Source organism: Pseudoalteromonas sp. DY56-GL79, from assembly GCF_041414765.1.
Taxonomy (GTDB): Bacteria; Pseudomonadota; Gammaproteobacteria; order Enterobacterales; family Alteromonadaceae; genus Pseudoalteromonas; species Pseudoalteromonas piscicida.
In genome coordinates this window covers 1-115,343 of the sequence record NZ_JANHZS010000008.1, presented here as the reverse complement: position 1 = coordinate 115,343, position 115,343 = coordinate 1, and the positions used below count along the sequence as shown (strand labels likewise).

General features: G+C 42.9%; 86 protein-coding genes, 1 tRNA gene, 1 rRNA gene and 1 pseudogene (1 of these 89 running past the window's edge). 49 read left to right on the top strand and 40 right to left on the bottom strand.

What is annotated here, in order from left to right:
* On the bottom strand, positions 1–542 hold the start of the coding sequence (katG, locus tag NO992_RS07610) for a catalase/peroxidase HPI (RefSeq protein WP_371375775.1). The gene continues 1,645 nt to the left of window position 1, outside the view; 542 of the gene's 2,187 nt are visible here — the first part of the coding sequence; its start codon is at positions 540–542; the stop codon falls past the left edge of the window.
* Between the two features lie 327 nt (positions 543–869).
* Between katG and NO992_RS07605 the strand changes: the two genes are divergently transcribed.
* Both NO992_RS07605 and NO992_RS07600 read left to right on the top strand, forming a co-directional pair.
* Entirely contained in the window at positions 870–1,085 is a 216-nt protein-coding gene (locus NO992_RS07605) for a hypothetical protein (RefSeq protein WP_102058554.1), read from the top strand.
* Between the two features lie 271 nt (positions 1,086–1,356).
* A complete protein-coding gene (locus tag NO992_RS07600) occupies positions 1,357–4,182 on the top strand; it encodes a TonB-dependent receptor plug domain-containing protein (protein ID WP_371375772.1) in 2,826 nt (941 codons plus the stop codon).
* A gap of 79 nt (positions 4,183–4,261) precedes the next feature.
* On the opposite strand, the gene NO992_RS07595 is transcribed toward NO992_RS07600, so the two are convergent.
* The 4 genes from NO992_RS07595 to aroQ all read right to left on the bottom strand — a co-directional run bounded on the left by NO992_RS07595 (position 4,262) and on the right by aroQ (position 8,611).
* Entirely contained in the window at positions 4,262–5,857 is a 1,596-nt protein-coding gene (locus NO992_RS07595; RefSeq protein ID WP_371375769.1) for a PepSY-associated TM helix domain-containing protein, read from the bottom strand.
* Positions 5,858–5,860: 3 nt separating this feature from the next.
* Positions 5,861–6,115 (bottom strand): hypothetical protein, encoded by a 255-nt coding sequence (locus NO992_RS07590; protein WP_017218197.1) that lies wholly within the window; start codon positions 6,113–6,115, stop codon positions 5,861–5,863.
* Between the two features lie 530 nt (positions 6,116–6,645).
* Positions 6,646–7,101 (bottom strand): azurin, encoded by a 456-nt coding sequence (gene azu, locus NO992_RS07585; RefSeq protein ID WP_010375320.1) that lies wholly within the window; start codon positions 7,099–7,101, stop codon positions 6,646–6,648.
* A gap of 304 nt (positions 7,102–7,405) precedes the next feature.
* Positions 7,406–8,611 carry a gamma subclass chorismate mutase AroQ gene (gene aroQ, locus NO992_RS07580; RefSeq protein ID WP_371375764.1) on the bottom strand — a complete coding sequence of 402 codons (1,206 nt, stop codon included), beginning with the start codon at positions 8,609–8,611 and terminating at the stop codon, positions 7,406–7,408.
* Positions 8,612–8,896: 285 nt separating this feature from the next.
* On the opposite strand from aroQ, the gene NO992_RS07575 reads away from it, so the two are divergent.
* Together NO992_RS07575 and NO992_RS07570 are read left to right on the top strand one after the other, a co-directional pair.
* Positions 8,897–9,571, top strand: a complete 675-nt coding sequence (locus tag NO992_RS07575) for a TorF family putative porin (RefSeq protein WP_371375761.1) — start codon at positions 8,897–8,899, stop codon at positions 9,569–9,571.
* A 136-nt stretch (positions 9,572–9,707) separates the two neighbouring features.
* Positions 9,708–10,157 (top strand): DUF4920 domain-containing protein, encoded by a 450-nt coding sequence (locus NO992_RS07570; protein ID WP_019647446.1) that lies wholly within the window; start codon positions 9,708–9,710, stop codon positions 10,155–10,157.
* Here NO992_RS07570 and NO992_RS07565 read toward each other — a convergent pair.
* The 4 genes from NO992_RS07565 to NO992_RS07550 form a co-directional block, all read right to left on the bottom strand.
* Positions 10,131–10,430 carry an AzlD domain-containing protein gene (locus NO992_RS07565; protein ID WP_253105675.1) on the bottom strand — a complete coding sequence of 100 codons (300 nt, stop codon included), beginning with the start codon at positions 10,428–10,430 and terminating at the stop codon, positions 10,131–10,133. The genes NO992_RS07570 and NO992_RS07565 overlap by 27 nt on opposite strands.
* Positions 10,427–11,110 carry an AzlC family ABC transporter permease gene (locus NO992_RS07560; protein WP_253105674.1) on the bottom strand — a complete coding sequence of 228 codons (684 nt, stop codon included), beginning with the start codon at positions 11,108–11,110 and terminating at the stop codon, positions 10,427–10,429. Before NO992_RS07560 ends, NO992_RS07565 begins: the two co-directional genes overlap by 4 nt.
* Position 11,111: 1 nt before the next feature.
* Complete coding sequence (locus NO992_RS07555) at positions 11,112–11,912, bottom strand: helix-turn-helix domain-containing protein (RefSeq protein WP_371375756.1); 801 nt, start codon at positions 11,910–11,912, stop codon at positions 11,112–11,114.
* Between the two features lie 98 nt (positions 11,913–12,010).
* Positions 12,011–12,484, bottom strand: a complete 474-nt coding sequence (locus NO992_RS07550) for a nuclear transport factor 2 family protein (RefSeq protein ID WP_371375753.1) — start codon at positions 12,482–12,484, stop codon at positions 12,011–12,013.
* 468 nt (positions 12,485–12,952) lie between these two features.
* On the opposite strand from NO992_RS07550, the gene NO992_RS07545 reads away from it, so the two are divergent.
* The 3 genes and pseudogenes from NO992_RS07545 (at position 12,953) to NO992_RS07535 (ending at position 19,532) form a co-directional block, all read left to right on the top strand.
* Positions 12,953–15,607 carry a family 16 glycosylhydrolase gene (locus tag NO992_RS07545; protein ID WP_371375750.1) on the top strand — a complete coding sequence of 885 codons (2,655 nt, stop codon included), beginning with the start codon at positions 12,953–12,955 and terminating at the stop codon, positions 15,605–15,607.
* A 70-nt stretch (positions 15,608–15,677) separates the two neighbouring features.
* Positions 15,678–18,628 (top strand): annotated as a pseudogene (locus NO992_RS07540) (TonB-dependent receptor).
* A gap of 253 nt (positions 18,629–18,881) precedes the next feature.
* Positions 18,882–19,532 carry a LysE family translocator gene (locus NO992_RS07535; protein ID WP_371375747.1) on the top strand — a complete coding sequence of 217 codons (651 nt, stop codon included), beginning with the start codon at positions 18,882–18,884 and terminating at the stop codon, positions 19,530–19,532.
* A gap of 81 nt (positions 19,533–19,613) precedes the next feature.
* Here NO992_RS07535 and NO992_RS07530 read toward each other — a convergent pair whose 3' ends face one another.
* From NO992_RS07530 to NO992_RS07510, 5 genes are all read right to left on the bottom strand, one after another.
* Entirely contained in the window at positions 19,614–19,778 is a 165-nt protein-coding gene (locus NO992_RS07530) for a hypothetical protein (RefSeq protein ID WP_371375744.1), read from the bottom strand.
* A gap of 31 nt (positions 19,779–19,809) precedes the next feature.
* A complete protein-coding gene (locus tag NO992_RS07525; RefSeq protein WP_045964550.1) occupies positions 19,810–20,349 on the bottom strand; it encodes a YqcI/YcgG family protein in 540 nt (179 codons plus the stop codon).
* 273 nt (positions 20,350–20,622) lie between these two features.
* Entirely contained in the window at positions 20,623–21,027 is a 405-nt protein-coding gene (locus NO992_RS07520; protein WP_371375741.1) for a DUF1801 domain-containing protein, read from the bottom strand.
* A gap of 240 nt (positions 21,028–21,267) precedes the next feature.
* Entirely contained in the window at positions 21,268–23,808 is a 2,541-nt protein-coding gene (locus tag NO992_RS07515; RefSeq protein ID WP_371375738.1) for an exo 1,3/1,4-beta-D-glucan glucohydrolase, read from the bottom strand.
* Between the two features lie 3 nt (positions 23,809–23,811).
* Positions 23,812–25,062 (bottom strand): sugar MFS transporter, encoded by a 1,251-nt coding sequence (locus tag NO992_RS07510; RefSeq protein ID WP_371375735.1) that lies wholly within the window; start codon positions 25,060–25,062, stop codon positions 23,812–23,814.
* A gap of 185 nt (positions 25,063–25,247) precedes the next feature.
* Here NO992_RS07510 and NO992_RS07505 point away from each other — a divergent pair, with 185 nt between their 5' ends.
* The 6 genes from NO992_RS07505 to NO992_RS07480 all read left to right on the top strand — a co-directional run bounded on the left by NO992_RS07505 (position 25,248) and on the right by NO992_RS07480 (position 32,849).
* Positions 25,248–26,591, top strand: a complete 1,344-nt coding sequence (locus tag NO992_RS07505; protein ID WP_371375731.1) for a GH1 family beta-glucosidase — start codon at positions 25,248–25,250, stop codon at positions 26,589–26,591.
* Between the two features lie 69 nt (positions 26,592–26,660).
* A complete protein-coding gene (locus NO992_RS07500) occupies positions 26,661–27,668 on the top strand; it encodes a LacI family DNA-binding transcriptional regulator (protein WP_371375727.1) in 1,008 nt (335 codons plus the stop codon).
* Between the two features lie 6 nt (positions 27,669–27,674).
* Positions 27,675–29,261 (top strand): sugar porter family MFS transporter, encoded by a 1,587-nt coding sequence (locus tag NO992_RS07495; protein ID WP_371375724.1) that lies wholly within the window; start codon positions 27,675–27,677, stop codon positions 29,259–29,261.
* A gap of 114 nt (positions 29,262–29,375) precedes the next feature.
* A complete protein-coding gene (locus tag NO992_RS07490) occupies positions 29,376–31,124 on the top strand; it encodes a hemopexin repeat-containing protein (protein ID WP_371375721.1) in 1,749 nt (582 codons plus the stop codon).
* A 120-nt stretch (positions 31,125–31,244) separates the two neighbouring features.
* The gene (ltaE, locus tag NO992_RS07485) at positions 31,245–32,255 is read left to right on the top strand and encodes a low-specificity L-threonine aldolase (protein WP_253105662.1); all 1,011 of its coding nucleotides are present in this window, start codon (positions 31,245–31,247) and stop codon (positions 32,253–32,255) included.
* Between the two features lie 87 nt (positions 32,256–32,342).
* Positions 32,343–32,849 (top strand): hypothetical protein, encoded by a 507-nt coding sequence (locus NO992_RS07480; protein WP_371375718.1) that lies wholly within the window; start codon positions 32,343–32,345, stop codon positions 32,847–32,849.
* Positions 32,850–32,910: 61 nt separating this feature from the next.
* On the opposite strand, the gene NO992_RS07475 is transcribed toward NO992_RS07480, so the two are convergent.
* The 3 genes from NO992_RS07475 to NO992_RS07465 form a co-directional block, all read right to left on the bottom strand.
* On the bottom strand, positions 32,911–35,073 hold the full coding sequence (locus NO992_RS07475; RefSeq protein WP_017218176.1) for a TonB-dependent siderophore receptor: 2,163 nt from the start codon (positions 35,071–35,073) through the stop codon (positions 32,911–32,913).
* Between the two features lie 105 nt (positions 35,074–35,178).
* A complete protein-coding gene (locus NO992_RS07470) occupies positions 35,179–35,340 on the bottom strand; it encodes a DUF2256 domain-containing protein (RefSeq protein WP_082086233.1) in 162 nt (53 codons plus the stop codon).
* 267 nt (positions 35,341–35,607) lie between these two features.
* On the bottom strand, positions 35,608–37,875 hold the full coding sequence (locus NO992_RS07465; RefSeq protein ID WP_371375714.1) for an aminotransferase class V-fold PLP-dependent enzyme: 2,268 nt from the start codon (positions 37,873–37,875) through the stop codon (positions 35,608–35,610).
* 255 nt (positions 37,876–38,130) lie between these two features.
* On the opposite strand from NO992_RS07465, the gene NO992_RS07460 reads away from it, so the two are divergent.
* Positions 38,131–39,033 carry a sulfite exporter TauE/SafE family protein gene (locus NO992_RS07460; RefSeq protein WP_010375269.1) on the top strand — a complete coding sequence of 301 codons (903 nt, stop codon included), beginning with the start codon at positions 38,131–38,133 and terminating at the stop codon, positions 39,031–39,033.
* A gap of 534 nt (positions 39,034–39,567) precedes the next feature.
* On the top strand, positions 39,568–41,979 hold the full coding sequence (locus NO992_RS07455; RefSeq protein ID WP_371375712.1) for a TonB-dependent receptor: 2,412 nt from the start codon (positions 39,568–39,570) through the stop codon (positions 41,977–41,979).
* A 103-nt stretch (positions 41,980–42,082) separates the two neighbouring features.
* On the opposite strand, the gene NO992_RS07450 is transcribed toward NO992_RS07455, so the two are convergent.
* From NO992_RS07450 to NO992_RS07430, 5 genes are all read right to left on the bottom strand, one after another.
* On the bottom strand, positions 42,083–42,958 hold the full coding sequence (locus NO992_RS07450; protein WP_371375709.1) for a GyrI-like domain-containing protein: 876 nt from the start codon (positions 42,956–42,958) through the stop codon (positions 42,083–42,085).
* 121 nt (positions 42,959–43,079) lie between these two features.
* Positions 43,080–44,282 (bottom strand): response regulator, encoded by a 1,203-nt coding sequence (locus NO992_RS07445; protein ID WP_371375706.1) that lies wholly within the window; start codon positions 44,280–44,282, stop codon positions 43,080–43,082.
* Between the two features lie 46 nt (positions 44,283–44,328).
* Positions 44,329–45,534, bottom strand: a complete 1,206-nt coding sequence (locus tag NO992_RS07440; RefSeq protein WP_371375700.1) for an EAL domain-containing protein — start codon at positions 45,532–45,534, stop codon at positions 44,329–44,331.
* Positions 45,535–45,562: 28 nt separating this feature from the next.
* Positions 45,563–49,648: an ATP-binding protein gene (locus NO992_RS07435; protein ID WP_371375698.1), complete on the bottom strand. Its 4,086-nt coding sequence runs from the start codon at positions 49,646–49,648 to the stop codon at positions 45,563–45,565.
* A gap of 168 nt (positions 49,649–49,816) precedes the next feature.
* Positions 49,817–50,257 carry a nitrate- and nitrite sensing domain-containing protein gene (locus tag NO992_RS07430; RefSeq protein WP_371375695.1) on the bottom strand — a complete coding sequence of 147 codons (441 nt, stop codon included), beginning with the start codon at positions 50,255–50,257 and terminating at the stop codon, positions 49,817–49,819.
* Between the two features lie 70 nt (positions 50,258–50,327).
* On the opposite strand from NO992_RS07430, the gene NO992_RS07425 reads away from it, so the two are divergent.
* From NO992_RS07425 to NO992_RS07415, 3 genes are all read left to right on the top strand, one after another.
* The gene (locus tag NO992_RS07425; protein ID WP_010375249.1) at positions 50,328–50,813 is read left to right on the top strand and encodes a GAF domain-containing protein; all 486 of its coding nucleotides are present in this window, start codon (positions 50,328–50,330) and stop codon (positions 50,811–50,813) included.
* Between the two features lie 510 nt (positions 50,814–51,323).
* Complete coding sequence (locus NO992_RS07420) at positions 51,324–52,214, top strand: cation diffusion facilitator family transporter (protein ID WP_371375692.1); 891 nt, start codon at positions 51,324–51,326, stop codon at positions 52,212–52,214.
* A gap of 118 nt (positions 52,215–52,332) precedes the next feature.
* Positions 52,333–55,116, top strand: a complete 2,784-nt coding sequence (locus NO992_RS07415; protein WP_371375689.1) for a response regulator — start codon at positions 52,333–52,335, stop codon at positions 55,114–55,116.
* Positions 55,117–55,163: 47 nt separating this feature from the next.
* Here the strand turns inward: NO992_RS07415 and NO992_RS07410 are convergent, their stop codons facing one another.
* Complete coding sequence (locus NO992_RS07410) at positions 55,164–59,651, bottom strand: EAL domain-containing protein (RefSeq protein WP_371375686.1); 4,488 nt, start codon at positions 59,649–59,651, stop codon at positions 55,164–55,166.
* 481 nt (positions 59,652–60,132) lie between these two features.
* Here NO992_RS07410 and NO992_RS07405 point away from each other — a divergent pair, with 481 nt between their 5' ends.
* Entirely contained in the window at positions 60,133–60,327 is a 195-nt protein-coding gene (locus NO992_RS07405) for a (2Fe-2S)-binding protein (protein ID WP_010375238.1), read from the top strand.
* 32 nt (positions 60,328–60,359) lie between these two features.
* Here the strand turns inward: NO992_RS07405 and bfr (NO992_RS07400) are convergent, their stop codons facing one another.
* Complete coding sequence (gene bfr, locus NO992_RS07400; protein ID WP_010375235.1) at positions 60,360–60,824, bottom strand: bacterioferritin; 465 nt, start codon at positions 60,822–60,824, stop codon at positions 60,360–60,362.
* Positions 60,825–60,839: 15 nt separating this feature from the next.
* On the bottom strand, positions 60,840–61,307 hold the full coding sequence (bfr, locus tag NO992_RS07395; RefSeq protein WP_010607507.1) for a bacterioferritin: 468 nt from the start codon (positions 61,305–61,307) through the stop codon (positions 60,840–60,842).
* Between the two features lie 272 nt (positions 61,308–61,579).
* On the opposite strand from bfr (NO992_RS07395), the gene NO992_RS07390 reads away from it, so the two are divergent.
* The 17 genes from NO992_RS07390 (at position 61,580) to NO992_RS07310 (ending at position 81,407) form a co-directional block, all read left to right on the top strand.
* A complete protein-coding gene (locus NO992_RS07390) occupies positions 61,580–61,906 on the top strand; it encodes a DUF2946 family protein (protein WP_010375229.1) in 327 nt (108 codons plus the stop codon).
* A gap of 383 nt (positions 61,907–62,289) precedes the next feature.
* Positions 62,290–63,399 carry an efflux RND transporter periplasmic adaptor subunit gene (locus tag NO992_RS07385; protein ID WP_371375680.1) on the top strand — a complete coding sequence of 370 codons (1,110 nt, stop codon included), beginning with the start codon at positions 62,290–62,292 and terminating at the stop codon, positions 63,397–63,399.
* Between the two features lie 13 nt (positions 63,400–63,412).
* A complete protein-coding gene (locus tag NO992_RS07380) occupies positions 63,413–66,541 on the top strand; it encodes an efflux RND transporter permease subunit (RefSeq protein ID WP_371375677.1) in 3,129 nt (1,042 codons plus the stop codon).
* A gap of 57 nt (positions 66,542–66,598) precedes the next feature.
* On the top strand, positions 66,599–67,483 hold the full coding sequence (locus tag NO992_RS07375) for a cation diffusion facilitator family transporter (RefSeq protein ID WP_039491658.1): 885 nt from the start codon (positions 66,599–66,601) through the stop codon (positions 67,481–67,483).
* Positions 67,484–67,590: 107 nt separating this feature from the next.
* A complete protein-coding gene (locus tag NO992_RS07370; protein ID WP_211857341.1) occupies positions 67,591–68,109 on the top strand; it encodes a hypothetical protein in 519 nt (172 codons plus the stop codon).
* Positions 68,110–68,123: 14 nt separating this feature from the next.
* Positions 68,124–68,735 carry a superoxide dismutase gene (locus NO992_RS07365; RefSeq protein WP_211857339.1) on the top strand — a complete coding sequence of 204 codons (612 nt, stop codon included), beginning with the start codon at positions 68,124–68,126 and terminating at the stop codon, positions 68,733–68,735.
* Positions 68,736–68,870: 135 nt separating this feature from the next.
* Entirely contained in the window at positions 68,871–70,229 is a 1,359-nt protein-coding gene (locus NO992_RS07360) for an AlkA N-terminal domain-containing protein (RefSeq protein WP_371375673.1), read from the top strand.
* Positions 70,226–70,687, top strand: coding sequence for a methylated-DNA--[protein]-cysteine S-methyltransferase (locus tag NO992_RS07355; protein WP_017218160.1), 462 nt, complete (start codon positions 70,226–70,228; stop codon positions 70,685–70,687). The genes NO992_RS07360 and NO992_RS07355 overlap by 4 nt, the downstream gene beginning before the upstream one ends.
* Positions 70,688–70,791: 104 nt before the next feature.
* On the top strand, positions 70,792–71,517 hold the full coding sequence (locus NO992_RS07350; RefSeq protein ID WP_371375670.1) for an amino acid ABC transporter substrate-binding protein: 726 nt from the start codon (positions 70,792–70,794) through the stop codon (positions 71,515–71,517).
* A 56-nt stretch (positions 71,518–71,573) separates the two neighbouring features.
* Complete coding sequence (locus tag NO992_RS07345; protein WP_371375667.1) at positions 71,574–72,152, top strand: thymidine kinase; 579 nt, start codon at positions 71,574–71,576, stop codon at positions 72,150–72,152.
* 181 nt (positions 72,153–72,333) lie between these two features.
* Positions 72,334–73,731 carry an ATP-binding protein gene (locus tag NO992_RS07340; protein ID WP_371375664.1) on the top strand — a complete coding sequence of 466 codons (1,398 nt, stop codon included), beginning with the start codon at positions 72,334–72,336 and terminating at the stop codon, positions 73,729–73,731.
* A 391-nt stretch (positions 73,732–74,122) separates the two neighbouring features.
* Positions 74,123–75,379, top strand: coding sequence for an efflux RND transporter periplasmic adaptor subunit (locus tag NO992_RS07335; protein WP_371375661.1), 1,257 nt, complete (start codon positions 74,123–74,125; stop codon positions 75,377–75,379).
* Between the two features lie 14 nt (positions 75,380–75,393).
* The gene (locus NO992_RS07330) at positions 75,394–76,116 is read left to right on the top strand and encodes an ABC transporter ATP-binding protein (RefSeq protein WP_371375657.1); all 723 of its coding nucleotides are present in this window, start codon (positions 75,394–75,396) and stop codon (positions 76,114–76,116) included.
* Positions 76,117–76,119: 3 nt separating this feature from the next.
* On the top strand, positions 76,120–77,433 hold the full coding sequence (locus NO992_RS07325; RefSeq protein WP_371375654.1) for an ABC transporter permease: 1,314 nt from the start codon (positions 76,120–76,122) through the stop codon (positions 77,431–77,433).
* A gap of 18 nt (positions 77,434–77,451) precedes the next feature.
* Positions 77,452–78,654, top strand: coding sequence for an ABC transporter permease (locus NO992_RS07320; RefSeq protein WP_371375650.1), 1,203 nt, complete (start codon positions 77,452–77,454; stop codon positions 78,652–78,654).
* Positions 78,655–78,768: 114 nt separating this feature from the next.
* Positions 78,769–80,109, top strand: coding sequence for a sigma-54-dependent transcriptional regulator (locus NO992_RS07315; RefSeq protein WP_371375647.1), 1,341 nt, complete (start codon positions 78,769–78,771; stop codon positions 80,107–80,109).
* Between the two features lie 8 nt (positions 80,110–80,117).
* Entirely contained in the window at positions 80,118–81,407 is a 1,290-nt protein-coding gene (locus tag NO992_RS07310; protein WP_253105642.1) for a PAS domain-containing sensor histidine kinase, read from the top strand.
* A gap of 39 nt (positions 81,408–81,446) precedes the next feature.
* Here NO992_RS07310 and NO992_RS07305 read toward each other — a convergent pair whose 3' ends face one another.
* From NO992_RS07305 to NO992_RS07285, 5 genes are all read right to left on the bottom strand, one after another.
* Entirely contained in the window at positions 81,447–82,091 is a 645-nt protein-coding gene (locus tag NO992_RS07305) for a 2OG-Fe(II) oxygenase (protein WP_371375644.1), read from the bottom strand.
* 63 nt (positions 82,092–82,154) lie between these two features.
* Complete coding sequence (locus NO992_RS07300; RefSeq protein ID WP_371375641.1) at positions 82,155–82,628, bottom strand: low molecular weight protein-tyrosine-phosphatase; 474 nt, start codon at positions 82,626–82,628, stop codon at positions 82,155–82,157.
* Between the two features lie 192 nt (positions 82,629–82,820).
* Positions 82,821–83,990: an NO-inducible flavohemoprotein gene (gene hmpA / locus NO992_RS07295; protein WP_371375638.1), complete on the bottom strand. Its 1,170-nt coding sequence runs from the start codon at positions 83,988–83,990 to the stop codon at positions 82,821–82,823.
* A 25-nt stretch (positions 83,991–84,015) separates the two neighbouring features.
* Positions 84,016–85,233, bottom strand: a complete 1,218-nt coding sequence (locus tag NO992_RS07290) for an NnrS family protein (protein ID WP_371375635.1) — start codon at positions 85,231–85,233, stop codon at positions 84,016–84,018.
* The gene (locus tag NO992_RS07285; protein WP_010374807.1) at positions 85,234–85,458 is read right to left on the bottom strand and encodes a hypothetical protein; all 225 of its coding nucleotides are present in this window, start codon (positions 85,456–85,458) and stop codon (positions 85,234–85,236) included. It lies immediately after the preceding gene.
* 161 nt (positions 85,459–85,619) lie between these two features.
* On the opposite strand from NO992_RS07285, the gene norR reads away from it, so the two are divergent.
* The 8 genes from norR to NO992_RS07245 all read left to right on the top strand — a co-directional run bounded on the left by norR (position 85,620) and on the right by NO992_RS07245 (position 96,275).
* On the top strand, positions 85,620–87,182 hold the full coding sequence (gene norR / locus NO992_RS07280; RefSeq protein WP_371375632.1) for a nitric oxide reductase transcriptional regulator NorR: 1,563 nt from the start codon (positions 85,620–85,622) through the stop codon (positions 87,180–87,182).
* 241 nt (positions 87,183–87,423) lie between these two features.
* Entirely contained in the window at positions 87,424–87,894 is a 471-nt protein-coding gene (gene bfr, locus NO992_RS07275; protein ID WP_010374801.1) for a bacterioferritin, read from the top strand.
* A 3-nt stretch (positions 87,895–87,897) separates the two neighbouring features.
* Positions 87,898–88,380 carry a bacterioferritin gene (bfr, locus tag NO992_RS07270; protein WP_010374799.1) on the top strand — a complete coding sequence of 161 codons (483 nt, stop codon included), beginning with the start codon at positions 87,898–87,900 and terminating at the stop codon, positions 88,378–88,380.
* Positions 88,381–88,532: 152 nt separating this feature from the next.
* A complete protein-coding gene (locus tag NO992_RS07265; protein ID WP_371375628.1) occupies positions 88,533–89,762 on the top strand; it encodes an ABC transporter substrate-binding protein in 1,230 nt (409 codons plus the stop codon).
* Positions 89,759–93,070 carry a response regulator gene (locus NO992_RS07260; protein WP_371375625.1) on the top strand — a complete coding sequence of 1,104 codons (3,312 nt, stop codon included), beginning with the start codon at positions 89,759–89,761 and terminating at the stop codon, positions 93,068–93,070. Before NO992_RS07265 ends, NO992_RS07260 begins: the two co-directional genes overlap by 4 nt.
* Before the next feature lie 81 nt (positions 93,071–93,151).
* Positions 93,152–95,302, top strand: coding sequence for an exonuclease domain-containing protein (locus NO992_RS07255; RefSeq protein ID WP_371375622.1), 2,151 nt, complete (start codon positions 93,152–93,154; stop codon positions 95,300–95,302).
* A 1-nt stretch (position 95,303) separates the two neighbouring features.
* Positions 95,304–95,672 (top strand): DUF1294 domain-containing protein, encoded by a 369-nt coding sequence (locus NO992_RS07250; protein WP_253105633.1) that lies wholly within the window; start codon positions 95,304–95,306, stop codon positions 95,670–95,672.
* 90 nt (positions 95,673–95,762) lie between these two features.
* On the top strand, positions 95,763–96,275 hold the full coding sequence (locus NO992_RS07245) for a DUF962 domain-containing protein (RefSeq protein WP_017218140.1): 513 nt from the start codon (positions 95,763–95,765) through the stop codon (positions 96,273–96,275).
* Between the two features lie 48 nt (positions 96,276–96,323).
* Here the strand turns inward: NO992_RS07245 and NO992_RS07240 are convergent, their stop codons facing one another.
* Complete coding sequence (locus NO992_RS07240; RefSeq protein WP_010374789.1) at positions 96,324–97,280, bottom strand: FHA domain-containing protein; 957 nt, start codon at positions 97,278–97,280, stop codon at positions 96,324–96,326.
* 589 nt (positions 97,281–97,869) lie between these two features.
* On the opposite strand from NO992_RS07240, the gene NO992_RS07235 reads away from it, so the two are divergent.
* Positions 97,870–98,457, top strand: coding sequence for a CBS domain-containing protein (locus tag NO992_RS07235; RefSeq protein WP_017218139.1), 588 nt, complete (start codon positions 97,870–97,872; stop codon positions 98,455–98,457).
* Between the two features lie 121 nt (positions 98,458–98,578).
* Here NO992_RS07235 and NO992_RS07230 read toward each other — a convergent pair whose 3' ends face one another.
* Positions 98,579–99,496, bottom strand: a complete 918-nt coding sequence (locus NO992_RS07230; RefSeq protein WP_371375617.1) for a M14 family metallocarboxypeptidase — start codon at positions 99,494–99,496, stop codon at positions 98,579–98,581.
* Between the two features lie 91 nt (positions 99,497–99,587).
* The gene (locus NO992_RS07225) at positions 99,588–99,995 is read right to left on the bottom strand and encodes a hypothetical protein (protein ID WP_010374784.1); all 408 of its coding nucleotides are present in this window, start codon (positions 99,993–99,995) and stop codon (positions 99,588–99,590) included.
* A 426-nt stretch (positions 99,996–100,421) separates the two neighbouring features.
* On the opposite strand from NO992_RS07225, the gene NO992_RS07220 reads away from it, so the two are divergent.
* Entirely contained in the window at positions 100,422–100,814 is a 393-nt protein-coding gene (locus NO992_RS07220) for a hypothetical protein (protein WP_010374783.1), read from the top strand.
* Between the two features lie 325 nt (positions 100,815–101,139).
* Here the strand turns inward: NO992_RS07220 and NO992_RS07215 are convergent, their stop codons facing one another.
* Positions 101,140–102,684, bottom strand: a complete 1,545-nt coding sequence (locus NO992_RS07215; protein WP_371375612.1) for a PAS domain-containing methyl-accepting chemotaxis protein — start codon at positions 102,682–102,684, stop codon at positions 101,140–101,142.
* A 358-nt stretch (positions 102,685–103,042) separates the two neighbouring features.
* On the opposite strand from NO992_RS07215, the gene NO992_RS07210 reads away from it, so the two are divergent.
* Complete coding sequence (locus tag NO992_RS07210; RefSeq protein WP_371375859.1) at positions 103,043–103,744, top strand: MauE/DoxX family redox-associated membrane protein; 702 nt, start codon at positions 103,043–103,045, stop codon at positions 103,742–103,744.
* A 91-nt stretch (positions 103,745–103,835) separates the two neighbouring features.
* Here the strand turns inward: NO992_RS07210 and iadA are convergent, their stop codons facing one another.
* Genes iadA through NO992_RS07195 form a run of 3 tightly spaced genes read right to left on the bottom strand, consistent with a single transcriptional unit; the run spans position 103,836 to position 109,371 of the window.
* A complete protein-coding gene (gene iadA, locus NO992_RS07205) occupies positions 103,836–105,002 on the bottom strand; it encodes a beta-aspartyl-peptidase (protein WP_371375610.1) in 1,167 nt (388 codons plus the stop codon).
* A gap of 4 nt (positions 105,003–105,006) precedes the next feature.
* Positions 105,007–106,410, bottom strand: a complete 1,404-nt coding sequence (yfcC, locus tag NO992_RS07200; RefSeq protein WP_371375607.1) for a putative basic amino acid antiporter YfcC — start codon at positions 106,408–106,410, stop codon at positions 105,007–105,009.
* 36 nt (positions 106,411–106,446) lie between these two features.
* On the bottom strand, positions 106,447–109,371 hold the full coding sequence (locus NO992_RS07195) for a TonB-dependent receptor domain-containing protein (RefSeq protein WP_371375604.1): 2,925 nt from the start codon (positions 109,369–109,371) through the stop codon (positions 106,447–106,449).
* A gap of 489 nt (positions 109,372–109,860) precedes the next feature.
* Here NO992_RS07195 and NO992_RS07190 point away from each other — a divergent pair, with 489 nt between their 5' ends.
* Positions 109,861–111,489, top strand: a complete 1,629-nt coding sequence (locus NO992_RS07190; protein ID WP_371375600.1) for a cyanophycinase — start codon at positions 109,861–109,863, stop codon at positions 111,487–111,489.
* A 99-nt stretch (positions 111,490–111,588) separates the two neighbouring features.
* Here the strand turns inward: NO992_RS07190 and NO992_RS07185 are convergent, their stop codons facing one another.
* The 3 genes from NO992_RS07185 to NO992_RS07175 all read right to left on the bottom strand — a co-directional run bounded on the left by NO992_RS07185 (position 111,589) and on the right by NO992_RS07175 (position 114,692).
* On the bottom strand, positions 111,589–112,356 hold the full coding sequence (locus NO992_RS07185; protein WP_010374770.1) for a DNA/RNA non-specific endonuclease: 768 nt from the start codon (positions 112,354–112,356) through the stop codon (positions 111,589–111,591).
* 677 nt (positions 112,357–113,033) lie between these two features.
* Positions 113,034–113,110: transfer RNA gene (locus NO992_RS07180), tRNA-Pro, on the bottom strand.
* Between the two features lie 163 nt (positions 113,111–113,273).
* Positions 113,274–114,692: an alanine/glycine:cation symporter family protein gene (locus NO992_RS07175; protein ID WP_371375597.1), complete on the bottom strand. Its 1,419-nt coding sequence runs from the start codon at positions 114,690–114,692 to the stop codon at positions 113,274–113,276.
* Positions 114,693–115,276: 584 nt separating this feature from the next.
* Between NO992_RS07175 and NO992_RS07170 the strand changes: the two genes are divergently transcribed.
* A 16S ribosomal RNA gene (locus tag NO992_RS07170) occupies positions 115,277–115,343 on the top strand; the annotation flags it as partial.

The window sequence follows — 115,343 nt, the reverse complement described above, 5'->3', positions numbered from 1 at the left end:
CAGATATCTTCTCGGCCACCGGCAAAACCAAAGGTTTTGAATCCCATCGACTCATAAGCAACATTGCCCGCCAGCACGATTAAATCGGCCCAAGAAATACGATTGCCATACTTTCTTTTAATCGGCCAAAGTAAACGCCGCGCTTTATCTAAGTTTCCGTTGTCCGGCCAGCTGTTTAGCGGAGCAAAACGCTGATTACCCGTGTTTGCGCCACCGCGACCATCCGCAACACGATAACTGCCCGCAGCATGCCATGCCATTCTGATCATTAACCCTCCATAGTGTCCCCAATCTGCTGGCCACCATGGCTGCGAGTCTGTCATTAGTTGCTCGAGATCTTTTTTCAGGGCGTGGTAATCGAGGCTGTTAAATGCGTTTTTGTAATTAAAATTGGCATCCATCGGATCGGTTTTCGTATCGTGCTGATGCAATATGTCTAAATTCAGGCTATTTGGCCACCACTGGTGCTCGCTATGCTCTGACGACGTATTTGCACCATGTGCAAAAGGACAAATCGATGGTGTGTTTTGTTTCTTATCCATGGGAGATCCTTGTTTGTTCGATGACGGAAGATTGCTAGGGCCTGTTTATCTTTTAAGTTTGTTTTTGCAGAAGTTTGATTGATATGTACATCGGGCAAGTTGTACGCCGTGAGCAAAACACGCTCAGAGGAACAAAAATCAAATCGCAAAGACTAATAAACCCTAGGGCCTGTTGATCTTTCAAGTTTGTTTTTGCAGCAGTTTGATTGGTATTTATACAAGGCAGAGCCAGCGTAGCATAGTCACTCTATGTAAGTCTGGCGATAAAGACTTTGTGCTCCTGCAAAGTCACCTTACCCCACATCCTTGTGGGGCAACACAGTAGAAATGCTAATCAAGCGCTGCCCTTTGGGTTCATCTGAGTGCGCTTTGTTCATTGTTGCTCAACTTTTGCCTAGATTACTAGGCGGCAAGTCGAGCGTCGCGACCAAAACACACTCAGAAGAACAAAAATCAAACAGCAAAGGTCAACAGGCCCTAGATAAAGGTAGTCCCGATAAGTGCTTTTTACCAGATTTAGGCGGCCTTAAAGGCCAATATTGAATGCTAAGAGAGCGGTGACACTTGTGACTTTCTGGGTAGTGATCACGCCAAATCTGACTGATTACATGATTTTTAGTTAGATGTTTGAATATTCAATAAAAGTAAATAAATATTGCGCAAATCGTCTGGAAATGTTTGTTGGAACGATTTAATTGTGCTATCTGTATAAAAAGGCGCAATAAATAACCTATTTCATTCCCTGTGGTGATAATAAGAAACTTTCTATCGTCAGCGTCTAATTATAATTTGGAACGTTACAAAGGAAACCGTTATGACAATAACAAAACAAAAAACGACTTTGGCGTTGGCAATCGCCAGCTTATGTGGTTCGGGCGCTATGGTGTGGACGGCCCCTGTGTTTGCCGAGGAAGCAGCGTCGGAACCTGTTGAGAAGATCATGGTGACGGGGTCGCGAATCGCGCGGGCAAACCTAAGTAAACCCGGCGCGGTAACCACAATATCTAGAGCGGATATTGAGCAAACTGGGTTTAAAAATATTGGCGATATGCTGCAAAATCTAACGGTTTCCGCCAGTGCACCTAATGCTTCTCAAAATGAAAATACGTCGGGCGTGACAAACTTCGACTTACGCGGTTTAGGTGCACAGCGCACGTTGGTCTTGCTAAATGGCCGCCGCTTACCAAACGGGGGAAATGGCGCGGATGCTGCGGTTGACCTAAGTGCTATACCTACAGCGATTATTGAACGTGTTGAAATTCTATTGGATGGTGCCTCTTCTATTTACGGCTCTGATGCGGTGTCTGGTGTCGTAAACATTATTACTCGCCAAACGGGCGATATTTTTGAGGTCAGTGGCTCAATTGGCCAATCCGCTGAAGGCGATGCTGATACGACTTCTTTGGAACTTGTAACAGGGATTGTTGGCGATAAAGGGCGTTTTATGGTGAGTGCCAGCTACGATGAAAAACAAGAAGTGTATGCTGGCGACAGAGACTTTAGCCGCTATGATTTAACACTTAATCCCGATGGCAGTTACGGCCAAGGCGGTAGTTCCGCAATGCCATGGAGTAACTTAAAAGTCACGGATGAAAACGGTAAGGAAATATTTGTTACCCGAGGCCCAGAATATAGCGAGTGGCGTGAAACTATCTCCGATGCATCACTTGCACAAAATGATTTATACAACTACCAAGAGCCTAGCTTGCTACAAACGCCTTTTGAACGCTATAGCATGAGTGCGTTTGGCGAGTATGATCTTGGCAATTTGAAGTTTTCGGATGACGTGGTATTCAATTTCGAGGCGCTTTATTCACATCGAAAATCCACAACCAATGGTGCGCCTCAGCCATTAGTTCCAGTTTGGGGTGGGTACTTAGATTTCACTTACTCTCCTGATAACTATTATAACCAACAATTTGGTCCAAAAGACAAAGATGGTAATCCTTATGCCATCAATGACTGGCGTCGCAGAATGGTGGAAACCAATGGCCGTATGAACCATGTGGAAAACAGCCAATACCGTATTGTGATGGCGCTCTCTGGTGATTTTAATGCTGATTGGAGCTGGGAGCTGGCCTACAATTTTGGTCGCAACTCAAACAAACGACTAAAAACTGGTATATTCAATTGGCCAGCGGCTAAAAATGCGGTTGGTCCTACCCATTTTGATGAGCAAGGCGTGCTGCGCTGTGGTGCTACACCGGATACGCTAATTGAGGGCTGTGTGCCGCTTAATATCTTTGGTCAACCCGGTACCGACTCAGAGATCTCCGAGGACATGTTAAATTATCTCTCTGGTGATTGGCCAGGGATCCAACAAGGTCATAACCAGATTAAAATCGCCAGCGCGAATGTAAGTGGCGTAGTGGCGAGTTTGCCTGCGGGCGACCTAGGTGTGTCTTTTGGCATCGAAAATCAAAAGGTTGAGGCGCGCAATCAAACAGATGCCGTTTCTATTAATATTTTAGTCACGGATGGGTTAGGTAGACCAACTGGTGGTGAATATTCGCTCAATGAAGCTTATCTAGAAGCTGTTGTACCACTGTTATCAGACCATAATTGGGCGCAGAGCCTAGAGTTAAACCTCGCAACTCGATATTCAGACTTTGATACGTTTGGCTCGACCACCAATTCAAAAGTGGGCGTATTTTGGGCGTTGAATGAGCAGTTGAGTTTTAGAGGGACTTGGTCACAAGCATTTAGAGCGCCTAATGTGGTGGAACTTTATAAAGGAAGGTTACCTGGCTTTGAAAATGGCGATGATCCTTGTGCGGTAGCCAATCCAAACCAAAACTGTGTCAGCACAGGCGTTCCCGCTGATGGTAGTTACCGAGAAACGATCGGGCAGATCAGAACCAATACTGGCGGTAACACGGAGTTGGAACCAGAAACCGCGACGAGCAAAACACTTGGCGTGATTTATCAGCCGAGCTGGCTTACTAACGGTTCAATCACCTTAGATTTTTATGACATCCAATTAAAAGATGCCATTGGTAACATTAGCGCGGTGACCAAATTGAGTGAATGTATGAATAATGGTTTGTACTGCGACTCTGTTCATCGTGTTCAATCCGGTGAGTTTCAGGGGGTGATCACCGGCGTTGATGTGTTTAATGAAAACCTCAATGCGTTAAACCGTCAGGGGGTAGATGCTGAAGTTCGTTTTGACATCGGGCAGTTTTCATTTGGTGATTTGAGTACCGCACTAAACTGGTCATTTGTGAGTAAACATGAAGTTATTGAACCAGGCCTTGCAACCAAAGACAGAGCCGGACAGCGCGTTAATGGCCAGATGGCGGTGCCTGAGCACAGAGTTAACTTTGCACTTAATTGGCAGCATGATGACTTTAGCGCAAGTTGGCAAAGTTACTACATCGATTCGATGTTAGAAGAAGTATCGGTTAAACAAGGCGACCAAATCGTTAACTTTACCAATACCGTTGACAGCACGCTGACACATAACGCCCAAGTAACCTATCATTTAGATTCTGTTGATACTCAAATTACGCTGGGCGTTAACAATCTATTGGATGAAGCGCCGCCTTTTGCGACGGGTAATGGAAATAACGCAGATCCCATTCATTCTTCTTTATATTTAGGCCGTGAGTACTACTTAAGATTTAAAACTGAGTTTTAATTTCACATTGTTTCCCTGTGAGTGTATGGCAAAGCGGGCTATGTAAGCCCGCTTTTTTATTATTCTAGATGCTGTTTGATTAGCTCATGGTTTGTTGTGGCTGCTGATCTTGCGAAACTGGCGCTGAAGTTTGTGCCACCGCGTTGATCCGTGACACTGTCTTCCAACAAATCAAGGCCATTAAACACATAAGTGCAGTTACGATAGCAAAGTCAACTCTCGTTTGGGTGGGTAAGGTATTGTACTGGCAGACAAAAGACGCCGCATTCATGACCGCGCTTAAGCAATAGCAAATACCACTTAGACCTAATAATACTTTGCTAAACGACAATACGTGCTTTGCGAATTGGCTGCTAATGAGTGCAAAGAGAAAGGCTGAAAACATCGAAAACTTAACCGTCTCTAGTTTGTCTATGTGACTTGTCGATAGAAAAGTCGTCATCGCGAATCCGATGGCGATGGCCAATAGCACACCGATAAAGCCACCTGATGTTAATCGTTTTACAAACAATAGACTTTTAGCGCTTTGCTTTTTCTGCTTGGCACGCTTGTCAATCCACATCAAATTACCGGTAACGATTAAATAGGCGGTTGCAAGGCCAAGACTCAAAAATGCCAGTCGCATGCCATACCCAGCAAAATCTCCAAAGTGAAGACTCGCGATGGCAGAGAGCCCTGCACGAACAGCGTTGTCGTAGTTGTTTTCAGTGAGATAAATTTGTGATTGGTCGTTTAGTGTGTATTGTACTTCTTTGTAATTTGAAAAAGCATCGTTACTTTTCGCGGTAAAACTCACTACTGCGTTTTTGTCGCCAAAGTGGGTGATTTCCACCGTTGTGAGCGATACATCTCCTAACGTATCTAGTGCTTGAACTCTTAGTTGATCGACGCCGCGCATTGGTCGTGATTGCTCCAGTGCTTCAATGTTTGGTTCATTAAATCCAGCTGCTTGGAGCAGAGCCGTTTGGTTACCACCGTAAAGTAATACGGCGTATGAAATCTGATAAATGATAACGAGATTAAATACTAATCCCGTGAAGGCATACATTAAGTGAAAAGGTAGGCCCATCGTGCCAATTAGATTATGAGCATCTAGCCATTTGTCTTTTTTACCTTCGGCGCGATATTGGAAAAAGTTTTTGGCTATTTTGCGCCAGTGAATGATGACCCCGCTTAGCACAGCAACGAAGAAAAAGAGGGTGATGATCCCAACAAAATAGAGTCCGGCGCGGCCAAGCCCTAAATCATAGTGCAACTCATAGAGAAAACTGGCAAATTCAAATCTGTCGGCATCAACGAGGACTTCTCCCGTCTGTGGTGATAGCAGAAGGTGCTGGTCTTGATGATCTTCGCCCGTGATCGGGTGCGGCTCGTCTAAATGGGTTGCAAAGTAAACTTCAATAAAAGGGTTATGTGGCGTAGGCTCGCGCATAAAAAATCCATGGTGTGTATCGACATCGTATTGCTGCGCAATTGATGTGATCGCTTTGTCGTAGGAAATAGCGCTAAGTGGCTCGTTAGACTGGGCGGCTAGGGAGGCACGTTCCCAGCCCGTGATGTTGTCTCTGAATAGACTCAAAGATCCCGCAATAAACACAATGAATAGTACCGTTGAAATAATGATCCCAATCCATGCATGTGCTTCGGTCAATGATTTTAGTGTTTGATTTTTCATTGTTTATCTTATTAACAGTAATGCTGTGTTTAGTAGCAAAGAGGGAATAAAGATAGCAAACAAAGGTTTGCACGCGGCTTTAGCGCTTGAAAGTGCATAGCTCCAAACTAAGATCCCCGCCCATATCGGAAATGCCAGCACCAGACCTATCATCAGCTTTGTGGACTCTGAAAATGGCAGGAGCAAGTTGAGGTTTAGCACCAAAGAAATAGACAGTAATAGCCCTAAGAAAAATCCAACTAACGTTTTAGGCCACATAACTTAGTCCCCCAAAAAATAGAGATAGCAAAAAAACCAGTGTTGAGCATAGATAGAGGCGCTTTACTGAGTATCCACTTATTAGAGTCACCGACACCAAAGAAAACATAATTAAAACGAGACTGGCCAACATTGCAGAAATAATTGGGTATTGCAGAGTCAATATAATAACCCCAGACAAAACAAGGACTAAAGCTATACTGTATGCTGTGGGTTTATGTATCGAAGAGGCCAAAAATCGTTGCTTAGGACTTGCTAAGTAGAGTAACACGGCGGTAAACCAAAACGGTATGATTGAGAAAAAGCTCATGGTGGTGATAATCATTATTGTTTGCAATTGATTGTAATGATTATAGGTATGTTGTTCAAGGGGGAAAGTAATAATTGCAGTGAGAGAGATAGCCTAACCTGAGTGGGGCGGTTTAATGCTTGAAAAAACCGCTTGTTCATCAAGGTATAAAGCTCCCCGAGTGGTAACTGTAAGAGCGGGTTTTTGAAAAGACTCATTATAAACTCCGCTCCGAAAATGGCTAACTAAGTGTAAAGGTGCCTTGCATAATGGCGAAATGGCCCGGGAAGGAGCAGAAGAACTTGTAGCTGTCACCTTGCTTTAACTGCTCAGTAGAGAAGGTCACTGTGGTTTGCTCGCCACCGCCAATCACCTTTGATACGGCTAAAACGCGGCTGTCGTTTGGCTTTACATAGCTATTATTTGCACCTGCCGACATGCCATCGGTTGCAACGGCTTGAACATCTGCAGCTTTGCTCAACACCCAGTTGTGACCCATGGTAGTGGCTGGCAGCTTGCCCGTATGCTTTAACGTGACTGAAATTTCTTTACAGCTAGATGGCGCGCTGAGTGATTTTTTAGAAAACTGCATCATGTCGTTGGCTTCGATGCTGAGCTCACATTCATTTGCTGATGCGGCATGAGAGAAGAGAAAGGCACCTAGACTAAGTAATGTGATGGAAAGAGAGGTCTTCATATTAACTCCTTAATTAAAAATCATTCTCATTATTGTCTTTGCCAAGATGAATGTAAATGGATGCAGATCAATAAAATGGGTCTTTGCATGAAGTGACTGAAATTAAAGAGTGAAAAGGAAAATGAAAATTTAACAGGCCCATATGTTTCGGCCATCAATGCAATGGAAAGCCGTCAAGCTGCTAGAACAAGGCAGTGGTTCTTTTAAAACCATTGCCTTATGGCTGATGTCGTTGGTGTAGTCCTAACCAGACAAGACATCAGCTAATCCGACTTGTTGTAATCGCAACAAGTCGCTAATTTGTTTATGAAGCAGTAATAGTGCAGTTATCCACCCTACGCACCTTTTGCAGTGCCGAAAAGAGCCTAGCTTTATCGGTTGCAAAGAGCTGTTCGGTGTTTATTATTTGGTTAAACAAGCCTGCCTGTTCATCCGTGAGGTTACCGTGCTTGGCAAGATGCTGGGTCAGTGTTTCAAGAATGGCTGCACCAAGCTGATTTAATGTGCTTCTTAGCTGATCCAAATTCGCGTCTTCGTTTGGTACGCCTTCAGCCAGCCATTGTGCCCGGTATCTGTATTGAATAGCTTTTGCTGCATCCATTTGTGCTTGGAAAAACGCCTCAACGCTTGCACTATCCAGGCATTGCTGGCGGGCTTGCTCTAGCGCTTTTGAGAGCACAGTGGCTTCACGGGATAAGTCTTCAATTGGCCTGTGTTGTTGTGCTTTAAACAGTGCTACAGGCTGCATCTGAGCAAGGCGTTGGTTGATATGTGAGAATAACATCTTAGCAGAGTCTGTTCGCGTTTTGACCAATGCATTCGCCTTTTCAACGATCTGTGCCAGCGCGGTGCGAGCTTCATCTTCGCTTATCGGCTGAGATCGTTTTTCCATTTTCATCAGACCAAACAGCGTATGGTTGTCCGCGTTATCCTGAACGCTTACTTCGCGCAGTGTCAGCTCAGGGTAAACCACTTTAAGTGCGCAGCTACCTACGGCAACGGTGTTTTGGTCAAATTGTCCATTTGCAAGTAAGCGAGCCGCTTCGTTGGTGCCTTTGGGTACGGGCTTGGTTTGTACCTGATGAGCATTGAGCCAATGACCAATTTGGTTCAGGGCTGCCGGGTGGGATGCTGCATGCGTAATTTTAGCTGTCTTGTTCAATCCAAAAACACACATTTCGATGGGCATATGCACAGCGGCACTTAGCCCCGTTACCTTGTAGTTACGCATCGCATTGACAATGGCTGGGACCAGTTGTCCTTCAATAGTGGAGTTGGCCAGCGCGCTGAAAGCCCAGCTCTGCGCTTGCGCGGCATTGGCATAAGTATGCTCCGGGGTGCCCGAGTAAAAACGCTCATAGTCCTGCGACTGGCGGTTGGCGAGTAGGTCAAGTGCGGCATGATTAAAACTCCCCGGCCCTGCTTGTATATAAACAGACGCGGCTTGAGTTGTCAGCGTAAATAGCAGTGTGGGTAACGCCAGTAAGCGAAATATAAATGACAATTTCAAGGGCTTTTCCAAAGGTTCTACAGGCAAAAAACGCATCCTAACAGAACCATTAGGTGCTGTCCTGCAAGCGGAGTGATTTATTGATAACTCACAGCGCACTTTATGTACCTGCTTACTCGCCTTTTAGCATCAATGAGTACTTTTTTATTACCGCCAGCCTGATGCTTATGAAACGGAAAAACAATCATGCCAAGCACGTTAAAAAGTGGATGAAACTGTGTCAGTGACAGGGTGGGAACTGCGGTCTATGCTTGAAATGACTGCAATTAAAGGGTGATTTCAAAGATGAAAAAATACTGGCTGCTGCCATTGTTGGTTACTCCACTATTCGTCAACGCGGCGACATCTTCTACTGTAACATTGGCTTCCGATTATTTATTTAACGGCGTGAGTCAAACTAAGGAAGACGAAGCGCTGCAAGTCAGTTTAGATTGGTTTGGAAAAAGTGGTTGGTATGCTGGAGGCTGGGTGTCTCAAGTAGATTTTGGCGATGGTACGGATTTAGAAGGAGATCTGTATGGTGGCTACAAATTTACGCTAACTGAAAAATTAAAGCTTGATGTTGGTCTCTCGCAATATACCTATCATGGTGATGATGTGAGTTCTGATTATAACTATGCAGAAGCCTATGCAAAGTTTAATTACGGCCAGACAAATTTAGACTTTTGGTATGCATGGGATTACTTTGGAACAGGGGCTGCTCACGGGATAGTGATGCTCACGCATAGTATCCCAATCACAGATCGGTGGTCTCTGACGCTCGGAGTTGATCATTCAATGAGCTTTGATAGTGAGAAATACGAATGGGAGTCGGGTGATGATGACTATACCCACTGGCATCTAACTGGAACTTACTCGATTAGTACTTGGTCTTTTTCATTGGGCTATGAAAGCAATGATATTGATTCCTATGCAGATTCTACATTTGTGGCGTCAATTTCAAAAACATTTAATTTCTAAATTTACCTTTTATTAACTTTTGTGTTGATTTTAGTTGCGAATTGTACTTTTATATAGCTATATGATTGATGCTCCATAACTTTTTATAGGAGTAAGCAATTGATGAGGTAATAGTGATAAAAGCTATGGAGTCGCAATGATGAAGGATACGATAAAACTAACAGCACTCTCTTTGGCGGTATTTTCTCGGTTTAGCTTTTCAAGTCCGCTAGAATTTGCCGGTGGTGCAGACATGTCTAAGTTAGTCGAGGCAGAGCACATATTGCCAAATCTCAATGACTACACAACAAACCTTGTGACCGTAAAAGGGGTGGTCACTCATGTTTGCAGAAAATTAGGTTGCTGGATGACGCTACGAGTAGCAAATGGCCTAGATGTAAATATCGAAGTTGAGCAAGGCGATATGGTATTTCCACTTGCTGCGATTGGCCGTGAAGCCCATGTGACAGGGCGCTTCGAAGCGCTAAACCAGCGCGCATTGGTTTGCGTGAGTAAAGCAGACAATGAAACGGCGCTCATGCGTTTGGGGTTTAATCCAACGGCCGTAACCATTTCGCATTTAGTACAGCAAGTAAAACACAGCTAGGCTCCCAAATGTGGTGACATAGAGGTTTTTAAAGCGAAACGCCAGTATTACCGCGACCGTTGCGGCGACCAAATAGGGGTTGCTTGGCGTAATGGCAAGGTTCTTGTCTTGAATAAATACAATAGGTACCCAAATGGCAGTCAGTACGCAAGGGGCGCTAAAACTTAAAAAGCGTTGTAGTTTAGGGCCGATAGTAAAAGGCAGTTGTTTTGCCAAAAATAAATACCGAGTTGCAAACGTGACACAAGCCATGGCTAAAATAGCGGTGATCATACATGCTCCTTTTTACTTTGTAGCACATATCCCACCGACATCCCGAGCAGTGCTGAGGCGATTAAACCAAATTCAAAATGGACCAGTTTGAACACTAAGATAGTTACGGCCGACGTTAAACAAGCGCATAACACGGGTAATGTGTTAATACTCGGGACCACGAGAGCAATAAATATTGCCGCAATCGCGAAGTCTAAGCCAAGGTTGGTCAAGTCAGGTAAAAACTGACCTGCGACAATACCAATGAGCGTCCACAGATTCCATGCAACATAAAAGCTACCACCTGCGATGAGCGCATACACGAGCCGCAGTTTGCCTTGATAGGCGCGGTGGTGATGGGAAAACGCAAATAATTCGTCAGTGAGAAAAAACGCAATGGGGCCACGCCATTTAAGAGGTTTATCTATCATTTTGTTGCGGATAGCAAGGCCATAGAGTAAATGTCTCGCGCTAATAATAAAGGTAGTCGCAAGCAAGGTGATAAGCGCGGTGTCTTTGGCAATAAGCTCTATTGCCACTAACTGCGCCGAGCCTGCAAAAACTAATAACGACATTAACTGTGCTTCGAGCGGCGTAAAGCCATTTTGCACGGCAAGGGAGCCACACAATATTCCCCAAGGAAGTACGGCGAGATTTAATGGCAACATATCCCAAAAGCCTTTGCATACTGCGACTTTCATATTAACAAGCCTTGCTATATTGACTGGGTGTGATCCCCATATTCTTTTTAAAATGACGGTTGAAGTGGCTCTGATCATAAAAGCCGACGCTTAATGCTGCATGGGAAACACTTTTGCCACTGCGCAATAATGCTTTGGCATGATTAAGCCGGTGTTGTATTTGAAAGGCATGGGGAGTGAGGCCGGTGTGGGCCTTAAACACGCGAATAAAGTAAAAGGGACTCATGCCGACAAGGCTCGCTAAGGAGTCGAGTGATACATCTTCAAATAAATTATCTAAAAGAAAATGGCGTGCTGTGGTAATTCGTTGCTTCACCGAAGGGATTTTTGTATCGAATGTGACTTTACCTTGCTTATTGCTTAAATAAGATAGCAGAGTAATAAGTTGAGACTGCTTTTCAAGCACGCTGGTATCACATTCTAAGACGTTAAAAGTGCTGTTCATGAGTGCCGCAAGCGCTCGGTCGTGTACCACTGCATCATGGAAAAAAGGAGCCATTGCCTTGCCATCACCAAGAAACTGATTAAATAGTTCAGGCGTTGGGTAGAGTGAACGGTATGAAGACTTATCTTTTGACGCCTTTTTGCAGTCGTGCACCTGCTCTGCATTTATCAAAATGACACTATGCTGGCTAGCTAAGTGTTCACCGCCGCTGCGGTAGAATCGCTGCGCACCACTATCCACTAGGGCAAGCGTATAGCCGCTGTGGCTATGTCTACCAAAGTCTTCCTGCTTATCAATGTTGTGTAGTACTTCTAGGCCACCGAGCTCACGATGAAAACTAAATTTTGAGTGTTGCATAATTCTCTCCCCCATTGATGAAAAGCGTATCTGTCTTCACTCAATAAGTCTTGTACAAAATTGCACAATGCCACAAACAATAACTGGGTCAATAACGCCTAATGCCAAGTCTCTTTTTTGATCACGTTAACAAGGCGGTGATTGATTAAGCATCGGCCATCGATTTCTTTAAGCTCGTCTTCATACACGCCGTTAAATACGGTGATTGGGGCATCTGATTGAGATTTTGGCTGCTGATAAAGAACAAAATAGCTTTTAGCACTAAACTTATTTGCCGCGATAGGTTGAATATCGGCACTGGTTATCATGTGCATACTCTTTGTTGTTTTTATGGCTTGTTGCTGCCTTATTGTTATTTCTTCAGCACCAGTAATATTGATATTGAGTGCTGGGATACTAAATGTTGCATCCTTTGTAAAAACACTTTGATATTCTTGCGCTAAACCGGAATCTCGATATTTTATGTAATTGTGTAGTGTCGTTTCACAGAGGCGCTGGTTACTACTTGGGTTGGTGGTCATGCAACCACTCATAACACATGCTGCTGCAACTAAAAGGAAATATGATTTCATAACATGACCCTAATTTTTTGTTCTCAGCCTGAGGTTCAATAATCTCAGTGAGTTTAACGGTATTGTCAACCAAGCGAAAGCGCATGATTTATCCTGACGTAACGATTGCGTAAACATGTAAAGCCCCTTTACAGCTTTTTCTGCTGCGGTTTTATTAGATGCTACTGATCTGTTAAGTATGTATTTATGGCATGCAGATTTTCACCTTATGACAATTTAATATTGACGAATAAATTAACTTAGTTTACTTTTGTGAAAGCGCTTACATTTTGCGTGTGTTTTTTTAACTCCATTTGTAAGCGCTTACATTTGTTGCTGGGAACGCGCTGGGTATTCTTACAGCGTATAGCTAAATAACCTGTTCTGAGAAACGATGAGTTAATCGACTGCTTATCTAAGCCTCAGGTTAAATAATAAAGTTCTTAGTATTCAACCATTTGACAACGACGTTTTGCATCGGGGTAACTGATGAAAATTGCAGCAAGAAAATTAACAAGGCTATGCACCGCAATCTCTGTGGCTATCATAGCGGGATGTGGCGGAAGCGCCGAGACAGAAACTAATTATAAATCCGTTGATACCACAACGCCGGTTTCAGACTGGACGCTAGTGTGGAGCGATGAATTTGATAGCGATGCGATAGACACATCTAAGTGGACGCACGAGGTAAATTGCGACGGCGGTGGCAACAATGAAAAACAGTGTTACACCGACAGTGAACAGAACGCGTTTATTGCCGATGGCATGCTGAATATTGTCGCGACCCCTGCGCAAGCAGGCGCACAACTGCCGTATACCTCGGCAAGATTGAACACCAAATATAAAGCTGATTTTAAGTATGGCAGATTCGAAATGCGGGCCAAGCTACCAAGCGGGCAAGGCAGCTGGCCGGCGTTTTGGATGTTGCCTACGGATGAGGTTTACGGTGGCTGGCCCAAGTCTGGTGAAATAGACATCATGGAAGCGGTAAACCTCAAGGTCGCTAATGAAGACGGCTCGGTTGAATCTAACGTGCATGGCACGCTTCATTACGGCCGTGATTGGCCTAATAATGTTCACACCGGTAAAGCATACACTATACCTGATGGTGTAAATCCAGCCGATGACTTCCATACCTATGCTGTGGAGTGGCAAGAGGGTGAGATCCGTTGGTACGTTGATGGTTATCTCTATGCCACGCAACGTCAATCGGAAGTTCGTTACAACTCAAAGCAAGAAGCGGTTGGTTTAAAACACCGTGGATGGTTTGCTGAATACTACGAGCAAGGCTCAGGCGAGCTGGTTACTCATTGGGATAGTGCGCCTTTTGATCAACAGTTTCACCTTATCTTAAACCTTGCCGTTGGCGGTGATTGGCCTGAAAACGTTAATAATAAAGGTATCGACTCGGACGCCTTTGTGAACGGACAATCGTTTGTGGTTGACTATGTCAGAGTGTATGAATGCGGCTCTAACCCTGAAACGGGCAAAGGATGTGAAACGGTGCGTCCAGGCTACGACGACCTTGAGGATGCGTTAGTCGAAGGCGAAGCACCTATTCCGTCGCCACCTTCTTCGGGTACCGCTAAAAACCTAACCATCTTTGATGATAATTTTAATGTTAACTGGCCAGCTTGGGATTGTTGTGGTGGCTCTACGCCTGCATTGGTTGCAGACGAAAGCCGTGGCAATGTTGTTGAGTTTGTGGTCGGTGAGACGCCAACCGTAAATGGCTTTACCAGCCGTGCCGAATTTATCACAGAACCAAGCGGTAAAGCCTCGCCATTTGATGCAACAAGCATGCTAGAAGCAGGCTATATTCGGTTCGATATGCAAGTGACACAAATGCCTTCAGATCCAAGCGCAGCATGGAAATTTAAAGTTGAAAGCCAAGGTGCTTCTAGCGCTGCTGAACTCGATCTTTTTGCAAGCGTTGAAGGGCAATCACCAGCTGCAGGCGAATGGCAAACTTATACCTTCCCACTACAGCAGTTGGCTGACGCGGGACTTGATGTGTCAGCCATTGATGTAGTGATGATCTTCCCAGCATGGGGAGCCGGAAATGGTGCTATCTATCGTGTTGATAAGGTTGAGATTGCACAGGATACAAACTTACCTTCGTTGACCTTATTTGAAAATGCTATTAACGCTGAGTGGCCGCTTTGGGATTGTTGTGGTGGCTCGACACCGACTGAAGTCTCTGACGATGCAACGCATGGTATTGTTGCTGAATTCACGATTGGTGACACACCAACGGTAATGGGGTTCTCGTCTCGAACAGAAGTGGGTGGAGCCGGAAAACCGTTTGATGCAACTGCAATTTTAGCAGGTGGCGTAGTACAGTTTGAGATGAAAGTCATGAGCTTACCGTCAACTCCTGATACCCCTTGGCTACTTAAAATTGAGTCTGACAATGCCGCGAGTGCGGTTGAGCTACCACTATCTGAATCACAAGAGGGTGTAGCGCCACAGGCCGGTGAGTGGCAAACCTATACTTTCTCAATTGAAGCTTTGGCTCAGGCTGGTCTTGATCCAAGTGCAATTGATGTGGTGATGATTTTCCCAGCTTGGGGCTCAGGTAGCGGTGCGGTTTATCGTGTTGATAACGCAAAAATTTTTCATCCTGACGGTGGTAAGGCGAGTGGCGGTCTAAGCTTATTTAAAGATCAAGCTGCTGAGCAGTGGTCAATTTGGGATTGTTGTGGTGGCTCTACACCCACAATAGAAGTAGACGAAGATGCAGCCCATGGTCAAGTTGCGCAATTTGTTATTGGTGCAACCCCAACCGTGATGGGTTTTTTAGCGGATGATGATGTCTATTATGATGCTTCCCATTTACTAGAAACTGGCGTAGTTAAGTTTGATATGAAGGTGACTTCAATACCAGCAAATATCGACGCTCAATGGCTATTTAAAATTGAGTCAAATGATGCCAGTGCAGCGGTAGAGCTTGCTCTTAACCAAAGCGCTGAAGGTAAAGCTCCAGAAGTTGGCAAATGGCAAACTTATACTTTTCCACTGCAAGCTTTGTACGATGCTGGACTCGATATTAGTGCCATTGATGTCTTGATGGTATTCCCCAGCTGGGGAATGGGCGAAGGCGCCGTTTACCGCATAGACAATGTTGAAATCGTCAGTCAATAAGCCAGTGTGGATCGCCAATAGTGTTTTGAACTCGGTGATCCAGCAGCAAGAATAGAATCGCAGGGCAGTCATGAATAACAAACAATTCAATAAAAGTAAGCTTGCCGCTCAGTTGTCGCTAGCAATAGCGATGAATGCGGGAATGGTCAGCATAGCTCAAGCAGAAGAGCAACAAACAGCCGAAAAAGTCGAAGTGATCGAAGTGAAAGGGATCCGCGGAAGTTTGATCCGTTCAATGGATTTAAAGCGCTCCGCATCGGGGGTTATGGATGCCATTTCTGCAGAGGAAATGGGGAAATTTCCAGATACCAATCTAGCCGAGTCTTTACAACGGATCACTGGTGTTTCGGTCAGCCGCGCCAACGGCGAAGGCAGCCAAATTACCGTACGTGGCTTTGGGCCTGATTTTAACTTGGTGACATTAAATGGTCGCCAAATGCCGGCACAGGTAATACTCGTTCGTATAACTTGGAAAACCTAGCCGCAGAAGGCGTGAGTGCGCTTGAGGTATATAAAACCGGACGTGCTGATGTACCCAGTGGCGGTTTAGGGGCTTTAGTCAACATTGTCACGGCTAAACCTCTACAACGCCCAGGGCAGCACTTTAGTGCTACAGCAAAGGCGATTGTTGATACCTCTAACGAAGCGGGAGATGATGTTACACCTGAGGTTTCCGCGGTTTACAGTAATACCTTTGCCGATGAAACCTTTGGTTTTGGGTTTTCCTTCTCCCATCAGCAACGTGACTTTCAAAAGCAGCAAGCCAACATTCAAGGCTGGCAGGCCAATGTTGATCTACCTGATTTAGACCCGTCTAAAATCATTGATGGCCGTGCTGAAGATGCCGAGGGTAATAAAGTCGGAAATTACTTTTTTCCAAAAGACATGAACTACGGCATTGAAGATCTAGAGCGAGAAAGAACAAACGGTCAAGTTACCTTTCAATATGCACCAACCAACGGTTTCATTGCTACCTTAGATTATACGGCCAGCCTTGCCGTAACTGGCTCTAATACGGTGGGGTGGGGTATTTGGAATGAGTTTGGCGGTAACATTAACGCCTATGAGTTAGATGCTAATGGCACCGCGGTTTATGCCGATATCGGCGGTAATGATGCGTCGTTCACTGCAAATAGAAATACGACGGAAGTTGAGGCGCGTTCACTTGGCTTAAATCTGGACTGGCAAATTAATGATAATTGGCATGTAGAGCTTGATTATCACGACTCAAAAAACGAAACCGATAATGGCGCAGATAAAGGCTTGGGTAGTGATGGTCAAATCATCTTAGGCTCAGATCAGTTGCTCACTAAGATTTATGATTATCGGCAGGGCGAAGTGCCGCATGCAAATGTGCTTTGGAAAAATGGCACGAACGAACTCATGGCAAGTGAAATTGATTCTAACTTTAGCCAATTTATCCATTCTCCCGGAGAGGCGACAGTCGAGCAGTTACAACTTGACGCCACTTGGTTTAACGACAGTTTTGATATTGGCCTAGTCAGTGTGCAGTTTGGTGCAGCTCGCACTGAACAGTCAACTGGGGGATATGAAGCGTGGAGTGGTCTACGAGGAGGACCGGGTTTTAACCCTTCGTTTAAAGAAATTTTCCCAGATAGCATGTTTACGCGCCATGAAACTGGCGATTTGCTAGATCAATTTGCTGGTGGTGGCAGTGACTTACAGCCGGGGTATTACTATACCTATGACTTTGATGAAGCTATTGCAAGGCAGCTTGCGTATCTTACAGAAGATGTGATCGGTGCCGACTACTACTCGGCGGACGCCTATTTTGATGGCATTGACAGCCAAAGTAGAGTTGATGAAACCACTGACAGCATCTACTTGCAATCCAAATGGGAGTTTGAATTTTCTGACTACTTTGTGCAGATCAACGCAGGCCTGCGTTATGAACAAACGGATGTGACAAGCGTGGTGCGTCAGCGTGTGGAAACGCAAGTGAATTGGGACAGTCCATCTGAATGGATTATGCAATACGCTGCAGGCGGTGATGACAATTTCTTAACGCAGGAAGGGGAATACGACATTCTATTGCCGATGATCGATGTGCGTTTTGATATCACCGAAGATTTAATTGCACGAGCGTCTTGGGGCAAAACAATGTCGCGTGCGCCGCTTAGTAATCTTGCGGGTGGCAGAAGTTTGTCAGGCAGCCCAAAACCGGGAGCGAGAACTGGCTCTCGAGGCAATACTAATCTATTACCGTTTGAGTCGACAAACCTAGATTTTTCACTTGAATATTATTACAACGAAGGAAGTTACGCATCACTTGGCTACTTCAAAAAAGAGGTCGATAACTTTATTCAAACCACAATCACGCAAACCACCATTGAAGGTCTTTACGATATTTATAATGGTCCAAGGTATAAACAAGCGATTGCAGACATTGAAGCCCGTGGAGAGCAGGCGACTAGTGATGCCATTTTTGCGCAAATGCTCGCCAATGGTCACGGTAATGCCGAGGGCAAAATTGAACCAAGCAGTGACGATCCTTTGATGGTATGGAACATCAGCCAGCCACAAAATACCGATAGTAAATCGGTTGATGGTTTTGAAGTGGCGGTACAGCACTTATTTGGTGAAACGGGATTCGGCCTTGGTGTAAACGCAACTTTTGTTGATGGCGATGTTGAGTTTGATAGTGAAAGCCTAGTGCAGCAAGCACCGCTGACGGGCTTGAGTGACTCGGCTAACTTCCAAGCATTTTACGAAAAAGACGGGTTATCGGTGAAGTTAACCTACGCATGGCGTGACGCTTATCTAATCGGGGTAGGTCAAGCGCAAGGCTCGGCAGATGCACCACCGCAATATGCCAAGTCTTACGGTCAATGGGACGTTAGTGTGAATTACGATATTGATGAGCAGTTTACGGTGTTCTTTGAAGGTATTAACTTAAACAATGAAACTGAGCAAGGGTATGGTCGTTATGAAGAGCAGTTCTTATTTGCTCGTCAATACGGTCCGAGATACTCGGTTGGTGTGAGGTACACTTTTGAGTGATCCCTTGCGCATCCGTTCACTAATACCAATTTCACTTAATTAAGCAAATTGATATAAAAATGCAGACCGATGAGTCTGCATTTTTTTGGCCCTAATTCAGTAGGTGCGACTTTATGCCGCACTCATTCAAGCGCATATTGCATAGGGTAACGATGAGGCTGAGTTCGAAGAAAAGTATCAGTGATAAATTCAGTATGCCACTCCCACCTATCGCATATTACTTTGTAAATTCATGACTTAGTGTGATGATGCGGTGAGTAAGATTCGTACGAGTGTTTGCGGGGTTGATGTTTTGGACAATTATTTGCTGTTTGTAGGTGTCGCTTTAGCGACAATTTTATTACCTGGGCCTGCGGTGATGCTGACTATCAATAACTCAATTCAAAGAGGCTTTACCAAGTCTTTAGCTGGTATTTGTGGTGTCGCGCTCGGGATTTTGATTGTCGCCGCGGTATCGGCATCAAGTTTAGGTGTGATCTTAGCCAGTTCGGTATTGGCATTTACGGTCGTTAAATTTATTGGCGCTGCATATCTCTTCTATTTAGGCTACAAAGTGTGGCGAACTAAAGGCGAGAGTAAAATAGGCAAGTCTATTGCTGCAAGTACGATGAAAAAGTGCTTTTTAGAAGGCTTTTTTGTTTCGATCACCAATCCTAAGGCTGTTATCTTCTTTATGTCTATCTTTCCGCAATTTATCAATGTGGAAAATGCCTTTATGCCGCAATTTATGTTGCTGGTTTTTACCTTTAGCCTGCTGGTGTTTATGGTGCATATTTCTTATGCGGTGTTTTCTGGCCTTGCTAAGGCTAAATTGTCGTCACCTAAGAGCATGACGATGATGAACAAAGTGAGCGGTGGCGTGTTTTTTGGGTTTGGCGCCGGTTTAGTTGCCGCCGGTAAGTAGTTTGAGTGACTTAAAAAATGTAAGCATACTCCCTTTTTCTCGCAAACAGTTAAAGGGAGCAAAGCTTGAGTTCGGCATCGCTTAGCTCCGAACTGCAGCTGCAGGCTTACTCGCCTTAGTGCGACTGGTTGGGTTACTTAGATTTGAATAAGCGCTTGAAGCACTCATTAAGCCAAAACAACCCAAAGTTGTTAATATGCCAATGACGACGTAAATAATAAAATCGATTACCATGATGTTGCTCATATCTAGTTCCTCTCCGTTGGTACAATGTGCATTAAATTCTGTGGGTTTCTACGTGTGATTCGATGACACGGAAACTCTGTGGGACCTCAAACTGAGGCATTAAGTTAAAAACAATCGCTGGGTACTTAAACTTTCTGTTTCTTGATGCGCTTGTAGGGCTTAAACAAGTGATATAAAGTGGTTCGCCATCCAAATTAAAATGAAAATTATTGCTGCAATCTGACGATTGAGAATGTGGCCCTCTGGGAGTGCTCTGCGAAACTAGGTTTTGCAATTCCTGCAGTTTACGCCAAACAGACTTATTAAAGTCGCTGTCATCTAAGTGTTGGCTCTGCTCAAAAACCGCCACAAACGCGGCGCTTTTCATGTTGTCAAAATCTACCTTTTCGACAAAAGAATAGAGACTGGTTATTAAACTGAAGTTGTTGTGTCTTGAAGTGAGATCGCCAAAACCTAAAACCTCAACATGGTTAAACGCTAACTCGGCTCTATTACCACCACAAATACATGGAAATTGCTGCTTGTTCACAAAATCAATAAAACTGTCTTGCAGCTCGGGTTGTGGTGTCATGTTTTATGCTCCTAGTGTTGTTATTTGCGCTAGTTGGTTTTGGTGTTTTCCAATGCTGAGTCGCGAAATGCATCTACATTGTTTATCTATCACTATGTAAGCAAGGCTCGAACCACAAATTTAAATGTTTAACTTATTGAATTTAATTGGTTTTCAATCTTCGTGTTTTAATGGGGTAAATTTTTCACGTTTTATTCAGGTAAGAAGTACACGGTTGTAAAAATTGGTAACGGTGGGGTTTTCGCTCCGGGCAAGGTTTACCTCGGTTCGTTGTTACTGCCCGAGTAAAGGTAAGTTTTTGAGGTTTTTATAGTCCATTGCAATGGTTATACAGCGGTAGAGTAGCGCTGCTGGCATGTCTTCTTCTAGTTTAAGGACAATCGCTCGGTTGCCATCAAACTGTAGCTCGTCGGAAAATAGTACTCTAAATGTATCAACTAGCTTCGTTTGACAGTGAAAATAAAGGTGATAGTTAGTAGGCGTTTTGGCTTTCCAAGCCATACGGAAAGGACTACCCGATTTAACAGTAAAGCTTAACTCTCCCCACTTTATTGCCTCAATCACCGCGCCAAAGTTTTGCTCACTGGCAACCTGCATAACGAGATTACGCAGTGCCCTGATTTTTGCTTGCGCAGCAGGTGGGTAGGTACTAATCACTTGTTCGGCTATGTTTGACACTCTGGCTCTTCCTTGATGTTAGCTCATAAAGTAGAGTATTAAATTGAGCAGGCGAGGGCAAGTGCGCTCTTGGTGTGGCTTTTTAAATCGCTTGTTTGTGCCCTGTAAAAAGAATAAACGCGCGCATCAGACAATTGGCTTATCTTAGATCTCTTAAATTCTAGTCCACATTAAAGTGGCTTCATGAGACACTAAAAAACGATGTGAACACGGCCTCGTGCCCACATCGTGTTAAGGGGACTAATTGCAGCTTAGTGTTGGTGATGCTTCTGAAGAGATCTGTATCTCAGACAGCGTTACCTCCAGTATCCCGGCGGTTGAAAGCTCGAAAGGGACAACGGTTTTAGTGAAGTCCATGCCTTGGGCTGTAAAGCAATTGAGGTCAATGCTTAGTGATTGCCACTTGGCCAAAGGCATCGCTTGAAGTTGCTTAGCAATATCGATTTTTGCGGTGCATGAGCCGTTTGCATCCGCTTCGCCTTCACAGCTCATCGCCACCCAAACCGGTTTATCTGGCGCTGCATCAACTTGTACTTTAAAAGTAAGGGCGCTCTCGGTTGGAACACTTGGGCTGATGTCTTCCCTAAAGTAGCTTTCACTGGCGAGTCTAAAGCCGCTGCGTCGACTACCGTCAAAAAGTAGCTCAATGGCATCTTCTTGTACTTCTCTGTCCGTTGTGCGGTAGCTAATACCACCGAGCGTATGGGTGTTGGCATTTATCAGTTGATTTTCGGCACTGCTGTATAAATGGCCTTGCCAAGGTTTATTGATTGATCTTACCAGCAAGTCTACACCGCTGGCGAAATTTGCCTGAGTTTGTATTTGCTCTGGTAAATTATCTGCGAGTACATTTTGGTCTGAATAACGTAAGCCAAAACCATAAGGTAAAAGTGGCTCGTAATTTTTATCTTGGTAATTTACGATTTGTGTCGGCATTTTTGGCCAAGAGTAACTAAGCTTGCCAGTAAAATCATGCTTAACTTGGCCGTTTTTGTCGGCGAGTAATACGTCGCTTATACCAATTCCTTCAGACCCCGGTAACCATGCCGCCACAAATGCATCTGATGCGTTGAGTTCAGGGTTTACCCACATTGGGCGGCCACTGATGAACACCGCCACCGTAGGAATTCCTGCTTGTTTAAAGCGTTTGAGTAATGCAAGATCAGATTTATCAGACGGCTTGTATTCAAGTGTTGCTCTATCACCGTGGCCTTCTGCATAGGGATCTTCGCCAAATACCACAATAGCAACGTCAGGCTTATCTTCGAAATCACCGCTAGTACTTAATGTGACGGTGCCACCAGCCGCTTCTGCTTGCTGCTTTATACCATCATAAATAGAAGTACCGCCCGGGAAGTCAGCATTGGTGTTGTTGGTACCTTGCCAAGTAATACTCCAACCGCCCGATTGTTTGCCGATATTGTCGGCACCATCGCCTGCTAACAAAATATGTTGGTTTGGTTTAAGTGGTAATAGCTGATCTTTGTTTTTGAGTAAAACCAGTGACTCACGTACGGCTTGGCGCGCGACTTTACGGTGCGACTCTGAGCCAATGATTTCTGAGTTGCCAGCCAATGGACGATTTGCAGGACTTGGTTTTTCAAAAAGTCCCGCACGGAGTTTAACTCTTAAAATACGACTTACTGCATCATCAATGCGAGACTGCGCGATAGCACCGCTTTTTGCTTGCGCAAGCGTATTGTTGTACAAGGCTTTCCAGTCGTTCGGGGCCATGACGATATCAATGCCGGCATTAATGGCCTCTGCGCAGCTGTCGTTCGTACAACCTTTTATTTGGCCGTGACCATTCCAATCGCTCACCACAAAACCATCAAAATTCATTCGCTCTTTGAGCACTTGGGTAAGCAAATAATGGCTGCCATGCACTTTTTCGCCATGCCAACTGTTAAACGACGCCATCACCGATTGTGCTCCGGCTTCAAGTCCACCTACGTAGCCTTGAGCGTGAAGTGCAATTAATGCTTTTTCAGAGGCGATGTTGTCGCCTTGGTCGTCGCCATTGACCGTGCCCCCATCGCCGACAAAATGCTTTACAGTGCTGAACACGCGGTTCTTACCAAGAAAGTCCGCCTTAGGGTCGCCCTGTAAGCCTTTAACAATAGCGCTGGAGTACGCTTTTACGATGTCGGGATGCTCCGAGTATCCTTCATAGGTGCGTCCCCAGCGATCATCACGCACCACCGCGACCGTAGGGGCAAAGATCCAATCAATTCCGGTGGCTAACACTTCTTTTGCGGTAATGTGGGCGATTTTCTCGATGAGATCTGGATTATTTGCCGCGCCAAGGCCAATGTTATGTGGAAATAGCGTAGCGCCAATGACGTTATTGTGGCCATGAACCGCATCCGTTCCCCACATGGTAGGAATTGTGCTGCCATCTAGGCTATCGTCAATCGATGCCTGATAAAGCGCTTCGGCAAGTTTGACCCAATCTGCAGGCGTTGCATGTTTGTTGTTGTAAGGAAATGCGCCGCCGCCATTGAGATATGAGCCGAATCCGTACTCTCGCATTTCTGCGACGGTAATATTTCGAATCTCAGGCTGGATCATCTGCGCAATTTTTTGCTCTAGGGTCATCTTAGCGAGTATCGACCGAACTCTTTCTTCTAGATTGTTATCGGTTTCGATAGCAGGAGTCAGCGCTGGCCAGTTTTCCACTTGGCGAGCTGCATCAACACTGGTTTTATTTGGGCTTTCGCTACATCCTGTTAAGGTTGCGATAGCCATTGCAAGACTTAGCATGGTTATTTTCGTTTTCATGTCTTAATTACTCTTGAAACGCTGGGGAGTTGCGCCTTTTAATCCAAAGTAGGCGATGTAGATATAGCATAAAGCAGGCAGTAAGAATGACAGCTGCAGATTGATTCCGTCTGCTAGCATCCCTTGAAATAGCGGGATTACTGCACCGCCGACAATAGCAAGACAGAGAATACCAGAGCCTTGTGCCGTTTGTTTTCCAAGCCCATTCAACGATAAGCTAAAGATAGTCGGGAACATCACGGAGTTACAAAGCCCGACCGCCAAAATGCTCCAAAGGGCGAGCTGACCGCTGCTAAATACTGCGATAAGGACTAATGCAAATGCACAGGCTGCATTAAAGGTAAGCACGGTTCGACCCGATATTTTCTGCATTACTAACGCGCCAATAAAGCGTCCGACCATGGCTCCACCCCAATAATATGCGATGAGCTTTGCGGCTTGGGCTTCGGTCATGTTGCCAATGTCCGGTTGATGTAAGAAGCTAACGAGTGTTGAGCCAATCGCCACTTCAGCCCCAACATAAACGAAAATGCCGATTGCACCAAGCACCAAATGTTTATGCTGCCATGCCTTGATTTCACCTGTGGTGACTTCCTCAGTAGTACTACTTAGCTGAGGAAGTTTGATAAAGGCAAAGATCAAAGCCAATGACGCGAGCATGGCTGCCAACATTAAGTAAGGCAGTTGGATTGCGCTGGCATTGCCCACCTCAACTGTGCTTCCCTCACTGAAGATGAGCATGGCGCCAAAAAATGGGGCGACAGTCGTACCAAGAGAGTTAAAGGCTTGGGTCATGGTGAGTCGTGCAGGGGCAGTTTCGGGAGAGCCAAGTACACTAACAAACGGGTTAGCAGCAACTTGTAGCACTGTGATCCCTGCCGCTAGTACAAATAGCGCGAATAAAAACACGCCGTAGATACCACTTTCAGCCGCTGGGTAAAAAAGCACACAACCAACGCCTGCGGTAAGTAATCCAGTTACAATGCCTTTTTGATAGCCTATTTTTCCAACCAATTTGCCAGCTGGCACCGAAACAACAAAATAGGCGCTAAAAAAGCAAAATTGGATCAGCATCGCTTGAGTGTAATTAAGCTCAAACGCGCCTTTGAGGTACGGAATTAAAATATCATTCAAACATGTGATGAAACCCCACATAAAAAATAGTGAGGTGAGGGCCCCCAAAGCAAATCGGTACTGGCCAGTATGGCCCGTAGCGATTGCTGCTGAAACCTGTGATTGAGACGGTACGCTCACGACAAACTCCTAGTTGATTTTTTTTGGTAAAGCGCTTACATTTATAAAAATGAAAGCGCTTACATTTTTAATGATGATTGCAGAAAGCGAACACGAATTCAAATAAAAAATGTTTTTGCCTTGCACAGTCACTAACACAACACGCTCGTACCTTGGCGTGAACACATAACTTGGAACGATTAACCATGAATAAAATTATCCTGCCAACACACTCGGCCATGTTGAAGGCAGACTATATTTTCGGCGTTGCGACTTCGTCATTTCAAATCGAAGGTGAGCGGCGTGGGCGTTGTGAGTCAATTTGGGATAGGTTTTGTGAACATGATGGCGCGATAAAGGATAGTAGTAACGGTGATATTGCCTGTGAGCATATATCCAGGTGGCAGCAAGATGTTGAGCTCATAACCAGTTTGGGGGTTGACGCCTATCGCCTTTCTATTTCTTGGCCAAGAGTAATGAATGATGATGGCACGGTTAACGATGCTGGACTTTCATTTTACCAACAATTGGTCGATGCGTTGGTTGCGAAAGGCTTAAAAGTGTTTGTCACGCTCTATCACTGGGATTTGCCACAAGCGCTTGAGAATAAGGGCGGTTGGCTGAATCGAGAAACGGCTGTAGCATTTGCACGGTATACCGAGGTGGTATGTAAAGCACTAGGCGATAAAGTGTATGCGTACACCACGTTAAATGAACCATTTTGTAGTGCACATTTGGGGTATGAATTAGGTATTCATGCACCGGGTTTGCGCTCCCAAGCGGCGGGAAGACAAGCAGCTCATCACCTGCTTCTTGCTCACGGCTTAGCGATGCAAGTACTAAGAGCGCATTGCCCAAATAGCCTTCTTGGAGTCGTGTTGAATTTTGCCAATGCGGATCCTGTGTCTACAGCGCATTGTGACGTGGAAGCGGCAAAAATCGCGGATGATTACTGTAATCACTGGTATATCAAGCCTATTCTTGAAGGGCAGTACCCAGATTTACTTGCCCAGCTTCCAAGGGACGTACAACCAGATATTTTAGCTGGAGATTTAGAGATTATTGCTGCGCCCATTGATTATCTTGGCGTGAACTATTATACCCGAAATATTTATCAATCTGATGGTAATGGATGGTATGAACAAGTTGAGCCTAGTGCAGAAACGCTCACTACAATGGGCTGGGAAGTCGTGCCAGACTCTTTTTGTGCATTGCTTCGGGAGTTACATGCTGAGTACCAATTGCCACCACTTTATATCACAGAAAATGGTGCGGCCTTTGACGACAAAATGGAAAATGGCGAAGTATTAGACGCGCAAAGACTGGCTTACTTCCAATCTCATCTGCTCGCAGTTAATCAAGCAATGGAGCAGGGCGTTGATATTCGTGGCTACTTTGCATGGAGTTTAATGGATAATTTCGAATGGGCAGAGGGGTATACGCAACGCTTTGGTATTGTGCACGTTGATTATCATACTCAGCAAAGAACCTTAAAGGCGAGTGCAAAAGCCTACCAAACGATGCTGCTTGAGCGTAAATCAAGTGTCTAAAACTATGCGCATTTTGAGCCAAAATTGGTATAGTGCGCAGATACAACTGATGGAATAAAAGTAATAGATATGGCAACGATTTACGAAGTCTCAAAAGCTGCGGGGGTATCATTAGCCACGGTGTCACGGGTGATGAATGGCAATGCAAAGGTGAGTGACAAAACCAAAGAGAAGGTGCTCGCGGCAATGTCAGAGTTAGGTTATAAACCTAACGCCATCGCGCAATCTTTGGCTTCTAACCGCAGTAACAGTGTGGGGCTTATGGTATCTGAGCTACACGGCTCTTTCTTTGGTGACATGATGAGTACTATAGAGAGCACGCTGAGAACGGCGGGTAAACATGCCATTATTGCTGCGGGCCACAGTGATGAAGAAAAAGAACAACAAGCCATCGAATTTTTATTGGACAGGCGCTGCGATGCCTTAATTGTTCATGCTGAAGCTGTCAGTGATGACTATCTCATTGAGCTTGCGGGACGAGATGTAGAACTGGTGCTAGTGAACCGCCACATTCCTGAGTTGGCGGAGCGCTGTTTTTATACTGACAACGAACTGGGTGGATACCTAGCGACTGAGGCACTATTGCAGTGCGGACATCGAGATATTGCGTATATCAGTGGACCGTTATTTAAGCTTGACGCCAAAGCGCGTTTAGCTGGTCATCAAAAAGCCTTAGCTGAATACAATGTGTCATTTGATCCTAAGCTTTCATTTGAAGGCGGCTATCATGAAACCGATGGCATCGCGGGGTTTAATCATTTAATGCAAACAGGGCAACGTTTTAGCGCCTTGGTTTGCGCAAACGATGAGATGGCATCAGGTGCGATGACTGCGGCTAGAGAAGCTGGACTTGATGTTCCATCAGCGCTTTCCGTTGTAGGTTTTGACGATGTGTTATTTACCAAATATCTTTATCCAAAACTTACCACCATAGATAACCCTATTCGTAAAATGGGCAATGCGGCCGCGCGTTGGGTACTTAAGCATGTGTATAAAGAGAAGCACCAACCCGATGTGGAAAATCTCTACCCACCAACCTTAATCTTGCGCGATTCTATCGCCGTAAAAGCAGAGTAATAAGCGATGACCAGCCTGTCGATATCCAATGCATTGAAGTACACCTTAATTGTATCGTTAGGCGGGTTTATTTTTGGCTTTGATGCGTCGGTGATTTCGGGCGCAATTGGGTTTATCAGCGAGGCCTTTAAGCTCACCCCATGGCAGCAAGGGATAGTAGTGAGTGCGCCTACCTTAGGAGGGTTGGTCGCAACACTTATTGCAGGGCCAGTGGCTGATGCCATTGGCCGTAAGCAAACATTGCTGATGACCGCGTGTTTGTATTTTGTCTCCGCGATTGGCTCGGCTTTTGCGACTTCGTTTGAAGCATTGGTGATTGCGCGTTTTATTGGTGGAATGGCATTTTGCTCCTTGATGGTGGCGCCCATGTATATTGCTGAGATCAGCTTAGCGGATCAGCGCGGGCGTTTGGTGTCGGTTAACCAGCTCAATATCGTCGTTGGCTTATTTATCTCCTATTTCACTAATTATTTCTTACTTCAGCTCAGTCATAGCGATGAAATGTGGGTGTCTGGTTGGCAAATAGATAGTCAAACATGGCGTTGGATGCTTGGTGTTGAGGCGCTGCCAGCACTGGCTTGGATTTTGTTGTTACTGTTATTGCCACGAAGCCCTCGGTGGTTATTGATGAAGGATCAACCGCTAGAGGCTAAACGCACATTAACGCGATTGTTTGGTAGCAACAATGCACAACAGCAACTTGATGCTATTCAAGCCGCGTTACCTAAACTGCAACTGAGTAGTTTGTCGCTTGCACGCAAAATGGGCAGTTTGTTTAGTAAGCGACTTCGTGTCCCTTTGATGGTAGGCGTTGTGCTTGCCGTCGCGCAGCAAGTCACCGGAATTAATGTGGTGTTTTTTTATGCTCCGACCATTTTTGAGCAAAGTGGTATTGGTACTGATGCTGCATTTATGCAAGCAATTTGGATTGGTCTGATCAATGTGGTTTTTACCATCGTTGCGCTACTGACCATAGATAAACTCGGACGGCGGCCATTGTTGCTCATTGGGTTAACTGGTATTTGCTTTAGTATGGCGCTGTGTAGTTGGGGCTTTAAACAAGCAACTTATCAGCTAAATACAGCGCATATTGCTGAAATTAAAACTGAAGTAGCCGATTTTCCTGTGCATGCTTTAGCACCAATATTAGGCCAGACTTTCACCTCCGATGTTGCATTTAATGACGCAATCAAGCAGCGTTTAACTGCAGATGAGTACCGGCAATACAAGTCAGTGATTTTCGCTCACAGTATTAATATGCCAGCAAAACTGGTTCTGCTTGGGATTTCCCTTTTTGTGGCGTCGTTCGCGATGTCGCTGGGGCCAGTCATGTGGGTAATGTTTTCGGAGATATTTCCAAATGCAATTCGAGCCGTTGCGATTTCTGTTGTCGGTGTGATTAATAATGCCGCCAGTTTTACTGTACAACTAGTGTTTCCGTGGGAGCTTGAATATTTAGGGGCAAGCACCACCTTTTTATTGTACAGCCTGTTTTCATTGCTTTCGTTTGCGCTGGTATTTTTGTTTGTGGAAGAAACCAAAGGTAAGAGCTTGGAGCAGCTAAGCGAAAGTTTGGAAGCAAGAGCAGGTTAGCAAAACTCGCGATAAAATATTTTTCCATGTAATTTTTTTGTAAACGATTTTTCATGTTGGGGATTTATTATCTTCCTTGGACTAGTCCAGAAATTCACATTTAAAGGAAAGATAATGAAATTACCCGTGCTTAGCAGTGCATTACTTGCACTTTCATTTACCGCAAGTGTAGATGCACTTGAAAACAAAGTATTGCTCATTGGTATCGATGGCCTGCAATACGAAAAAATTGCTGCCAATAATACGCCGAACTTTGATCGCCTATATCTAACTCAAGCTTACACTGGCGGGATCGCAAAAACACAAACACAGCAAAAAACCAAAAGTGGCCCAGGTTGGGCGACAATTTTAACTGGGATTTGGGTGAATAAGCATCAAGTGCCGAGCAACGACTCAGGTCTAGCAAACAAAGCCTATCCCAGCCTTTATCGTTACATCGCAGAACATGATGCTAACGCCGATATCTCAAGTTTTAGTACTTGGGGACCCATTCATACGCAATTCTTCAGTGACGATGTTGCCTTGATGGACAGAAGATCGGAGGGAGGTAGCGACGACGATAATTTAAATAAAGCGCTGGCGACATTAAATAACGGCTCACCTGATTTTGTCTTTTTACATTTAGATGAACCGGACGCCGTGGGCCACAGCTTATGCTTTGGTTCTGCCTACAATAAATCGGTAGAAGATGCGGACAAGCGACTGGGTAAACTGCTCGACGCGGTTGAAGCAAGAGAGCAAAACGGTGAGAACTGGTTGGTGATGGTCACGACCGATCATGGCCGTACACCGGTTGTTGGCTGTCATCACGGTGAGCAAACCGAGCCTGAGAAAACCATCTTTATCGCCACCAACAAAGTGCTGAATAAAGAATTTAGCTCAAAAGACGTTAATCCTGCTAATACCGACTTTTCTGGTTTATATGGCTATCCAGCACAAACAGCGATTGTACCGACAATTTTATCTTACATGGGCATTGAAACAAATGTGCTGGCGGGTTTTGAAAGCACGCCGATGTACGGTGACTTGGGAATTCGTAAACTCAATTATGCCAATAAACTATTTACGTGGCTAAATGGTGCGAATGTGCAAACGCGTGTTTATCGAAATAGCCAATTGGTTGAAACATTGCCTGCTGGTGTTGCACAGTGGCAAGATCCGCAGCCCGTATCTGGCATCAATAACTATAGCTTTGAGCAACAGGGTGTATATGTTGGCTATCGCGTTACCGAGCTGAAACTCAGTGCGGCGCATCAGTGGCACAATACTAAAAGCTACTTTTTCTCTGAAGATGCGCGCTACTGGCGTTACGATACTGTGTTAGATAAAACAGATGATGGCTATCCGGTACCGGTGAGCAATGGCAACTGGCCGGGACTTGGCGATTATGCACAACAAATTCGAGCGAGTTTTTATAAAGACAGTGATACGGTGTACTACTTCCTATCGGATGGTCAATACCTGAGCTATGACGTACAGAGCGATAAGGTACGAGCAGGTTACCCTCAAGCAATTGATAACAATACTTGGCCAGGGCTTGCTGCTTACGCAAATAAAATAACCGCAACCCTTCGTTGGACGTCAGATAAGGTGTATTTCTTCCTAGATGATGGTCAATACTTACGCTATGACTTGGGAGATGACCGAGTGGACAGTGGGTATCCCAAGGCTATTAACGATAATACTTGGCCGGGACTTGGTGCCTACGCGACAAAGATAAGTGCAGCATTAAAGTGGAACGACACGCGTGCTTATTTCTTCTTAACTGACGGTCGCCATTTAAGATATAGCGTTACTTTTGACAAAGTGGATGCGGGTTATCCTAAAGCCATTGATAATGGCACTTGGCCCGGGTTGCAGTAAAACCTGCAAAAGTATCGGATCTTGAAGGGAGTGAACAACTCCCTTTGTCATCTTGTTTTATACTTCAATGCGCGTTTTTCAGTTATGCTGTGTGCTCCTCTTTTGACAAGGATAATATTGATGGATTTTAGATCTGATACGGTTACGCAACCGACCCCCGCCATGAAACAAAGCATGTTTGATGCGCCGCTTGGTGACGATGTTTATGGTGATGATCCAACAGTAAATGCACTTGAACAGTTTGCGGCTGAGCGTCATGGTTTTGAGGCTGCGCTATTTACCAGCTCAGGTACGCAAGCAAATCTGCTTGCACTGATGAGCCACTGTGAAAGAGGGGATGAATATCTTTGCGGCCAACAAGCGCACAATTATAAATTTGAGGCGGGTGGTGCGGCTGTGCTTGGGTCTATTCAACCGCAGCCACTAGAAAACGAGGCCGATGGCAGTATTTGCTTAGAAAGAATTAAACAAGCAATTAAACCTGATGATTTTCATTTTGCGAAAACTAAGCTGCTTAGTTTAGAAAACACCATTGGTGGCAAGGTATTAAGTCTAGAATATATCGCACAAGCCAGAGCGCTGTGTGATGAGCGTGGCTTAAAACTTCACCTTGACGGTGCAAGAGTCTATAACGCTGCAGTCGCGTTAAAGGTTGATATCACAGAAATCGTAAAGCATTTTGATTCATTTACTATTTGCTTATCTAAAGGACTTGGTGCGCCGGTTGGCTCTTTATTGCTTGGTGATAAAGCATTGATAGACAAAGCGAGAAGGCTTAGAAAAATGCTTGGTGGTGGTATGCGTCAGGCGGGTATGCTCGCGGCGGCTGGTCTTTATGCTTTGCAACATAATGTAGAGCGTCTCGAGGAAGATCATCAAAACGCGCAATATTTAGCTGAAAAACTTGAGCAACTGCCTGGGTTTAAGCCATGCAAGCACTTGGTACAGACAAATATTATCTTCGCTGAAGTGGAAGCTGGCATTGATCTTTTTGCGGCAGCAAAGCAGTTAAAGGTTAAGGGCATTAATATCACTCCAGGATATCAAGGCATGCGATTTGTGACGCATATGGGGGTGAGCCGCGCCGATGTGGATAAGCTAATAACAGAACTCACTAATTTGTTGATGTGATAGATGTTACACTTCTTTACATCGAATGTATTTCATTTGGGAACGATTACTGCTAGTTTTGTGCGAAAGTTAAACAAGGAAAATTTAATGTTCTCTTCGTTGATAAAGGCCACTTTTGGTATTTCTGCTTTGCTAATCAGCACCGCAAGTGTTGCCAATTCGGTCGATTTTTCTGCTGGTACTGGCTATCCATTTTTTGGTCAAATTGAACTGTCTCTTCCACAAGCCGATAGTAATAGTCGATGGTATGGAAATTATCTTATTGGTCTGGACGATGGGTTTTCTGTAGGCTATGAGAAAGCGGTGTCTGACAATAACAAACATGCGATAGGCGTGGTGTTAGGGGCTTTGGGAGCAAGAGATGTGGGCCCCGTATGTGAAGACGATGATAATATTACATGTGGTATTTTTGAGCCAATTATCGACCTCTTTGATAGTGAAACGACAAATGGTATCGGTGTAAGTTATAGCTACTATTTTACCAGTATCAATCAACCAGGTTGGCGGGTTAAATTGGTTGCAGGTTATGGTGAAAGTGATAGACATAACGTTGATCGCGCTGATGGCAGTTTAATTTTTAGCTATCAGTTTTAAGTCATCGCCCTATTACCATTGGTCTCGATTCTAGGGCGATTTAGTTCTTATAATTTAATCGTTAAAACTTATACTTTACGTTAGCACTAATAGTTCTACGCTGTCCGTAGAAACAGTCTCCACGGAACAAACAGCTGGTAATAACCGTTTTATCGCTGACATTATCAACTTGCAAACTGAATTGATATTGTTCAATGTCATAGCCAATCATCATATCAACAAGCGTAAAGTTGTCGGTCACTAATTGCTGATGTAGTGTTTGTCCGTTTAGTTCAACTGTACGACTGCCATCGTAGGTTTCTCCCACATGTCTGATACCGGCACCAAATTTAAGCCCAGGAAGCCATTCGTCCGCGCGGTATGTCGCCCAAATTGAAGCTAAGTGCTTTGGTGTTGCTGAGAGCTGAGCATCATCTGTGATTAACGTAACCAAGTCCTGTGCTATATAGAGTTCTGTAGGTGACAGCGGAGAAACGTCTTGTTCCGTATCTGAATAAGAATATGCCGCATAAATATCAAGGTGCTGCCATTCAAGCTGGGCTTCAAGCTCGAATCCTTTTACCGCGATTTCACCGTCTTGTACTTCAAATTCGGGGGACACTTTTCGTATTTGATTTTTGTCTTTGATTTCAAATATAGAAGCAGTGATAAGGTGTTCAGTACCCGTTGGCTGATATTTCAAGCCAAGTTCAACTTGCTCGCCCTCAAGCGGTTTATATGCGCCACCTTGTGGTTTCTGTCCAAATACAGCTTTAAATGATTCAGAATAGCTAGCATAGGGTGCTATGCCATTCTCAAACTGGTAAAGCACACCAATCCTACCTGTTGTGGCATTCTGACTATTCTTGATTGCACCTGTTGTTTGCACTTGATTTGAAACGTCATCATAGCGAAGTGCCGCATTGAGTACCCAGCTGTTTACTTCTGCAGTAACTTGCGCATAAGCACCAAGCTGCTTGTTGTTTAGCGTATTTTCAGGGTTATCGACAACCGCAGTTGGTAACTCAGTGCTTTGTCCATACACTGGGTTATATAAGTCTAATGGTGCTGCAACGCCGCGGCCGCGATCAGAATCAGTATCCGCATTTTGGTAATCAACACCTGATACCATAGTGAATTTAACCGCATCTAATTCCAAATATTTATGGAATTGAAGATCCATCGTCACACTACGTGCACTTGAATCGGTGAGGCTGGCGATACGCTTAACAGTGCGTTTGTCAGCTTCAAATTTTGGTGGCCAAGAATAAATGGTACGGTACTCGGATGAACTATCGCTGTAGCGACCGGAGAACTTAATATGTGTGTCTAAATCAAAGCTGTGCTCAACGATAGCGGTGATCGCTTGTTGCTCAGTATCATATTTATCCCAGCCTGGCTCGCTGACGAAACGCTCACTGGGAATTTGGCCATATTTTGCTGGTAGAATAGTGCCTTCATGCGGGAAGAATTGCGTTGAAGAGCCTGATTCATTTCTCTGAAGATTGGCAAGTAGGGTAATTTTAGTTTCATCTGAAGCAAGCCAGCTAAAGCTTGGTGCAAGCATCAGGGTGTTGTCATCAACATAATCGGTCTGCGTGCCGCTGTCTCGATACATGGCAACAGCACGTGCTTGATACTCTTGCTGCTCACCAAATGTGGTGTTGTAATCAAGTGCTAGTTGCTTACGGTCGTAGTTACCCACTTGTGCCCAGATCTCACCTTCAGTGTCTGCTTTTGGCAATTTTGATACTGCGTTGACGATACCACCTGTAGACCCTTGTCCGTAAAGTACTGATGAAGGGCCTTTTAAAATCTCGACGCTTTCAAGCGCATAAGGGTTAGTACGCGTGTTGTTGTAATTGCCAAACAGTTTTTGCAGGCCGTCAACATAGAGTAAGGGGTCGACGCCACGAATTTTAGACCAGTCGCCTCGAGTATCAACGCCATATGGCCCATTATAAACACCCGCAACATACCCAATCGCATCTTGCAGCGTTTCTGCACCTAAATCAGAAATACGTTGCGCTGTTAATACAGAAACTGAAACTGGCGTTTTGACGATAGGAATTGCTGTTTTTGACGCAGTAGCACTAACGTATGAAATCAGACCTCTTGGGCTAACTTCGATGATTTCAATGTCGTCTTTATCTTGTTTGGTTTGCTCTTGTGCAATTGCGGAGCAAGACAACGCTAGTGCAACACTGGCAATAAGGCTTGGATATTTGTATTTAAATGAGCGCATGATTAATCCCTATGATCTAAGTTTGCGCAAATGATATTGTAGATGAGAGTGATTATCAATATTATTGTTCTGTAATTTGCAAATATTACAAAGCTTTATTCTAGACTACGTATTGATGTGCCTTATATTTGAGCGACGCTCAGCAGCACAGCGCTTTGAGCAGTACTTAACGTTTTCCCAATCTCTTTGCCATTTTTTCCGCCAATAAAACGGACGTTTGCAAATAGGGCATACTTTATAAGGTAGATTTGGTTTTTTATGAGCCATTTAAGGTTTATACCAATTAGTCTTAATACTTGCTCAATTTGACGGAGCAAATCTGACGCTAACTGCGTTAAAAATTTCTCATTTAGAACAACTAAATAGCAAAATTTTCGCCTGGTTATCGACAAGATTTTCTCGCCTCAAAATAGATCACTTAATTAAGCGAGTTGGTATTAGTTATTTTAGTATTCATACGGTAGTGATAAAAAGTGAGATCAAAAAAGCCCCATAGCAAGCGCTGTAGGGGCTTTAGAAAGGAAACGGTAAAGGTTATGCTGATGGAATGAGTGCATACCCTCCTTTTAAATGTCCGATATTATGAAAGCCAAGTCTCGCCAGCGCTTGTGCGGCAACTTGTGAACGGCTGCCGCTGCGACACACCAACACCAACTCTTTCGACTTGTCTTGACTATGTTTGCAAATAAAGTCAGTAAGGCGGGTGAGGGGCACATTTTGATCAAATGCTCTGTCGTGGTTTAGGGCATATTCATGCGGTTCACGTATATCAATTAACAGCACACCTTCGTTGTTAGCGATGTGAGCATTGAGCTCTGTTGCGGTGTACTCGTGCAGTTCAAATTGGTTTTTATTACAAACCGTTGCACCACACATGATCTCGCTGCCAGCCTCATCAACAATGTTTTTGTCTATTTGTGCCTTTTTCTCGACGAATATATCAACTGCAACGTCATGTTGAAGCACACTATTTAATAGTAAATTACGATTACACTCTGCCGCTAGGGTGGTTGCAAACTCATTGTTGTAGTCGTGGCTTGGACATAACAAAGTATCGGTTTCGATAAGCTGAGCAAGTAGCTGAATACTGTGTAGCATCGCTTTTGATGAGCTGGTGGAGAAGTTGGTTCTACCTAGCGCTCCCATCAGGATAAGATCACCACAAAAAACGTATCTAATGGTGTACTCAACTTGCTGTTGCTCCAATAGCATAAAGGTGACGCTATCTTCGGTATGTCCTGGGGTGGCTAGTTTTGCAAGATGGTAGTGACCAATAGCTAGCGCTTCGAGTGACTGGCCTTTAAATTCAATTTGTGTAGCTTGAGTAGGCCAGCCTAAATGGTCACATGCTTGCTTTGGTAAATTCAGTGCGGTTCGACTCGATTCGTGATCGGCGTGACCATGTGTATCAAGCGCAGCGAGCAGTGTTAGCTGTTGGCATTCCAGTATCGTATTAAGACGTTCTACCAGCTCAGGAAGTGGATCGATAATAATCGCCGTTTTTGACTGCTTATCTGCAAACAGCCAACAGCATGCACCACCCACTTTGAATTGTACTAGACCGTCAAGCGCTTCTTTATTGTTAACGCCATTCGCCGCTTGCATGAGACAGCTGTGACCGAGTGCCTGAGCACAATGGAGAATGCGCTCACACGCCGCGTCTATTTCAGTTTGGGTTGTGGCAGGACCAAAAGACAGTCGAATAGCCGACTCGCTTTGCCATGCAGGGAGTCCCATGGCATCTAGCACAAAACTGCGCGTTACCTTTGAACTGCACGCTGAGCCCGAGCTGACACGGATGTTTGCTGCGTCGAACAAATCCATGATTTCTTTTGAGCTAAATCCCGGAATTGCAAAGTTTAGTGTAGTTGGAACGCTATTACTGAATTGATTATTAAATACAATTGTCGGGAACGCATCTTTAAGCGTTTGTGTCAGCTGATTTCGAAAATCGTGTAGTTTATCTACGCTTGCAAATTGGCTGTCATTTTCTTTTAGCAGTTCGTCAAAAATCACATTCAGTGCGGCAAGGCCAGGCAAATTTTCTGTTCCTGAGCGTAAACCGCTCTCTTGACCGCCTCCTGCAATAAATGGCGTAAACGGTGCGGTTTCTCGAATATAAACAAAACCGATGCCTTTTGGTGCATAGAGCTTATGGCCGCTAAAAGGTGCGTAGTCAATTGTTGTTCTTGCTAGGTTTAAGCTGCGTTTGCCCAGCGCCTGCACACAGTCAACCATCCAAAAAATATCTGAATTATGCTTTCTTATTACTTCTTCTAATTTGTTCAGGTCTTGGTATACACCAGTTTCATTATTAACAGCCATAGTGCAAATCATTAGCGCATTAGGCACTTCATTTGCGATAAACGCTAAATCCAGATTACCTGCACCATCAACTGGAATGGCTTTGACATCGGCATTAATTTCTAAAATTTGATTCCAATGTTTGAGTGATTCAGGCACCGCTTTGTGTTCAGTTGCCCCGTAAAGTAGCGTATATTTTTTATTTGGCTGTATCTTCTTTTTTGCTTCACAAAGGGCTGATAGTATGCCGGTCTGGATGCCCTCGGTTGCGCCACTGGTGAAGATCACTCGACCATGACCAGAACCTAAAACAGCACGTGCTTTTTGACGAGTGTGCTCCATCAGTTGCTTCGCTTGAAGGCCTGTAATATGGCTGCTGCTGGGGTTGCCAAACATGGTTTTCATGGTAACCAATGCTGCGTCTGCTGCTTGCTCTAATACAGGGGTTGTTGCATTAGCATCTAGATATATTTGAGGTAACACCGTTTCTACTGTCATGACTGAGCCTTTGGGTATAAGCAAATTACCGATATAACAAAAAGTAATAAGTAATTATTTATAGTTATAATAAGGGAGATAGGCGTACGTTTCAACTATTGAGGATGTGTTTCTTGCAGACTAGATAGAGTGATGTTTAATGTAAAATTAATTTGAAAAAAATGTATTCATCATGTTTAATTGCGTTCGCTCAAAGGCAAGGCGAGCAAGGTAACCGAAATGGTAAGGAAAGGCTCTTAGAGTAATGGATGAATGATGTTGCAACGAATAACAAAACCGACAATGTGGCCGTTATTTTTTACACTGGGTGTGTACGCTACGTTGATCTGGGTACAAGGCTTTTATCAGGCGCTTGGCCAAATTATCAGTGAATCCCATATTGCGCTTACCATGGCGTTGGGATCGTTTGTGGCAGGTGGAACGGCATTAGGTGGTGGCGCTGTTGCATTTCCTGTGATGACTAAATTATTAGACATAGATCCCGCTACTGCCAAGGTATTTTCTCTGGCGATACAAAGCTTTGGTATGACCGCGGCGACCATTACCATTTTCTGTCGCCGAATTCCGGTATATAAAAACGTTATTTTAATGGCGTTGCCAATGGCTGCGCTTGGTGTAACGCTCAGCCTATTATATATCGCACCTCTAGCACCAAGGCTCCTCGTTAAGTCTATTTTTAGTTTTTTGTTGCTCTGCTTTGCACTAACACTGATTTTGAGATGGTGGCGTAAGGCACATCATCAACCTAGCAGTGAGTTTATCCAACCTAAAATGCTACGCTTTATGGTCGTAGCATTAATTGGAGGTATAGCGAGTGGATTGGTAGGGTCGGGTGCAGATATCGCACTCTTTGCCTTGTTGGTGATTGCTTATAATGCAGATGTGAAAAAGGCGACTGCAACCTCTGTCGTGGTGATGACGTTTACCTCATTGATTGGAAGTAGCATCAATGCGTGGCACCTCAATACGATCACCAGTGAAATAAATGGCTATTTGCTAGCGGCAATACCGATTGTGGTCGTTGGTGCCCCCTTAGGCGCTTATGTTTGTTCAAAAGTAAAAGTAGGGCATTTGGTCAGTTTTCTTTTAGTCTTGATTGGGCTTGAAGTGAGCTTTACCTGTTATGAGTTATATCCGACGCTGCTAGGATTGTTTTAATCTAGGGCCTGTTTATCTTTCAAGTTTGTTTTTGCAGCAGTTTGATTGGTATTTATACAAGGCAGAGCCTGTGTAGCATAGTTGTTCTATGTGAGTCAGGCGATAACACAGTAGAAATGCCAATCAAGCGCTGCCCTTTGGGTTCACCTGAGTGCGTTTTGTTCATTGTTGCTCAACTTTTGCCTAGATTACTAGGCGGCAAGTCGAGCGTCGCGACCAAAATACACTCAGGAGAACAAAAATCAAACAGCAAAGGTCAACAGGCCCTAATGCGGTTTACAAAATTGGGTAAGCCGCGCAGCGAGGAAATAACGAAGTTAGATTACGCTCGCTAAATAAAAATATCCATCCGTTACACTTTATTATCATCTTTGCGTGTATTGCAAAAAATTTTACAAATTTAAAATGTAAATGATAGTTGTTATCATTACTATTGTTTTGCTAAACTTCGCTCCCTCTCTGATAAATTATTTTCTGAAATAGGTATTCGTGGCTATTTCAAAAAGATCCAATTGCGTAGTTTGGAGTTAAAAAATGCAATACTCTCGCTCTTCTGTTCTTTCCGCCTCATGTGTTGCGGTTAAGCTAGCTTTACTAGGTACAAGCACAGCGGCTTTTGCTTCTGAAGACATAGAAAAAATCAGTGTCTACGGCAAACACAATAAAATTATTTTGCAATCTGGAACTGCAACTAAGTCTAATATGGATCTTATGCAGACCCCCGCAGCGGTTGTTGTTGTTGACAAAGAGCTACTAGATTCGCAAAGCGCAGCGACTTTACAAGAAGCACTACGCAACGTAAGTGGTTTATCTCAGGCAGGTAATAACTACGGCATTGGTGATTCGCTAATGGTTCGTGGCCTAGGCGTAAACTATACCTATGATGGTATGTATGGTGGTGCTGACTTAGGTAACAGCTTTAACCCAACACGCTCCTTAACCAACATCGAAAGTATTGAAGTGTTAAAAGGTCCTGCTACAGGCCTTTATGGTATTGGTGCAGCTGGTGGTGTAGTTAACTTAGTCGAGAAAAAGCCACAATTTGAACAAGCGCTTGCAATTAACGGTAAAGTGGGCGCATGGAATACTTATGGCTTGGGCGTTGATTTTACAGATGCAATTACTGACAAGCTTGCCTACCGTGTTGTTGCAAACCATGAGCGTAGCGACGGCTATCGAGATCTAGAATCTAATAGAGACGAAATCTATGCAAGCCTGCGTTTCGACCCAAGCAGTGAGCACTCATTTTTACTTTCAACGGCTTATATTGATGATTCGCAACAAGTAGATTCAATTGGTGATCCTGTACGGATTATTAACTGGGATAGCATTACTGGGCAACCAGGACTGGTTACAGCTGATCGCTTGCCAAATGACCCACAATATGATGCTGAGAAAGGTAAGTGGTTAGGTGTACAACTGAATGATGAACAGCGCGCGCAACTTGCTGAGTCAATCCGTATTGGCGATGGCTTAAAGCCTTTCAATCTTGGCGATGGGAATCTTATTTCTCCTTTATCTCGTCCTAATGAAGGTGAAGAGTTACGGATAAAGCTTCGTCACGATTGGTACTTAAATCGCAGCTCAAAGCTAACCCAGCAGATATTATGGCGTAGTTACGATTCGGATTTTGTTCGCCAAACAGGTGCTTATAATTATGTTTATTGGGAGCGCAATGGTGTGATCAATGCAAACCCAAGAGCCCCGCTTGTGATTGATGATGTGCTATATCCTTATGCAGCTCGCCGTCAAGAGTATCGCCGTCAAGTTGCCAGCGAAAAAACGTGGCAGTACTTTGCTGATTTACAGTTAACTTGGGATATGGGTTCTTTGAGCGGTGAGCACTTAGTTAGCGTTAACTATGAAAATCGTGATATGCGCTTAAAAAGTTGGTCTGCATATGATGCAGATGGTAAGGGCTCAATTCCATATATCTTAGATATTCGCGAGCCAAACTGGCCGACAGGCGAATTTGAGGATTATAACCCATCGCTACGCAGTAACTACGATAAAACACTTACGGCGTATGGCATTAGTGCACAAGAAGTGGTGTATATCACTGATGCACTAACTGCTCGTGCTGGCCTTGCATATACTAGCGTTGAACAAAAATATCAGCATTTAGGGACTGACCGCTCACCTGAAGAGAGTGAAGAGCTGGACACTGATGATGCTGGTATGACGTATAATATTGGCTTGAATTATCAAATGACTTCTCAGTTTTCTGCTTTTGTAAATATGGCAAAAGGTCGTACTGCATACAGTGTACTGGGTAGCCTAGAAAATGAAGCTGATGCGAACCGTAAAAACAGACCTGACTCGGAATCTGAAACGTTAGATATTGGTGTGCGTTTTACTGCGTTTGACGAAGATTTATTGGGGTCATTAGTGTGGTTTGAAACTAAACGCACAAACCTAATGTATAACAACCCTGAGTATAACGAGCAGCCTGGTGAAGACTACAATGTGAGTGTTCCACGCTATTTCTTCGATGATGAAGACGAGTCAAAAGGTGTAGAACTTGACTTAAATTTAGCATTGAACGACCAAATTAGTGTGAATATGAACGCAACCTATCAAGATGCGGTTGAGATCCGTTCGAATGAGCGCTCAGGTCAAATGAAAGGCGTGCCGAAAAAGTTTGCCAGCACGTGGGTTAAATATACTCAACCCGTGGATTGGTTTGAGGGGGCGTTAGAGTACAGTCTTGGCATTAACTATGAGAGTGAACGAACAATTAACTCTGTTTCTTTCGGTCTGCCTACGGCAACCATTGATGGTTATACTCGCTGGGATGCTGCGATTAAGTTCGATGCTGAACAGTTCGATATTCAGCTAAACCTTGAAAACCTAACTGATGAGCGCTATTACAGTAAAGCATTGTTCTTAGGCGGTACGCCTGGCAACGAGCGTAATGCTAAGTTGAGCTTTAACTATAGGTTCTAAGGTTCACAAAGAACAAGGAGGGAAGTCCCTCCTTTTTCTTTCTAAGCAGTCGATGCTTAGTTAAGTTTAGATTAGTTAATCCCTGAACAGGATAAAAAATCAGTTATTTAATGTAACAAGTGATACGAGTGAGAAGCTCGTGTGGTGGTGTATCTCTAACATCATTTAAGTATTCTTCGATAACAGGCACATCGGCAGGTTCAAACTCACTGTTAGGTAACCATTGTCCAAACAGATACTCGTAAGGCGTTTCAAGAGAAGCATAGTCACCTTGGTAAAGTAGGCTAGCTGTTTTGCCCGGTGGAATGGCGAATTCACAAAACCCCTCTGGGAGAGATGTTGTTGTCTTTGGCACTAAAATTGTTGCCATTGATTTCAGTTTGCTTTCCTCGACGGTTTTTGGGTCGTCAAAATACACACCAAAGAAACGCGTATCTTCACCTAATAAATCTTGCTGCTGCGCCAGTACGTTTAACTTCTCAAATGCTTGACCGATTTGCATGTAATCGCCACGGTGCTCAAGTCCGATTAACATCATTTGCTCATTACTGCCTATTTCTACATTAAACATATTCGAATCCTCATCTACCTTAATGATATAAAATTCGGCCGCACAGCCTTTTGCCTTGGCCTGTTCATGTTGGCGAAATAGGCTAGGTGGTTGCTTATATCGTTGAGAAAATGCTCGGCTAAACGCTTCTATACTTGCGTAGCCGGTTTGCTCAGCCACCTTTGCAATGGAGTCTTGGGTGCGAATTAACATACCTGCGGCAACATGTAGTCGCATTCTTCTCACGGTTGCATTGATGGTTTCCCCTGCGATTGAGCGATAAACACGGTGAAAGTGATAAGTCGACATATGGCATTGATCAGCAAGCGTGATCACATCAAGTTCGCGATTAATATTGTTATAGATGTAATCAATAACAGTATTTAAGCGAGTAGTGTAATGGCTCAGGGTCGTTGCTTTTCTAGTCATCGTTCACTTCGTTGTTGGTTTATGCGGCCAATTACAACTCCGAAACTTACGTCAGAGCTGATATGGCTTATCATGGCAGAGTTCGATTTGATAATGTTTGCTGATTTGTACTTTACGCAACTTATTGGTTTTCCGTAAGTGCTTTTTCCACAGCTTTTAAAATAGATGATTTGGTAGACGGTTTGGTGATGTACCCTGTGAGCCCCAAAGACGCCCACTTTCTGATTATATCTTTGTTTTTATTGCTAGTTAGCGCAATGATAGGAAGTTTTTTACAATGTGGAATATTGCGAATATTTTTGGTTGTATTGTAGCCATCAAGCTCTGGCATAAATAAATCCATAAATACCATGGTGAACTTATGCTTTCTCAATGTTTTTATAGCACCTAACCCACTGGTTTCACAATCTACTTTATACCCCTCATCACGTAGGATCTTGGCTATCATTTCTCGATAAATTTCGTTGTCTTCCACCACCATTATTTTTACTTCTTCCTGCTTGGTTTCAAGCGCTTTTGGCTCGCTGACATCAACCTCACCGGTATCACCTACTGGCAATACATTTTGCGCTAATTGCGCGCACTTAGAGTTGTCTTTTTCGCTCAGCAATGCAGTAAGCTCAGCGATAGAGAATTGTTTGTCTTTTAATCGCTTCGTTAATTCATGAACACTCTCGGCAAGCTGATGTTCTAATTCATCCAACAGTGGTGATAAATGTTTTTGTTTTAATTCATTTAGCAAGTCATCTTGAACTTTATTAATCCCTTTTTCATTATCGAGATTACGTCTTACCGTTTGTAGCGTCTCATCCGCTTTTTGGTGATACAAGGCTGCATCATCAATCAATTGCTTTAGCTTGTCATCTATGCGACCAAAATGTTCCTCTCTGATTTTGGCAACTTCAGATGTACCTTCTGTGCGAACCAAGGCATTATGTAGGATCATACGAAATCGGTAGTTCTCATACATAGGTTTGTAGACAAAATAATCGGTAAAAATACCTTTCATACAACACCGAAAGGCCACGCCTGATTCTTTATTTTCACACAGCAAAATATTCTCATGAGCATAGTTAAGTAGGCCGTGCTTAGCGAGCAAGCTATAGATTTCGACACTTTTTGCTACCGTTTTTCGAGCAATAACGATGACACCAGGTGGAGACTCAGTTAGCACCTCTGCTACTTCTTTATGACTAGTGAGAGTACGGTATTCATTGACTTGAGAAGCAACAATATCGACAACGCCAGTCATTTCAGCTGGATCGTCGCAAATAATAATCACTTTTGGATGTCGTTGTGCGTGTTCAACGTCTTTTTTATGCATAGATTCCCTCTGACTATGAGAGTACAACACAGCCCATTAATTTTAATTATTTACTAGAATGAGACTTTTGCAATGCGGATTCTGAGACAGTTTGCAAAAACTCTGATGGCGTACACGGTGGATAGTAATAATAGCCTTGAACTGATTCTACTTCGTAGCTCTGTACAACGACGAGATCTTCAACCTCTTCGACACCCTCAGCGACGACTTCTAGTCCAAGTTGGTGAGCCATCTCACAGGTGCTCGCGATAATGACGCGTTTGTTGGGTTGCGTTGAACAGCCATCAACGAAGCATCTATCGATTTTGAGTTCATCAAACGGCAACTCGTTAAGTTGCTTAATAGAAGAATATCCAGTACCAAAATCGTCAATAGACAGCTTAAAGCCTTTAAGTTTTAAACGCAGCAAAACATCAAGCGCGCGCTTGATGTTTTCCAACAAGTGACTTTCAGTTAGCTCTAAAGTGATTTGAGAGGTGGGTGTGCAATACTCTTCGCAAATGAACTCGAGTTTTTCTGGGAGTTTTATGTCTTCTAGCTCTTTAACGCTCAAATTAATACTGAACTGAAGCGCTTTAAGAATATCTCGATTATAGCTAAGCAAGGACAAGGTTTGTTTTAACAAACTATATGAAAGCAAATGAATAAGATTATGCTCTTCCATTGTCGCGATAAACTGTGAAGGTGGCACTGTGCCATCGGTATTATGATGCCACCTTGCAAGTACTTCTGCGCCAATAATTGCACCGGATGGACTGGCGACTTTTGGTTGGAAATAAGCACAAAACTCTTCTCGCAATAACCCCTCATAGATCTCATCTTTACTATAGTTTTGTAGTGCGTGTTGGGACTTAGTGGATGTATTTTGAGACTGGAGCTGACTGTAAAGTTCTTTTAGTTTGGTTGCAGAGAGTGGCTTTTCTAAACTAGATATAATGGTGAGGCCATGAAGCTCAGCCAGTGCTGCAGTATTTTTGATGAATAGGCCTTTTTCGCCACTTAGTAATGCGATAGGTGCTTGGATGCTTAATTCGGCGAATTTCCGCAATATTTCTACACCATCCATTTGCGGCATGTTGATATCAAGCAAAATAAGGGAAGCTTGATGGAGCTCTTGACTTCCTAATGCAGACAGGCCGCTGTTAAACCCTTTAAAAGTGCATGGTGTCTGGTTAGAAATCAACAATTGCAATTGCGTAAGAATAAGCTCGCTATCATCAATCGCAATAATAAGGTGCTTTTCATTTATCATACATACTAGGCCTGAGTTTTAGCACGTGTTACGTTAGATCTTCCACATTAAGTATAGAAGCGATTTCAGCTTGTGCATTATCAAAAAGCATCAAACATTGATTCAATAAATTTTCAATTTTTATGTGCTTACCTTCACTTGCTGCATGCTCAAGTTCTGCCATTTTTTCAGAGAGTTGTGTTGCGCCGACTGCTTTTGCCGAGGTTTTCCCTTGATGTGCAATATTCTTGACACTTTCAGGATGTTCTAGGTCTACCCCTTGTAACAGTTTTTTTGTGTCGTCAACAAAGCTTCTTAAGAAAATACTCTGTAGCTCTTTATCTGTACCTACATATTCACTGAGTATCACCAAATCGATATGTCTGGTTGGCGCATCTAGTTCCTCAATCAGTGAGGGAGGATTCTCCGCTTCTTGGCTGTTTGTTGGAATGTTGCTTGAAAACCATTTTTTTAGCTTTTTGTTTAATTTTTGCAAGACAATGGGCTTTGCAATGTAATCGTCCATCCCGGCGTTAAAACAAATATCTTTCTCACCGTCTAACGCATTAGCTGTAGCTGCAATGATAGGAATGTGTTCTAGGTTACGCTCGCGTTCATGCTCGCGACGCTGTTTTGTGAATTCATAGCCATCCATCACTGGCATATGGCAGTCTGAAATAATAAGCGAAAAGTGATATTGTTCGAGTAGCTGCAAGGCAACTTTACCATTGTCGGCAATAATGCATTGATAGCCTAACAGTGCTAACTGTCTTTTGAATAAATCCTGGTTATAAACATTGTCCTCAATGACTAAGATAAGCTTGTTAAGTGCTTGGGCATCACTAATTGTGGGCAGCGTTTTAGATTTAGTCTCGCTGTCGTCGCTTGTTGATTCACTGTCAATTAACCCTTCTAACGTCGCAATGTGTGAAACAACTTTATAAGCGTAATATGGATATAGTGCGAGGTTTGAGACGTTGATATTATTTGCATGCGGAAGCTTATCCTGATTATTGTCTAGCAAAATATACTTGCACTCGCTTTCCGCGATGAAAACTTCTTTTCCTTCTGTAGTGAGTTGTTGGAAGGCTTCTGCAGTGATAACGAGATAATCAAATTGTTGACTATCAATTAGTTGCGCATTAAACAGTTCTCGAGGGAATATTTCACATTGGGCTTCATAGATGCGTAGTTGATTTTGGAGGTCCTTTTCAAATTTGTCCTCGTCGCCCACTACGGCAATTTTTAGTCTGTCTAACGTTAAGCCAATTTCACTGGTCTGTTTTGGTACTTCACAGTATGGCAGGGTAACAATAAAGTTGCTGCCGAAACCCTCTAAGCTCCTACAGTCAATTTCCCCCTCCATCATGGCAACAAGCTTGTGGGTAATGGAAAGGCCCAGCCCGGTACCGCCATATTGACGTTGGATACTGCTATCTGCTTGAACAAATGGTTTAAAAAGGTTTTCTAGTTGTTCTTCGGACATACCTTTACCATTGTCTTTCACGCTAATTTCCATATAACCATTATCGGGAGAGCGCCCAATCGTCACTTCTACAAAACCGGAGGCTGTGGCGGTAGTTTTGGTGAATTTTAACGCGTTACCGATTAGGTTTAATAAAATTTGGCGTAGTCTAACCGGATCCCCTAATTGCCAATTCGGTAACTGTGGCGAAAGATAAAAGGCAAGCTTTAGCTTTTTAGAGTCCGCTTGATATGCAAGGAGCTCAGCGAGTTCTTTAATGATTTCTTGCCAGCTAAATGGTGTTGATTCAAGTTGCATTTTTCCAGCTTCGATTTTTGAAAAGTCTAATATGTCGTTAATTATTCGAAGTAGCACCAATGCTGAACTTTTTGCGACTTTGGTGAGGTGAGATTGCTCATGATCAAGGTTAGATTGGGCAAGAATATCCAGCATGCCTACCACGCCGTTCATTGGCGTTCTTATCTCATGACTCATTGTTGCTAGGAAACGAGACTTTGCTTCACTTGCTTGCTCTGCTTTTATGCGAGCTTGCTCAAGCTCTGCAGAAAAGTTGATACTTTTAGTGATATCATTCTGGTAGATGAGAGTGTATTTCCCTGAATCTGTGGTGATGTTTTTCACTAACACGTTGAACCAGTGCAGGATATCTTCACTGACATACTGGCACGTCGTTAGTGCTTGATATTGTTCTTTGTCTTTTGCCTCTTCTAACATGGACAGTAATTCGCTATTGTCTGTCATTGGAAGCTGGGTAATGAATGCTATAACGTCAGAGCCTTTGTTGAGAGAGCTTCCCATGAATTGGTATTCGTTGTGATCAGTTCTTTTGATGTGTTCGTTAAACTGATTCAGCATGGCTATATGCTGGTCTTCATCAATTAGCAGGATAAATGCTGGAAATGAATCAATGGCTTCTTGAAGCAGCTTTTCTGTCGACTTTTGGACTTTAAGTAAATGCTGCGCTGACATTCTTTCCACATCAGCTTCATGCATTTTTTCTAGGGCCTCTTTTCTCGCAGCGACGAGTTCCTTTTGTATTCTCTTTTGGCGATTGCTTTCATTAACTTGATTCGTTACATCTTTTACAACCCCGACAACAAACTGCGAATTTTCACTTGAGTAGTATTTTAAATTGAGAATTACATTTAGATATCTAGTTGAAGACTCGTCTCTTATTGTCAATTGAAGTTCACTAGATTGATCGTGAGTTAAGGAACGTAAGTTTGATTGCAACTTCTTCCTATTGTCACTATCGAGCAATTTTATAATTGGTTTTAAATTATGGTACTCAAGTTCGGGAGTTAAGTTAAACAGCGTCCTAAAGCCTTCAGAGGTATGTGCTAGGTGTTGTCCAACAGCCACCTCAAAACTGCCGATGGCGGCAAGCTTCTCAGATGAGTTCAATAAAGTTTGGCGCTTTTGGATAGCGTCTTTTGCAGCTTGCTTGTCTAATTTTGCTTTTTGTTGGGCGCGATAGCTAACTGCTAAACCAAATAAGCAAAATGCAACTAATGACAACACCTGCCAGATAAACTTAATTTCTATAGTGTAGAAGAGATCTTGATTAAATGCTTCACGTGAATAGGCATAGGTACCCACTTGAAGCTCCTGATCCCAGATTTTTGCACTTAGAAAGTCGGTTTGGTCAAGATTATTAGTAAGCAGTAATTGGCTTAATGGAGTATGTGTTCCGCTAATTTTAATCGCTTCGACTTCCTGCTTAGTGTAGTAACCTGATGCGTTTTCTAGACGAGTATCAAGACTGAGTTCTAGGCTGCCAAGTAACACATCTAGTTGAGCTTCGTACCAATACAGTGTTTGCGTCAGCCCCTTATCGGATAGCCCAAGACCCGTCATAATCAATATACGGTGACCATCATTACCCCTTATGATTTGTGTAACTACCCCTCCACGGTGCAAACTTTCTTGATATTGAGAATAAAACGACGCGATCTGGCTTTTGTCTACATACTGAGTATTATTTAGATTATTAACTGCTAGTGTCTGTAACTGAGAAGGTATAACGAGACTTGCATCGGTGCTAATACTCGCATATCTAAGTTTTTCGATATGCGGCTTGTACCATAGCGTTTTAAGGTGGTTTATACGCTCCAATGATTGGTTATTTAGCTGCCTAAGTGTTTGCACTTCTGTGAGATATAATAGCTGCTTCTGACTTGCAAAATGTTCCACAAATAACACAGCAAGTACTGACGAAAATATCACGATGAGCTGTGCAGTTTGTGTTCTAAGCGGTGCCGTTTTATATCTTTTTAATTCGGTAAACGCTCTAATCAATAGACAAATTAAAATAAGATAAAGAAGTGCAATCGTTAGTGAGATAATGAGTGAGGTTTGAGCTCGCTCTTGTGACTTTTGCATGGATGCAGAAGCAGACTCTTTCATATATTCAAGTAGATTCAGACTGCCACTAGCGAGCAGGTTCAAATAGGCAGTACTGTTATCCCACCACACATAGTGTGGTAGGTTGGCTTCAACTCCACGGCTAAAGCGATTTAGGGCTGAGGTTACATAGTCATATTCTCTAGACGTCGTAGCGGCATTATATAGCTGTACGGTATTTCGATTATCTTTGAGACTGTCCATCAGTGTGGCATGGGTGGCGTAGTATTGTAACGCGCTTCTCATTGCGCTTAATTTAGTGGCCTCTTCATCTGCCGTTAGGTACCGGCTGACCTTAGCTCTGAGTCTGCCCCCTAACTCTATCGCTCTGATAAGTGCATGAATATTCTGGTACTGTGTTTTGTCCTCATTGCTACCAAAATTATGGATGAAGGACTGCTCAGTTTGTATGGTTCAGACTGTATCGATTAAGTGATTTATCAAAATTGTGTAGCGAAGAAATAGTTGTTCGTGGTCGACACCGGCTTGCCGATTGAGTTTTCTTAGTGTTTGTATATCGTCTTTTATGGTCAACTGAAACTGATCGAAGTTATTAATACTCGTAAGTTTTTCAGCAGTGAGTTTTATTATTTTTTCGTCCGTCTCCCGATAATATGCAAGTAGCCGTGCGTCATGTTCTCTTTCGGACTTAAACCCCGTGGACATGCCGCGTTCACGTTGCAGACTAAAGATCACTTCAATCGCTTTATCTAGGGCGGAAAGGTTATTGTAATATAGAGTCAGACTCTGGTTAACCACACGATTTTTATTAAACTCATTAATCTCGAGGTAAAAGCCACTCAAGCAGACTAGGGAAAAAAGGGTTAGGGCGATTATTTTAAGATACTTGCTCACATTTGCCACCTGCGTTATCCCACAAAACAAACTATAGTAGAAATATAAACACTGTCTAATTAAGTAGATTATGAAAATCCCTGAGTTACCTGAAAACGAACATGCCAGATTACATGCGCTTAGGGAGCTTGCGATACTAGATACAAAACCAACACTTGAATTGGATCGAATTACTCAATTTACTGCCCATGTCTTTGATGCTCCAATTGCATTGGTAAGTCTTGTTGACAAGGACAGGCAATGGTTCAAATCTCGCTTTGGACTGGATGCTGAGCAAACGTCTCGCGACGTTTCATTTTGCGGCCATGCAATATTAGAAGACACGGTATTTGTAGTTTCTGATACGCTCGAAGATCCTCGCTTTATGGATAACCCTTTGGTGTTAAATGCCCCACATATTCGATTTTATGCTGGTGCGCCTATCATATTGTCCAGCGGCTTTCGCATTGGAACCGTGTGTGTTATCGACTTAGAGCCCCGAGAGTTGAGTGAAGCTGACTGTGAAATACTAAGGCAAATTGCAAACGACGTTGTGACTCAACTGGAGAAAATCTAATTGTACTTTTGCGCAAGTAAAAACGATAAAGGCTAAAATTTTCCATAAAGTCGGCCGTTATAGTCGCAAATATTAGTGCATTTAGCTCGTGGAAACGTTACAATTGAGACTGTATATCATTGCCATTTAGGGCAATGTTTAAACGATAACTAACCTGAGGTTTGGATAAGGAATGAGGTAACTCATTGCTTCTAAAGTAACATTAAATTACTTCTTTATCTAGCCAGAGAGTTTTGGTGATAACTAGGCGAATTTGCGCACTAATAGCTGGCTATTGGAAGTGAATTCAACGCAGTTAGCGCTAAAACTGGCTGCTAGAAAGGCATTAATTATCCTAAGCTCAGGTTAACTACGTATATTTCTAGATCTATTTCTGTATTTTTGAATCACGGCTTTTTCCTACACGGTATAAAAGATAAGATAAGGTGAGGTGCATTTAGTCAAATGGCTTCATCTTATGTTGTGGTTGTACGTAGCATCTTATATTTAATTAGGTACACGACTCATTTCATGACAGATATCACTACGCATCAAGCTTCTCGCCGGAGACTACTGATTGCGCTCGCAATCACTTGCTCTTTTATGATCATTCAAGTTATTGGTGCTTATTACGCTAATTCTCTCGCAGTATTGGCTGATGCTGGACACTTGTTTGTGCACAATAGTTCTTTGTTTATCGCGTTGATAGCGTCAAGTGTGGCCGTTTATCTTGCTAAAACATATAACGATGGTTACAAACGGGCTGAATATACTGGCGGGCTTATCAATGGCATCCTCTACCTTTCAATTGCGGTAATTATTTTACTCGAAGGGAGTGAGCGGTTGTCTCATCATGCGGGCGGTCACGATCTAGAGGTGAACAGCTATTTAATGTCTATGATTGCTGCAATTGGGTTTTTATTTCACGGCGCTTCCGCTTGGGTGTTGTACAAAGGCCGTAAAGACAGTATTAACGTCTATGCTGTTTTCTTGCACTCATTTTTTGATTTACTTTCCACCATATCGACATTTATCGCAGGTGTGATCATACACCTCACAGGCTGGGAGGTGGTTGATATTCTCTCGAGCATGCTGATTTCCGTCTTTGTATTATTTACAGGTATTAAGGTGATAGTTGCTTGCCTTAAAGGGCTTGCTACACCTCCAGAAGTTTTGCCTACGGTTCAAGAAGTTGAGAGAACGATTGTGTCTACCGAGCATGTTGAAAGCGCCCATAATATTACGGTTAGCAAAATTGATGGGGCGGTTGTCGTTGGTGCACATGTAGTATTAAAGCATCACTGCACTATAGAATCTCATGATTCAGCGTGTCGCGTGGAAGTAGAAGAAGCGTTGAAGAAGTCCTTTAATGTACTGAGTAGTGTGCTACAAATAGAGAGCCATGACTGCCCTCATCATTAGGAACAATAGACCCTAATGTGTGATATATTTTTTAGTTATTTGTTGCACTAGCTTGGCAGGTTTAAAAATATTTTTTATTGTTATACATAGGCAGTATCACAAACCGGTGGTGTAACATTTGAATCAAAAGCAAGCGCTCATCATAACTTTAGTCTTAGGTGTACTAGGCGGGCTGGCCAATCTGTTGCCAATTTGGTTTTTGGATAGCTCAGAGTTTCTTTTTGGCCAGCTGTTTGTTCTATTTATCCTGCTACTATGCGGATGGCGCTATGCCATTATAGCTGTGTTTATTGGTGCCGGCTTTATTTGGTATCGATGGGAGCATGCTTGGCCCTCTGTGGTTTTTTTCTTCGAAGTGTTGTGGCTTCACTTTGTTTGTGTCCGTTTCGCTAAGCCATTTTTTGTTCGGGGTATCGTTTATTGGATTTTGCTGGGTTTACCTGCCTTATTTATTTTTGGCTACTTTGCCCTCGAACTGCCGTTACTCGTTATATTCACTGCACTGGCTAAATACCTAATCAATGCTGGTATTTGCCTCGCTGTGGTTGATTTGCTGAGCTTTTTCTTTACACGCAGCAAGTGGCAAGGGATGCCGCTCAATCAAATTCTAAATTCTACCGTCAACCTTGTTATCGTTTTGGTTGTATTGATGACAACCGTTGTATTGACAAACAATTACTATAAAAGAATTGAAGCTGAGATAAAAACACAGCTTGAAGAAGCCTCAGGTTCAATTGTCGCTCAAATTGATGACTACCTTGATGCATATCGTCGCGCGATGGTGATATCCGCAACAGATGTATCCTTAGGGATTGATGCCGACTATGTTATCGAGCGTTTGCTAAAAACTCATGCAAATTTTAGAACCGCGATTGTCGCGGACAAAGATGCTAATGTTACTCACCTTTATCCGCAGCATTTTGCTGATACGATGAAGGGAACAAATGCCAATGTATCTGATAGAGATTATTTTATTAAAGCACCTGAATACCCCGAAGGATTTGTGTCGGGCATATTTCAAGGACGAGGTTTTGATGAAGCACCTATCGTAGCAATTTCAGCACCAATCTTTATCGCCGAAGAGTTTAAAGGGATTGTGGAAGGGTCTTTAATATTTGGCTCGTTTGAACGCTTTATTCCAAAAATTCTTGCTGAAGATGCCAATTTGATTGTGTTGGATAAACATAAAAGGGTTGTCTATAGCTCGTTAAAGACCGAATTTAAAACCCTAGATATGCCAAGTGATGTGGTGTTGCAAGCCCTATTTGATAAGGAATCCTCAACTTTTGAAGACTCGACTGAGCAGATCTTATTTAAACAAACTGCGGTATCTAAACAATATGAATGGTCAGTTATCACTATGCTTGACCGTAAATATCTTAACTTAGTTGCTGCTGAAGCTTGGTCAGATGCATTGGGACTTGCGCTTGCGATTATTGTATTGAGCTCTATTTTTGTCCGTCAGCTCACGCGATTGTTGGTGCGTCCAATTGTGGCGCTCAGTCATGATATTCGTGCTTACGAACCTTCAACTTTAATCGAAAATTCGGCCAATGCAGATAGCAGCTTTCTAGAAATAATTGAGTTGCAGCAGCAGTTCAATCAGTTGGCTTTCAAGCTAACACTGAGTTTTACAAAACAAAACCAAGCCAGCTTAGAAAACGAAAGACTTAACCGCAAGCTTACCGACTTCAATCGTGAGTTAGAGCAGCAAGTCGCTGAGAAAACGGAAGAGCTAACCAAAGCCGTTGAAGCCGCTAACGCCGCCAACCATTCCAAGAGCCGATTCCTCGCCAATATGAGCCATGAAATTAGAACGCCGTTAAATGGAATTATCGGTATGTCGGATAGCTTAATCAGAGAGCAAAGCCTTAGCAATGAGATGGCAGACCAAATAACAATCATACGGCAATCGGCAAAGAATCTAATGCTTATCCTCAATGATATTTTGGATTATTCTAAAATTGAGGCGGGTGCTTTGAAAATAGAACGTCGAGTTGTGAACTTGCAAGAAATGCTCGACAGTTTGGTCAGCATTTTTAAAATTTCCAATGTCAGATATGGCGTTGAGTTTAAGTACGAAAAGGGGACGGAACTACCTACATACCTTGAGTTAGATGAACTACGTGTATCACAAGTGGTAAATAATTTACTCAGCAATGCTGGAAAGTTTACCAACAAAGGCCAGATCACATTCTCCGTCCATTATGACAGTGGGATATTAAAGTTTACCGTCGCTGACACTGGGATCGGCATTTCAAAAGCGCAGCAGGAAACGTTATTTCATGAGTTTACTCAAGCAGATCTTTCAACCACAAGAAAGTTTGGTGGTACTGGACTTGGCTTAGCCATTTCTAAAAAACTAGTTGAAGCGATGCATGGTGAGATAAGGATTCACAGTGAGCTTGGGCTTGGTAGTCAATTCTATGTAGATATTCCGGCCTCAAAAGGACAGGGCGTCAAGAGAGAACAAAAAGAAGTTGGGGCACCTGATTTCAACGGCCTTGATATTCTATTGGTAGAAGACAATAAAATTAACCAAGTGGTTGTTGGTAAGTTGCTCGAGAAAACCCATTGCTTGTTAGACAAAGTGGACGACGGAGTCGAAGCTTTAGTAGCGATGAAGGCGAAGAACTATGCCTTGGTTTTAATGGATTGCCAAATGCCGAATATGGATGGTTTTGCTTGTACCAAAGCAATCAGAAACGAGCCAAATATTTATGGTAATCCACATATTATTGCGATAACAGCCAACGCCTACGAGGAAGATAAACAAAAATGTATCCAGGCGGGCATGGATGATTTTATTGCAAAACCCATTGATATTAATGAACTCTATCAAAAACTTAGTGAATGGCAGCGCTCAGAATTGCCTGATAGTGAAACGCTAGATAAGGGCTAACGCTTAGGTTGGCCTGCAGTCACAACATTAAAGTATTAAGCCCGAGATCAAGCTCTTGAGCGTTCATGCTGCTCGTAAAATGCCAGTAAATCGTCAATCGCCATAGGCTTTGCGAAGTGATAGCCTTGCATATATTCACAGCCTACGTCTCTTAGGTAATTAAGCTGAGATTCTGTCTCGACACCTTCTGCAATACACTTCATGTTTAAGCTTTGTGCCAGTAAATAAATGGTTCTAATGATAGATTTATTCGCGGGTTTTGCGCTCATGTTACGTACAAACCCTTGATCAATTTTTATGATATCAAGAGGGAACTCATTCAGATACGTAAGTGACGAAAAGCCGGTGCCGAAGTCATCGAGTAGCAATACAAAGTCAGCCCGTTTCATTTCGTTGATAGTTGCCCGAGCCTTAACCATATCAGACATAAAGATTGACTCGGTGATTTCAAGTCTTAAACACCGATTAGTGAGACCATGCGCTTTTAAAATCTCAGTGAATTGGTGCGCAATGTCTGAGCGTAAAATATGAACTGCGCTTAAATTAAGAGATAAATAAAAGTCGGGTTCTTGTTTAAACAATGGACGCAATTCTATCAAGGCTCTGATAAGCGCTTGTTCAGTCAAGGTTTCAATCAAACCGCTTTCTTCTGCTATTGGAATAAAATCGCATGGAGGAATTGGCATGTCATTATTGCGCCAGCGCATAAGTAATTCGACGCCTGCAAGCTGACCTGTTGTGGTATTGATGATCGGCTGATAGTGATTGAAAAACTCACCGTCTTTAACCGCCGTTTTCATTGCGGTTTCTAACCGAAGCTTTTTACTGATCTCTTCATTCATTGACTCAGTAAAGAACTTGAATGCATTTCTTCCCGACTGCTTTGCATGGATCATGGCGATATCCGCGTTACGGATCAAGGATTCTGAATCCGGTGCATCGAATGGATAAACCGCAACGCCAATACTGGCAGATACACTCATGGTGATCCCATCAATTTCAATACGTTCGGGTATGTGCTTCACTAAGCGGGTAACTACTTCACTCACATATTCGATACTAGGGAAGGACTTAATTAGCACGAGAAACTCATCGCCGCTCTGTCTTGCTAAGATACAGTTATTGTTAATTTGCTCTTTGATCCGCTTAGTTATCGCGACCAGTAATTTATCGCCGATATGGTGTCCGTAGGCATCATTGATTGGTTTAAATTTATCTAAATCAATAAATAGCAGGGCGCAGCTTTGCTGTGTATTGTTTGCGTTAAACAGTGCAAATTCAATATGCTGTAGCATTAAGCTGCGATTTGGTAGCTCCGTCAAAGCGTCGAAATTGGCGAGATATCTAAGTTCATTCTCGGCTTTTTTCTGCTCTGTCAGATCGGTAACAACGACCACGAAGTATTGGAGGTTCACATTGTCTTTGGAAACCGCGCTAATACTAAGTTGAACTGGGTGCACTTTATCCCAGCCGTCTGTAACTTGAACTTCCTGTCTTAGATATTGATTCGGTCCAAGAGATTTTAAATTTGCAATTAAACCGTGGAACTTCTTTTGCCCGATAGCATTAACAAAACGCTCAGTCGTTAAGTCGTTTAACGCTTCGTTTTCCTGCAGTTGAAACGCTCTACAGAAGCTACTATTGACTGAAATGGGTTGTAAATTAGGGTCTAAAATCAAAATCCAATCGTTCACTTGGCTGAAGGCCTCGCCCAGCATATTTGCGCGCATCTGGTTCGCTTTTTGCGTGGTTACATTGGTATAAATGCCGTGCAGTTCAGTGGCTTTACCTTGTGAGTCAAATTCTGCGACTTGGCCAAAGTCGTGAAACCAATGCCAATTATTGTCTGCGCAGCGCAGTCGATAAGATAGGGAGAGCTGCTCTTTAGTTGGGTTAGAAATAAATTTCTTCCAAGCACGCTCGACGAGTTCTCTATCATCCGGGTGAATGGCGTTATAGTGCTCTTGCAGCGTCATGGTATCGCTCTCAAAGCCCAGCGCTTCGGCCCGCTGTTGTGTGATCTGGCGTGCAGCGAGATCCGCCGACCAAACACCGCTTTTGGTTGATTTCAACGCCAGTTTTGTCTGTCTTCCCGCATGCGTAACGGCTCTAAGTGCCGTTTCAAGCTGACGTTGTTTTTGTTTGTGCTTAATAATGATGAGCAATATCAGCGCGAATGCACTTAGACTGTATAAGCTTAATGCAAAAGGCGAGCGCCAAGGAGAGTGGGCAACATTAAAGCGCAAGTTGAGTGCGTTGCTAAGGTCTTCACTGTCAAGTGAACGCGGTGCAATGATTAACTGATAATCACCAGGGAGTAATTGATTTAGAAAAACTTTATTTCGTTTTAAGCTTGAAAACGTCAGTGCACTTGGGCCATGTAAAGAAGCTTGGTATTGAATGTGATGATCGGCATTGAAGTCAAAGTCAGAAAACTGTAGCTCTATGCCCATGTCGTCAAACTTAAAATCAAGTGCTTGCAAAATTGCGTCAGGGGCTAAGTAGGTTTGATCTCTGCTTAAGATATCCATTTGGGTGATCAGTAGTGGGCGGCGCTTAACAGCACTATCTGAAAACTGCTCCGGATCGAAAGTAATAGAGCCGTTTACTGTGCCGAACATCAGCTTACCAGATTCAAGTGCTGCTGCAGCGCCGCCGTTAAACTCGAGCGTCGGCAGACCTTGATTCGTTCCGAAGGTTTCCAAGACTTTATTTATTGGGTCAAATCTAAACATGCCGCGTTGACTGCTGGCCCAAATCATTCCATCTCTATCTAACAGGAGGTTGTAGATAGCATTACTCATCAAACCTTGTTCAGTCGTTAGCTTGTATTCTTCGGCGTAAGTATCTTTATTGATCCCGACAAGACCTTCGGTTGAGGTTGCCAACCATAGCGTTCCTGCTCTATCTACTACCCAACTATTAACGGCTGAGACCAAGTATTTATCCGATTTGTTGTAAATCGTTGTTAGGGTATCTGTTGACTCATTATATTTGACCAAACTGATATCCGTACTTATCCAATATTCATCATCGGTCGCATCCAAAGGTGGCAGGATCAAAAAGCTTTGTGCCGCTGCCAGCTGTTTTGATAATCCCTCTAATGCGCGTACCGTATTGGTGGCTGCATCATATTCGTAAAATCCATTGCTATTGATAAATGGAAACTTGCTTTCTGAATACTTAGCGATACCCCAACTATATGGCTCAAGTTTGTCACCACTTTCAAGCGTAATTGGGCTTAGCTGTTTGGTGTCGATGTTAAATAGCGCGGTCTCTTGAGTTGTTTGGATTAGAAAGGTATTTTCGTCGAAATGTGAAGAATCAAAAATAGAGAATACGGCATCTGCTCCGTATAGTGCTTTTGCATCTCTATTTTGCAGGTAGCTAGATTTCAATTGCCGAGTGCTTAAATCAAACTCGTTAATGCCGTTATCTGTACCAAGGAGCACCGTATTTTGGCTGGTAGGATGAATTGACCAGATATTGTTATTGGCAAATCTGTCTTGAGTACTGATGAATGTGGTAAAACGTAGCGAGCTGGAAGGCCATAAATATGCGCCATCATTATATGTACCCATCCATAGGTTGTTGTTTCTATCTGCGTAAAGCTTAGTGATACTGGGATTAGTGAGGCGATATTGTCCCTCGGTTAAGGATAGGACTTTTGAGCTGGTTTTTTTTCTTCTATCAATAAGAAACAGTCCATGCTCCGTAGCAATAAACTCGCCATAGGGAGTGATTTGGTGTCCCCAAATATTTTTCTCAGAAACAAGCTCATAGCTTTTTGAAGCAACCAGTGTTTGGTTACTGACTGGAATGACATATAAACCTTCTACAGTACCAACAAGCAGTCCCAACGATGGGTCGCGTTTGAGTAATTTAACATCATGACTGAGTTCTGATTTTGAATCAGTGTAATTTATTTGCTCTACATTTCCGGTTGCAAGAGAATAAGTGAACAGGCCTTCTGTTGTACCAATAATCACAAAGTTACCAATAACGTTTATGGCGCGAATGTAACTACTTGGTTTGAAGTGAGTGAGTAATTCAGATTTTAACGTATTGCTGTCTAATGTGTAGAGGTCGCTTTCAATGGAGAAAATGATATTTTCTCGATGACCAATAGCTGTGGCGATGGGTTTTAGAACTGCGTTACTGTCTTGGCGTTTACCGTCGTAGATTTGTTGAATTGTATAGTCATCAACATTCAGTAAAAACGCGCCGCTGGCACCTGTAGAGATCAAAAGCTCATCATTCGATATATTGAATAACCCAACTATTTCTTGTTCATCAAGGCCCTTAGAAGCGGCAATATTAATGAGCTGATTGCCATCATAACGGTTTAGTCCTTGCAGAGTACCTATCCAAATGAAACCATGTTTGTCTTGTGTTATAGAAGTGATTGCAGACTGGCTTAACCCTTCCTCCACAGAGAAACGAGAAGTATATTGGCCGAAGTTATGGGCGTGGCTAGGCGCGACTATGCAACACAAAGAAAATAATATAAAAAAACACAATAGCGCTTGCTTCATTAAAAGACCTTTCTCTATCCAATCTTATTTAGTCCTTTAACAACATGTTACCAAATCAAACTAAGCTGATCCGCGCTAATAAAACTGTTAGCGGTGACGCGCAGTCTAGCGGAAATACTAGATTGAAATCAACTTAAACCTTGGTTTTTATGCAATGTATTTAACAATTTATACATGTTTAAGGTTTGTCATTTGTAGCAAATAAAACAATCTATTTGGATGCAAGAGCACCCTCACTCTTATGTCTAAAGTAACGCTTATCAAGTTAATTTAAGCGTAGCAGTTTTATTGGATTTTTCTTAATTTTATAGAAATAAACGTCGGCTTGAGTACGACGTTTTACGAAGCGTGAATAACTAAGTCTTTATAGCAGCTTACAAAGAAAAATAATTCGCATTTATAGCTAAGATATGTGTTGATAATTGTTATCGTTTAGATTAGACTTGTTTGCAGTTAATGAGTTTGAGATTGGTTTTCATTTATGTACGTATGCATTTGTCATGGTGTTACAGATAAAAAGATTGCAGAGACTATAGATAATGGTGCTCGTTCAATGCGTGATCTTAGCCAGACATTATCTGTTGGTAAACAGTGCGGAAAGTGCTGTAACTGTGCGAAGAAAATTTTAAATGAAAAGCTGATTGCTATTGTTGATGTCACTGATCAGGTTGCGTAACAATACATTATCACGCAACCTCAATTAAATACTTATAGTTGAGACTGTAAGTAGTTTTCTATTCCCATCACCTTAATTAGGTGCTGCTGAGTTTCAAGCCAGTCAATTTGCTCTTCTTGCTCATTTTGAATTTTGTCTAGCGCTTCACGGCTAATGTAATCTTGCTTTTCTTCACACAACTTAATTGCTGCTTGCAGGTCAACCAAAGACGCTTGCTCAAATGCCATATTGCAATCAATCATCTCAGCGCTGTTTTCACCAATCTTTAAACGACCTAAATCTTGTAAATTAGGTAGGCCTTCTAAGAACAAAATTCGCTCGATAAGGCGGTCAGCGTTTTTCATTTTTTGGATTGAAACTTTATAATCCGCTTTATCTAACTGGCTAAAACCGAAGTCTTTAAACATACGTGCGTGCAAAAAGTACTGATTGATTCCCACTAACTCATTGGCCAATACTTTATTAAGCGCTACGATTACTTCTCTATCACCTTTCATTTGTAGAGTCCTTAATTAAAGCTGAGATTGGATATAATTCGGAGCACCGATAAGATCAATCAGGCGAATTTGCTGCTCTAGCCAGTAAACATGATCTTCTTCTGTATCAAACAACAGCTTTTCAAGCGTTTCACGAGATTGGTAATCTTGCTCTTCTTCACAGATTTTGATTGCTTCTTTAACGCATTCGACGACTTCAAGCTCCAGTTTTAAGTCGTTTTCCATCATAGATTTAACATCTTGGCCGATGAGTAGATCACGACGTTTTGTCATGTTAGGTACCCCTTCCAAGAAAAGAATGCGTTTGATCAACCAATCTGCATGCGTCGTTTCTTCTTCACGTTCGTGCTCAAGGCGTTGGTATAGTTTGCTCAAACCCCAATCTTCGTACATACGTGAATGGATGAAATATTGATCGATAGCTGCAAGCTCATTGGCTAATAGCTTATTGAATGCGTCGATGACTTTTTGTTTACCTTGCATGCTGTTACCTCAAACTGTGAATATGCGGCTAGTCTAACGGATTTATATGATGTGTCAATGAAAAATCTTTATAAAACATAGTGTTATATATTGATTATAATTCGCATTTAAGTTGATATTTTGGCCTAACAATGCAAATTATTGTTATTTCATTTTGAGTGAGATCAGTAATGACAGCAAAAAATAAGACTTAAAGCTTAGCACTGCTATTGACAGGACAAGTGCAGGTGGTAAATTGACAACGATCTTTTGTGTTAAAGAGAAATGTAGATTTGAATAAGCTAATCCTGATTTTTGTGATGCTTCTACTTGCGGTGCAATCCGTAAGTGTATTTGCGTCTGAATCTAGCTTCCATCAAATTGAAGTGTCTCACCTCCAACATACTCACGACCATGCTGAAGATGTGCAAGCAGACCCCAGCGGACATCATACAAAAGATTGCCACCACTGTGGTCATTGCAGTGGGACGCATTTGAATTTAGTGATTTTAAAATCTTTTATCCCCTTTGAAATGCGACCAAATAGCGAAATTTATCCTCAATCAGACCCCAAAGTGCGCGCTTTTGTAGAGCAAGCACATCGTCCACCGATCGCTTAAGTAGCGGTTATCATTGAAGGCGCGATCTCAATTTGACTTAACTAACCTGAGTTTAGGTTAATGAGTAAATTGATAAATCTAACTTAGCGCAAATTCGTGCTTGTGAGTAAACAACTAGGCCTGTGTTCTATGCTTATGTGTTTTGCTTTCAGTGATACTGCCCACTCCGTTTATACCAATTGTATTTAGTAAATAAGCTACTTTAACACTGATTGGTATTACTCCTTCTTAGCTGATGACGTTGATTACAGATAACCCACGTCTGCTTGAGAAGCGCATTCTTGTTCGCAAATTGGCACTGTAAAAGCAATGCTTGGTGCAATTCGCTAAACAAGCTAACGGTTTTGAACGTCAACTTACGTTCTTGAGTAAAAGAGTATCGAATGACAAACTTTAAAATTTTCTCCATCTATTTCGCGGTGAACGCGCTTTTTAGCTCGCTGGCATATGCCGGCGACGGTCATGAAGAACATGAAGAGGAAGAAAATGCTATCGTACTAACACAGCAGCAAATGCGTTTTGCTGGAATTCAGACCAAAGAAGTCAAGCTTGAAAACCATGCGCGCTTTTATTTTGCACCAGGAGAAGTAAAAGCTAATGGCTATACCAGCTATTTAGTATCGCCAAGAGCCGATTCAATCGTGTTAAAGCGCCATACTACGCTTGGCTCTATGGTAAATATTAACGACCCACTTATCACCTTGTTCTCAGAAGCAATGGCGCAGGCCCAAGCGCAGTATTTGGTGGCTTCAACAGAGTGGGATAGAGTGAAACGCTTGAGCAAAGAAACCATTAGTGAGCGCGAGCGTGTTCAGGCAAGTGCCGATTTTAGTTCGGCTTATTCAAAGTTATTGGCACTTGGCGTAACAGAAAAAGAGATTAAAGAAATAGCCACTAAGCCCGCCAGTGAACTTGGCCAATATACGCTCGTTGCTGAGCGCGAGGGGGTGGTAACTCAAGATGCCTTTACTCAGGGCCAGCATGTTGCTTCTGGCACAACTTTAATGGCAATCACTGATGAAAGCGAGCTATGGGTGGAGGCCCGTTTACAACCCAACTCTCAACTTTCGTTAGAGGTTAATTCTAAAGCATTGATTAGTATAGAAGATCAGCAATACGCAGCTCGTGTTATTCAAGAAGCGCATACTATAGACCCCATTACTCGAACTCGGCAGATCCGGCTATTGGTTGAAAATAGTGACGACAAGCTACACGCAGGGATGTTTGTTAACGTCAACTTTATCATACCATTGAAAGAGCCAACCATTGCGTTACCTGTAGACGCGTTAAGTCGTAGTCCTGACGGTGATTGGGTGGTGTACATCGAAGAAGCGCCCGGCGAGTTCCATCCCAAAGAAGTGACTTTAGGTGAAGACTTTGGCGCTCAGGTCGAAGTTATCGGTTTGGCTGTGGGTGAGCGCGTGGCCGTTACCGGAGCATTCTTTATTGCCTCAGAGCAAGCCAAAGCTGGCTTCGATCCGCATAACCATTAAAGGGGGCCTTACCATGTTTAATCGAATTATCGATTGGTCTGTAAACAATCGGCTTCTAATTATTCTTTTTTTACTCGTTATCACAGCAACTGCTAGCGTGACTATTCCAAAACTCAACTTAGATGCGTTTCCCGATGTAACGAATGTGCAGGTTGCGGTGAATACTGAAGCGCCGGGACTGGCAGCGGAAGAGGTTGAGCAGTTAATCACCTATCCAATTGAGGCTGTGATGTATGCCTTGCCTGATGTGCAGCAAGTGCGTTCAATTTCTAAAACAGGTCTATCTGGTGTTACGGTGGTATTTAAGGAAGGCACCGATATCTATTTTGCCAGACAGTTGGTATTTGAGCGCCTCCAAGCTGCAAAGGAGTTGATCCCAAGCGGTGTGGGTACGCCAGAAATGGGGCCAAATACATCCGGGCTTGGTCAAGTATTTCAATATATGCTGATGAGCGAGCCGAACTCTGAATATGATGCAATGGCCTTGCGTAGTCTCAATGACTGGGTGGTCAAGCTGTTAATTATGCCAATTGACGGAGTAACTGATGTATTGGCCTTTGGCGGCGATGTGCGTCAGTATCAAGTCAATATCGACCCAAATAAGCTATTGGCTTATGCACTCACTCAGCAAGATGTAGTGAGTGCCATCGAGCGTAATAACCAAAATGTCGGCGGCTGGTATTTAGAGCGCGGTCAAGAGCAGTTGGTGATCCGCGGAACTGGCTGGTTTCAAAGTGGGGAGAAGGGGATCCAGGAGATTGCCAACGTGCCCGTCAAAACCATTGATGGTACGGTCGTGACTGTGGCTCAGGTTGCCACTGTATCGATTGGTGGAGAAATCCGTCAAGGCGCGGTGACGATGTCTAGAAAAAGTGCCTCTGGTGAAGTGGAACAGCTCGGTGAAGTCGTAACAGGTATAGTGCTCAAGCGAATGGGAGCAAACACCAAAGCAACCATTGATAGCATTAACAACCGCGTGGAACTTATTAATAAAGCATTACCTGAAGGGGTAAGGTTTGAGCCGTTTTACGATCAGTCGGATCTGATCAGCAAAGCAGTACAAACAGTCGTTGAAGCCTTGGCACTGGCATTTATTTTTATCGTTGTGGTGCTCGCGCTGTTTTTAATGAACCTGAGAGCGACTTTTCTGGTGCTCATTTCAATTCCTATTTCAATTGCCATTGCACTTGTGGTTATGGCGTGGCTTGGCGTATCGGCCAACTTAATGTCGCTAGGCGGTATCGCAGTCGCGATAGGGATGTTAGTTGACGGCTCAGTGGTGATGGTAGAAAACATCTTTAAACACCTAACAAGGCAAAAGGAAAGCGATGACTTCTCTGTAGGACTCATTGTTGAGCTCGCAGGAAAGGAAGTGGCGAGGCCAATCTTTTTTGCTGCCAGTATTATCTTAGTGGTGTTCACCCCGTTATTTAGTTTTGAAGGGGTTGAAGCTAAACTATTTCAACCTATGGCAATCAGTATTATTTTGGCTGTTATTGCGGCGATATTTGTTGCCCTTATCATTGTCCCAGCACTTGCGACCTACTTATTTAAACATGGTGTTAAAGCGCGAGAGAGTATTATTCTCGTCGTGCTAGAAAAAGGCTACCGCTGGACGTTAAATCGGGTGTTGCATAGGCAAAAGTTGTTGATGGCAATGGTCATATTATTGATGGCGGCGGCCGGTTTTACGTTCACTAAAATTGGTACCGAGTTTGTCCCAGAACTTGAAGAAGGCACCATCAACTTAAGGGTAACGCTGGCACCTTCCGCCAGTCTTGAAACCGCGCTGAATGTTGCGCCTGAGCTGGAAAAAATGTTGCTCACTTTTCCTGAAGTAAACTACGCGCTGAGCAGAATTGGTCGAGCGGAGATCGGTGGTGATCCTGAACCGGTAAATAACATTGAAATCTATATTGGCCTTGCGCCAGTAGCACAGTGGCAAAGCGCAAATAATCGCTACGAATTACAAGCTTTGATGGAACAAAAGCTATCGGCTTACCCCGGCTTACTGTTTAATTTTTCACAGCCTATTGCGACGCGTGTCGATGAATTACTCTCAGGTGTTAAAGCGCAGTTGGCGATTAAGTTGTTTGGCCCAGACTTAGCTGTGCTTGCAAAAAAAGGCAAGGAAATTGAAGCGGCCGTAACGCAAGTTGAAGGAACAGAGGGCGTACAACTTGAGCAAATAGCTGGTGAGTCACAGCTGATCATTACCCCAAAACGTCAAGCGTTATCGCGCTATGGTTTAGCTGTTGGCGACGTTATGGCATTAGTGCAAGATGGCATTGGTGGCAGTAAAGCGGGGCAGGTCATCAACGGTAACGAACGCTATGATATTTATGTCCGCTTGGCACCTAAGTACCGTCAAAGCAAACAGACCATTGAAGAAATACGTTTACAATCAAGTTCAGGGGCGTGGATCCGGTTGGCTGATGTTGCGAATGTTGAATATCAATCTGGTCCACCGCAAGTAAGGCGAGATGACGTTCAACGTCGAGTGGTGATCCAAGCTAATGTGCAAGGTCGGGATATGGGCAGTGTAGTAAGTGATATTCGCGCGGCTATTGATAGTAAAGTTGACTTACCAACAGGTTATGGTGTCGAAATAGGAGGTCAATTTGAAAACCAGCAACGAGCACAAAAACGCTTGGCAATCGTGGTGCCGCTATCTTTGGCGCTAATAGCACTCTTGCTTTACTTTGCATTTGGTTCAATGGCTCAGGCTGGGCTTATTTTAGTGAACGTGCCGCTTGCGGTTATTGGTGGGGTATTTTCTTTATATATCTCAGGGCAATATCTATCGGTCCCAAGCTCGGTTGGGTTTATCACCTTATTCGGTGTCGCGGTACTCAATGGTGTGGTCATGGTTGAGAGCATAAACCAGCGATTGGCTGCGGGAGAATCGCTTCATTCAGGTGTCTTTGAGGGAGCAATTTCAAGGCTTAGACCCGTGCTTATGACTGCGATAACCTCAGCACTTGGACTTATTCCTATGCTGTTATCGACAGGAGTGGGCGCTGAAATTCAAAGGCCGCTTGCCAGTGTAATTGTTGGTGGATTATTAACGTCAACCTTGCTGACTTTGTTTGTATTGCCAGCACTTTATCCACTATTCTCAAAGCAAATTAAAAATTCGTAATGCCTGTGGGGGCCATTGAAAGTGGCCCCTTCTTCGGATCAATAAATAGGATTGAGTATGTCTCATGCACATCATCACCATCATGGAAACAAGCTCGGTTGGGCCGTATTTGTTAATATTCTACTGAGTGTCGCGCAGGTCGTTGGTGGCATTCTTTCTGGCAGTCTCTCTTTGGTTGCTGATGCGTTACATAATTTAAGTGACGCCGGTGCGCTTATTATCGCGTTAGTCGCTCAAAAAGTTGCAAGAAAGCCGGCCTCACTTGAACTCACTTATGGCTATCAACGCGCTGAAATAATCGGGGCGTTAATAAATAGCGCGACACTCATTGTTGTTGGGGTTTATCTGCTATTTGAGGCGATTTCTCGATTTTTAAATCCAGAGCCAATTGATGGCTGGATAGTGGTGTGGCTCGCGGCCTTGGCGTTAGTTATCGATGTTATCACAGCGCTTATTACCTATTCTGCAGGTGCAAAAACCAGCCTAAATATTCGTGCGGCATTTATTCACAATGTTTCTGATGCTGCGGCTTCCGTTGCGGTGATAGTGGCTGGAACATTAATCATCTTATATCAATGGTATGTGGTGGATCTTATCGCCACTGTGTTGATCTCCGCGTACGTGATTTACCATGGCGTAGAACTGAGTAAAAGTAGTATTAGAATTCTCATGCAGGCAACGCCAGATAATATGAATATTCAAGAAGTGAAGGAATACCTTGAGACTCAAGAGAATGTTAAGACAGTAAGCCATATTCATGTTTGGCAGCTCAATGAGCATGAATATATTTTAGAGGCGCAAGTTATCATTACGTCCTTGAGCGACCAAAGCACGCTAGTGCGGTTAAAAGAGGGGTTACAGTCGCGGTTTGGATTGTCGCATACCACACTTGAATTAACCGAGGACTCTTTGGTAACACATCAGTGTGTAGAAATTAAATAAATACAAATGAAAATGGTTTGCATTAATGTTTGTGTGATCGTATAGTGCCCCAATAGCTTATACTGGTTTGCTTGCACAAGTAAGCTAGTTCGGTAATAGGGTAGAATATGAAAAATCGCATGGACCTTAGTGCAAATCGCTTCGCCAGCGGAGCTTGCGCGTTATCTTCAGTGCTGTCACCTTGGCAAGCTAAAATACTCTCTGGTAATCAAGCATATCAAGCGCAAATATTTCTGCGTGCTCGTGACGAATATCAAGTTGCATTGACACTCGCAACAGGTATTTTAGATGAGTTTTTATTATGCCAAAAAGACAGTGTCGTGATGAGTGCCATAGCGCACAGTTTACCTGCTGTCGTGGTATCCGCGCATAATCTAGCTGACACCTTTATTGCACTTGATCAACCAAATAGAGCGTGCCAGCAACTTATCTCAATCCATCTGAAGATACATGCAACCTACCTTGAATATAACAACGAACTTGCACCTATCGTCTTGCATCATTTGCATAAAACTCGACAAGAGTTAATCCATTTTGCAAAACGCTATCCGCACTTACCTGAGCTGATTCATCAAATTAACGAAGCGATGCTGGTTACGCACCTGCATTCTCGCGTTTTACATTAACATTTGGAGGTCGAATGGCTTATACCTTACCTGAGTTACCGTACGCATATGATGCACTGGAACCACATATCGACGCGAAAACGATGGAGATCCATCATACTTTGCATCATCAGACATATATAAATAAAGCAAACGCCGCGTTAGAGGGGACGGAGTTCGCAGGTAAAGACACCGAAACGTTGCTGAGAAATATTAAAACGTTACCTGAAAACTTACAAAAAGCAGTGCAAGAACATGTCGGCGGGCACAATAACCATAGTTTGTTTTGGCAAATTATGACTCCAAATTATGCGCCTCTATGTGACGGGCCGTTAAAACAAGCGATAGAAAGTGAGCTCGGTGGTTTTGATAGCTTTAAAACTGAATTTACAAACGCTGCTGTCAGTCGATTTGGCAGTGGCTGGGCATGGTTAGTTGTAGATGAAAATGGCAAGTTAGCGGTGACGAGTAGTCTTAACCAAGATAGTCCCTACATGGAGCAGCACACCCCAATATTGGGTTTAGATGTGTGGGAACATGCTTATTACCTCAAATATCAGAATCGTCGACCAGAATACATCGCGGCTTTTTATAACGTCATTAATTGGTCCGAAGTCGAGCGCAGATATAATCAAGCAATAGGTTAGTACTTTTCCTCAGTTAGTTAAGCCCCTAGCGGGCTTTTTTCATGAATACTCCAAACATGGATGAGTACCAAAAATGGCTAGTTTGCTATAGTGATAGCTATTAGACTGAGTGAAAACGAAGTACGAGCGAAAGTCATGTATACACCAGAGGTTTGTTCTCAAGCTAGGAATAGTCGAGATGCTAGATTTGATGGGTTGTTTTTTGTTGCGGTTAAGAGCACCGGCATTTATTGTCGGCCAATATGTCCAGCACCTGCTGCAAAAGAAAAAAATGTAGAGTATTTTCAGTTTGCCCACAATGCTGCGCAAGCAGGCTTTAGACCTTGTATTCGCTGCCGTCCCGATAGTGCACCTGGTAGTTATGCATGGCTTGGCACGGAAACAACCGCAGTCAGAGCCAAAAAGTTAATCGATGAGGGAGCTTTAATACGTCATTCGACAGAAGATTTAGCCGATAGGTTAGGCATTTCGGTCCGTTACTTAAATAAAGTATTCAATCAATATTTTGGTACCAGCCCTAAACAATATGCACTTTATAAGCAATGTGACTTAGCTAAGCAGCTATTACAGCAAAGTGACCTTCCTGTCACGCAAGTCGCGTTTGCCGCCGGGTTTAATTCATTGCGACGCTTTAATGATGCATTTCAAAAGCTGTATCAGTTATCACCCAGTCAACTCAGGAAAGACGCAGGTAGAGGCTCTGCCATTGCGATTTACTTGTCCTATCGACCGCCGTACAACTGGGACAAAATGCAGCAGTTTTTGGCGATGAGAATTGTGCCCGGTATCGAGTGGTTAACAGAAGATAGTTATGGGCGAACCGTGATGATACAAGGTGAAACAGGGCGTTTCACCGCGACTATCGAACCTGAAAAACATCGCTTTAAAGTGGCTATCGCGCTATCCGATTTATCCTTGTTAGTTCCGATGATTGCGCAGATCAGACGTGTGTTAGATTTAGATGCGGACACCTGTTTTATTGAGTCTCACCTTCATGAAGCCGCGCCTGATTTGCCGTTACAAGAGGGGCTTAGATTACCCGGGATCTGGAGTGAGTTTGAAGCGGGAATGAGAGCTATTTTGGGTCAACAAATCAGTGTTCAAGCGGCGAAAAACTTACTTGCTTTATTAGTTGAAACACTTGGTGAGGTGGCTGAAGATAGCATGCGTTATTTCCCTAAGCCTAAGGCTGTATTTGATAGTGATCTTGCCTTTTTCAAAATGCCTGAGCGACGAAAAGCGGCTATTAAAGCTTTTACTGAGCAATATGTTGATTCGGAACATGTTGAACTTGATAACTGGTTAAATATTAAAGGCATAGGCCCTTGGACCGTCGACTATGCAAAAATGCGCGGATTGAGTCACCCAGACATTTACTTGGGTGGTGATTTGGGTGTCAAAAAGGCAATGGAAAAATCCTTAAAAACAATAGATATCGAAAAGTGTGCTCCTTTTCGTTCTTATTTAACTTTTCAACTATGGCAACAATTATGATTGAAACTACATTAGCCTCGCCCACTGGAGAGTGGATAATACAAGCATCCAATGATGGCTTACGGTATGTCGGATTTTTTCCAAAAACGCGCTACGAGCAAGGGGAAAATCGGCATACAGAAATGGCAAAAGAACAGTTAACTGAATACTTTGCTGGCAAACGTCGGCGCTTTGATGTGGTACTTGATGTGGATGGTACGCACTTTCAAAAGCAAGTCTGGCAGGTGCTGGCACAAGTACCATTTGGTGAAACGCATAGCTATGGTTGGATAGCACAGCGCTTAGGTAACAAGAATGCTGTCCGTGCCGTTGGCGCTGCTAACGGCAAAAATCCAATTAGTATCATCGTGCCTTGTCATCGCATTATTGGTGCAAATGGCAAACTAACAGGATATGCTGGCGGACTTGAAGCGAAAGAGTGGTTGTTGCAACACGAGGGAGTGAGCTTCAAAAAATAGAGTATACTAGTGGTTAATCGTTGTTATTTCGATTGACTACATGTTTGGAGTGAATGTTGAGACTTTTATTTATCGCCTTTTGCGTTTTTACTTCGTGGGCCAGTATGGCAACAGAGGTACGCTTTTGTTATGAAGATAAACATGCTCCACCTTTTATCCATGGCGCAGGACAAACTGTGCCATCGGCAAATCCAGGTGTCACGATCCAGATAGTGCAACAGCTTGACGAGCACGTAAAAGAGGTGAGCTTCACTTACACTCGAAAGCCATGGAGCCGTTGCTTGCATGAGCTGGAAAATGGCAAAGTTGATGCTGTAGTGGCGAGCCACCGAGCGTCTAGAGAAGCGCAAATGGCGTATCCAAAGAATCCCGATGGCACTATTGCTCAGCAATATGCAATTAATCGGATCAGCACTTGTTTACTCAAAAGCAAAACGAATAAAGTAACATTAAACCTGAGCAAAGAAATAGAACTCGCAGTCCCTCGTGGCTATGCTATTCGAGAAAGTATGCCGAAGCACTTTTCTATATTCGAAACCGACTCGTTGGAGCATGCTATTGCACTGGTTGAAAATGAATTACTTGATGCGACCATTGGCCTTTGCCAAATCGGTAATATGCCAATCACGTTATCACCCCCCTTTAACCACTTAGAAGCCGTTTTTCCACCTTTAGAAACGTCGTTTGGTTTTATGGCATTTTCTGAACTGTTTTATCAGCAGCACCCAGAGTTAAGTTGGAAAGTATGGCGTGCAAGTCAGCTTATTAACCTCGATACCTTATATAGTGAGTACTTGCATTCACAACCTAGCCAAATGGATAAGCAATAGATCTTTTAGTCGTTAGCCAGTAAACTAGCGCGAATTTTTATTTTGAAATATCTATTATGGCCCAGCTTTATTTTTACTATTCGGCAATGAATGCCGGTAAATCTACGACTTTATTGCAGTCGGCATTTAACTACCGAGAGCGGGGCATGCGTCCGTTTATTATCACCGCTGCAATTGATAACCGTGCTGGTGTAGGCAAAGTAGCCTCGCGTATCGGTTTAGAAGCTGAAGCGCAGGTTTTTGAAAGCCAAACAGATGTGAAAGTATTACTGATGTCTGCCCATACCGAGAGTAAAATTGACTGTGTATTGGTGGATGAGTGTCAGTTTCTAACAAAATCTCAAGTCGCAGAACTGACGGATATCGTCGATGAGCTGCGGATCCCGGTATTATGTTATGGTCTAAGAACCGATTTTCGTGGTGAGCTGTTCGAAGGCTCGCAATATTTGCTGGCGTGGGCAGATAAATTGATTGAGCTAAAAACCATCTGTCACTGCGGTCGCAAAGCAAATCGAGTGCTTCGCACTGATGAGCATGGCAAGGCTATTGCGGATGGCGATCAAGTTGTGATTGGTGGTAACGATAGGTACGTTTCTCTTTGCAGAAAACACTATAAAGATGCGTTAAACACATAAGCAAATTCAAATTTAGTGTACTGCAAAGAGCCGCTTCTTAGCAGTACACATTCTGTTCAATCTTTACTCAGTATTTTTTCCTACCATAGTCCCATATTTATACGATTTTTTGATTCGAATAACTTGGTAAACCTGCGGATTTGTACCATCCTTAAGAAATAGGAGTAAGGGTGTCATTTTAATGAGTCAGCAGCAGCCATTATCTTTCTTAAACGTTTCAGAACCTGATGAGCCAAACCTAGATGAGTCTACATCTCCCTGGGTTGTTTTGATCGTCGACGACGAGCCTGAAGTTCATGATGTGACTAAACTTGTGTTAACAGCTTATCGGTTTGAATTAAAACCACTCGAGTTGCTTCATGCCTTTAGTAAAAAAGAGGCGATAGAGATACTAAGTAATCGAGATGATGTTGCATTGATCTTACTCGACGTCATCATGGAAAGTGAAGAAGCGGGTTTAGAATGTGCGCAATACATACGTGAAGAACTTGGTTATCATAACGTAAGAATAGTACTTCGTACTGGTCAGCCCGGCAGTGTGCCGGAGCATGAAGTCATGCTGCGCTATGATATCAATGACTATAAAAATAAAACTGACCTCACCAAATCTCGTTTATTCACTATGTTAACCAGCTCGCTGCGCTCTTATCGAGATTTAAATCGACTTGAGTTGTTGACCGATGAACTAACCAAGCTTAACGAAGGGTTAGAAGAAAAGGTCAAGCATCGCACCCAAGAACTTGAATCATCAAATGATGCCTTAAGAGAGGCGTATAACCGCATTGCCGAACAGCAGCAAGCCTTGATCCAATCAGAAAAGCTCGCGTCGGTAGGGCAGTTTGCTGCTGGTGTAGCCCATGAAATTAATAATCCGCTTGCGTACTTGAAAAGTAACTTAGAGTTTGTACAAAGTTCGTTGGTTAAGTTGTATCGAGCTTGGCAATTTTTGGCAAATAATTCGCAACTCTCGCCTGAATGTGCGAAATCGCTGAGTGAATTGGAAAAAGAGTATCAGCTAAACTGGGCCTTGAGTGAAAGTGATGATGTGATGGCTGAAATGCACTCGGGACTTGACAGAATTCAACTGATTGTTAAAGAGCTGAGTGTGTTTTTTGAGAGCAATCAAACTCAGTTTCAGCAAGTAGAATTCTATTCTCAAATTATGGATTCTGTGATGATTAATTTGGAATTGGATGGTACAAACTTGAGCTTGATTGAATTTGAAAAAGGAGAACGGTTTGAATTGCACTGTGCCCCAGCACTCCTAGAACACAGTATTTACTGCCTCATAAAGAACGCCTTGGAAAGTACGGGTAGAATGCGCAAGGCTATTAAAATCAACACGAAAGTTGAGGAGCAAACGCTCTCTATCGATATTTTCGATTGTGGTGAAGGGATTGCGGATAAGCTGGTACATAAAGTATTTGATCCGTTTTATACCACGAAAGCATCAGAAAAGCATGTAGGGCTTGGGTTAACTATCGCATCTAACATCATTAAATCTCACGGTGGTGAACTGATCATAAAATCTACTATCGGTAAAGGCACCAGAGCGACTATAAATTTGCCACTTATTTGAGTTCCATTCTGGTTAATACACTCTCCAGTTATTAAATCTGAGCTTAAACAAATCAGTTAGCTCGTTATCTATCCAATCCTCAAGTTATCTATATTTAGATGCAAAAAGGTGACGACTAACACCTATAGCGCACTATAACTTTAGGTACAGAGTGTCCGCTGCGGACACTTTTTCCGTCCGCGGACATATTTTATCCACTTCTAAAATAAAATAAATCAATAAAATCAACGCTTTAAATTTTGGCACAAAGTTCGCCTCTTTTACTGCATACAAACTAATAAAGAAGATACGTTATGTGGTTAAGTACTGCTTTTTTAATTTCACCCTTGATGATGTTGGCTGTAGCAACGGTTGTGGCGGTATTTGACTCGTTAATTCGAGGAGAATCATTATGATTAAAGACACAAGCGGACAAGACGAAGTGCTCCAAACTGGTAAATCTAAAAAGAAGCTTGGTCTTGTATTAGCGGGTGTTGTAATTATTGCAGCGCTTAGTGCACAAGTCGTGTTTGGTGGACCCAATGCGAGTAGCTCCGTGGCCAAAGATAGAGTGCAAATTGCAGCCGTGACTTTCGGCGAGTTTACCCGCGATATTGCCGCCACAGGTTTTGTCGTTGCTGCAAATGCACCACAAATTTACAGTCCGGAGCAGGGTTATGTCTCTTTACAGGTTAAAGCGGGTGATAGCGTGACTCAAGGTGAAGTGCTAGCCACGGTCAAAAGTCCAACTTTAACCAACCGGCTCCAACAAGAAGAAGCGGAGCTGCAAAGACTGAGTGGTGAGCTTGAAGGGAAAAAGTTAGATGTTAGACGTCAAAACTTGGCGTTAAATCGCTCCTTAGATCTCGCTCGTGTCGAACTATTAGCGGCAGATAGAGAGGACCGACGAGCTCAGTTATCTATCCAAAAAAACCTCATCAGCCAAATTGATTTAGAAGAAGCGCAAGACGACCTCGCGCGGGCAAAATTAAACTTCAATCATGCAGAGCAAGAAGTTGCGCTAGGCAAAGATACCTTGGCCTTTGAACTTAAATCTGTTGAGAATCAGCTTGAGCGGCAACGTTTAATTGTTGAGGAATTAAAACGTCAAGTTGCAAGTTTAGATGTGATTGCGCCGGTTTCAGGCATAGTCGGTAATTTACTAGTTGATCAAAATGCGCTTGTTAATGCCAATCAGGGGTTGATGAAACTCGTTGACCTAAGTGCTTATGAAGCCGAGCTTCAGGTTCCTGAAAGTTATGCGGCAGAGCTTGGACTCGGGATGACCGTCGAGCTCAGGATTGGCAACCAAAATATTTCTGGCGTGTTATCTGCGATTTCTCCAGAAGTAAATAACCGTGAAGTCACCACTCGAGTACGTTTTTCGGACGAAAACATTGATGGCATTAGACAAAATCAACGTTTGTCTGCTCGAATTTTACTAGAACACAAAGAAAACACCTTAATGGTTAAACGTGGTGCTTTCATGAGTGAAGGTGGGCACATCGCTTACAAGCTAAGTGGTGATATCGCTGAGCGAATTGAGATCACCACCGGTACCTCAAGCATCAGTGAAGTTGAAGTGCTTAATGGTTTACAGCAAGGCGATCAAATCATCATCAGTAGTTACGACGCATTCGAACGTGCGCCCAGCATCTTATTAAGATAAGAAGGAAAACAATAATGTTAGCTATGAATAATATCGGCAAAGTATACCAAACTGATATGGTGCAAACACACGCACTCAGAGATTTTAACCTGCAAGTAAATGAAGGTGAGTTTATCGCGGTAACAGGCCCTTCAGGCTCAGGTAAAACGACCTTCTTAAATATTGCTGGGATGCTAGAAGGGTACTCTAGTGGCCAATATATGCTAGATGGAATTGATGTTGGTAAGCTCAACGACAATCAAAGAGCTGATCTGCGAAACCAAAAAATCGGTTTTATTTTTCAAGGCTTTAACCTTATCCCAGATTTAAACTTGTACGAAAATGTTGAAGTGCCACTACGCTATCGTGGTATCAAGGCAGCTGAGCGCAAGCGCAGAATTGAAAACTGTCTAGAGCAAGTTGGCCTTGCTGGCCGCGCAAAACATTTGCCACAACAGTTGTCCGGTGGTCAGCAACAGCGTGTAGCTATCGCAAGAGCACTTGCTGGTGAGCCTCGCTTTTTACTCGCCGATGAGCCAACGGGGAATCTAGATAGTTTAATGGCGCGTCAGGTGATGGAATTACTAGAACAAATTAACCGTGACGGCGCAACGATAGTAATGGTTACCCACGATCCGGAGCTCGCAAGGCGTACACCAAGAAACATCCAAATTGTAGACGGACAGGTTGCGGATTTTACTTTGTATCAAGGTAAAGGTACGGCTTCACAAGCGTTGAAATCTCAGGTAGGAGCGTAAGTTATGTTTGTCCATTACCTTGATTTAGCGTGGCGTAGCCTCAAAGCCACGCCACTTGCAACTAGCCTAATGGCGCTGGCCATTGCTATTGGTATTGGCGTCACTATGGTGAGTTTGTCTGTGTATCACATGATGTCTGCCGATCCAATTCCAAGTAAAAGCAGCAAACTCTATGCTGTACAACTACAAGTGATGGACGAGGGAGAAACCTATCATTCAGCGGATGATATACCCTTTCAGCTGACATTTTTAGATGCGAAAAACCTCTATCAAACGCTAAACATCGACAAAAAAGTCGCGATGTTTAAATCTGGTTTTGCGGTTCATGTAAACAACCCCGAAGTGAACCCCATGTTGCAAACGACACGGCTAATAACCCGAGAGTTTTTTGCCATGTTTGAGTTGAATTTTTTGTATGGTGGAGTGTGGAGCCAAAGCCAAGCAAACAATGCTGCACCTGTGGTTGTTATTGACGAAACTATCGCACAAAAGCTATTTGGCCGCAGTGATGTGGTGGGAGAAAGTATTTATTTAGCGCAGCGAAGATATCAAGTCGTAGGGGTAACTAAGGAGTGGCAGCCAAACGTTAAAATGTATGACTTAAACAATGGCGCGTTTGCTGATGCAGAGCGTATCTTCATTCCCTTCAGTCATGCGGCAGCTTATGAGATTGATACTTGGGGAAATACAAATGGTTGGAAGCGCGAAGAGATTAACAACTTCACGGACAAAATGAATTCAGAAATGCTTTGGACTCAGTTTTGGGTTGAATTAGAGAATGAAAAAGAACAACAAGCGTTAGCAACACAACTAGATAACTACATCCAAACCCAACAAGATTTGGGAAGATTTAACCGTAAAACACGAGAATTTTCACTTCGAAATGTCACTGAGTGGCTTGAGTACAATAATGTAGTCAGTGAAGATAACAAAGTCATGATTGGTTTAAGTTTTATGTTCCTTGCTGTTTGCTTAGCCAATATTCTTGGATTGTTACTGGCGAAATTTCTTAAACGTGCCCCTGATGTTGGCGTAAGAAGAGCACTTGGCGCAAGTAAAACGCAGGTGTTTTACCAACACTTGGTTGAAGTGGCGTTGCTTGGTTTTATGGGGGGAGTAATAGGGATAGTTTTTGCTCAGCTTGGCTTATGGGGGATCCGTAAAACTAGCCATGTCTACGAAAGTCTTGCAACGATGGATGTCTCTATGCTGTTAGCAGCGCCGAGCATCGCTATTGTGACTTGTATTCTTGCTGGGCTTTACCCAGCTTGGATAGTGTGTAAAACATCACCTGCTACTTATTTAAAAGTGCAATAAGGCAATAAGGAGAGTCCCATGTTGGAATTAAAACCTATTATCAATGCGTTATTGCGCTCTAAAGTCGGTGCCGTACTTGCGATCCTACAACTTGCCTTGACGTTGGCAATTGTCAGCAATTCACTGTCGATTATTAGTGAGCGCGTCACCTATCTCAATAAGCCAACTGGCTATCCTGAAGAGTCGATAATTACCTTCAGTGTCATGTCGTTTGACGACAAGATAGATGCAAACCAACAGCTTATCGTTGATGAGAGAATACTAAAAAGTATCCCTGGAGTTATAGAAGCCGTGGGAGTGAGCTCGGTTCCGCTTTCAGGAGGAGGTAGCAATTCAGGATTCAGCTTAACCCCTGAAGACGATGGTAAACATACAAACTCGGGGCATTTATACGCCAATGAACAAGTGATCCGTACCTTGGGCGTAAAATTGATAGAAGGCCGTGATTTCACATCTGGTGATGTCTTGATCTCAAGTGAATACGCTAAGCAACCTGATGTTGTTATTGCCAGTAAGGCTTTTACGGACGAGATATTTGGTGAGGGTAAAGGATTGGGCGAAACGATTTATTATGGTGGTGGCCCGTTAAAAGTCGTGGGGATTGTTGAGCGTATGACTAATGCTTGGCCGCGTTTTAGAAATGCTGATCGCTTAATTATTTTTCCTATGGTGAATGCGAATGGATTTCAAGATTTCTTAGTTCGCACCGATCCGAGTTTGCGTGGCGAAGTAATGAAAAAAATAGAGTCGGCGCTGCTTCAAGAAAATCCTAGTCGTGTGATCACAGGCATTAAAGGGCTTGATGAGGTGAAAGGAAAGTACAATTCTAAAGACTTATTGATGCTAAGAATGTTGCTAGTGCTCATCACCGCATTAGTCGTCGTGACGGCGCTGGGAATATTTGGTCTTACTCAGTTTAATATCAGCAAACGTACTAAACAGATAGGTACTCGCAGAGCTTTGGGGGCGCGCAAGTCTGCAATTGTTCGTTACTTTGTGGTAGAAAACCTCATTGTTTGTGCAATTGGCTTAGTACTTGGCACAGTGGCTACGATTTTCCTAGGACAAAAGCTAATGTCTTTGTATTCAGTGCCGCCGCTAGAAGTAAGTTATATTTTGATAACGGCGCTTGGGCTTATCGTGCTTTGTATCGCGTCAGTAATTTTTCCTGCTAAGAAGGCGGCGAACATTTCACCGAGTATCGCGACAAGAAGTGTATAACCCTTATGCTAATCAGGTTGTGTGAGTAGCCTGATTAGCATTACTCTAACTTGCCTTGTATTAGTTGTGCTAGTATAGGTAAGTGGCAACATGTAATAACAAGAATAAAATCATATGGATAAAATCTTAATTGTGGATGATAACCCCGCAGTACTTGATGCGCTGTCATTGTTACTAGAGCTGCATGATTATCAAGTGGTTACCGCGTGCTCACCGTTAGAAGCAATTAAAGTGGTGTCGTTTCAGCAAATTGCACTAGTTATCCAAGATATGAACTTTAGTGCAGACACCACCTCAGGAGAGGAGGGGGCTGCGCTATTTCACCAATTGAAAGCATTAAATGCAAAACTCCCTATTATCTTATTAACGGCTTGGACTGAGCTCACCACTGCGGTTGAACTGGTAAAAGCCGGAGCGGCAGACTATCTAGCTAAGCCGTGGGACGATCAAAAGTTACTCACCACCATTGCAAACCTCGTTGCGCTTGGTGAGGCACATAAGCAAGTTGCAAACTTTGAACGGGCTGAACAAGAACGCCAACAGTTTAATCAAGGTGCGGATTTATGCGGGTTTGTGTATAAGTCGGTGGCCATGCAGCGAATCATAGATATGGCGCTGCAAATCGCTAAATCTGATGTGTCAGTGTTAATAACCGGTCCAAATGGTAGCGGTAAAGAAAAAATTGCGGAGATCATTCAAGCGAACTCACCACTAAAAAACCAACCGTTTGTCAAAGTGAATGCAGGCGCGCTCCCAAGTGACTTAATCGAAGCTGAGCTTTTTGGTGCTGAGAGCGGTGCTTATACCGGTGCGAATAAGCAGCGTATTGGTCGCTTTGAAGCTGCTGATAAAGGCACGTTATTTTTGGATGAAATTGGTAATTTACCTCTTCCAGGGCAAACAAAATTGCTACGTGTTTTACAAAGTGGTGAGTTTGAGAGGCTAGGGTCAGTCGAGACAAAAAAAGTTTCGGTTCGTGTCATCTCAGCAACGAACGCGGATCTGCTAGCGGATATTCGAGGGGGGAAATTCCGTGAGGATCTATATTATCGCTTAAATGTCATCGAGCTAAACTTACCCGCGTTGTCACAGCGGGTGGATGATATTTTACCTTTGGTCGCGCATTTTTTACCTGCAAGAGGACTTACTTCGGATGCCCAGCAAGCATTATGTGAACACCCTTGGCCTGGAAACGTACGGGAGCTTGAAAATGCCTGTAAACGTGCGGCGGTATTGAATCCTGATGGCGAGCTCAGTGCCAAAGATTTTGGTCTTGATGTGCAGGCAAATACAGCACAAGTTAGCGTATCGCAAACCATACGAGAACCCAGTAAAGAAGAATTGGAGCAGGCGCTCAAGACTCACCTTGGTGTGATTGCGAAAGTGGCGCGACATTTTAACATGAGTAGACAAGCGCTTTATCGTCGCTTGCAAAAGTTTGGCATTGAATATTAAGGACAATAATGACGACCTCGCAGCAACATGCATTGATCATTGCCATCAGTATTATTATTGGCCTTATTCCTTTATGGTTCTTACTCGATGACCACAGTGGCTTCATTGTAATAGTGCTGGGCTCCGTCAGTGTTGCACTACTGTTGTATAAACTATTAATGCGTGAAAGCAAAGCGGGGTGGGAGGCGTTAGAAGTCGGCTTGATGAACTTTAAGGATGGCGAATTTTCTACGTCCATTACCTATAACGCTAACAATGAGCTCGGTAGACTGTGTCAGTTATTCAATGAAACAGCAAAGCAGCTGAGAGATGAAAAACAATGGATTTATCAGCGTGAGCTGATGCTTGATAAAGTGCTAGAGTCGTCACCTCAGGTACTTGTCCTCGTCGACTCACAGGATGTGGTGGTATTTGCTAACAATAGTGCAAAAACGTTTTTTAACTGTGAGCATCGCCTTGAAGGTGAGCGTTTTAGTAAGTTGTTATCTGAAGTTCCCGATGAACTTCAGCAAGCTGCAAACAAACAACTTGATGGCTTGTTCTCAATACAAAACAGCAGTGGTGAGTCGCAAATGTGGCATCTCGCCAACGGTGAGTTATTACTCAACAACCACTTTCACAAATTATATATTTTTAAGCAATTCACTCGAGAGTTGAGCCGCCAAGAAGTGCAAGTTTGGAAGAAAGTGATCCGCATCATTAGCCATGAGTTAAACAACTCATTAGGGCCAATTTCATCTATGTTGCACAGCGGGCAGATCTTGGCTGAACGCGTGGATGAACCTAGACTAAGCCGAGTCTTTGCGACGATAGAAGAGCGCATTGTGCACCTTAGCGAGTTTGTTCAGGGCTATGGTAAGTTCGCCAAACTTCCTTTGCCAAACACTGAGTCTGTGGATCTGCAGGTTTTGTGTGAGCGGCTGCAAAGCCATTGGTCATTCCAATATCAGCTTAGTCAAACGCAATTACAGGCAGACACGACACAGTTAGAACAGTTACTTATTAATTTGATAAAGAATGCGACCGAGTCTGGCTCAGAGATAGAGGAAATCTGTGTTCAATCTGAGCAGCGCAGCGACGAGGTTTATATTTGGGTGCTTGATAGAGGTGAAGGCATGAGTGACACCGTGATGGCGAATGCCTTAATTCCATTTTACTCTACCAAAGCGTCGGGAACAGGGCTTGGTTTAGCGCTGTGCAGAGAAATTGTGGAAGCACACAACGGTAAGATCAGCCTCTATAATCGCGATGGTAAAGGCTTGTGCGTCGAAATTCGGTTACCGAACAAATTATCCTGAATTTACTCAGGATAATAAACTTAAGACTGAGCTCATCAATTATTTTGGTGGATCAATCGAATGGTTAATGCTGGTGTTAACTCTAAACCACCCTGCAATTGAATAGCGCTTTTCGTTGGCAACCAGTACTTCATGAGGAAATTCATCACTTAAAAAAGTAACCAGTGTGCCGTAACTTGGCAGCACCGTAGTGAGTATTTCGTCGTGATTATCGGGATTGTAAACGACAAGTTCGCCGCCATTGTCTGACGCCCAAGACTGGTTTAAGTACAATACTGTGGTCAAAATTCGGTTGGTCTTTCCCTTAAAGGCGTCCATATGCTTTTTGTAAAACGCCCCAGGAGGATAAATGGCAAAGTGGCTTTCATAGCTAAATAGTCCCATAAACAGCCGTCTGTTCAAATAGGCCTTTAGCTCGCTCATGTAGTTGAGCCAAACAGATTCCAACTCATTGCTGGTGTCTAACCAGTGAATTTTATCTCTGCGAATTTTCTTATTTTGCTCGTGAGAGGATAAACGACCAATTCCAGCTTGCTTAAAGTCGTCACTGCTGAGCTCTGCTATTCTCAATTCTAACTTGGATAAAATGTCGGGACTGACGAAATTTGGCAAAATACTAATGCCTGTGGTTTGTAAGTCCTGAGCTAATTTCTCGAACGGAAATTCTAAGTCTAAATCTAACAATAGCGGCGCCTCTGAAAAAGGTCTTTTTACCGCTTTGTTTGGTACCGATCCAGCGAGTTAATTTCACCTTGTCGATAAGCGAATTTTGTTAATGATGTTTTCACAGGCTACTTCGATTAAATCAAGCACATGTTCAAAGCCACGTTCACCGCCATAATATGGATCAGGCACTTCATGCTCACTCATGTCACCAAACGCTAAAAACAGCTGAACTTTATGCACTAAGTCGTTAGGACAAATGGAGAGTAGGTCGCGGTAATTAGCGTTGTCTGCACACAAAACTAAGTCGTAATCTTCAAAATCACTGGGTTTTACTTGCTGCGCTGATATGCCTGAAAAGTCATACCCTCTTGCGCTGCCTGCTGCGACACTTCGTGGATCTGGAGGGTTACCTTGATGATAGCCAATGGTGCCAGCGGAATCGATACGGGTTGTTAAGTCTGTTGCTGCGAGTTTATGCTTTAATACCGCACCCATAGTTGGAGAGCGGCAGATATTACCCATGCAGACGACTAAGATACTAGAAATTGCGCTCATATTGTTGTCCTTCAAGTACGCTTTTATACCAATAGTATTCATTCTCCAAGTCTACCGATTTTTTAATTCAGAGCAAAATATAAGATTCCGGCTAATACCAATAGTATTCATTCACCCAGTCTAGCGATTTTTTTAGGGCAAAATATAAGGCGCCGCTAATACCAATCGTATTAGGACGCCAAATTTAACTCGTTAGTTTGGAAGATTTTCGTGAGGACCAAATACCTCATAGAATATTTGCTCGGCTTGTACACCGGCATTCATCAATTGGGTTTTGATAAAGCGCATAAAGGCAACTGGGCCGCATAGGTAAAACTCTCCGTCTGTGAGCGGCAAAGTATCTTTGATTGCGTTGATATCCATCAGTCCGGAATGCGCACCGTCGGCTTCTGACTCCAACCAAGTAACCACATTAAAATCTCGGATATTGCTACCAAGTTCATTGATTTCTTGGTTGAAACCTAAGTCATGGTCGGTTTTATTCGCGTGTAAAAAGTGCGCTTCGACTTCAGGTGAATGTTGGCTATGAACGCCCAGCATGCAAAGCATAGGGGTTATTCCAACCCCAGCGCTAATGTATACCTTTGGACTGGCTGTATGTTGTCTGACAAAGTCTCCAGCGGGGGGAGTGAGCTTGAGGATGTCACCCGCCTTAAGCGAATGAAGGTATTGCGATACAGCACCGTCGTGTTTAGTCGAAATTCTAAGGTACGAACCATTAGGGGCAACAGACAAAGAGTATTGGCGGATCTGCTGAAACCCTGCCACTTCTTTTGGTACAAAGACAGAAACAAATTGCCCAGCTTGGTAATGAGGTAGGGCTTTACCGTCGACTGGTTTGAGATAAAAGCTTTTAATATTTTCAGTATTGCTTATCACCTTTTCAATCGTAAATTCACGAGTTCCTTGCCACCCACCTTGTTGCTTAAGCGCGGTTTGATAAAGGCCATGCTCTGCGGTGATAAATAAATCGGCTAAAAACTGGTAGGCACTAAGCCAAGCTTGCTCTATTTCGTCTGTGAATTGCTCGCTGAACTCGGCTTTGAGTGTTGCAATTAAATGCTGGCCAACAATAGCGTATTGCTCAGGTAAAATCCCAAGGCTAACGTGCTTATGGTTGATACGTAAAATGGCGTCACTGAGCACTTCTGGTTGATCAATGTAATTGGCATAGGCCGCTAATGCTGCAAATAGTGCCAACGGCTGCTTTCCCGAAGCCTGATGGGATTGGTTGAATACCCCTTTTAACTCTGGGTGTTGATTGAACATGCTATGATAAAACTTGGCGGTGATCTCGGGACCGACCTGAGCCAATAGCGGTGCACTTTGTTTTACCAACTCAATCGTATTTTGGGTAAGCATTAATATCTCCAATTTGAGAGTAGAGTTAACCTATTCGCCCATCGACGCGTTTTTGTATCAGCATGGGCGCGAAGGTAATGAAAAAAAGCAAAAAACCAAAAACCCAAGCCACTGCACTTAACAGCCATGCATTGTGTGGGTTTATAAAATGAATAAGGAATGCGCGGATAAGACCTGATATCGCGATACAGATAAATGCCAGCGTAGTTGTCGTGCCTACTTGTAATAGTCGACCTGTGTGGCCCAAGGTAACGCGAGTCATCATGGCTAAGATCATTAATCCCATGCCATTAATTGCCACTAAGTGAAGATGGCTGCGCAAATGCTCTGGTGCAAAGGTGTTGTTGTATGCACTAAGTATTAAACCCACTGCGATTGCACAATATGACAGGTACAGTGACCAAAGCAGTGGTACGTTAAATAATTTACTGTTAAACCAATAAATTGCTCTTATCGAGTGCAGTAGACCAAGGAGCAGTAGTGCAGCACTTAAATAGTGAGTATTTTGTATCGTAAACTGCAGGATATAGGTGAAAACGCAGATGATGGCGAGGTAAAAGATCGCCCTGTCTAACTTTGGAGTATGTGGTTTTTGTGCTTGCTGCAATCCTCGGGCAATAAAAAACGGAATAACGCGGCCACCCACTACACCAATCAATAACATGTAAGCAATAAGCGTTGCTTGGCTTATAGCGCTTAGCAATGAGAAGTGCTGGTTGTGAAGTAAAATTAAAAATACGATGTTGCAGCCACACAACATGCTTACAGCAAAAATAAAAACACGATTGTTTTTGGATTTTGCATCAACAATTACGCTCGTTAAATTGAATAGTATAATGAGCCAAAAACCCAGTTGTAGTAGCAAGGTGATGATGACTGATGAATTTGCCACAAAAAAGCTCAGTCTAGCGGCACACCAAATAATACAGAGTGACAGCAGTGCGCCACCATGTAATGTCTGTCTTTGCGTCCAATTTTTTGCTGCGGTTAGCAAAAATCCGGCGACGACTGCACCGCCAAAGCCAAACAGCATCTCGTGGGCGTGCCAATAGGTCGCTGGGTAATCATTACGCCAAACAACATTACCATTGAGTAATAAAGCCCATACAGAAATACTCACGACAGCGAATAAGCCTGCGAGTAAAAATAGTGCTCTAAAGCCGAGCATTAACACGGGCCAAGTAGATGGTGTATACCAACACACGGCTTTTGGACTGGGCTCTTCTAGCTGGATTAAGCTCATTTATTTAACCTCCAAACCTAGGTGGTATAGACAAACAAGGCGGATGACGTAGGCAAGCTTAATCAAGGCGGCCAATACGATAGTACTAATATGTGCTGCAATTTGTGAGAAGAGGCTGAAGCTTTCAACGCTAAAAAAACTCACTTGCAGTGACAGCATAAACGCTGCGAGTGAAGTGAAAATGGCGATGTTGCTATATCTTAAAAGTTGGTATGCGCGGCTCATCGTTAACTCTGCGAATGTTGATATATAGACTGCACATTGCAGGTGTCACGCCAACTTTAAAATGCTTTATAAATCATTGGATTAGTATTCTCTTATTGATGTTTGAGTCAAATTGACCTATCTTAAATGGTGTTTATTTGAATAAATTGAGTCTTTTTGACATGAATTCGTTAGCGCTCTCCAAATTGCTTGAGCTTAGTATGTCGTTGTCACGACTTTCGTTGGCGCAAGAGGGTCGTGAGGTTAAGCAATACGCTAAGTCCTTGCTTTCAGCATTGAGTCAATCTGTTACCGCTGATGCCATCGCCATTCTCTATGGCGATCAGCATGCATTAACTATCCTAGCTTGCAATGGGTTGAGTGCGGACGCTGTTGGGCGGCAATTTTTGCTTACAGAGCAACCTAGATTGATGTCCATTTTCGAGTCTGACGAACTAGTTAGTTTTCCTGCCAATAGCGACTTACCCGACCCTTACGATGGTCTGTTGCTCGCCGAAGAAAGTCGCTTACCGGTGCATGCCTGCATGGGATTTAAGGTCGCGCTGCAAAGTAGCACCTTATTGATGACGTTCGATTGTCTTAAACCTGATAGCTTTGAGCACTTGTCTGAGGTTTATATGAAAACCCTACAAGCAATTGTCTCAAGTAGTGCATTACGTATGTTTGAGGCTGAACGGCTCTATGAGCAAGCACGTTCATCTATCCATACTCAATCCCAAAAGTCCGTTAAAAAGCAAATCTTGGTAGGAGAGAGTGCGGTGATGCACTCGCTTAAATCAGAAATTGAACTGGTTGCTGGTTCTGAATTTAATGTGCTTATTCAAGGTGATACAGGAACGGGTAAAGAGTTAGTAGCAAAACACGTACACTTTAACTCCCAACGAAATGACAAACCGTTCGTACAAATTAACTGTGCGGCACTTCCTGACTCGATAGCAGAAAGTGAACTCTTTGGTCACAAAAAAGGCGCGTTTACCGGGGCCGATAAAGACCGATTAGGCAAATTTGCAGCCGCGGACGGCGGCACGCTGTTTTTGGATGAAGTTGGCGAGCTGAGTCTGACTTTACAGAGCAAACTATTACGTGTGCTGCAAAGCGGTGAGGTGCAAGCGGTAGGTGCTGATCGTATTCATATTGTCGATGTTAGAGTGGTTGCTGCGACTAATCGTGATTTAAAAGAAGAGGTGAGGCGCGGAAAATTTAGGGCTGATCTTTATCATCGCTTGAGTGTGTATCCTTTATTTGTTCCTCCACTGATCGAAAGGCTAGATGACATCCCGCTGCTGGTTGGGTTCTTTTTAGAGCAGCTAAGAGGCACGCTCAACGCAAAACAAGTGGTGATGGATAGGCAAGCACTCAGCCGATTAATGCATTACGACTGGCCGGGCAATGTCAGAGAGCTTGAACATTGTGTCAGTCGTGCAGCGTTAAAAGCTAAGCATCAACAGTGGCAGGCTAATATCATTGAGATCCATGACATAGATATCGCGCCAAAACACAATCAACAAATTCAGCAGGCTGAGTGCCTTACCACGCAAGAGAAAACACCTCCTGTCGCCATGAAATTCGCCGTCGAGCTACTACAAAAAGACATGATCGTTAACGCGATGGAACGTCATGGGTTTAATTGGTCGGCAGCTGCGAGAGAGCTGGAAATGGATAGAGCAAATTTAGTTCGACTGGCAAAGCGTTTAGGGTTGAATGTTAAAAAGCAGATGAGTTGAGTAACCGAAGCTGCTTTTATGAGTTTCAATAACTTAGCAAATTTTTTATTTTGAGTTTTGATTGAATACAAGCGGTTCAAAAAATGAAATCCTAAATGTAATGAAAATTGTTATTAATACTCTTATAAGTTGTTTATTTTAAAAGGGTATATTAAGAAAACTGTTATTTTTATTTAATCTTGCGAAGAATAAATATTGAACTAGGGTTATAGGGCGTCACTCGACATTATTAGGGGGCCCTATGCAGGGTAATAAGCAAGTCATAACAGCGCTAAACCAAGTGCTTACGCTAGAGTTAACATCGATAAACCAGTTTTTTCTACACGCAAGAATGTACAAAAATTGGGGGCTTGAAGAGCTAAACGAGAAAGCATATAAAAAATCTATCAAGGACATGAAGCAAGCAGATGATCTTATCGAGCGGATATTATTCCTTGAAGGGTTACCAAACCTCCAGCATTTAGAAAAGTTACGAATAGGTGAGCATACCGAAGAGATGATGGCGTGCGACTTGGCGTTTCAACTCGATCAGCTTCCGACTTTGCGCGATGCAATTGCGCTGTGTGAACACGAACAGGATTATGTTAGTCGAGAGCTACTAGAAGACATTCTTGAATATGAAGAGGGCTATGTGGATTGGCTCGAAACGCAGCACTTCTTAATCAAAAATACCGGCATTGAAAACTATCTGCAATCGCAGATTGAGGGGTAAGTTATGCAAGGCAATTCTACCGTTATCGACTTACTCAACAAGCAACTTACGCTTGAGCTTTCTTCTATGGATCAATATTTGGCTCATGCCAAAATGTATGAAGATTGGGGACTGGAAAAGCTACACCATAAGTTATCTCACGAATACGAAGAAGAGCTTGATCACGCTAAGCGGATCACGGAGCGCATTTTGTTTTTGGAAGGCACGCCAGATACTGCTTCTCGTGCGCCAATTCACGTCGGTGCTGACGTGAAAGAAATGCTAGAAAATGACTTGGCTGCGGAAATTCTGGTAAAAGATCACTTGAAAAAGGTGATAGCAGTGTGTGAGCAAGCGCAAGATTATGTTACCCGTGAAATGCTCGAAACCCTGTTAGATGACACCGAAATGGATCACATTTATTGGCTTGAACAGCATATCAATTTAATCAAACTAATTGGTTTACCAAACTACATTCAGAGCCAACTTGCTAATAGCCCTGAATGATCCCAACCACCGTGCCTACCTTTGGGTGCGGTTTCTTTGTGCGCCATGCATTGTCTTGGTGATTTATAACGAGCAAGGTATTCGCTATAAAATTAAGCAATCACAATGATTTGAACTAAAGTTTAGTTATGTGTTGAGTGATTAGTAATACGATGAAAATATTATTACTGTTTTTCTGCTTCCTGAGCTCAGTTTGTCTCGCAGCAAACTCCAAGCAAGTGTTTCGTATTTATCATGACGCTGATTATTCTAATTTAAATGAGTCAGCTGAAGCGATAAAAATGGGATTTTTAACCGCATTAGATGAAGTAGATAATCAAATCCAAGGTTATAAGATTGAATTGGTGGCCAAAGACCATCGTGGTAATAGTAATCGTAGCTTGCTTCACTTTAAGCAATTTTTAAAAGACCCGAATGCCTTACTTGTGCTTGGTGGTGTTCATTCTCCTCCTTATATTAAATTTCGTAAATTTATCAATGAGGGTGAAGCGCTGCTGTTGGTTCCTTGGGCCGCTGGTGGACCAATTACAAGATACCCGAGTAAGGATAATTGGGTTTTCAGGCTTTCTGTGGATGACACCAAAGCGGGTAAAGTACTCATCAATTATGCAAAGCAACAAGGCTGTGTTGCACCTCATTTACTCCTTGAGGATACCGCATGGGGGCGATCCAATTACGACACATTGCTAGCTGAATATAAAACGGCCAAGCCTAACAACGCGCTGCCCGTATCTTGGTTTAACTGGGCGACACAAGAGAATGAAGCACGGATCATGGTCCATAATATTATTGAAAGTGAGCCGCAATGTATCATTTTTGTTGGCAATGCGATTGAGGGCGCTGAGTTTGTAAAAGCCATGGCAAGTATTGACGAGGCGCAGCGTCTGCCCATTGTTAGTCATTGGGGGGTAACTGCGGGTAACTTTTTTAAAGTGGTTGGGGATAAGCTATCTGCAGATGTCTCATTGGCGGTCCTACAAAGCTGTTTTTCTTTTGAGAATAAACCATTAAGTGCGTTTTCGGCACGGGTATTTAATCGTGCAAAACAGCTTTTCCCGACCGAGTTTGCCAAGCATGGATTTGTTCAAGCAGCTCCCGGATTTATCCATGGCTATGACATTGCTAAGCTTCTTATTGCGGCAACGGAGCAAATAAAACTGACAGATTCGGTCGCGACCAACAGAGCCTTGTTAAAAAGCGCATTTGAGGATTTGCAATCGCCGGTTAACGGTCTAGTAAAAACGTATCAACGGCCTTTTAGTGTCTGGAGTGAAAAAATCGATTCAGCCCATGAAGCGCTAACCGTGCAAGACTTGTGTATGGGACAGTACCAGTCTAATGGCAGTATTAAACTAGTTTATAGTTACCCGGGGTCGCATTGAAAACTAAATTCACCTTAACGAGTAATCGCGCTTTTTACACCTTTTTAGGATTAACGGCTATCGTTTCACTTCTGCTCAGTGCACTTTTTGTTGGACTGAGATCAAATGTCATAGTCGAAGATTTAGTAAGAGAAACGAATGAAACCCAAGCTCAACTCGCAGTTAACAACTTAACTCAGTATCTTGAAAGTCGTAAGCAGATCCTCTCTGACCTTTCTCTACATCCTATTATCGTAAATGGTGCGATGGGCACGGGGCTCTCCGCGGCTAAGTTACGAGACTTTATGCGCAGTTTTCAAATTATAGGTAGAGAAGAAAAGTTAATGGTGATCAATGTATTGGGCGATGTGGTTTACGCAAACTTTGATTCTCATGAAGTATTAGGCCAAAAACCAAAGTGGCTCGATAAAGTGATCAATGCAGAGCTGGTCAGTGCGATAGATCTCACTCAGATTGGCAACTTGCACTATTTCACAATAGCAGTACCGATTTACTATAACGGCTTTGCCGAGGGAGCACTTATTGGCGAGTTTTCTACGAGTTTAGAGAGTCTGCTGAGCTCCTCATCATCCAAATCTTTTCACAGCATTGGTTTAAAAGGCAGGTGGATTAACTTTTCTAACACCCAAAAAGTTGAAACTTACTTTAGTGTAAGCAGTCTCGATGTTGGCTCCACCGATTTAGTATTGGACTATCGTGTAGAGAAAAGTCAGGTCACTGACGAAGTGAAAATATTTGTGTGGGATCTTATTGGTGCTATTGCTTTTGGGCTATTCCTATCATTTGGCTTGCTCTATTTGTTTGGTAAGCAACTTTTGTTAAACCCGTTCAAAAAGCTAGAGGAATCAAGGACAACACTCAAACGCAGTGAAGAGCGATTTAAACTTGCAATATTTGGTAGCGATGATGGTCTTTGGGACTGGGATCTTGAACGGAATGCTGTGTTTTATTCAGACAGATTCAAATCTTTACTAGGCTTTTCGCAAGAGACACAAGCCTTATTCTCTGCGCATATTTCTAGTTTATTTGACCGAGTCCACCCAGAAGACCTCCCCAATTTAGAAAACTCAATTAAGTTTCATATGACAGAAGAAGAGCCTTTTGGTGTCGAGTGCCGAATAAAAACGAGGCAAAACAGCTATCGCTATTTTTGGCTAAAAGGTGCTGCGGCACTTAAAGATGGACAAGCGAAGCGGATAGTTGGTTCACTGTCGGATATTACCGATCAAAAGCTTCATCAAGAAGCACTGAAAAAGGCCAAGGAACAAAATGATTTACTCGCTCAAGCAATAGAGTGCGCAAATGTCGGCATAACGATTGTTGACGCGACTAAGCCTGAATTGCCAATCGTATTTGCGAATAAAACATTTCAACAAATCACCGAATATGGTGATGAAGTGCTGGGTAAAAACTGTCGCTTTTTGCAAGGTGAACATACCCAACAGCAAGCGTTAGATGAAATCAGGGAAGCAATAATAGCTCACGAATTCGTCAAAGTTGAATTGATCAATTACACCAAATCTGGAAAGGCATTTTGGAATAGTTTGCAGATCTCTCCGGTGTTCAACGAACAAAATCAATTAACGGCATTCGTCGGTATCCAGCAAGATATTACCGCTGCTGTTGAGGCGAAAAAGGAACTAGAACAAGCGAAGCAAGCGGCGGAGCAGGGCGCGCAAGCTAAAAGCGAGTTTTTAGCGTCAATGAGTCATGAGATCCGCACACCAATGAATGGTGTGATAGGCATGTTAAGTCTGCTAGAAGATGAGCACCTTACACAAGCTCAATTACATAAAGTGAGTCTTGCAATGGGCAGTGCCAAGTCATTATTAAATCTTATCAACGATATTTTAGACTTTTCTAAAATTGAAGCGGGTAAGCTTGAGCTTGAGTCACTAGATTTCGATATTAGGGCATTGCTTGGCGAATTGATTGAATCCGTTGCGTTGCAAGCACAGAAAAAGGGACTTGAACTTATTTTAGATGTTACCCAACTTGAAAAGCCATTGGTGCAGGGGGATCCGAGCCGGATTCGGCAAATAATCACCAACTTAATTAGTAACGCAATCAAGTTTACCGAGCAAGGCGAGATCATCATCCGAGCTTGGTTTAGTGAAGTGGATAATAAACTGAGATTTCATTGCTCAGTTGAAGATACCGGCATAGGGATACCAGAGGACAAAGCGGATAGGCTTTTTGCTAAATTCTCTCAAGTTGATGCCTCTACGACTAGAAAGTATGGAGGGACTGGACTGGGGCTTGCCATTGTCAGGCAACTCTGTGAATTAATGGATGGTGATATCACCGTGAGTAGTCGGTTTGGGCATGGTAGTCAATTTGAATTTTTCGTGACTTTGATCCATGGCGATAATACTCAATTCGAAGCTGCAAAAATTGATTTACAAGGGAGCAAAATACTCCTAGTTGACGATAACCTCTCAGCCTTGACGAGTTTGGAATTTCAATTGCGGCGCTGGGGGGCGGATGTGTATAAAGCCAGCTCTGGAATACAAGCACTATCTTTATGTGAAGCTGAATACCAATGTGATAAAAATGTGTTTGATATCGCCTTATTGGATATGACGCTCAGAGGTATGTCGGGTGAGCAGCTCGGTGCTGCACTAAAAAATGATAAGCGATTCAAAGCGATAAAACTTATCATGATGACGCAAATGGGTACCAAGGGGGATGGCCAGTTTTACGCGGAGCGTGGCTATTCAGGTTATTTTCCAAAGCCTGTGACAACCAAAGACCTTTTTGATGCGTTAACCATTTTAGCTGAAGATGGCAAGGCGTTGGCGAATGCGAAACCACTGGTTACGAGTCACTATCTGAAGCTGGTAAGAAAGGCGAACGAAACCGAATTTACGTGGCCAAAACCTTGTCGTATTCTACTGGTTGAGGATAACAAGGTGAACCAAGTTGTCGCATTAAGTATGCTCAAAAAATTGGGGATAACCCATATTGAAGTTGCCGAAAACGGACTGCTTGCTATTGAACTGCTCAAGTCACATCAAGATGAATGTCAATTTGAGCTAATTTTAATGGATTGTCAGATGCCAGAAATGGATGGCTATCGGACTACCGAATTAATCCGAGACGGAGCCGCAGGTGAAAGTTATCAAGGAGTAAAAATATTAGCCATGACAGCCAATGCAATGTCCGGTGATAGGGAAAGGTGTCTAAATGCAGGCATGAATGATTACCTCACAAAGCCCATTTCTGAAGAGCCACTGAGCGAGAAACTACAATATTGGCTATACAAAAGCGAATACACTTCCACAGACGATACAGAAGAAACGACTTAAGGGGGTAACTGAAGCAAATTGGCAATATTTCCTATCTGTGATAATCTTTACTGTATATAAAAACAGTTATCTAGATTTGCGTTGAGAAAAGAATTACCCGCCAAATATTACTTAAGCCACTTTAGTGAGCTTAGCGATTATTTACTTAAAGTATGTCACCCGCTATTAAGTAGTGCTCAGCGTGAGCTGCTAGCAGAGCTACATCGCTTGCCTGAAGATGAATTGTGTTTGTTAGTGCGGTTTATTTCCCGCAAAACTCCTTTTCTGGATATCAATTCACTGCGCTACGAAGAGATCAATAATATTTGTGAAGTCGCGTTTTCATTAAAAGCAAAGGGATTGCTTCGTCAAGTACAACAAGGCGACTTTCAAGCACTATTATATTGCTTAACTAAACCATGTTTAATTGAACTTGCCGAGCGAGAGAACTTAACTACACTGCCAAGTAAATCGGCAAAAAAATCGCTCTGGGTAGCGCATATCAATCAATCTGTCTGCGTTGAACATCTAAATGCACAAGAATACCTATCCCAGTATCTCACGCTCTCATTTCAAGCCGATATCGACTACTTTCTATTTTTGTACTTTGGCAAGGTAGGCTTTAGCTTAGCGCAATTTTCGATGCGAGATCTTGGTGTAATGAACACCCGGAGCACTGACGCTGCTTACCAGGCACATTTTGAACAAAAAGCAGAAGCCGTGAGCGCGTTTTATTATGCAAATGCACTCAGTGAGCTCAAAAATGCCTCTGAAGATGAATTAGTGTGGCGTGCTAGACAGGCCGCAGCGCAACAATTGCCTAAGGTTGATGGGCAATATGCAGTGACTGCACATGCAAAGTACCTGTTAACGCTTGCCAGAAAGTTAGGTCCTGAATTTTCCCATTTTAAAACCTTACTGGGTATGAGTGAGCACCCTCAAGCGTGTGAGATGTTGATACGACATAATTATAAACAAGGTGAAGTTGAGCAGGTTCGTGAGCAATTAGAGCGCATATTGCAGGGGGAAAGCGATGAAACATTGATGATCTTCGCGGAAGACTTTTATCAGCGTAAATTTAACCAAAAATGCACTTCTGTACTTACGGATATGCTAAGAAAAAGTCAACCTGCGATCCAAATTGATGAGGCTTTTAAGGGACAAACAGAGGCTGGCGTCATTGCTTATTATAAACGTCATGACATTGAGGCCTATCATGTTGAAAATGAAATTTGGCTGGCCTTATTTGGATTGAGCTTTTGGCAAGAACTGTTTTATCACCCAAAAAGTATCGTTGCTAATGGGTTTTCTAGAACTCCGCTGGCGTTAAAAGAAAATCGCTTTTACAGCGAATTTGAGGAGGAAATTGAATGTCGCTTAGCGAGTTTTACAGATACTTCTGCTTGGATGAACTGGCTTCTACGCCAGATGAGCGAACATTACGGAGAGCCCAATCGGTTGTTTATTTGGCACGATAAGATGCTCGACTCAATAAAAATATTACTGTCTAACTTGTCAATTGAGGATGTTAAATCTGTTTTAAGGCTAATGTGTAGTGATTTTCATCTGATGAAATCTGGTTTTCCCGATCTGATGATAGTCGACAAAAAAGCGGGTTTAAGGTTTGAAGAAATCAAGGCTCCTGGAGATAGTCTTAGCCGAAGTCAGCTGGTTAACATTTCTAAACTCTTGCAACGCAATATTCCCACGCGACTGCAAACCGTTGAATGGCATATTTGCAAAGAGCAACCTTATGTCGTTGTTGATATTGAAACCACCGGTGGCAATAAAGAGTTTGATCGAATTACCGAGGTAGCCATGGTAAAAGTCGTTAACGGCGAGGTCGTTGCTAAATGGCAATCACTTGTTAATCCGATGCGTCGTATCCCACAAAAAATCACGGAACTGACAGGGATCACTCAGGCAATGGTGAGTGATGCTCCCGTTTTTTTTGAAATTTTGGAGCAAGTTGAGCTGTTTAGCCAAGGTGCTATTTTTGTCGCGCACAATGTGAACTTTGATTATGGCTTCATTCGGCAGGAGTTTGCTCGAGTCGGCCGAGAGTTTACTCGTGCGAAGTTATGTACTGTGCAGTTAGGCCGAAAGTTTGTACCAGGCTTGCGCTCTTATGCGCTCGGGGCGTTTTGCCAAGCGATGAATGTACCTTTGATTAATCATCACCGAGCGATGGATGATGCTTATGCTACCGCTAAAATTTTCATTCAAATCAATACAATAAGACAGGAAAAGTAGCATGTCAGCGGTTCGTTTAATGCATCAGCAGATGGGCCTATTTTGGGGAGCAGGCGTGTGGTTAGGGGCGCTTTGCGTATCTAAACTACCTTGGCAAGCGATTGTTTCTGCAGTGGTGTTGTTGGTTATCAATGTATTTATATTTGCACTTTTTTGGTGGGATAAGCGCGCTTCAACGCTTGCTCAATCGCGTATTCCTGAGCGTAATTTACTACTGTGTGGGTTACTTGGGCTCAATATTATCACACCAGTGGCAATGTATATGCTCAGGCATAAAACCATCAAACCTAGCTTTAATTTTAAGCTGTTGATGGTGCTCATAATGCAGACTATTGTATTTGGTATGCTGTTTATTTGGTTATTTATATAGGCCCTAATACGCTAATAGAATTTTTTATTGATAAATTTTCTTTGTTGACTAATTATCAGTAGGATAATTGGTATCAATGAGAGAACAATAATGAACAAACTAGAGACGTTATTAAGTCAGTATGCCATGTATCATCGCAGCAAAAGAAACATTCTGACTCACTTTTTTGGGATCCCGTTAATTGTCATTGCTGTTGTGGGTATGACTTTTATCCCGTTATTCGATGTATCAGGAGTGACCATCACGCTTGCCGCGCTGATAGGGGTAGTTTTATGTGGCTATTACCTGATGCTATCCCCCATTCTCGGGCTCATGATGAGCGCCATCATACTGGCTTTTTATTTCCTTGTTCAAACGCTGAACCCACTCATTGTTAATGCTGGAATATTGACCGTATTGTTTTGGGCTGGTGTTTTTTTTGTAGGTTGGGTGTTGCAGTTTATAGGGCATTATTTCGAGGGAAAAAAGCCTGCGTTTGTCGATGACTTGATTGGTTTAGCAATTGGACCACTGTTTGTGCTTGTGGAGCTTTTATTCGTATTAGGACTATGTAAAAAGCTCGAAAACAAAATAGTGAATAATGCTGGAGAGTATAAAGCATAGGCAAATAGTTGGGCTGAAATGTGATTTCTGCCCAACTAACAATATCGCTTAAGTTGTCATGCGTGTTTCTAATTTAGAGCCTTTTATTATCGTGATATCTTGGCAATTTAATCTTACTCGGCCACAGCGGGTTTCCAATAAAAAGGTTGCTTCCGGGTAATCTTCGCCACCGGAATCGACAAATTGCTTGCGTGCGCGGTGAACCATAATGTTCATATGGTTTGTTTGTACGCCGAGTGCTTTTGCTAAGTCATCGCGGTAAACCCAACCTTGAACATCCGATTCAAGGCCTGCATCTTTATCTTGGATCCGAGTTCTGGCAAGCAGCAACAGTAAGTAGTGATGACTTCTGACGCCTAAATCTAGGTGTTTATCGTCAACACTTAGTGTTAGCTGAGTATCTTCTTCGTCTTGACTTACATTGAACTCTAATGCCATTGGCTTGGCAGCTTTTTGGCATTCAAGGTGTTTAGTTACCGCGATTGTCGTGGCAGAAAAAAACATCCATTGGTCGTTCATCAGCGATACAATACTGCCATCTATTAAGGCTTGTCGATCTGAGGTATTTAGATCTTCTAAAAACCAATAGTTGAGCAATTTATCATAGTAAATGATGTGTTTAGGGTCATCTTCACTAGGAAGTAGAAGTTGATTCGTTACTTCTACTACTTTTTGGTTGTTTGACTGAGAAACTAAATATTGACACTCGGTTTGCAAGTTCGCCGCGACAAACGAGTTTTGACCAGGTGCTGCAAAATCAATCTTATCATTTTCGAATAGCTGATACGGCAGGTTCTTGTCGAGCTTTTTATCGTTTATCCAGATGCCGTTTGTACTCACATCTCTAATAAACCATTTGTTTTCATTGAGTTCGATAATGGCGTGATGTCGCGACACTCCCGGCTTGTCTATCAAGGTATCTACACTATATTTATAGCGGCCTACCGTATGATAGCTTTTAAGATAGACTCGTTCGAGTTTCTGTTCGTCGATTAAATAAGCCATAGTTAGTTCCGTATAACTTTGATGAAAATTACATGCTTATACAAAATAGATATCACAATTCAGCAAGGCGTAAATTTCATCTATATCAATGTATAAGTGCCGTGAAGCATACAATTTTATTTCCTTCTACTCAATGATAAAGACCCACGAGGTGGGTCTCGTTGAGGGAAGAATTCACCAGTACTTACGTACCGGCTTGGTCTAATTTGGAATTACAGTTTTTCTAGTTTGACGCAGAATCCCAAAGCTTAAACCAATTGTTTGATATTAGGGTGATAAATCCTAGCAAACATCTTCAGTCTAATTCGTTTACTTTAATTTAGCTATTACACGGCATTACACTGAGATTACAGGAGTTTTAGACTTCATTGACTTGAATATATTCACGGTATAAACCATATTTTAATTAGAGAGGTGTGAGATTAGCTCTCATGTGCTCGAGCTTCGTAACCTCTCTTACTTTTCCAGTTACCAAAAATAATTTTTTACTGCCTTTACACTGGTTGTTCTTTTTATCTTTAGTTGTGGATTGTTAACCACAACATAAAAACCAGACTTTCGAAGGGCTTTATAAAAGCAGGAGTATAAAATGGGCCAATACAAAGCGTTAAAAACCGTTAAGTTGGAAGGGGTATTTCAGCTTTGTGATCACTTCGATTCAGAACCTTTAAATATGGACAGTAGCGCGGTTAAGGTAGTGACTGACTTTACTCGTAGGCAGCCTCAAGTGATAGCAAAAGACGTCGATATTGATCATGCTTTATACATGATGAAAAATGGCCATGTGCGCTCAAAGCTCGTTGTTGACGAAGATGATAATTTCTTGGGAGTGGTAAATTGTCGTGACCTCACCGGCAGAAAGGTCTTAAGTGTTGCACAAAGAAAACAGGTGTCGAGAGAAGATGTGTGCGTTGAAGATGTGATGGTGAGTAAAGAAGAGCTATATGCTGTTCCCTATGAAATGGTTGCCAAAAGTACGATAGGAGATGTGCTTGAAACATTACAGAGTTTAGGATTGCAGCACGTTTTATTGGTTGGTCCGGAAGGGCTCCGGGGTATGATCTCTGCTAGTGATATCGCAAGAGCATTGCATATTCCAGTGAGTATTTTGCAAAAGCCGACTTCATTTAAAGAAATCTTTGGGGTGGTTAGCGGTAAGGAAGACTTAGCGAATTAGGTTTTATTATAACGGGACGAGTTGTTTTCATCGGAAAAGTTTAATGCTGCACAATATGACAATTTGGTAGGCTCTTTTCATTCTCCTAGGTGTGGTTTAACAAACCACACCTTCTTAAATCTTATAGGCTCTCGCTTTGTAAGTACTTAATGGCCCCTCTAATTGCTGCCACTTGACCCGCGATACAGTTTTCTGGTGTTGCGTTTTGACCATCAGGATAAACTTCAGTTGTTGTTACAAAAGCGGCATTTGTCATACCCATACATAAACCGAGCGCAGTGCCATCATAATTAATTACACCGTGCTGCTCTAAATCAACACCGATTAACTGCCCATGGTTATCGGCGTCGGCAATTTGCGTTACCGCAGCCACTTCTTCGATAATGCGTTTTTGAAATTTAGCTTCCGGTTTTTGAGTATGTCCAACTAAATAGAAACCGTCAGGAATGTTCCAATTGTGATTCTCTTTACCATCTCTTGCTGCCAATGCAGGGCGGAATTCAGAATTATCAGAATCTGTGGTTTCGTGCAAATCAACATGACACAGAATATCTGCTGCTTTCTTGTCGACAAAGTTAATTGCCAATCGAGACTCAGGCGCTGGGCTATCTGCATAAAAAGAGCGGTTAGGATCAATGGCTTGTGGATTCCAGCGGTTTATCGTTTCATAGCCCCAAGGGCTCAAGCAAGGCAAGATAATGAAATTATAAGCCTGTTCATATTGTTGCGCTTCTGATTTTGCAAAAGCGAGCGCTCCATGTACACCGCTTGTTTCATAACCATGCACGCCACCGGTAACGAGTATGGTTGGTTTGTTTTGCTGCCAGTTTTTTGTTGTTAATGCATATAGAGAATAAGTTTGATTTGGGTAGTCAAGCTGACCATACTCGGTGACGTCAAAAACGTGCTTGAGCGTTTCTATTTGAGTTATGACCTCTTCAGAGTATGAGCGTTTGATCGATTGGCTTTCTAACCACACTGTTTTTTCTTTGGAAGTCCAAGGTACGCCGGGCGTACCTATCGCATATTGTCTTTGCATAATAACCTCGTTATGAATTTAGGTTATCTTACTCAATGCCTCGTTTTGAAAGCAAATTTATAAGGTCTACTACACACCAATAAACTTGGGATTAAATATATCCCAGTAGTTTAAGGCTTTGCTGTTGCGCAAGGTTGGGTTTGAAAGACCAAATTCTTAGTACACCGCTTGTCAGATAAAGCTTGGTATAACTAAACCAAAGTAATCGTTCCACCGAGATTTTTTCCACTTCTTCTGCTGGAATATAGTGCTTTTGGCCTAACAGGCTGTGATAAACCACGCCTTGATTGCAGATGATTACTCGGCTTTGACCACTGAATATTGCCCATAACCCTGTAACAATATAAAACATGATTGCTGCAGATAGCGTTAATTGGACAAAAGAAACCATGCTGATTCTTTCTGACACGATTAAGGCATCTAGAACAAGTAAGGTAAACGCTATAATAGAAAGGGAAATGAAAAATGATAAGTTCATTCCTAGTTTTAACTCTTTCATTGTTGTTCCTATTTTTCTTTGATTGACTCTGAGAGTGTGCAAATTATTTCAACAAAATGAATCAATTGTGGAGGTAATGATCTTTTCTTACTAAATCAAACTTTATAATTGATATTTTCTCTTATGGCTGCTTCTTTAGTAGTATGTATTAGAGGTGTTGCTTCGCAGGGATAACGCTTTTTAGCGGTAGAGGTAATAATGTTGGCAGTATTTGGAAATTTTTTAATTGTGAAAAGTGAAATGTAATAAGTGGAGCCTTCTTATTTTTTCGACTTTTTTACGGCCTACGGGATGTGGCGTAATTGAACTTGCACTTTTTTAATATGACAAATGGAAAAAGTTAGCATATGTTTAAATCTTAGCGTTTTTTGTTCCGTCTTGAAATATCTGTGATCTTGTCTTGCAGAAAAGGGTTAAGGAAGAATTATGAAATTTGAACAGCTACTCAATCACTTTGACACAGGTATTTGTGTCGATCAGATGCAAAAAGAAGCCCTAATTGATATCGCATTACTATTTATTGGTGTTGATGGGGTCATCAGTGAAAGTGAAAAACATGTTGTGAGAAAGTGGGCAAAAAGTCTGCAGTGGAACTCTGCAATCGCATTAGACGATTACATCGAAGATAGCCTTTCAAAATCTGTTATTGCGATAAAAAATAATGACATTGAAGCTTATGTGCAACACCGCATGAATAACATTATCGATGAGCCGATGCGTAAACTTGCGAAAGACTTAGCCGTGCGTGTTATTGAAGCCGATGGCAATGTGAAACAGGCAGAAAAGGACGCACTCGCCATTCTTGAGGCCGAACTATAATACTGTCTTTAGCTGCAAGGTCAGTGGACCCAAGGTATCCAATTAAATATTGAGGTCCACTGATATCTAAGCGTCTTTTTGACTTTGAACTACGTAAATAACCTGAGCTGCGGATAATTAATGCCTTTCTAGCAGCCAGTTTTAGCGCTAACTGCGTTGAATTCACTTCCAATAGCCAGCTATTGGTGCGTAAATTTGCCTTGTTTTCCCTAAAACTTGCTGGCTAGACAAGGAAAAAACTAAGTTGTGCTTTAGCAACAATGAGTTGGAACATTCCTTATCCAAACCTCAGGTTAAATAATAAGTTGTGGTTTATTTGGTTTTCTCATGTTTGAGAAAATTGCTGTATCAGGCGTGTTTGCTGCTCAATTTGACATAGTAACTCTTGACTTAAAGTAAAAGATTTCTCGCCATGTTCTGTGCCTCTCTCTGCGAGCGTAGTCACGCTGTCAACGTTTATGCTTATTTGTTTTACCACACAACTTTGTTGTTCAATGGCGGCGGCAACACTACGATTTAAATCGGCTAAATGCATGACATGACTTTGAATGGTATCAAGGCTTGAACCGTTATTCTTTGCAAGGTCAACACTTTGATTTGATAGACTATTACTTTTTTGCACTGAATCAACAGCAGAGCTGGAAATATCATTTAGTTCTTTAAGTAATTGCGTGATTTCTTCTGTGGAAGTTTGTGTGCGCTGTGCAAGCGTGCGAACTTCATCTGCTACAACTGAGAATCCCCGGCCATGATCGCCCGCTCGGGCGGCTTCAATTGCGGCATTTAGCGCAAGCAAGTTGGTTTGATCGGCAATAGAGTTGATAACACTAAGAATATTTTGAATGCGGTCATTTCCCGATACTAAGCGATTTACGGCATTGTTCACTTCCATTAAATGCTCATCAAGATAGTGAATAGAATCGATAACGTCTTTTACTGCGGCTTTACCAAGCCCAGCTTGGTGCTCTGAATTATTGGCTGCATCTGCAGCATGGTTTACGTTTTCTGAGAGCTCATCAATCGTTTGCGAAAACTCGTCCATGCAAACAACCATTTCTTTTGCCTCGCTTGTTTGCTGTTTTAGTAACTCGGCAACGAATTGACCGCTTTGTGTGGTAAGTTTTGCATTTTCACTTACTCGAACAGATACATCGTTCACTCTGCCTACTACCGCAGAAATTTTCGCCTTTTGCATTTCTAATGCCAGTGTAATATCGGCAACTCTGTCTCGAGATTGACCGTATATCACAGACATTAAATCATTATCAAAAATCGTTTTGGCTTGTGTGAGCAAAGCTTTATATTTAGAGCGAAAACGTGCGGTTAACGCAATCGTGATGCATAACAGAGTCAATGGTAGCAGGGTAAACCAATGGTTGTTTAATAGTGATGCTAGAGGCAAAGTTATCGCGACGAAAAGCAATAACATAAATGAGAGGCGAGTGCTGTCATAGCGACTCGTTTTTTGTTGGCTATCAAGAGTGCGATAAGCATTTTCTGCGCGTTTGATTACCTCGGAAGAAGGGCAAGTTCTTACAGATTGGTATTCAACTATGTTGCCTCGCTCGTCTTTAATTGGAGTGACGAAAGCGTTTACCCAATAGTAATCCCCATTTTTTGTTAAGTTTTTAACAGGTCCCATCCAAGATTGGCCGTTTTGAATGGTAGACCACATATTTCTAAATGCCGCTTTTGGCATATCCTGATTGCGCACTAAGTTGTGCGGCTGACCAAGCATTTCTTCAATGCTAAAACCCGCGATGTCACAAAATGACTGATTTGCGTATGTAATTCGACTGTCCAGATCCGTTGTTGAAAGCAATACACTGTGCTTGCCTAACTTTATTTCCCTACCCATTATTTTTGACATTTGTTTTTTATCTCGGTAGCTAAAGACAAGGCGAAATATAAATCTAAGACTCTATAGTCAGAAGGTTTTTTTAACCAAACCGTAGTTTAATAAAAGGTTTGCTGACCAAGATCAGGTTTATCCATGGTTACCTTAACCGAGATTAATTTGATTGTGATACATCAATAAATTCAACCTGTTTTCATGTTATTGAGTGTAATTAAAGGTGGTATGGAATTCGCTTTAGTTACAATCATTAAGCTGAAATTGCACTAATGTTGGCAGATTTTTCTTAGCTGATTTACTCAGTCGGTAATTTCTACTTATGTTTGTAATAAAATAGGGGGAGCCACCAGTGAAAAATGCGACACTTTACCGAATGCATACCTCATCGCACATTTGCCCTTTTGGTCTCAGAGCTAGGGATTTGCTTTCACGAGAGGGTTTTTGTGTAGACGACAATGTGCTCAAATCAAGGGAACAGACGGATGAATTTAAAGCCACTCATAACGTTGACACTACGCCACAAATATTTATCAACGATCAACACATTGGTGGTTATGAAGCGCTACGCCGATATCTAGGCAAGCCGTCACATAAGGAAAAGAAAAACGTATACTGGCCAGTACTTTCGATATTTTTAGTCGCGCTGCTGCTCACATTCGCGACACAATTTCCTGTTGATAATCTTGTAGAATGGATAAAGCCTTTTATTGGGTTTTCTATGCTGTTACTCGCGGTACAAAAGGTACGGGATGTTCATAGCTTTACAAACTCCTTTATCACTTACGACTTGTTAGCGATGCGTCATCTAAAATACGCGTATGCTTACCCTTACTTAGAGTTATATGCCGGCGTTTGTATGCTAACAACTTTGCCTGCCATTTATTATGCACCAGTGGCAATATTCATAGGGCTTATAGGTGCAATCTCGGTGTTCAAGGCCGTATACATTGATAAAAAAGCGCTCAAATGTGCATGCGTTGGTGGTGACACTGATGTGCCTTTAGGTTTTATATCACTAACTGAAAATGTGGTTATGTTTAGCGCTGGGGCACTTATGTTGTACAGCTATTTTTGATTTATCCTGAGGCTCGGATTAGATATGAGCTGGTTGATTACTTTTAAAACTTCCGTAAATTAGCAGGCAGCATAGTGCTACCTGCCAAACTTTAAGAGAAGAAACCAGTGACTAGTGGCTTATGGCTTTCAACCATTTTTTGACCGTTACACCAAACGCTATGTGGCGTTAGCGTGTTTGCGTCGAGCAAAACAAGGTCGGCATCACTACCGACAGAGATCTCACCTTTATTTAATCCTAAAATCCTCGCTGGATTGGACGTAATAGATTGCAGAGCTAAGTCAAGCGGCACATTAAATTGCTGCACCGCTTGCTGGAACGCCCCAAGCAGCGAAGACTCTGAACCCACTTCAAATCCAACTAAATGATTTTGTTCATTATAAATTGGCAAGCTCGCATGTCCGTCGGAGCTCATGGTTAGTTGCTGTGCGTTCACGCCTTTGTCTAAGCAATATGCCAACGCCTCGGCTGCTGCTAGCTCACCATTGGCTAAGTCGTACTCGGTGGTGCTAGTGGTAAAGTCGATGGTTCCGCCAGCTTTGCAAAATGCAATCCCCGCAGTTAGCAATTCGGCATTTCGGTTCATATGAGTTGGATAAAACTGACTGAGCGGTATTTCACTAGACAGTGCTACTTCATGGAGAAGCTGTAAGTGCTCAACACCTGTTCCAACGTGAATGGAAACGGTACCTCGTTTGCCACTCAATAGGCCCGCAGTTCTTGCTTCTGCTGCAATGGTCGTAAGCTCTTTTACCGAAGGCTGCGTACCTCGATGATCGGCGATTGCAACTTCCCCAACACCGATGATTTCGTCGATATACATAATGTCGTGACGGATACTGTGACCAAGTGTTTTTATTGGCAAGTGGTAAGAGCCAGTATGGCAAAAGGCGTTCAACCCCTCTTGTTTTAACCCTTTCGCTTTAGCAACTAAATCGGTATGTGTTCGGCTGACATCATCGGTGCCAAGTGCGCCAATGACAGTCGTGATCCCATATAGCGTTGCATCAGTGAGGTTCATTTGCGGGGTACGGCTCGCAAAGCCGGCTTCGCCACCACCGCCACTAAAATGCACCAAAGAGTCGACAAATCCGGGGGCTAATATAAATCCCTGTCCGTCAACGATAGCGAACTCCAAGTTGCTGTTTATTTCGATATCCTCCTTGATTGCGAGGATTGTTTTCCCAGCAAAAAGGACATCACGCTTTCCGAGCTTTTTAGGCGTAAAAAGCTCAACATTTTTAATAAGTGTTAGCATAAATTTATTGGTAATTTGTTAAGTGAGCAAATATGGTGACCACACTTGCTAATGTGAAAAGAAGTAACATAAAGCGCCAAATAAACTGCACCCAATCGTTCCAAGAAAGTTTAACAACCCCTAAGCAGCCAATTAAGCTTGCTGAGGTTGGGATAATGATGTTGCTCAGTCCATCTCCTAGCTGAAAAGCCAGTACAGAAGTTTGCCGAGAAACACCAATTAAGTCTGAAAGAGGTGCCATAATGGGCATAGTAATAGCTGCTTGTCCGGAGCCCGAAGAAACAAAGAAGTTGAATAAAGATTGGAATACATACATAAACCAAGCTGCCAACGCATCAGGGACTTGGGTTATTAAGGTAGCCGCATAATAAAGCACAGTATTTAAGATTGAAGGTGTTTGGAGATCGCTCCCGCCTAGTAATAGTACAAGCCCCTTGGCGAGACCAACTAGCAAAGCTGCAGGCAGCAGATCTGCGCTTCCTGCTTTAAATGCTGCCACTGATTGGCTAATAGACTGGCGTCCTCCCAACTTAGCTATTAGGGCGATGACCAGCCCCAGCACAAAAAACTGAGTGGCAAGTTCGGGGATGTAGTATCCTTTTGCAGTCACACCGTAAATGACCCAAATAATTACCATGAAAAATGCAAGCAATAACGCCTTATCAACAAGCTGTAGCTCTGAGGGCGAAGTACTTGCAATGATATCCTCACGCTTTTTTCGTATTTTCGCAGCGTAGCGCACCGTAAAAACCAGTCCAACGAATGTGAATAGGGTGGTGAGAGCAACCCTAAACTCAGCGCCTGAGAATACCGGTAACTGAGCGATACTTTGTGCTATGGCAATGCTAAAAGGGTTCATGGGGGAAGTAGCAAACCCGATTTGCGTTGCAACATAAGTCACAAGCACGGTAACTTGGGCGTTATAGCCAAGCCTCATCATGATAGGGTAAAGCACAATACAAAATGCGATAGCCTCTTCACCCATGCCGAATATGGCACCACCCAAAGCAAAGGTGATGAACAGACTAGGGATAAATAGCCAATCAATCCTTTGTGTAGAATTGATCAGCGCCATAATGCCATTGTCTATTGCTTTGGTCTGCATTAACACGCCAAATGCACCACCTGTTATTAGGATAAAAGCGATAACCCCAATAGCGGCTCCATTTCTGTCTCCACTCACGAGCCCCTCAAATAGTACGTTGAACAATCCTGCTTCACCTTGAGTGGCAAACAAAGGTAAAGGTGCAGGTGTTTGTGCTTGTGAAAACTGTGAAAGTGCAACGGTATCATTAGCTCTTGTTAGCTCGAACGAGCCGGGCAAAATAAAGTGTGACACCGCATAGCACAGCCCTGCGATCACCAGCAAAATAACGAATGCGTCAGGCATTTTTATAGTTTTTCGCATATAAAAAACGAAAATGGGGTTACCCCCATTTCTCCATTAGAACTGGTAAGTTAATCCGAGAGTATAGCTAGTGCCTAACGCATTGTGATTGATTGAGTCGAAGCCTCGCGATGAGCCATAAACCACAGGAGGCTTTTTATCGAAAAGATTATCAATACTGAGCCTTACTTTTAGGTGCGCTGAGAACTCATAACCCGCACTAATATCAACCGCTGTCCAGCTATCAACATCTCGTTTCCCTTCGCTATCGAGTTGCCCAAGTTCAGCTAACTCGTCGATTTCTCGCCCACGTAGCCCTTCGATGTCGTCCTCATAACTGTCAGTATAGTTTGCACCCAGCGAGACATAAAAATTATCAGCGTTATAAGTCACTGAAACCCTGCCTATATTTTCAGGGTATCTAAAGGTCCCAACAAGTTCTTCACCCTGATCAGAACCCGGTTTATTGCGTTCGTATTCAAGGTAATGAGTTGCATCCAGTTTCACGGTTAAGTCAGCGTTATCTAATCTAAATCTATGATTAAATTTAATGTCCAACCCAGCAATATCTTGGTTACCTGTGTTCTCTAATTGAATAACATGATCGCGATATAGTTGTAGGCTTTGAGCGCGAGGGTCAAACTCATCGATATAAGCCGCCAAAATTTCGCTTAGATCAGCGCCGCTTTGATCTATGCTCAAACCTTGCGTATCGGTTACGCTACAAACATCTTCATCATACGAAATGCCCATCTGACCATCAGGGACAAGACCACAATGACGCAACGACGGATCTGTAATTGCACGACTGAGTACAGCGGTCATATTTGTATCAATAACGTCGGTATATTCAAATTGCCAGTAATCAATCGCGATAGTGGTATCTTGAGTTGGGCTCCAAGCTAAACCTAGAGAAATAGATTCAGACTCTTCGGCATTAAGTTGGCTGTTACCAAGCTCTAAGGAGTTAACCGTAACTTGCGTGCCATCACCCTCACAATACAGATCGGCGACAGCTTGATTCGCGCCGCAATCGAAGGTTGAAGTCGTTGTTCTCAGCTTTACCCCTGCCTGCGTTAAAGACGGTGCTCTAAAAGAAGTAGACCAACCGGCTCGTAACATTAGGGCATCAGTAGGGCGATAGCTTATGCCGATTTTTGGATTAAAAGTTGAGCCAAAGTCGTCAAAGTGGTCATATCGTCCAGCCACCTGCATTTCTACTGTTTCTGTTACTGGAATGTATAGCTCTACAAATGCACCTAGCTGCGTTCTTTTTGCGTCCGCGATGCTAGAGCCATAACCAAATACATCAACTAAGTAATCGTTGGCAGCGTCTGCAACCGCATCATTTGAAGGGGTGTCCGACAGCTCTTCTTTTCGTGCTTCGACACCAAACGAGGACTGTACCGCGATATCTTGCCAAGAAAAGAGCTCACCCGATACAGTAAAATCCCAGCTGTAAATACGGCTTGTACCTTCTCGGGTTGGGCGTGCTTTGGTAAGTGCAAGTGTTGCATCGTTAGTGGCATTGCCTGCTAAGAATGGGTTATAAAAGTCGAGAAGGTTACTATTAGCACAGCTTAACTGGCCGTCGTTAATGCTGGCAATGTTCCCATCACCACATAGCTCCCCGGCCAAAGCGGCATGAAACTTATAACGATTGTATACCCCATCGGTGGCCACCTGATCTGATTTAGATTCAGAGAACATAATCCCAGATACCCAATCCCATTCGCCTAGCAGCCCTTCTAGGCTCGAAACCAATCGCATATTTTGGCTTTCGACTTCAATGGTGCGGGGTGAGGTAAAGCGAGCATCAAACTGAAACCCCCATTGCTCCTGTCCAAGTAGTGTGTTGAATGGGTCGATGTAAAGTGAATCAAGTAGCGAGTTGTTACCGCTTGCGTCGCTATAAATGAAGAGGGCATCCTCTCTCACCCACGGACCTTCACTGTCATCAATCTGATTGATTGCGGCTGGGGTTGAATAAGCGGTTGATTTTGTTTTACTGATAAAAAATTCAGTTTTCCAAGTCAACTCGCCAACCTGCTGATTGAGCATTGCACCACCAGACACACTCTCAAATGGAGTGCTTAGGACATCATCTTGATTACCATAGTAAGCACAGATCTGCTCCCCATACTCAGTGGTGACCAGCTGGCTCATACAGCCAGGTGCTGGAAGTTCATTACCGTCGCGACTGCTGTAATAATAAATATTAGGCGTATTGTTGAGTTTAGGAAGATAAGAATATCCGTTAACTAAGTTGGGGGTTTCCAAGAAGTCTCTATCTGTTGCGTTAAATTGGTTTTGGTCGTAAAAATCTGCAAACAACATCAGGCTGCCATTACCAACTTCAGTTCCCCAAATTAGATTGACTTGTGTTTTGCCCTCATCAGAGCTTTCAAGACTGTTACCATAGCTAACCTCAAGTTCTACACCATCGTAATTGTCTTTAAGAATATAGTTAATCACACCCGCAACGGCGTCTGCTCCATAGATTGCGGATGCCCCAGTCGCTAGGATCTCAACTCGTTCGATAGCCGCCAAAGGGATGGCGTTTACATCTACAAAGTTTTGTGTGCCCGCCGCAAAAGAGCTTGGCGCGACACGACGACCATTGATCAAGGTTAACGTCGCTGAAGGACCCATGCCTCGTAAACTGGCTGCTGCTTGCCCCGCGGGTGTTGAGGTTGACGTACTGCCACTTTCGCTTGTTGAGAATGTGCCAGAGCCACCTTTTAATTGAGGAAGGTCTTGAAGTAACTCGAAAATTGAGGAAGCACCTGAGCGGTCTATGTCTTCTGAGCTCAAGATAGTAATGGGCTGTGTACCCTCTAAATCAACGCCTTTTATGCGAGAGCCCGTGACCTCAATTCTTTCAACGGCTTTTACGTTTTGATCTGTTTGTTCTTCTGCATGAGTATTAAAACTTGAAGCAGCCAAGGCTGCTGAAATTGCTACGAATAGTTTGTTGTACATTACTTCACCTACTTTCTGTTGATGAGCGGCTTGGTACAGGCGAATGGCGTTGCTGTAGAATTTATTTGTTGTGTTTATTGCTCTACCGCATTGAAACTTCGCAATCGTCTGTGCTTAAAAAGCGTTAAAAACAATAGGTCAGTTTCAATTGGACAGATAAAAACCACGCCACTACGAAAAATAATCGCGATAGTACGCCTTAAGTCAGCCGTTTAATTTTTATAGAAATCAAGAGGTGGGGTTGCAATTAATAGACAACGCCACGGCTTTACACCGTGTGTCTACTCGTCGAACCACTCAGAAAGGTAGTGAGGTGAGTAGAAGTAGCAAACAAATTTGAACGCATTCTTCAACATATTTTCATCTCGTGTTTTTTGACAATGCAAACCAGCGTGTGCTAGCTTGCGCTTCGCAATGTTCATTAAAATTTATAGCACAAGCGTTTTTGTGCTGACAAGTCGTTTTTAACAAATTTGTTTGGAATTCATCATGAATGTTGTGTTTTTTATAACCACCGTGTTAACTGTGGGTACGCTTTTCTTCAGCTTAACCTCTTCTGCACAAACACTTTATTTGATTGGCGGGGCACTCAAAACCTGTTCTAGTATGGCCACAAAAAACTGTGCAGAAAATGTCGAATTTTCAGCGGCTGTGAAAACACATTTGTTGTTTTCTGTTGATGAAATGACAATAAATAAATTCACTAAAGGTTGGCCAACTAACAATCGCGCGCACCTAAGGCGCACCCTTAAACTGCTTAAGAAATTACCATCGAACAAAGTCTTATCTAAACTACAGCTTGCGCAGTTTGCGAAGCAATTTGATGAAGGCTTATATCGCAGTTGGAGTGATAAAGAATATAACTTCTTCTTCGATATGCTTGAACTGCCCTTGTTGTATCAGCATAAACGTATACCTGAAATAGTTAATACTAACGGAAATAATGAGCCAGCGAGCACCGAAATCATAGAAGATATTGCTAAACGCATTGGCAAGACAAAAACCAAAAGACTGCTGCTTGTCACTGCATCATCTCGTGATCCTTATGAGTCTGCTGATTTCTATGAAGGATTATTTCAAAGCTATGATGTTAATGCCCAGTGGTTCCCCCTTACTCCGGCATTAGCTGGGGCGCTTAGTAGCGGTGACTGTGAAAACCTAGATAGCTATCGTAACCAGCTCAATGGGGTTTATAATCGTGAAGTCATTTATCCAGATAGAACATTAACCGAATATAATCTTTGCCAGCAAGGGATTGAGAAGGTGAAACAGCAGTTGGTAAATGCGGATGCGATCATGTTTAACGGCGGTGATCAATCACTCACTAAGCTAGTAATGTATGCTACCGATAAGCAAACGCCTTATCCTTGGACTGAAGTGCTAAAGGAGATACCAATAATTATCGGTACAAGTGCCGGAACAGCGGTGCAGGCCGGTGGAAAAAATGCCTTCGGTTATGTTCCCATGATCACCAATGGTAGCAGCATCGAAGCTATATTAAATGGCGCGATAAATGCTTCTGCTCCAGTACAACACTGCGAAAAGCATGGTGGATGTGGCAAGCTAAATGCCGATGCATTAACTTATGATGCTACAGGTGGCTTAGGAGTCTTTTCCTTTGGCGTTTTAGATACGCATTTTAGTGAAAGAGGCAGAAGTTTTAGGCTTGCGGTGTTAGCACTTAAAAGCGGCCAAAAATTTGGTTTTGGTGTGGATGAAACCACAGCACTAAAATTTGAAAGTACTGAAGAGGAGTTCTCGGTACTTGGTAAGCAGGGCGTAGTTGTGATTGAAACTCATAAGCCACAGCATTTCTACTATTCGTTTTATCCAGCAGGCAGTACGTTTTCAATGCCCAAGTTACATTCAAAGAATAAAAGCGACAGTAATGTGATGAACAAGGCAAAAGGCAAACGTCTAGTTGAAAATCTAGTCGAAGATAATGTGCTCCGTGAAGTGACCCAACTTATGTGTTTAGAGCAACTTAGTGAAGTGGAAGCCTCGCAGGTAGACCTGCCAAACATTCATATTGAACGTACCAACCAGAGTCGCTGTGACAGGCTGGTCAATGGGAAATTTCGAGTCAAAAACATAACCGTAAAATGGCATGAAAAGTAATGTAACCTAGTCCTTAAATGAGGCGGATAGTCATCGAGCAAATGCCTTGATGCAAATTACAAAGTGAATAAAAGGGCTACCAACTGATAGCCCTTATAATTAGCAACCTAGTTGTGAGCTAAGACCGCCGACTCGACCCTCAATGTCGGTGGCTTTATAGCTTGGCAGGCTAGGTAGGATATTTAGGCCAGCTCTTTGTTCTACTTCGTCAATGGTTACTTCTGTTTTGCAGTAATCAAGATATCTACCAGAAGTTTGCTCCATGATAAAAGCAGAAGCCTTCACATTTGAGCCTGCTATTGTGACAACGACCTTAAAATAGCCTGACGGAATAGTGTGAGATTCATCAGCACCAGGCAAGGTAGCAAAGTAATATTCATACAAGGGACCCGTGAACACATAAGCATTTTCGCCCGTTCGCACTAAACTTCTCACTGCATTTTCTAATTTAACCCATGGGCCTTGATTAAGGTTTGATGATTGCGGGGTAATGTTCGAGAGGTAGTTAGTATCGCTCCAATTGGATGTATTGGAAAACGATGCCAAAGGCACTTGATGACCTCTATCTGTATGAATAGTTGCCCATGCATCGCTGTAGTCACTTGGCTCTAGCGTGTATCTACTTGCAATTTTAGGGTCAGATTTCCAAGTCCTTGAACGGCTTGGGCCATCAATTGTGCTTGGTGTGACTTTGTATGCTACCCAGTCCGCAAACTTTGTTGCGCGATTATTGCTAAGCACATATATAGGTCGTTCAACGATATCATTACTTGATGGTGTGCCAGTTGGGCAACCGTAGTTGCTACATATGTTGGTGTTTGCATTTGCAGTCGCACTGACTGCAAGCATAAGTATTGCGAATTTCATTTTAATCTCCGTGCTTAATTGAAAGTCACGCAATACTAGGTAGGTTATTTGTCAGTATTATTACTTTAATGTAAATAAATTGTGTTTTGTGATTGGTGCTGTTAGTTGAGAACTAAGGTGAAATAGCCGATTTATAAGGTGTTATAGCTGTAAAGTATGTTAAGAATCCCTCATGTTCATTTTACTAATTAACTGGAAAATAGAGGCTAGGGGCAGAGCCGACATATTTGAACTGGCACAAATAATACAAAACTGAGTAATGCATGCGTTTTGGCCTGGTCACGTAGAGTACTGGAAATAGAAATTACACTGTTTGAAGTTTAAAGTGAGAGGTTGTGTCGGGAGAAAGCATTTAGCAGCTCATATCAGCAATCTATTTTTAGTGTTCTTATTTCGGCAAATCTATTCAAGCTGAATTAGCCATCAGAGTTATTCGTTTTTGAAGCCTTTGCCTCTGACGAGGAATGGTTCTTACATTGTTTTAAGGCGCTGACATTGAAAGGAGTCGCTAGCGATGCTCATTGAGGTGAGCTTCTAATACATCAAAGAAAACAAAGTTCATAAGTCTAAACTGGAATAACGAGCGAAAATCGGAAAGTTCAATACTACGTACTAATTGTGGGCATTTACGAAAGGAAATGAATGAAGTTAACTTATTGAATAGGGTAAGGAAAAGCTGGTCGGCATAGCAGGATTTGAACCTGCGACCCCTGACACCCCATGACAGTGCGCTACCAAGCTGCGCTATATGCCGACTTGTGCTTTACTATACGGATTTTTTTTTGAAAGGCAATAAGTGGTTGGTTTGTTTGGACATTAAATGAACTCAAGGGCGTGTTTTTGTGTTCTTCTTCATTTAAATTGGGTTTTATAAGAAGAAAGCGCACTAAATATAAGCATTAGTGCGCTGTATTGGTCTATTTAGTCCAAATGCCTTTTGGTAGTGTTTTTTCTACTTCAGGGTTAGTACTAGGATCAAACTCTGGGGTTACGCCAGCTTTAAGCTGCTTTTTATAATCGTTGGCAAGCCATAGCACGACTTTGCGAAGCATAAAGAGTGCAATCACGTTAACTACAGCCATTAAACCCATTGAAATATCAGCGAGTGTCCAAACCAGTCCAAGTTCGCTTACCGCACCAAACATTACCATACCTAATACACAAACTCTAAATACCATCATGCCTTTCTTTGAATGGTGATCTAAGAACAGTAGGTTGGTTTCTGCATAACTATAGTTGGCAACAATGGAGGTAAAAGCGAAAAATAGAATAGCGACCGCAACGAAAATTGCGCCCCATTCACCTACATGATGAACCAATGCAGATTGTGTTAATTCAATGCCAGTTAAACCTGAGTTTGGTTCAAGCTGACCAGATAAAAGAATAAGCGAAGCGGTCGCGGTACAGATCACTATGGTATCTACAAATACACCTAGCATTTGTACATAACCTTGTGATGCTGGGTGGTTTGGATTTGGTGTTGCACTTGCAGCGGCGTTTGCTGCGCTACCCATACCGGCTTCATTTGAGAATAAGCCGCGCTTGATCCCCTGAAGCATCGCTTGCATTACGGCGTAGCCAATCGCACCAGCACCCGCTTGCTCAATACCCATTGCACTTTTTACTATTAGCATGAATATATCTGGTAGCTGCGCAAAGTTCACAGCACAGACGTAAAGTGCAAGTATAAGATAAGCAACGGCCATAAAAGGCACGACAAGTTCGGCAAAGCGTGCAATAGTTTGTAAACCACCGAAGATGATAATCCCAGAAGCTGCTACTAACGCAATACCCATCACATATTTAGGCACATCAAAGGCAACGTTAAATGCTGCAGCAATGGAGTTGGCTTGTACTGCATTAAAGACGAAACCAAATGCAAGGATAAGGCAAAGTGAGAATAACACCCCCATCCACTTACGTTTTAAACCTAGCTCCATATAATAAGCAGGGCCACCACGGAAGTTTCCGTCATCATCTTTTGTCTTATATAGCTGCGCTAAGCAACTTTCAGCAAAACTGGTCGCCATACCAATCAAGGCAATGAGCCACATCCATAATATAGCACCAGGACCGCCCAAATAGAGCGCAACGCCAACACCTGCCATATTACCGGTACCAACCCGTGCGGCGAGTGAAGTACAGAATGCTTGAAAAGAGGAGATACCATCCTCAGCACCTTCGCGACTTTGCATCATTACCTTCACCATATATGGGAATTGGGTGAATTGAATAAAGCCAAGCCTAATTGTGAAGAATACACCTGCAGCTATTAATAGGTAGATAAGTAGATGGCCCCATAAAAGACCACTTATCGAATTTAAGATATCAGCCATGTATTTAGCCTTTTTCTAAGAACGAGTAAATAATGGGGCGGTAATCTACCACAAAGAAAAGCAAAAGCCGAAACTCCTGTGGGTTATCCACAGAAAATGTGGATAAGTTGTTAGGATTCGGTGGGCTAAAAAGCATTTGAAAAATAAATAGAAAAAACCGAAAAAAAGGGTTGCACTAAAATCGGATCGCCCTATAATGCGACCCCACTGACACGGGGCGCCACGCTGAAAAGCAAAGCAGCAACGAGTTAGCGTCAAGTAAAACTTAAGTTCGAAACTTCTTCTAAAGAAATTCAAAATTAAGTGTTGACAAAAAATCGGGAATGCTTAGAATGCACATCCCTCGAAACAACGAAATGTTTCGAAACGTTCTTTAAAAATATGAAGCAATCATCTGTGTGGGCACTCGTACAGATTGAGTTCTAACAGCAGATTCTAGTTCGCTAGATGACGCAAACAAATTTAGAGTCTCAATTGTAACTGAGTGACTATATAGTCAATTCGTTTTGATTTTACTTTTTTGAAAAGTAGAAGCAAACAATCAGAATTCATTGAGCATGAAACTTAGGTTTCAAAAAAACTTTTAATTGAAGAGTTTGATCATGGCTCAGATTGAACGCTGGCGGCAGGCCTAACACATGCAAGTCGAGC

Coding starts and splice junctions, on each gene's coding strand:
- NO992_RS07605 (WP_102058554.1), top strand. CDS start 870: ATGCTAATCAAGCGCTGCCCTTTGGGTTCATCTGAGTGCGCTTTGTTC.
- NO992_RS07600 (WP_371375772.1), top strand. CDS start 1,357: ATGACAATAACAAAACAAAAAACGACTTTGGCGTTGGCAATCGCCAGC.
- NO992_RS07595 (WP_371375769.1), bottom strand. CDS start 5,857: ATGAAAAATCAAACACTAAAATCATTGACCGAAGCACATGCATGGATT.
- NO992_RS07590 (WP_017218197.1), bottom strand. CDS start 6,115: ATGTGGCCTAAAACGTTAGTTGGATTTTTCTTAGGGCTATTACTGTCT.
- azu (WP_010375320.1), bottom strand. CDS start 7,101: ATGAAGACCTCTCTTTCCATCACATTACTTAGTCTAGGTGCCTTTCTC.
- NO992_RS07575 (WP_371375761.1), top strand. CDS start 8,897: ATGAAAAAATACTGGCTGCTGCCATTGTTGGTTACTCCACTATTCGTC.
- NO992_RS07570 (WP_019647446.1), top strand. CDS start 9,708: ATGATGAAGGATACGATAAAACTAACAGCACTCTCTTTGGCGGTATTT.
- NO992_RS07565 (WP_253105675.1), bottom strand. CDS start 10,430: ATGATCACCGCTATTTTAGCCATGGCTTGTGTCACGTTTGCAACTCGG.
- NO992_RS07560 (WP_253105674.1), bottom strand. CDS start 11,110: ATGAAAGTCGCAGTATGCAAAGGCTTTTGGGATATGTTGCCATTAAAT.
- NO992_RS07555 (WP_371375756.1), bottom strand. CDS start 11,912: ATGCAACACTCAAAATTTAGTTTTCATCGTGAGCTCGGTGGCCTAGAA.
- NO992_RS07550 (WP_371375753.1), bottom strand. CDS start 12,484: ATGAAATCATATTTCCTTTTAGTTGCAGCAGCATGTGTTATGAGTGGT.
- NO992_RS07545 (WP_371375750.1), top strand. CDS start 12,953: ATGAAAATTGCAGCAAGAAAATTAACAAGGCTATGCACCGCAATCTCT.
- NO992_RS07530 (WP_371375744.1), bottom strand. CDS start 19,778: ATGAGCAACATCATGGTAATCGATTTTATTATTTACGTCGTCATTGGC.
- NO992_RS07525 (WP_045964550.1), bottom strand. CDS start 20,349: ATGACACCACAACCCGAGCTGCAAGACAGTTTTATTGATTTTGTGAAC.
- NO992_RS07515 (WP_371375738.1), bottom strand. CDS start 23,808: ATGAAAACGAAAATAACCATGCTAAGTCTTGCAATGGCTATCGCAACC.
- NO992_RS07505 (WP_371375731.1), top strand. CDS start 25,248: ATGAATAAAATTATCCTGCCAACACACTCGGCCATGTTGAAGGCAGAC.
- NO992_RS07500 (WP_371375727.1), top strand. CDS start 26,661: ATGGCAACGATTTACGAAGTCTCAAAAGCTGCGGGGGTATCATTAGCC.
- NO992_RS07495 (WP_371375724.1), top strand. CDS start 27,675: ATGACCAGCCTGTCGATATCCAATGCATTGAAGTACACCTTAATTGTA.
- NO992_RS07490 (WP_371375721.1), top strand. CDS start 29,376: ATGAAATTACCCGTGCTTAGCAGTGCATTACTTGCACTTTCATTTACC.
- ltaE (WP_253105662.1), top strand. CDS start 31,245: ATGGATTTTAGATCTGATACGGTTACGCAACCGACCCCCGCCATGAAA.
- NO992_RS07480 (WP_371375718.1), top strand. CDS start 32,343: ATGTTCTCTTCGTTGATAAAGGCCACTTTTGGTATTTCTGCTTTGCTA.
- NO992_RS07475 (WP_017218176.1), bottom strand. CDS start 35,073: ATGCGCTCATTTAAATACAAATATCCAAGCCTTATTGCCAGTGTTGCA.
- NO992_RS07470 (WP_082086233.1), bottom strand. CDS start 35,340: ATGGCTCATAAAAAACCAAATCTACCTTATAAAGTATGCCCTATTTGC.
- NO992_RS07465 (WP_371375714.1), bottom strand. CDS start 37,875: ATGACAGTAGAAACGGTGTTACCTCAAATATATCTAGATGCTAATGCA.
- NO992_RS07460 (WP_010375269.1), top strand. CDS start 38,131: ATGTTGCAACGAATAACAAAACCGACAATGTGGCCGTTATTTTTTACA.
- NO992_RS07455 (WP_371375712.1), top strand. CDS start 39,568: ATGCAATACTCTCGCTCTTCTGTTCTTTCCGCCTCATGTGTTGCGGTT.
- NO992_RS07450 (WP_371375709.1), bottom strand. CDS start 42,958: ATGACTAGAAAAGCAACGACCCTGAGCCATTACACTACTCGCTTAAAT.
- NO992_RS07445 (WP_371375706.1), bottom strand. CDS start 44,282: ATGCATAAAAAAGACGTTGAACACGCACAACGACATCCAAAAGTGATT.
- NO992_RS07440 (WP_371375700.1), bottom strand. CDS start 45,534: ATGATAAATGAAAAGCACCTTATTATTGCGATTGATGATAGCGAGCTT.
- NO992_RS07435 (WP_371375698.1), bottom strand. CDS start 49,648: ATGAGAAGCGCGTTACAATACTACGCCACCCATGCCACACTGATGGAC.
- NO992_RS07425 (WP_010375249.1), top strand. CDS start 50,328: ATGAAAATCCCTGAGTTACCTGAAAACGAACATGCCAGATTACATGCG.
- NO992_RS07420 (WP_371375692.1), top strand. CDS start 51,324: ATGACAGATATCACTACGCATCAAGCTTCTCGCCGGAGACTACTGATT.
- NO992_RS07410 (WP_371375686.1), bottom strand. CDS start 59,651: ATGAAGCAAGCGCTATTGTGTTTTTTTATATTATTTTCTTTGTGTTGC.
- NO992_RS07405 (WP_010375238.1), top strand. CDS start 60,133: ATGTACGTATGCATTTGTCATGGTGTTACAGATAAAAAGATTGCAGAG.
- bfr (WP_010375235.1), bottom strand. CDS start 60,824: ATGAAAGGTGATAGAGAAGTAATCGTAGCGCTTAATAAAGTATTGGCC.
- bfr (WP_010607507.1), bottom strand. CDS start 61,307: ATGCAAGGTAAACAAAAAGTCATCGACGCATTCAATAAGCTATTAGCC.
- NO992_RS07385 (WP_371375680.1), top strand. CDS start 62,290: ATGACAAACTTTAAAATTTTCTCCATCTATTTCGCGGTGAACGCGCTT.
- NO992_RS07380 (WP_371375677.1), top strand. CDS start 63,413: ATGTTTAATCGAATTATCGATTGGTCTGTAAACAATCGGCTTCTAATT.
- NO992_RS07375 (WP_039491658.1), top strand. CDS start 66,599: ATGTCTCATGCACATCATCACCATCATGGAAACAAGCTCGGTTGGGCC.
- NO992_RS07370 (WP_211857341.1), top strand. CDS start 67,591: ATGAAAAATCGCATGGACCTTAGTGCAAATCGCTTCGCCAGCGGAGCT.
- NO992_RS07365 (WP_211857339.1), top strand. CDS start 68,124: ATGGCTTATACCTTACCTGAGTTACCGTACGCATATGATGCACTGGAA.
- NO992_RS07360 (WP_371375673.1), top strand. CDS start 68,871: ATGTATACACCAGAGGTTTGTTCTCAAGCTAGGAATAGTCGAGATGCT.
- NO992_RS07355 (WP_017218160.1), top strand. CDS start 70,226: ATGATTGAAACTACATTAGCCTCGCCCACTGGAGAGTGGATAATACAA.
- NO992_RS07350 (WP_371375670.1), top strand. CDS start 70,792: ATGGCAACAGAGGTACGCTTTTGTTATGAAGATAAACATGCTCCACCT.
- NO992_RS07345 (WP_371375667.1), top strand. CDS start 71,574: ATGGCCCAGCTTTATTTTTACTATTCGGCAATGAATGCCGGTAAATCT.
- NO992_RS07340 (WP_371375664.1), top strand. CDS start 72,334: ATGAGTCAGCAGCAGCCATTATCTTTCTTAAACGTTTCAGAACCTGAT.
- NO992_RS07335 (WP_371375661.1), top strand. CDS start 74,123: ATGATTAAAGACACAAGCGGACAAGACGAAGTGCTCCAAACTGGTAAA.
- NO992_RS07330 (WP_371375657.1), top strand. CDS start 75,394: ATGTTAGCTATGAATAATATCGGCAAAGTATACCAAACTGATATGGTG.
- NO992_RS07325 (WP_371375654.1), top strand. CDS start 76,120: ATGTTTGTCCATTACCTTGATTTAGCGTGGCGTAGCCTCAAAGCCACG.
- NO992_RS07320 (WP_371375650.1), top strand. CDS start 77,452: ATGTTGGAATTAAAACCTATTATCAATGCGTTATTGCGCTCTAAAGTC.
- NO992_RS07315 (WP_371375647.1), top strand. CDS start 78,769: ATGGATAAAATCTTAATTGTGGATGATAACCCCGCAGTACTTGATGCG.
- NO992_RS07310 (WP_253105642.1), top strand. CDS start 80,118: ATGACGACCTCGCAGCAACATGCATTGATCATTGCCATCAGTATTATT.
- NO992_RS07300 (WP_371375641.1), bottom strand. CDS start 82,628: ATGAGCGCAATTTCTAGTATCTTAGTCGTCTGCATGGGTAATATCTGC.
- hmpA (WP_371375638.1), bottom strand. CDS start 83,990: ATGCTTACCCAAAATACGATTGAGTTGGTAAAACAAAGTGCACCGCTA.
- NO992_RS07290 (WP_371375635.1), bottom strand. CDS start 85,233: ATGAGCTTAATCCAGCTAGAAGAGCCCAGTCCAAAAGCCGTGTGTTGG.
- NO992_RS07285 (WP_010374807.1), bottom strand. CDS start 85,458: ATGAGCCGCGCATACCAACTTTTAAGATATAGCAACATCGCCATTTTC.
- norR (WP_371375632.1), top strand. CDS start 85,620: ATGAATTCGTTAGCGCTCTCCAAATTGCTTGAGCTTAGTATGTCGTTG.
- bfr (WP_010374801.1), top strand. CDS start 87,424: ATGCAGGGTAATAAGCAAGTCATAACAGCGCTAAACCAAGTGCTTACG.
- bfr (WP_010374799.1), top strand. CDS start 87,898: ATGCAAGGCAATTCTACCGTTATCGACTTACTCAACAAGCAACTTACG.
- NO992_RS07265 (WP_371375628.1), top strand. CDS start 88,533: ATGAAAATATTATTACTGTTTTTCTGCTTCCTGAGCTCAGTTTGTCTC.
- NO992_RS07250 (WP_253105633.1), top strand. CDS start 95,304: ATGTCAGCGGTTCGTTTAATGCATCAGCAGATGGGCCTATTTTGGGGA.
- NO992_RS07245 (WP_017218140.1), top strand. CDS start 95,763: ATGAACAAACTAGAGACGTTATTAAGTCAGTATGCCATGTATCATCGC.
- NO992_RS07240 (WP_010374789.1), bottom strand. CDS start 97,280: ATGGCTTATTTAATCGACGAACAGAAACTCGAACGAGTCTATCTTAAA.
- NO992_RS07235 (WP_017218139.1), top strand. CDS start 97,870: ATGGGCCAATACAAAGCGTTAAAAACCGTTAAGTTGGAAGGGGTATTT.
- NO992_RS07230 (WP_371375617.1), bottom strand. CDS start 99,496: ATGCAAAGACAATATGCGATAGGTACGCCCGGCGTACCTTGGACTTCC.
- NO992_RS07225 (WP_010374784.1), bottom strand. CDS start 99,995: ATGAAAGAGTTAAAACTAGGAATGAACTTATCATTTTTCATTTCCCTT.
- NO992_RS07220 (WP_010374783.1), top strand. CDS start 100,422: ATGAAATTTGAACAGCTACTCAATCACTTTGACACAGGTATTTGTGTC.
- NO992_RS07215 (WP_371375612.1), bottom strand. CDS start 102,684: ATGTCAAAAATAATGGGTAGGGAAATAAAGTTAGGCAAGCACAGTGTA.
- NO992_RS07210 (WP_371375859.1), top strand. CDS start 103,043: ATGCATACCTCATCGCACATTTGCCCTTTTGGTCTCAGAGCTAGGGAT.
- iadA (WP_371375610.1), bottom strand. CDS start 105,002: ATGCTAACACTTATTAAAAATGTTGAGCTTTTTACGCCTAAAAAGCTC.
- yfcC (WP_371375607.1), bottom strand. CDS start 106,410: ATGCGAAAAACTATAAAAATGCCTGACGCATTCGTTATTTTGCTGGTG.
- NO992_RS07195 (WP_371375604.1), bottom strand. CDS start 109,371: ATGTACAACAAACTATTCGTAGCAATTTCAGCAGCCTTGGCTGCTTCA.
- NO992_RS07190 (WP_371375600.1), top strand. CDS start 109,861: ATGAATGTTGTGTTTTTTATAACCACCGTGTTAACTGTGGGTACGCTT.
- NO992_RS07185 (WP_010374770.1), bottom strand. CDS start 112,356: ATGAAATTCGCAATACTTATGCTTGCAGTCAGTGCGACTGCAAATGCA.
- NO992_RS07175 (WP_371375597.1), bottom strand. CDS start 114,692: ATGGCTGATATCTTAAATTCGATAAGTGGTCTTTTATGGGGCCATCTA.